108 protein-coding genes, 4 tRNA genes and 2 pseudogenes (2 of these 114 cut by a window edge) are annotated in these 112,917 nt (G+C 59.4%); 45 read left to right on the forward strand and 69 right to left on the reverse strand.

The features are described 5' to 3' along the window. The 10 genes from QNH97_RS20405 to QNH97_RS20450 form a co-directional block, all read right to left on the reverse strand. Positions 1–1,526: the 5' portion of a xanthine dehydrogenase family protein molybdopterin-binding subunit gene (locus tag QNH97_RS20405; protein ID WP_283553636.1), read on the reverse strand. It extends 790 nt beyond the left edge of the window; the window shows 1,526 of its 2,316 coding nt (coding positions 1–1,526); the start codon lies at positions 1,524–1,526; its stop codon lies off the left edge, out of view. Continuing rightward, a complete protein-coding gene (locus tag QNH97_RS20410) occupies positions 1,523–1,993 on the reverse strand; it encodes a (2Fe-2S)-binding protein (protein ID WP_283553637.1) in 471 nt (156 codons plus the stop codon). Before QNH97_RS20410 ends, QNH97_RS20405 begins: the two co-directional genes overlap by 4 nt. A 267-nt stretch (positions 1,994–2,260) precedes the next feature. Further along, on the reverse strand, positions 2,261–3,280 hold the full coding sequence (gene murB, locus QNH97_RS20415) for a UDP-N-acetylmuramate dehydrogenase (protein ID WP_283553638.1): 1,020 nt from the start codon (positions 3,278–3,280) through the stop codon (positions 2,261–2,263). After that, positions 3,277–3,741 (reverse strand): low molecular weight protein-tyrosine-phosphatase, encoded by a 465-nt coding sequence (locus tag QNH97_RS20420; protein ID WP_283553639.1) that lies wholly within the window; start codon positions 3,739–3,741, stop codon positions 3,277–3,279. The genes murB and QNH97_RS20420 overlap by 4 nt, the downstream gene beginning before the upstream one ends. Beyond that, the gene (kdsB, locus tag QNH97_RS20425; protein ID WP_283553640.1) at positions 3,741–4,505 is read right to left on the reverse strand and encodes a 3-deoxy-manno-octulosonate cytidylyltransferase; all 765 of its coding nucleotides are present in this window, start codon (positions 4,503–4,505) and stop codon (positions 3,741–3,743) included. The genes QNH97_RS20420 and kdsB overlap by 1 nt, the downstream gene beginning before the upstream one ends. Beyond that, positions 4,502–4,687: a Trm112 family protein gene (locus QNH97_RS20430; RefSeq protein WP_003179363.1), complete on the reverse strand. Its 186-nt coding sequence runs from the start codon at positions 4,685–4,687 to the stop codon at positions 4,502–4,504. Before QNH97_RS20430 ends, kdsB begins: the two co-directional genes overlap by 4 nt. Before the next feature lie 23 nt (positions 4,688–4,710). Further along, positions 4,711–5,721, reverse strand: a complete 1,011-nt coding sequence (lpxK, locus tag QNH97_RS20435) for a tetraacyldisaccharide 4'-kinase (RefSeq protein ID WP_283553641.1) — start codon at positions 5,719–5,721, stop codon at positions 4,711–4,713. Continuing rightward, complete coding sequence (pocB, locus tag QNH97_RS20440) at positions 5,721–6,149, reverse strand: flagellar polar localization protein PocB (RefSeq protein ID WP_283553642.1); 429 nt, start codon at positions 6,147–6,149, stop codon at positions 5,721–5,723. Before pocB ends, lpxK begins: the two co-directional genes overlap by 1 nt. After that, positions 6,146–6,781, reverse strand: coding sequence for a flagellar polar localization protein PocA (gene pocA, locus QNH97_RS20445; RefSeq protein WP_283553643.1), 636 nt, complete (start codon positions 6,779–6,781; stop codon positions 6,146–6,148). Before pocA ends, pocB begins: the two co-directional genes overlap by 4 nt. Before the next feature lie 96 nt (positions 6,782–6,877). Continuing rightward, positions 6,878–9,124 (reverse strand): DNA internalization-related competence protein ComEC/Rec2, encoded by a 2,247-nt coding sequence (locus QNH97_RS20450; protein ID WP_283553644.1) that lies wholly within the window; start codon positions 9,122–9,124, stop codon positions 6,878–6,880. 145 nt (positions 9,125–9,269) lie between these two features. Here QNH97_RS20450 and QNH97_RS20455 point away from each other — a divergent pair, with 145 nt between their 5' ends. Then, on the forward strand, positions 9,270–9,785 hold the full coding sequence (locus QNH97_RS20455) for a DUF2062 domain-containing protein (RefSeq protein WP_283553645.1): 516 nt from the start codon (positions 9,270–9,272) through the stop codon (positions 9,783–9,785). A 298-nt stretch (positions 9,786–10,083) separates the two neighbouring features. Here the strand turns inward: QNH97_RS20455 and QNH97_RS20460 are convergent, their stop codons facing one another. From QNH97_RS20460 to QNH97_RS20470, 3 genes are all read right to left on the reverse strand, one after another. Next, positions 10,084–10,863, reverse strand: coding sequence for an ABC transporter permease (locus tag QNH97_RS20460; protein ID WP_283553646.1), 780 nt, complete (start codon positions 10,861–10,863; stop codon positions 10,084–10,086). Next, positions 10,860–11,792: an ABC transporter ATP-binding protein gene (locus tag QNH97_RS20465; RefSeq protein ID WP_283553647.1), complete on the reverse strand. Its 933-nt coding sequence runs from the start codon at positions 11,790–11,792 to the stop codon at positions 10,860–10,862. The genes QNH97_RS20460 and QNH97_RS20465 overlap by 4 nt, the downstream gene beginning before the upstream one ends. A 133-nt stretch (positions 11,793–11,925) precedes the next feature. Then, a complete protein-coding gene (locus QNH97_RS20470) occupies positions 11,926–12,549 on the reverse strand; it encodes a glutathione S-transferase family protein (RefSeq protein WP_283553648.1) in 624 nt (207 codons plus the stop codon). Between the two features lie 386 nt (positions 12,550–12,935). Here QNH97_RS20470 and QNH97_RS20475 point away from each other — a divergent pair, with 386 nt between their 5' ends. Further along, positions 12,936–15,383 (forward strand): acyl-CoA dehydrogenase, encoded by a 2,448-nt coding sequence (locus QNH97_RS20475; protein ID WP_283553649.1) that lies wholly within the window; start codon positions 12,936–12,938, stop codon positions 15,381–15,383. A gap of 65 nt (positions 15,384–15,448) precedes the next feature. Further along, positions 15,449–15,856 (forward strand): PA2817 family protein, encoded by a 408-nt coding sequence (locus QNH97_RS20480; protein ID WP_003204309.1) that lies wholly within the window; start codon positions 15,449–15,451, stop codon positions 15,854–15,856. Between the two features lie 191 nt (positions 15,857–16,047). Here the strand turns inward: QNH97_RS20480 and QNH97_RS20485 are convergent, their stop codons facing one another. After that, positions 16,048–17,046: a LysR family transcriptional regulator gene (locus tag QNH97_RS20485; RefSeq protein ID WP_283553650.1), complete on the reverse strand. Its 999-nt coding sequence runs from the start codon at positions 17,044–17,046 to the stop codon at positions 16,048–16,050. Positions 17,047–17,137: 91 nt separating this feature from the next. Here QNH97_RS20485 and QNH97_RS20490 point away from each other — a divergent pair, with 91 nt between their 5' ends. The 6 genes from QNH97_RS20490 (at position 17,138) to QNH97_RS20515 (ending at position 22,404) form a co-directional block, all read left to right on the forward strand. Further along, complete coding sequence (locus tag QNH97_RS20490; RefSeq protein WP_283553651.1) at positions 17,138–17,764, forward strand: alanyl-tRNA editing protein; 627 nt, start codon at positions 17,138–17,140, stop codon at positions 17,762–17,764. A gap of 516 nt (positions 17,765–18,280) precedes the next feature. Then, positions 18,281–19,246 (forward strand): zinc-dependent alcohol dehydrogenase, encoded by a 966-nt coding sequence (locus tag QNH97_RS20495; protein WP_283553652.1) that lies wholly within the window; start codon positions 18,281–18,283, stop codon positions 19,244–19,246. A gap of 30 nt (positions 19,247–19,276) precedes the next feature. Then, entirely contained in the window at positions 19,277–19,951 is a 675-nt protein-coding gene (locus tag QNH97_RS20500) for a dihydrofolate reductase family protein (RefSeq protein WP_283553653.1), read from the forward strand. Continuing rightward, the gene (locus QNH97_RS20505; protein WP_283553654.1) at positions 19,951–20,604 is read left to right on the forward strand and encodes an HAD family hydrolase; all 654 of its coding nucleotides are present in this window, start codon (positions 19,951–19,953) and stop codon (positions 20,602–20,604) included. Before QNH97_RS20500 ends, QNH97_RS20505 begins: the two co-directional genes overlap by 1 nt. Positions 20,605–20,609: 5 nt before the next feature. Further along, entirely contained in the window at positions 20,610–21,212 is a 603-nt protein-coding gene (locus QNH97_RS20510) for a DUF1349 domain-containing protein (RefSeq protein ID WP_283553655.1), read from the forward strand. Between the two features lie 88 nt (positions 21,213–21,300). Next, positions 21,301–22,404 carry an MFS transporter gene (locus tag QNH97_RS20515; protein ID WP_283553656.1) on the forward strand — a complete coding sequence of 368 codons (1,104 nt, stop codon included), beginning with the start codon at positions 21,301–21,303 and terminating at the stop codon, positions 22,402–22,404. A 71-nt stretch (positions 22,405–22,475) separates the two neighbouring features. On the opposite strand, the gene QNH97_RS20520 is transcribed toward QNH97_RS20515, so the two are convergent. After that, the gene (locus QNH97_RS20520; protein WP_283553657.1) at positions 22,476–22,907 is read right to left on the reverse strand and encodes an Lrp/AsnC family transcriptional regulator; all 432 of its coding nucleotides are present in this window, start codon (positions 22,905–22,907) and stop codon (positions 22,476–22,478) included. Positions 22,908–23,107: 200 nt separating this feature from the next. Here QNH97_RS20520 and QNH97_RS20525 point away from each other — a divergent pair, with 200 nt between their 5' ends. From QNH97_RS20525 to QNH97_RS20540, 4 genes are all read left to right on the forward strand, one after another. After that, positions 23,108–23,821 (forward strand): YczE/YyaS/YitT family protein, encoded by a 714-nt coding sequence (locus QNH97_RS20525; RefSeq protein WP_283553658.1) that lies wholly within the window; start codon positions 23,108–23,110, stop codon positions 23,819–23,821. A gap of 100 nt (positions 23,822–23,921) precedes the next feature. Then, the gene (gene amrS, locus QNH97_RS20530; RefSeq protein WP_283553659.1) at positions 23,922–25,406 is read left to right on the forward strand and encodes an AmmeMemoRadiSam system radical SAM enzyme; all 1,485 of its coding nucleotides are present in this window, start codon (positions 23,922–23,924) and stop codon (positions 25,404–25,406) included. Beyond that, on the forward strand, positions 25,403–26,548 hold the full coding sequence (locus QNH97_RS20535) for a PLP-dependent transferase (RefSeq protein ID WP_283553660.1): 1,146 nt from the start codon (positions 25,403–25,405) through the stop codon (positions 26,546–26,548). Before amrS ends, QNH97_RS20535 begins: the two co-directional genes overlap by 4 nt. Before the next feature lie 65 nt (positions 26,549–26,613). Next, positions 26,614–27,870 (forward strand): aminotransferase-like domain-containing protein, encoded by a 1,257-nt coding sequence (locus QNH97_RS20540; protein ID WP_283553661.1) that lies wholly within the window; start codon positions 26,614–26,616, stop codon positions 27,868–27,870. Between the two features lie 10 nt (positions 27,871–27,880). Here the strand turns inward: QNH97_RS20540 and QNH97_RS20545 are convergent, their stop codons facing one another. From QNH97_RS20545 to QNH97_RS20565, 5 genes are all read right to left on the reverse strand, one after another. Continuing rightward, complete coding sequence (locus QNH97_RS20545) at positions 27,881–28,513, reverse strand: LysE family translocator (protein ID WP_135846515.1); 633 nt, start codon at positions 28,511–28,513, stop codon at positions 27,881–27,883. A 281-nt stretch (positions 28,514–28,794) separates the two neighbouring features. Further along, positions 28,795–28,870, reverse strand: a tRNA-Gly gene (locus tag QNH97_RS20550). A 3-nt stretch (positions 28,871–28,873) separates the two neighbouring features. Beyond that, positions 28,874–28,949: transfer RNA gene (locus QNH97_RS20555), tRNA-Glu, on the reverse strand. A 105-nt stretch (positions 28,950–29,054) separates the two neighbouring features. Further along, positions 29,055–29,130, reverse strand: a tRNA-Gly gene (locus QNH97_RS20560). A gap of 2 nt (positions 29,131–29,132) precedes the next feature. Beyond that, positions 29,133–29,208 (reverse strand) — tRNA-Glu (locus tag QNH97_RS20565). A gap of 373 nt (positions 29,209–29,581) precedes the next feature. On the opposite strand from QNH97_RS20565, the gene QNH97_RS20570 reads away from it, so the two are divergent. After that, complete coding sequence (locus QNH97_RS20570; RefSeq protein ID WP_283553662.1) at positions 29,582–30,340, forward strand: hypothetical protein; 759 nt, start codon at positions 29,582–29,584, stop codon at positions 30,338–30,340. 184 nt (positions 30,341–30,524) lie between these two features. Here QNH97_RS20570 and QNH97_RS29600 read toward each other — a convergent pair whose 3' ends face one another. The 4 genes and pseudogenes from QNH97_RS29600 to QNH97_RS20585 form a co-directional block, all read right to left on the reverse strand. Beyond that, a complete protein-coding gene (locus tag QNH97_RS29600; protein WP_502944550.1) occupies positions 30,525–31,406 on the reverse strand; it encodes a methyl-accepting chemotaxis protein in 882 nt (293 codons plus the stop codon). A gap of 27 nt (positions 31,407–31,433) precedes the next feature. Beyond that, a pseudogene (locus QNH97_RS29605) lies at positions 31,434–32,675 on the reverse strand (methyl-accepting chemotaxis protein); the annotation flags it as partial. Continuing rightward, positions 32,608–33,996, reverse strand: coding sequence for an aminotransferase-like domain-containing protein (locus QNH97_RS20580; RefSeq protein ID WP_283553664.1), 1,389 nt, complete (start codon positions 33,994–33,996; stop codon positions 32,608–32,610). The pseudogene QNH97_RS29605 and the gene QNH97_RS20580, both read right to left, overlap by 68 nt. A 205-nt stretch (positions 33,997–34,201) precedes the next feature. Beyond that, positions 34,202–34,963, reverse strand: coding sequence for an SDR family oxidoreductase (locus QNH97_RS20585; protein ID WP_283553665.1), 762 nt, complete (start codon positions 34,961–34,963; stop codon positions 34,202–34,204). A 226-nt stretch (positions 34,964–35,189) separates the two neighbouring features. Between QNH97_RS20585 and QNH97_RS20590 the strand changes: the two genes are divergently transcribed. Continuing rightward, complete coding sequence (locus tag QNH97_RS20590) at positions 35,190–36,194, forward strand: NADP-dependent oxidoreductase (RefSeq protein ID WP_283553666.1); 1,005 nt, start codon at positions 35,190–35,192, stop codon at positions 36,192–36,194. Positions 36,195–36,353: 159 nt separating this feature from the next. On the opposite strand, the gene pyrF is transcribed toward QNH97_RS20590, so the two are convergent. Further along, entirely contained in the window at positions 36,354–37,052 is a 699-nt protein-coding gene (pyrF, locus tag QNH97_RS20595) for an orotidine-5'-phosphate decarboxylase (protein WP_283553667.1), read from the reverse strand. Between the two features lie 291 nt (positions 37,053–37,343). Here pyrF and QNH97_RS20600 point away from each other — a divergent pair, with 291 nt between their 5' ends. After that, complete coding sequence (locus tag QNH97_RS20600) at positions 37,344–38,102, forward strand: response regulator (RefSeq protein WP_283553668.1); 759 nt, start codon at positions 37,344–37,346, stop codon at positions 38,100–38,102. Continuing rightward, positions 38,102–39,148 (forward strand): HAMP domain-containing sensor histidine kinase, encoded by a 1,047-nt coding sequence (locus tag QNH97_RS20605; RefSeq protein WP_283553669.1) that lies wholly within the window; start codon positions 38,102–38,104, stop codon positions 39,146–39,148. Before QNH97_RS20600 ends, QNH97_RS20605 begins: the two co-directional genes overlap by 1 nt. Before the next feature lie 220 nt (positions 39,149–39,368). Here QNH97_RS20605 and QNH97_RS20610 read toward each other — a convergent pair whose 3' ends face one another. The 8 genes from QNH97_RS20610 to QNH97_RS20645 all read right to left on the reverse strand — a co-directional run bounded on the left by QNH97_RS20610 (position 39,369) and on the right by QNH97_RS20645 (position 45,712). Continuing rightward, complete coding sequence (locus QNH97_RS20610; protein ID WP_283553670.1) at positions 39,369–40,406, reverse strand: AI-2E family transporter; 1,038 nt, start codon at positions 40,404–40,406, stop codon at positions 39,369–39,371. Positions 40,407–40,468: 62 nt separating this feature from the next. Then, positions 40,469–41,287: a DUF4892 domain-containing protein gene (locus QNH97_RS20615; protein ID WP_283553671.1), complete on the reverse strand. Its 819-nt coding sequence runs from the start codon at positions 41,285–41,287 to the stop codon at positions 40,469–40,471. A 129-nt stretch (positions 41,288–41,416) separates the two neighbouring features. Continuing rightward, positions 41,417–42,268 (reverse strand): alpha/beta hydrolase, encoded by an 852-nt coding sequence (locus QNH97_RS20620; RefSeq protein ID WP_283553672.1) that lies wholly within the window; start codon positions 42,266–42,268, stop codon positions 41,417–41,419. Next, positions 42,265–43,059, reverse strand: a complete 795-nt coding sequence (locus QNH97_RS20625) for an alpha/beta fold hydrolase (RefSeq protein ID WP_283553673.1) — start codon at positions 43,057–43,059, stop codon at positions 42,265–42,267. The genes QNH97_RS20620 and QNH97_RS20625 overlap by 4 nt, the downstream gene beginning before the upstream one ends. A gap of 309 nt (positions 43,060–43,368) precedes the next feature. Beyond that, a complete protein-coding gene (locus QNH97_RS20630; RefSeq protein ID WP_283553674.1) occupies positions 43,369–43,812 on the reverse strand; it encodes a hotdog fold thioesterase in 444 nt (147 codons plus the stop codon). Between the two features lie 46 nt (positions 43,813–43,858). Continuing rightward, complete coding sequence (sixA, locus tag QNH97_RS20635; RefSeq protein WP_283553675.1) at positions 43,859–44,311, reverse strand: phosphohistidine phosphatase SixA; 453 nt, start codon at positions 44,309–44,311, stop codon at positions 43,859–43,861. Next, positions 44,308–44,655, reverse strand: coding sequence for a DUF4389 domain-containing protein (locus tag QNH97_RS20640; RefSeq protein WP_283553676.1), 348 nt, complete (start codon positions 44,653–44,655; stop codon positions 44,308–44,310). The genes sixA and QNH97_RS20640 overlap by 4 nt, the downstream gene beginning before the upstream one ends. A 31-nt stretch (positions 44,656–44,686) precedes the next feature. After that, positions 44,687–45,712 (reverse strand): NAD(P)H-dependent glycerol-3-phosphate dehydrogenase, encoded by a 1,026-nt coding sequence (locus tag QNH97_RS20645; RefSeq protein WP_283553677.1) that lies wholly within the window; start codon positions 45,710–45,712, stop codon positions 44,687–44,689. A gap of 199 nt (positions 45,713–45,911) precedes the next feature. Here QNH97_RS20645 and QNH97_RS20650 point away from each other — a divergent pair, with 199 nt between their 5' ends. The 5 genes from QNH97_RS20650 to fabB all read left to right on the forward strand — a co-directional run bounded on the left by QNH97_RS20650 (position 45,912) and on the right by fabB (position 52,849). Next, positions 45,912–48,035, forward strand: a complete 2,124-nt coding sequence (locus tag QNH97_RS20650; RefSeq protein ID WP_283553678.1) for a TonB-dependent receptor plug domain-containing protein — start codon at positions 45,912–45,914, stop codon at positions 48,033–48,035. After that, positions 48,035–48,967, forward strand: a complete 933-nt coding sequence (locus QNH97_RS20655) for an ABC transporter substrate-binding protein (RefSeq protein WP_283553679.1) — start codon at positions 48,035–48,037, stop codon at positions 48,965–48,967. The genes QNH97_RS20650 and QNH97_RS20655 overlap by 1 nt, the downstream gene beginning before the upstream one ends. Beyond that, a complete protein-coding gene (locus QNH97_RS20660) occupies positions 48,964–50,865 on the forward strand; it encodes an ATP-binding protein (RefSeq protein ID WP_283553680.1) in 1,902 nt (633 codons plus the stop codon). The genes QNH97_RS20655 and QNH97_RS20660 overlap by 4 nt, the downstream gene beginning before the upstream one ends. A 236-nt stretch (positions 50,866–51,101) precedes the next feature. After that, positions 51,102–51,617 (forward strand): 3-hydroxyacyl-[acyl-carrier-protein] dehydratase FabA, encoded by a 516-nt coding sequence (fabA, locus tag QNH97_RS20665; RefSeq protein ID WP_024780603.1) that lies wholly within the window; start codon positions 51,102–51,104, stop codon positions 51,615–51,617. Positions 51,618–51,628: 11 nt separating this feature from the next. Continuing rightward, entirely contained in the window at positions 51,629–52,849 is a 1,221-nt protein-coding gene (fabB, locus tag QNH97_RS20670; protein ID WP_283553681.1) for a beta-ketoacyl-ACP synthase I, read from the forward strand. Positions 52,850–52,945: 96 nt separating this feature from the next. Here fabB and QNH97_RS20675 read toward each other — a convergent pair whose 3' ends face one another. After that, complete coding sequence (locus QNH97_RS20675; RefSeq protein WP_283553682.1) at positions 52,946–53,410, reverse strand: DUF3859 domain-containing protein; 465 nt, start codon at positions 53,408–53,410, stop codon at positions 52,946–52,948. A gap of 184 nt (positions 53,411–53,594) precedes the next feature. After that, complete coding sequence (locus tag QNH97_RS20680) at positions 53,595–54,548, reverse strand: amidohydrolase family protein (RefSeq protein WP_283557520.1); 954 nt, start codon at positions 54,546–54,548, stop codon at positions 53,595–53,597. Positions 54,549–54,731: 183 nt separating this feature from the next. On the opposite strand from QNH97_RS20680, the gene QNH97_RS20685 reads away from it, so the two are divergent. Continuing rightward, entirely contained in the window at positions 54,732–55,592 is an 861-nt protein-coding gene (locus tag QNH97_RS20685) for a pirin family protein (RefSeq protein WP_283553683.1), read from the forward strand. A gap of 156 nt (positions 55,593–55,748) precedes the next feature. Here QNH97_RS20685 and QNH97_RS20690 read toward each other — a convergent pair whose 3' ends face one another. The 4 genes from QNH97_RS20690 to QNH97_RS20705 form a co-directional block, all read right to left on the reverse strand. Next, a complete protein-coding gene (locus QNH97_RS20690; protein ID WP_283553684.1) occupies positions 55,749–56,477 on the reverse strand; it encodes a dienelactone hydrolase family protein in 729 nt (242 codons plus the stop codon). A gap of 70 nt (positions 56,478–56,547) precedes the next feature. After that, on the reverse strand, positions 56,548–58,452 hold the full coding sequence (gene htpG / locus QNH97_RS20695) for a molecular chaperone HtpG (RefSeq protein ID WP_283553685.1): 1,905 nt from the start codon (positions 58,450–58,452) through the stop codon (positions 56,548–56,550). A gap of 87 nt (positions 58,453–58,539) precedes the next feature. Next, on the reverse strand, positions 58,540–59,001 hold the full coding sequence (locus QNH97_RS20700) for a PaaI family thioesterase (protein ID WP_283553686.1): 462 nt from the start codon (positions 58,999–59,001) through the stop codon (positions 58,540–58,542). Beyond that, a complete protein-coding gene (locus QNH97_RS20705) occupies positions 58,998–59,474 on the reverse strand; it encodes a PaaI family thioesterase (RefSeq protein WP_283553687.1) in 477 nt (158 codons plus the stop codon). The genes QNH97_RS20700 and QNH97_RS20705 overlap by 4 nt, the downstream gene beginning before the upstream one ends. A gap of 157 nt (positions 59,475–59,631) precedes the next feature. Here QNH97_RS20705 and QNH97_RS20710 point away from each other — a divergent pair, with 157 nt between their 5' ends. Continuing rightward, entirely contained in the window at positions 59,632–59,880 is a 249-nt protein-coding gene (locus tag QNH97_RS20710) for a hypothetical protein (protein WP_283553688.1), read from the forward strand. 69 nt (positions 59,881–59,949) lie between these two features. Here QNH97_RS20710 and QNH97_RS20715 read toward each other — a convergent pair whose 3' ends face one another. The 11 genes from QNH97_RS20715 to sdhC all read right to left on the reverse strand — a co-directional run bounded on the left by QNH97_RS20715 (position 59,950) and on the right by sdhC (position 74,167). After that, positions 59,950–60,687: a DUF599 domain-containing protein gene (locus tag QNH97_RS20715; protein ID WP_283553689.1), complete on the reverse strand. Its 738-nt coding sequence runs from the start codon at positions 60,685–60,687 to the stop codon at positions 59,950–59,952. A gap of 284 nt (positions 60,688–60,971) precedes the next feature. Next, positions 60,972–62,285, reverse strand: a complete 1,314-nt coding sequence (brnQ, locus tag QNH97_RS20720; protein WP_283553690.1) for a branched-chain amino acid transport system II carrier protein — start codon at positions 62,283–62,285, stop codon at positions 60,972–60,974. A 497-nt stretch (positions 62,286–62,782) separates the two neighbouring features. Next, positions 62,783–63,667: a succinate--CoA ligase subunit alpha gene (gene sucD, locus QNH97_RS20725; protein WP_014339581.1), complete on the reverse strand. Its 885-nt coding sequence runs from the start codon at positions 63,665–63,667 to the stop codon at positions 62,783–62,785. Further along, on the reverse strand, positions 63,667–64,833 hold the full coding sequence (gene sucC, locus QNH97_RS20730) for an ADP-forming succinate--CoA ligase subunit beta (RefSeq protein ID WP_003179235.1): 1,167 nt from the start codon (positions 64,831–64,833) through the stop codon (positions 63,667–63,669). Before sucC ends, sucD begins: the two co-directional genes overlap by 1 nt. A gap of 196 nt (positions 64,834–65,029) precedes the next feature. Continuing rightward, entirely contained in the window at positions 65,030–66,466 is a 1,437-nt protein-coding gene (lpdA, locus tag QNH97_RS20735) for a dihydrolipoyl dehydrogenase (protein WP_283553691.1), read from the reverse strand. 111 nt (positions 66,467–66,577) lie between these two features. Beyond that, positions 66,578–67,801 carry a 2-oxoglutarate dehydrogenase complex dihydrolipoyllysine-residue succinyltransferase gene (odhB, locus tag QNH97_RS20740; protein ID WP_283553692.1) on the reverse strand — a complete coding sequence of 408 codons (1,224 nt, stop codon included), beginning with the start codon at positions 67,799–67,801 and terminating at the stop codon, positions 66,578–66,580. Between the two features lie 43 nt (positions 67,802–67,844). Then, entirely contained in the window at positions 67,845–70,676 is a 2,832-nt protein-coding gene (locus QNH97_RS20745; RefSeq protein WP_283553693.1) for a 2-oxoglutarate dehydrogenase E1 component, read from the reverse strand. A gap of 262 nt (positions 70,677–70,938) precedes the next feature. Next, entirely contained in the window at positions 70,939–71,643 is a 705-nt protein-coding gene (locus tag QNH97_RS20750; protein ID WP_018610098.1) for a succinate dehydrogenase iron-sulfur subunit, read from the reverse strand. An 11-nt stretch (positions 71,644–71,654) separates the two neighbouring features. Further along, on the reverse strand, positions 71,655–73,427 hold the full coding sequence (gene sdhA, locus QNH97_RS20755) for a succinate dehydrogenase flavoprotein subunit (protein ID WP_283553694.1): 1,773 nt from the start codon (positions 73,425–73,427) through the stop codon (positions 71,655–71,657). A gap of 3 nt (positions 73,428–73,430) precedes the next feature. Then, positions 73,431–73,799 carry a succinate dehydrogenase, hydrophobic membrane anchor protein gene (sdhD, locus tag QNH97_RS20760; RefSeq protein WP_150712098.1) on the reverse strand — a complete coding sequence of 123 codons (369 nt, stop codon included), beginning with the start codon at positions 73,797–73,799 and terminating at the stop codon, positions 73,431–73,433. Next, positions 73,793–74,167 carry a succinate dehydrogenase, cytochrome b556 subunit gene (gene sdhC, locus QNH97_RS20765; protein WP_003179220.1) on the reverse strand — a complete coding sequence of 125 codons (375 nt, stop codon included), beginning with the start codon at positions 74,165–74,167 and terminating at the stop codon, positions 73,793–73,795. Before sdhC ends, sdhD begins: the two co-directional genes overlap by 7 nt. Before the next feature lie 364 nt (positions 74,168–74,531). Between sdhC and gltA the strand changes: the two genes are divergently transcribed. Then, positions 74,532–75,821 (forward strand): citrate synthase, encoded by a 1,290-nt coding sequence (gene gltA, locus QNH97_RS20770; protein WP_283553695.1) that lies wholly within the window; start codon positions 74,532–74,534, stop codon positions 75,819–75,821. Positions 75,822–76,106: 285 nt separating this feature from the next. On the opposite strand, the gene QNH97_RS20775 is transcribed toward gltA, so the two are convergent. The 3 genes from QNH97_RS20775 to QNH97_RS20785 form a co-directional block, all read right to left on the reverse strand. Beyond that, positions 76,107–77,765: a cation acetate symporter gene (locus QNH97_RS20775; protein ID WP_283553696.1), complete on the reverse strand. Its 1,659-nt coding sequence runs from the start codon at positions 77,763–77,765 to the stop codon at positions 76,107–76,109. Then, positions 77,762–78,073 (reverse strand): DUF485 domain-containing protein, encoded by a 312-nt coding sequence (locus QNH97_RS20780; RefSeq protein ID WP_186636180.1) that lies wholly within the window; start codon positions 78,071–78,073, stop codon positions 77,762–77,764. Before QNH97_RS20780 ends, QNH97_RS20775 begins: the two co-directional genes overlap by 4 nt. 318 nt (positions 78,074–78,391) lie before the next feature. Further along, on the reverse strand, positions 78,392–79,246 hold the full coding sequence (locus QNH97_RS20785) for a glycine betaine ABC transporter substrate-binding protein (RefSeq protein WP_283553697.1): 855 nt from the start codon (positions 79,244–79,246) through the stop codon (positions 78,392–78,394). Positions 79,247–79,672: 426 nt separating this feature from the next. Between QNH97_RS20785 and mlaY the strand changes: the two genes are divergently transcribed. Together mlaY and QNH97_RS20795 are read left to right on the forward strand one after the other, a co-directional pair. After that, positions 79,673–80,971: a lipid asymmetry maintenance lipase MlaY gene (gene mlaY, locus QNH97_RS20790; protein WP_283553698.1), complete on the forward strand. Its 1,299-nt coding sequence runs from the start codon at positions 79,673–79,675 to the stop codon at positions 80,969–80,971. Further along, the gene (locus QNH97_RS20795; RefSeq protein ID WP_283553699.1) at positions 80,964–81,752 is read left to right on the forward strand and encodes an MlaA family lipoprotein; all 789 of its coding nucleotides are present in this window, start codon (positions 80,964–80,966) and stop codon (positions 81,750–81,752) included. Before mlaY ends, QNH97_RS20795 begins: the two co-directional genes overlap by 8 nt. 148 nt (positions 81,753–81,900) lie before the next feature. Here QNH97_RS20795 and QNH97_RS20800 read toward each other — a convergent pair whose 3' ends face one another. From QNH97_RS20800 to QNH97_RS20810, 3 genes are all read right to left on the reverse strand, one after another. Next, positions 81,901–82,866, reverse strand: coding sequence for a WaaS/CpsH family glycosyltransferase (locus QNH97_RS20800; RefSeq protein ID WP_283553700.1), 966 nt, complete (start codon positions 82,864–82,866; stop codon positions 81,901–81,903). 126 nt (positions 82,867–82,992) lie between these two features. After that, positions 82,993–84,135: an acyltransferase family protein gene (locus QNH97_RS20805; RefSeq protein ID WP_283553701.1), complete on the reverse strand. Its 1,143-nt coding sequence runs from the start codon at positions 84,133–84,135 to the stop codon at positions 82,993–82,995. A 50-nt stretch (positions 84,136–84,185) separates the two neighbouring features. Continuing rightward, on the reverse strand, positions 84,186–85,115 hold the full coding sequence (locus QNH97_RS20810) for a DUF808 domain-containing protein (RefSeq protein ID WP_283553702.1): 930 nt from the start codon (positions 85,113–85,115) through the stop codon (positions 84,186–84,188). Positions 85,116–85,245: 130 nt separating this feature from the next. Here QNH97_RS20810 and QNH97_RS20815 point away from each other — a divergent pair, with 130 nt between their 5' ends. Then, the gene (locus QNH97_RS20815; RefSeq protein ID WP_283553703.1) at positions 85,246–85,851 is read left to right on the forward strand and encodes a TetR/AcrR family transcriptional regulator; all 606 of its coding nucleotides are present in this window, start codon (positions 85,246–85,248) and stop codon (positions 85,849–85,851) included. Positions 85,852–85,982: 131 nt separating this feature from the next. On the opposite strand, the pseudogene QNH97_RS20820 reads toward QNH97_RS20815, so the two are convergent. Both QNH97_RS20820 and QNH97_RS20825 read right to left on the reverse strand, forming a co-directional pair. Then, positions 85,983–86,438: pseudogene (locus QNH97_RS20820) on the reverse strand (REP-associated tyrosine transposase); the annotation flags it as partial. Positions 86,439–86,649: 211 nt separating this feature from the next. After that, positions 86,650–87,087, reverse strand: a complete 438-nt coding sequence (locus tag QNH97_RS20825; protein ID WP_283553704.1) for a GlcG/HbpS family heme-binding protein — start codon at positions 87,085–87,087, stop codon at positions 86,650–86,652. A 261-nt stretch (positions 87,088–87,348) separates the two neighbouring features. Here QNH97_RS20825 and gcl point away from each other — a divergent pair, with 261 nt between their 5' ends. The 6 genes from gcl to QNH97_RS20855 all read left to right on the forward strand — a co-directional run bounded on the left by gcl (position 87,349) and on the right by QNH97_RS20855 (position 94,672). Beyond that, positions 87,349–89,124 (forward strand): glyoxylate carboligase, encoded by a 1,776-nt coding sequence (gene gcl / locus QNH97_RS20830; RefSeq protein WP_283553705.1) that lies wholly within the window; start codon positions 87,349–87,351, stop codon positions 89,122–89,124. Between the two features lie 137 nt (positions 89,125–89,261). After that, on the forward strand, positions 89,262–90,044 hold the full coding sequence (gene hyi, locus QNH97_RS20835; protein ID WP_283553706.1) for a hydroxypyruvate isomerase: 783 nt from the start codon (positions 89,262–89,264) through the stop codon (positions 90,042–90,044). Between the two features lie 158 nt (positions 90,045–90,202). Further along, positions 90,203–91,093, forward strand: a complete 891-nt coding sequence (locus QNH97_RS20840; RefSeq protein WP_283553707.1) for a 2-hydroxy-3-oxopropionate reductase — start codon at positions 90,203–90,205, stop codon at positions 91,091–91,093. Between the two features lie 230 nt (positions 91,094–91,323). Beyond that, positions 91,324–92,148 carry an ion transporter gene (locus QNH97_RS20845; RefSeq protein ID WP_283553708.1) on the forward strand — a complete coding sequence of 275 codons (825 nt, stop codon included), beginning with the start codon at positions 91,324–91,326 and terminating at the stop codon, positions 92,146–92,148. Positions 92,149–92,241: 93 nt separating this feature from the next. Further along, complete coding sequence (locus QNH97_RS20850; protein ID WP_283553709.1) at positions 92,242–93,240, forward strand: sulfate ABC transporter substrate-binding protein; 999 nt, start codon at positions 92,242–92,244, stop codon at positions 93,238–93,240. A 226-nt stretch (positions 93,241–93,466) separates the two neighbouring features. Then, entirely contained in the window at positions 93,467–94,672 is a 1,206-nt protein-coding gene (locus tag QNH97_RS20855) for an MFS transporter (protein WP_283553710.1), read from the forward strand. Positions 94,673–94,730: 58 nt separating this feature from the next. On the opposite strand, the gene QNH97_RS20860 is transcribed toward QNH97_RS20855, so the two are convergent. The 4 genes from QNH97_RS20860 to QNH97_RS20875 all read right to left on the reverse strand — a co-directional run bounded on the left by QNH97_RS20860 (position 94,731) and on the right by QNH97_RS20875 (position 98,200). Then, positions 94,731–94,922, reverse strand: a complete 192-nt coding sequence (locus QNH97_RS20860) for a PLDc N-terminal domain-containing protein (RefSeq protein WP_003223221.1) — start codon at positions 94,920–94,922, stop codon at positions 94,731–94,733. Between the two features lie 71 nt (positions 94,923–94,993). Continuing rightward, a complete protein-coding gene (locus QNH97_RS20865) occupies positions 94,994–95,524 on the reverse strand; it encodes a hypothetical protein (RefSeq protein WP_283553711.1) in 531 nt (176 codons plus the stop codon). A 236-nt stretch (positions 95,525–95,760) separates the two neighbouring features. Continuing rightward, positions 95,761–96,279, reverse strand: coding sequence for an ankyrin repeat domain-containing protein (locus tag QNH97_RS20870; protein WP_283553712.1), 519 nt, complete (start codon positions 96,277–96,279; stop codon positions 95,761–95,763). Between the two features lie 94 nt (positions 96,280–96,373). Next, positions 96,374–98,200: a long-chain-acyl-CoA synthetase gene (locus QNH97_RS20875; protein ID WP_283553713.1), complete on the reverse strand. Its 1,827-nt coding sequence runs from the start codon at positions 98,198–98,200 to the stop codon at positions 96,374–96,376. Positions 98,201–98,560: 360 nt separating this feature from the next. Between QNH97_RS20875 and QNH97_RS20880 the strand changes: the two genes are divergently transcribed. Beyond that, positions 98,561–98,839 (forward strand): DUF3509 domain-containing protein, encoded by a 279-nt coding sequence (locus QNH97_RS20880; RefSeq protein WP_283553714.1) that lies wholly within the window; start codon positions 98,561–98,563, stop codon positions 98,837–98,839. Between the two features lie 73 nt (positions 98,840–98,912). Here QNH97_RS20880 and mtnC read toward each other — a convergent pair whose 3' ends face one another. From mtnC to aroC, 5 genes are read right to left on the reverse strand one after another with little or no spacing between them, the layout of a single operon-like run. Beyond that, positions 98,913–99,596 (reverse strand): acireductone synthase, encoded by a 684-nt coding sequence (mtnC, locus tag QNH97_RS20885; RefSeq protein ID WP_283553715.1) that lies wholly within the window; start codon positions 99,594–99,596, stop codon positions 98,913–98,915. Between the two features lie 4 nt (positions 99,597–99,600). After that, a complete protein-coding gene (locus tag QNH97_RS20890; RefSeq protein ID WP_123415875.1) occupies positions 99,601–100,146 on the reverse strand; it encodes a 1,2-dihydroxy-3-keto-5-methylthiopentene dioxygenase in 546 nt (181 codons plus the stop codon). Positions 100,147–100,164: 18 nt separating this feature from the next. Continuing rightward, the gene (locus tag QNH97_RS20895) at positions 100,165–100,785 is read right to left on the reverse strand and encodes a methylthioribulose 1-phosphate dehydratase (protein WP_283553716.1); all 621 of its coding nucleotides are present in this window, start codon (positions 100,783–100,785) and stop codon (positions 100,165–100,167) included. After that, the gene (locus QNH97_RS20900) at positions 100,782–101,927 is read right to left on the reverse strand and encodes an MFS transporter (protein ID WP_283553717.1); all 1,146 of its coding nucleotides are present in this window, start codon (positions 101,925–101,927) and stop codon (positions 100,782–100,784) included. The genes QNH97_RS20895 and QNH97_RS20900 overlap by 4 nt, the downstream gene beginning before the upstream one ends. 34 nt (positions 101,928–101,961) lie before the next feature. Then, positions 101,962–103,053: a chorismate synthase gene (gene aroC / locus QNH97_RS20905; protein WP_283553718.1), complete on the reverse strand. Its 1,092-nt coding sequence runs from the start codon at positions 103,051–103,053 to the stop codon at positions 101,962–101,964. Positions 103,054–103,195: 142 nt separating this feature from the next. Between aroC and QNH97_RS20910 the strand changes: the two genes are divergently transcribed. Both QNH97_RS20910 and QNH97_RS20915 read left to right on the forward strand, forming a co-directional pair. Further along, on the forward strand, positions 103,196–104,161 hold the full coding sequence (locus QNH97_RS20910; protein WP_283557521.1) for an alpha/beta hydrolase: 966 nt from the start codon (positions 103,196–103,198) through the stop codon (positions 104,159–104,161). A gap of 109 nt (positions 104,162–104,270) precedes the next feature. Continuing rightward, the gene (locus QNH97_RS20915; RefSeq protein ID WP_283553719.1) at positions 104,271–105,059 is read left to right on the forward strand and encodes a hypothetical protein; all 789 of its coding nucleotides are present in this window, start codon (positions 104,271–104,273) and stop codon (positions 105,057–105,059) included. A gap of 202 nt (positions 105,060–105,261) precedes the next feature. Here QNH97_RS20915 and prmB read toward each other — a convergent pair whose 3' ends face one another. Beyond that, the gene (gene prmB / locus QNH97_RS20920) at positions 105,262–106,170 is read right to left on the reverse strand and encodes a 50S ribosomal protein L3 N(5)-glutamine methyltransferase (RefSeq protein ID WP_283553720.1); all 909 of its coding nucleotides are present in this window, start codon (positions 106,168–106,170) and stop codon (positions 105,262–105,264) included. Positions 106,171–106,425: 255 nt separating this feature from the next. On the opposite strand from prmB, the gene QNH97_RS20925 reads away from it, so the two are divergent. From QNH97_RS20925 to QNH97_RS20945, 5 genes are all read left to right on the forward strand, one after another. Then, positions 106,426–107,016, forward strand: a complete 591-nt coding sequence (locus QNH97_RS20925) for a cysteine hydrolase family protein (protein WP_283553721.1) — start codon at positions 106,426–106,428, stop codon at positions 107,014–107,016. A gap of 128 nt (positions 107,017–107,144) precedes the next feature. Then, entirely contained in the window at positions 107,145–107,465 is a 321-nt protein-coding gene (locus tag QNH97_RS20930; RefSeq protein WP_283553722.1) for a hypothetical protein, read from the forward strand. A 74-nt stretch (positions 107,466–107,539) separates the two neighbouring features. Continuing rightward, complete coding sequence (locus QNH97_RS20935; protein ID WP_025214971.1) at positions 107,540–108,097, forward strand: Smr/MutS family protein; 558 nt, start codon at positions 107,540–107,542, stop codon at positions 108,095–108,097. A 77-nt stretch (positions 108,098–108,174) separates the two neighbouring features. Continuing rightward, the gene (gene folE, locus QNH97_RS20940; RefSeq protein WP_003204506.1) at positions 108,175–108,720 is read left to right on the forward strand and encodes a GTP cyclohydrolase I FolE; all 546 of its coding nucleotides are present in this window, start codon (positions 108,175–108,177) and stop codon (positions 108,718–108,720) included. Positions 108,721–108,822: 102 nt separating this feature from the next. Next, positions 108,823–109,194 (forward strand): glutathione S-transferase N-terminal domain-containing protein, encoded by a 372-nt coding sequence (locus QNH97_RS20945; protein ID WP_283553723.1) that lies wholly within the window; start codon positions 108,823–108,825, stop codon positions 109,192–109,194. 154 nt (positions 109,195–109,348) lie between these two features. Here QNH97_RS20945 and QNH97_RS20950 read toward each other — a convergent pair whose 3' ends face one another. Beyond that, positions 109,349–110,515, reverse strand: a complete 1,167-nt coding sequence (locus QNH97_RS20950; RefSeq protein WP_283553724.1) for an aminotransferase-like domain-containing protein — start codon at positions 110,513–110,515, stop codon at positions 109,349–109,351. Between the two features lie 81 nt (positions 110,516–110,596). On the opposite strand from QNH97_RS20950, the gene QNH97_RS20955 reads away from it, so the two are divergent. From QNH97_RS20955 to QNH97_RS20965, 3 genes are all read left to right on the forward strand, one after another. After that, complete coding sequence (locus tag QNH97_RS20955; protein WP_283553725.1) at positions 110,597–111,034, forward strand: MarR family winged helix-turn-helix transcriptional regulator; 438 nt, start codon at positions 110,597–110,599, stop codon at positions 111,032–111,034. Positions 111,035–111,366: 332 nt separating this feature from the next. Continuing rightward, entirely contained in the window at positions 111,367–112,716 is a 1,350-nt protein-coding gene (locus tag QNH97_RS20960) for an NCS2 family permease (RefSeq protein ID WP_502944404.1), read from the forward strand. A 61-nt stretch (positions 112,717–112,777) separates the two neighbouring features. Then, a protein-coding gene (locus tag QNH97_RS20965; protein WP_283553726.1) for a LysE family translocator crosses the window boundary here: on the forward strand, positions 112,778–112,917 show its 5' portion. It continues 490 nt past the right edge of the window; 140 of the gene's 630 nt are visible here — the first part of the coding sequence; it begins with the start codon at positions 112,778–112,780; its stop codon lies off the right edge, out of view.

Here is a 112,917-nt window from a genome sequence, read left to right on the forward strand (position 1 = left end):
ATGTTGGTCACGCCCATGCCTATTTCGAACGGCGCCTCGTGAGTCATGCCCGGTGCAAACAGTGCGGTGATGCTCGGGGCGACGGTGCGGTGTAGCCAACCGGACGGCATACCGTCCTGGTTCAGGCCAGCCTTCAGGTATTCGGCCGATACGGTGTGGAAATACGAGTGATGAATGTCGTCCTCGCGGGTCCATTGCACCCGTACCGCCTGGCCAGGAAACTCCTTGGCCAGCACCGCCGCTTCGACGACGAAATCGGGCTTGGACTTGCGCCCGAAACCGCCGCCCAGCAACGTGATGTTCACCGTGACCTTCTCGAAAGGAATACCCAGGCGTTCGGCGACACGTTCACGGGTCACCTGCGGCGCCTGGCTCGGCGCCCAAGCCTCGCATTGACCGTCCTTGAACCGGGCAACGGCGACCATCGGTTCCATGGGGGACTGGGACAGATGCGGCAAGTAATACGACGCCTCCAAGGTCGAATCAGCCTTGGCCAGCGCATCGTCGAGATCACCGCTGCTGCGCACGACTTTTCCGGGCTTGAGGGCAGCCGCTTCCAGTTCCTTGCGATAGGCAATGGAGTCATAACCGGCATTCGGGCCGTCGTCCCACTGGATTTTCAGCGCCTCGCGGCCCTTGATCGCCGCCCAGGTGTTTTTCGCCAGCACCGCCACACCGCCCAGGGGTTGGAATTCCGAGGGCAGCGGACGCCCTTCGATCTGCACCACCTTGACCACGCCCGGTACTTTCAGCGCCGCGCTGCTGTCCACGCTCTTGACCTTGCCGCCATAGACCGGCGGGCGGGCGATAACGGCATAGAGCATGCCGTCGAAATGCACATCAGCACCAAACACGGCACGACCATTGACGATGTCATCGCCATCGATGGCCCGGGTCGCTTCCTTGCCGATGTAGCGGAATTCAGAAGGCTGCTTGAGACGCAGGCTGTCACGGGCCGGCACCGGCAAGGCACTGGCGGCGGCAGCCAATTCGCCATAGCCCAATTCGCGGCCGGAAGGCTGGTGCAGCACTTTGTGCAATTGCGCACGGCACTCACCTACGGGGACGTTCCACTGCGCGGCGGCGGCCTGTTCCAGCATGGTCCGGGCAGCGGCACCGCAACGGCGCATCGGCTCGTACCAGTGACGCATGCTGCGCGAACCGTCGGTGTCCTGGTTGCCAAAACGCGCTTCATCGGCCGGCGCCTGCTTGACCAAGACCCTGGCCCAATCGGCCTCCAATTCATCGGCCACCACCATGCTCAGGCTGGTACGTACACCCTGGCCCATTTCCGAACGGTTGCAGATCACCGTCACAGTGCCATCGGCGGCGATGCTCACGTATACCTTCGGGTCGTCGACCGCACCATGGGGCATGCCCTCGGCGCCGTATTTCTTGTCCTCGGCAAAGGCATCCTGCAGGCCCCAACTGGCAGCCAGCACCAGCACACCGGTGGCGCTGGCGCCTTTGAGAAAGCCCCGGCGGCTAAGGTTGCTCAGCACAAAATCATCGGGCAAACGGCTCATGCCTTGGCCTCCTTCAGGTGGGTGGAGGCCTGGCGGATCGCGGTCTTGATCCGGTTATAGGTGCCACAGCGGCAGAGGTTGCCGACCATGGCTTCTTCAATCTGCTCATCGCTCGGGTTGGGGTTGGTCTTGAGCAAGGCCGTCGCAGACATGATCTGCCCGCCCTGGCAGTAACCACACTGGGCGACTGCGGTATCGAGCCAGGCTTTCTGGACGACTTGCCCGACCGGGTCGGTATGAAGCGCGTCGATAGTGCTGATGTCCTGCCCTTTCACAGAACCGATCGGCGTAATGCAACTGCGCGCCGGGGCGCCGTCGATGTGGATGGTGCACGCGCCGCACAAGCCCATGCCGCAGCCGAATTTGGTGCCGTTATAACCGGCCACATCCCGGATGGCCCACAGCAGCGGCATGTCCTCGGTCACATCCAGTTGGTGGTCTTTTCCATTGAGTTTCAGGGTAATCATGGGCACGCCCGCATAGTATTGGAGTTATGGGGTCGAGCAATCTGCCGCTTGGTTCACGGTTGGTTTGTCGCAGACTGGCTCAGGCTGATCGGGCTCTCTTATGCACACGCTCGCAAGCGTCTGCACCGGGCCTTCAGGATGTCGATGGTGACATCGTTAGCGAGCTAAATTAACCCATGATTAAGCAAAACGCCCTGCACAATCCTGCACAAATGATCGTGTGCAGGGTGTACAGGGCGTTTTTTCAGCCGGTGGCAAAAGCGCGTTTCAGTACCGATTGGGTTCCATTTCCAGCTCGACCTCGAAACGTTCGGCGATGTCTTTCTGGATGCGCTGGGCCAGGTCCAACAGTTGCGGACCCGTGGCATTGCCATAGTTGACCAGCACCAGCGCCTGCAACTTGTGCACCCCGGCATCACCTTCTCGAAAGCCCTTCCAACCAGCTCGTTCGATCAGCCAGCCAGCGGCGACTTTCATCTGCCCTTCAGGCTGTGGATAAGCCACCAGGTCCGGGTACTGCTCTTTGAGTTGCGCCACCTGCGAGGCCGGCACCAGCGGATTTTTGAAGAAACTGCCAGCGTTGCCCAGCACGGCCGGGTCGGGGAGTTTTTCGCTGCGGATGCTGCAAATGGCCCGGCTGACATCGGTAGGCGTCGCCTGCTCGATGCCCTGCTCGGTCAACCGTTGGCGCACCGGGCCGTACTCCAGGTGTAGATGCGCAGCGCGACTGAGGGCAAAGCGCACCCGCAGGATCAGCCAGCGCCCCACCTGTTGTTTGAACAGGCTGTCGCGGTAGGCAAAACGGCATTCTTCGAGGGTGAAGTCGCGTAGCTCACCGGTCTGGCGATCCAGGGCAGTGAGGCCGGCGAAGACGTCCTTGATCTCGACACCGTAGGCGCCGATATTTTGCATCGGCGCCGCCCCTACGGTGCCGGGGATCAGGCTGAGGTTTTCCAACCCCGACCAGCCTTGCGCCAACGTGTGCTGGACGAAAGGATGCCACGGTTCGCCGGCTTCGGCTTCGATCACTACGTGTTCGCCGTCATCACTGAGCAGGCGAATCCCGTGGCTGGCCATGCGCAACACCAGCGCATCGATGTCGCCGGTCAGCAGCAGGTTGCTGCCGCCGCCGATCACCAGCAGTGGCACCTCATGTTCGGTGGCATAGGCCAGCGCTTCGTGAACATCCTCGTCGCTGTGGGCTTCGGCGAACAACCGGGCCGCCACGTCCACACCGAAACTGTTGAAGGGCCTGAGGCTGACCCCCGCCTGTACTTGCAAGGTCATAGCCGGCCCTTCAATTCGTTCACCAGGCGATCGGTGGCAAGTTCGATCAGGTCCAGCACTTGTTCGAAGCCCTGGTCGCCGTCGTAGTACGGGTCCGGCACGTCATCGAATTCAGCCTCGTAGCGCCGCAGGAACAGGTCCAGCTCGGCCCTGCCGTTGGCCGGTTGCAGGGCCTTGAGGTTGCGCAGGTTGCTGCTGTCCATCGCCAGGATCAGGTCGTAGGCGGCGAAGTCGGCGCGGGTCACCTGCTGCGCGCGCTGGGCCGACAAATCGTAGCCACGCCTCAGGGCCGCCGCCTGGCTGCGCTTGTCCGGGGCCTTGCCCACATGCCAGTCACCGGTGCCGGCGGAAGCGACTTCCACTTGCCCGGCCAGCCCAGCCTCGCGCAGCTTGTGCCGCAAGATGCCTTCGGCGGTGGGCGAACGGCAGATGTTGCCGAGGCAGACGAACAGAACCCGCATCAGGCCTCCAGCAGGCGACGAACGCGCTCGAGGTCTTCGGCGGTGTCGACGCCCGTCGGCGGGGCGATCAGCGCATCGGCGACATGGATACGCACGCCATGCCACAGGGCACGCAGTTGCTCCAGGGATTCGGTGTTTTCCAACCAGCACGGGCCCCATGCAACGAAGTCATGGAGGAAGCCGGCGCGGTAGGCATAGATGCCGATGTGGCGGCGGTACGGCACGCCTTCCGGCAGCACGTCCTGGCTTTGGGCGAACGCATCCCGGGCCCAAGGCAATGTCGCGCGGCTGAAGGTCAGCGCCAGGCCGTTGAGGTCACTGACGACCTTGACCACGCTGGGGTTGAACAGGGTTTGCACGTCTTCGATCGGCTCGGCCAGAGTGGCCATGCGCGCCTCGGTGTGGGCCGCCAGGTTGGCCGCGACCTGATCGATCACGCTGGGCGGGATCAACGGCTCGTCGCCCTGGACATTGACCACGATGGCATCAGGTTCCAGACCGAGTTTCTCTGCGACCTCCGCCAGGCGATCGGTACCGGAGTTGTGGTCCTCGCGGGTCAGGATCACCTCGGCGCCAAAGCCTTTGCAGGCCTCCACGATGCGCCCATCGTCCGTCGCTACCACCACGCGCTGGGCGCTGCTCTTGCAGGCCTGCTCCCAGACGTGCTGGATCATCGGTTTGCCAGCGATCAACAGCAGCGGTTTGCCGGGCAGGCGCGTCGAGGCGAAGCGCGACGGAATGACAACGGTAAAGGCGGTGGTCATTTATCCAGGCGCTCATCGGTGGTCAGGGTACGGGCTTCGCTTTCGAGCATGACCGGGATGCCATCACGAATCGGGTAGGCCAGGCCGGCGCCCTTGCTGATCAGTTCGGTCTTGTCGGCGCTGAGCTTGAGCGGGCCTTTGCAGACTGGGCAGGCCAGAATGTCGAGCAATTTGGTGTCCATGAAACTCCCCTGGATAAAAGGTTTTAAGGCAAAAGCCGATCCGGCAACAGGCGCATCAACTGCGTATCGAACCAGTCCGCGAAGGCCGGCGATGGCGCGGCGTCTACCGCCAGGTACCACCAGTCGGGCGCGGCGAAGGCTCGGCATTTGACCGCGTCCTTTTCCGTCATGACTACTGGCAACGAAGGCGTGAAGTTCAACGCCTGGGCGCTGTATTCGGCGTGGTCGGCAAACCCGTGCGGTATTGGCCGCCAGTGTAGCGTTTCAAGGGTCTTGAAGAAACGCTGGGGATTACCGATGCCGGCCACGGCGTGTAAGGCCTGGCCGGGTGGAAAATGGTCGAGAGGCCGTCGTTCGCCACTGGCCAGGTTCACCAGGGAAGTGGGCCGCAGCTCAAAGGCAAAGCCGTCTTCGCGGTCGGCGCTAGCGCCGTTGTACAGCACGGCATCGACCGATTGCAGGCGCTCGACCGGTTCGCGCAACGGGCCAGCGGGTAGACAGCGTCGATTGCCCAAGCCCCGGGCGTTGTCGATCAGCACCAGTTCAAGGTCCCGGGCCATACGGTAATGCTGCATGCCGTCATCGGACAGGATCAGGTCCAGCGGCTCGGACTCGAGCAACGCCTGCACCGCGCGGCTGCGATCGGGATCGATCATCAACGGCACGCCGGTGCGCTGGGCGATCAAAAGCGGCTCGTCGCCCGCGATGTCGGCGCCCTGCCCGGCCTCGACCCGCCACGGCAGCCGCGGCGGTTTGGCACCATAGCCCCGGCTAACCACACCGACTCGCAGGCCGCTGCGCTGGCAGTGCTGGATCATCCACAGGATCAACGGCGTCTTGCCGGTGCCGCCCACCGTGATATTGCCGACCACCACCAGCGGCACGGGTGGCTGGTAGATCTGACCTTCACCCGCCAGGAACCGCTCGCGCTTGCCGACCACCACCCGCCGGTACAGCCATTCCAGCGGCCGTAGCAGGGTCAGGGCCGGATGGCCTTCGTACCACGCGGCTAGCAATCGATCGGACATGGCCATCAGGGTGCCGGTGCCGCCTCGACCGTGGTCATGCGCAGATGGCTGAAACCGAGCTTGCCGGCCGCATCCATGGCGGTGATGACCGATTGATGAGGGGTCTTGCCATCGGCACTGATGGACAGCGGCAGCGTGGTGTCACCGCCGGACTCCTTCTGCAGGGCCTCGATCAGGCTCGCCAGGTCACTCTTGGGCAGCAGCTGGTTGTTCACTGAGAAGGCCCCTTCGGCGCTGATGGTGACTTCCAGGTTCTTCAATTGCTGGTCTTCAGCCGGTGAACCACTGACAGCTTGCGGCAATTCAACCTTGAGCTGGGTTTCCCGGGTGAACGTGGTGGTCACGACAAAAAACAACAACAGGATGAACACCACGTCGATCAGCGACGCGAGGTTGATCTCGATGGTTTCCCGTGGTTTGCGGCGGAATTTCACTGCTTGCCCCCGGCCAGGTCCACGTCACGGTCGCCTTGCACCACCTCCACCAGCTTGATGGCTTCCTGCTCCATGCCCACCACCAACTCGTCGATGCGTCGTTGCAGGAATCGATGGAAAAAGACCGAAGGGATCCCCACCATCAGGCCCGCAGCGGTGGTGATCAGGGCCTTGGAAATACCACCAGCCAATACCGAGGCGTTGGTGGTCATGCCGGATCCGGTGAACGCGCTGAAAATGTCGATCATGCCCAGCACCGTCCCCAGCAGGCCCAGCAATGGGGCCATGGCGGCGATGGTGCCCAAGGCGTTGATATAGCGCTCCAGTTCATGGATGACTCGAGCGGCAGCCTCCTCGATGCACTCCTTCATGATCTCGCGACCATGCTTGGAGTTGGCCAGGCCCGCCGCCAGGATTTCCCCCAAGGGCGAACTGGCCCGCAGTTCCTTGAGCTTGTCCTTGTTCAGTTGCTTATCCTTGATCCAGACCCACACCTGCCCTAGCAGATGCTCCGGGGTCACGCGGCTGGCCCGCAGGGTCCACAGGCGTTCGGCAACGATACCCAGTGCCGCGATGGAACTCAGAATGATCGGCAACATCATCCAGCCGCCGGATTTGACCAATTCCCACACAGTGACAGCCCCCTCGAAAAAGTGCGCCACTTTATCATACAGACTCGCCTTGGAGGCCCGACCTCCCGATAAGTCCGTCGCGCAAGCTGACCCGAGTCAATGTTCGGCCTTTGGCCCCACGGGCGACGGACTGCGCCAGTAGCGTCGCTGCCCGACCTGGGTGAAAGGTGGTTCATGGGCGCCCAGCTGCAGACGAATGGCGCCTTGCTCGGCACTGTCGTAAATCGCCATGCCCAGCCGTCGGTATCGAGCGAGCACCCGGGGATGCGGATGACCAAACGCGTTGCCTTGCCCCCGGGAGATCAGCACCGAATGAGGTTTCAAGCGTGACAACAGCGCCATCGACGAGGAACTGCGGCTGCCATGATGCGGAGCAGCCAGCCATTGGATCGGTGTCGCCAGAGGCCCGTCGAGCAAGGCGCGTTCGGCATGGATATCGACATCGCCGGTCAGCAGCAAGCGCTCGCCGCCAGCCTCGACCAGCAAGACGCAGGACTTCTGGTTGCTTTCAACAGCTGCGGACCACTGCCACAGTTCGAACCTGACCCCATCCCATTCCCAACGCTCGCCGCTGTCGCACTCTCCAGCTTGCAGCCCGACAGGCAGGGCGGCAGGATCGCCACTGATGACCCGCGTCGTTGGCAAGCCGTTACGTACGGCTTGGGCGCCGCCGGCGTGATCGGCGTCGGCATGGCTGAGCAGCATCAGGTCCAGGGCCTGCACCCCCAGCTTGCGCAAGGTGGGCAACACCACGCGCTTACCCATGTCGGCGTCACCAAAGCGCGGCCCGGCATCGTAAAGCAGGGTATGGCGATGGGTACGCACAAGCACCGCAAGCCCTTGGCCTACGTCCAGATGCCAGATTTCGGCGCGGCCTGGCGGCACACTTTCTCGCGGCGGAAAAACCATCAACAGCAACATCGGCCACCCCAGCACCCGCAGCGGCAGCCCCCTGGGCAACAACAGTAAAAAAGCACCGAGGACGGCGATGCTCCAGGCCCAGGGCGGAATCGAAGCAGGCACCCAAGCAGGCATTCGCCCGGCTACCCATGCCAGCCCCTTGAACAACAAGTCGAGCAAGCCGCCCGCGATCCACAGCAGCCCTTCACCGATGAACGGCACCGGTAACAACGCCGTGCCGAGCAGCGCCGGCGGCAACACCAACAGGCTGATCCAAGGCACCGCCAGCAGGTTTACCAGTGGCCCGCTGAGGCTGACCGGCAAGCCCAATATCAACAGCAGCGGACACAGACCGACCGCAACCAGCCATTGGGCACGGGTCCAGGTCTGCCACCAGCGCCAGGGGCCCAAGCGCCCGCCAAAGGTGAACATCAATATCGCCACCGCCGCAAACGACAGCCAGAACCCTGGTCGCAGGCTGGCCAGCGGATCGAACAGCAACACGCCATTAAAGGCCAGCAGCCATGCCCACCAGGGGTCCGGATGCTTGAAGCGCAAGCGCCACAGCAGCACCAGCCCAATCATCGCGCAGGCTCGCCGCACCGGCACCTCGAAGCCGGCGAGCAAGCCGTAGCCCAAGGCTGCGCTGAAGGCCAGCGCGCAAGCCCAAGGCAACCATGGCAGACGCTCCGGCCACACACCATAGCGTGCCGCACCGGCCACAAGCAGGTACACCAGGCCGGCGAGCAACCCGATGTGCTGCCCGGAGATCACTAGCAAATGGACAGTGCCCGTGTCTTGCAGCACTTGCCAATCATCGCGGCTCAACCCGCTGCCGTCACCAAGCACCAAGGCCGCCAACGCACCGGAACGACCCTGGGCGTCGACCTGGGCCAGCGCCTGTCGCACGCTGTCGCGCCAAGCGCCCTGGGCCGCCTGGAGGCGACGGCCATCCTTCACCGTGCCAGTCGCGCCGACGCCCCGGCTCAACAACCAGGCTTCATAGTCAAATCCGTGCGGGTTCAGCAACCCGGCGGGCCGTTTGAGTTTCACTGCCAGTCGCCATTGCTCGCCGCTGCTGACGGGCGGACCGCCGAACCAAGCCAGGCGCATCGACGTCGGCAGCCGGGTACGACGTGACTGGGCCTCGGCCAGCTCGAAGCGCACCACGCCGTCGCTGTACTGCGGCAAGCCGACGACGCGCCCTTCGACCCAGCGCGTCTCTCCCTCCAGCGTGGCGGGCAATCGGTCGTCCAGCGCAAACTGCGCCGAAAGGCAAGCCCAGGCCAACCCGAACAGGAAAAAACCCAGCGGATAGGTTCGAAACGGCAAAACCATCAGCGCCAGCACCGGCATGACGACAATCAGCCATAGCGGTGGCAGTGCCGGTAAAAAAACCGGGGCCAACAGCCCCAGTGCAAGCGCGACTAATCCTGTGCGCATAACCCCGTCCTTGAGAGTCCCCTCATCAGGCATAGTCGGTCATGGGCACCGTGGGCGATATCAATTGTCACAAAGTCTGAATCTGCCAGCCGTAGAATACGGACATACTTGCGGCTTTATTGCTTTGAACCGACCGAGAAGCCTTATGCCCCGGCGCCTATTCAAACGTTACATGCCAGACCCAGAGAGCATTCGGGAACACAAATCCTTACGTTTTCTCGGCACCCTGCTGCACGATCCCAACCTTTGGCACCTCAACCGGCATTCCGTGGCACGGGCGATGGCTGTCGGTCTGTTTGCCGCTTTCCTGCCGATCCCTTTGCAAATGTTGCTGGCCGCGGCGCTGGCTATCACGGTGCGCGGCAATATACCGATCGCGGTGAGCCTGGTCTGGCTGACCAATCCGATCACGATGCCGGCGGTATTTTTCTGCACCTATCAGACCGGCGCCTGGCTGATGGATGTGCCGCCCCGTACGTTGCCTGAGGAACTGACTTGGGAATGGATCAGCGGCCAGTTGTCCACTTTATGGCAACCGTTTCTGTTGGGGTCGGTGGTGACTGGCCTGGTGCTTGGTGCCCTCGCCTACTTCGTCACCATGAGCTATTGGCGTTGGTGGGTGACTCGGCAGTGGAAGCGGCGTAAGAAAAGTCGGATGTGAGATGCGAAAAAGCCTCCTGGGAATGGTAATGCTGTTCCCTTAAGGCAATCGACAAACCCGTGGCGAGGGAGCTTGCTCCCGCTGGGCCGCGAAGCGGCCCCAAAACCTGCCAAATGCGGAGCATCAGACACACCGCACCCGCCGGTTTTACGACTGCTTCGCAGCCGAGCGGGAGCAAGCTCCCTCGCCACAGGTCCATCATTTCTCTTGAATGAACCGCATTGTCTTGGGAATGGAGGCCTTTTTTGTAGTGTTCATACTGGTGCTATCGCGAGCAGGCTCGCTCCCGCAAGGAATGTCAGGTACGCATCCCCCGCCCACTCACCAACAACCGCGCACAACCAATATAAAGCGCCAAGGTCGCCACCACCATGAAGGTAATCGCGACGCTGATCTTGATGTCCGAAACCCCAAGAATCCCATAGCGGAAAGCGTTAACCATGTGCAGCACCGGGTTGGCCAGCGACACAGTCTGCCAAAACGGCGGCAGCAGCGAGATCGAGTAGAACACCCCACCCAGGTAGGTCAGCGGCGTCAGCACAAACGTCGGGATAATGGAAATGTCATCAAAGTTGCGCGCAAACACCGCATTGATGAAACCCAGCAGCGAAAAGATCGTCGCCGTGAATACCACCACCAATATCGTCACCCCCAAGTGATGCACCTGCAGATCGGTGAAGAACAGCGACAGCAAGGTCACGATCAAGCCCACCGCCAAGCCGCGCAATACACCGCCCAAGGTGTAGCCGATCAGGATGATATGAGGCGAAACCGGCGAGACCATCAGTTCCTCGATCGAACGCTGGAACTTGGCACCGAAGAAACTCGACACCACGTTGCCGTAGGCATTGGTGATCACCGACATCATGATCAGCCCCGGCACGATGTAGTCCATATACGTGAAACCACCCATGTCGCCGATCTGCCGGCCGATCAGGTTGCCGAAAATGACGAAGTACAAAACCATGGTGATGGCCGGCGGCAGCAGGGTCTGCGGCCAGATCCGCATAAAGCGCCGGACTTCGCGGTAAACGATGGTATTGAGGGCGATGAGGTTGGGGCGCAGTTCGGAACTCATACCGCCACCTTCGCCAGATTTTTCTCCACCAGGGACACGAACAACTCCTCAAGGCGATTGGTTTTGTTACGCAGGCTCAACACTTCAATGTTTTGCAGCGCCAGTTGGCTGAACAACCCGGTAATGCCAACGGCTTTATCCACTTGGACTTCCAAGGTGTGGCTGTCCACCAGTCGGGCCGGATAACCGATGAGCTGCGGCGCGACCTGCAGATCGTTTTTAAGGTCCAGCAGAAAGGTTTCCACATGCAGTTGGCTGAGCAACTGCCGCATGCTGGTGTTTTCGACAATGGTGCCGTGGTCGATGATGCCGATGTTGCGGCACAGCTGCTCGGCCTCTTCCAGGTAATGCGTGGTGAGGATGATGGTGATGCCTTTCTGGTTCAGTTCAGTCAGAAAGGTCCACATCGAACGGCGCAGTTCGATGTCCACGCCCGCGGTCGGTTCGTCGAGGATCAACAGGCGCGGTTCGTGCACCAGTGCGCGGGCAATCATCAGTCGGCGCTTCATGCCGCCGGACAATGAACGGGACGGCACGTCACGCTTGTCCCACAACCCCAACTGAGTCAGGTACTGCTCGGCGCGCTCGTTGGCGATCTTCGGCGGAATACCGTAGTAACCGGCCTGGGTCACGACGATGTCGAAGGTTTTCTCGAACTGGTTGAAGTTGAACTCCTGGGGCACCACGCCTATACAGCGCTTGAGGGCGGCGGGCTCGCGGTCCAGGTCATGGCCGAAGATATTCACCGTGCCGCTGGTTTTGTTCACCAGGGTGGAAAGAATACCGATGGTGGTGGATTTGCCGGCGCCGTTGGGGCCGAGCAAGGCGAAGAAGTCACCTTCAGCGACGTCCAGATCGATACCACTCAGGGCCTGGAAACCGTTGCCGTAGGTTTTGGTTAACTGCCGGATGGACAGAGCGGAACTCATATCGGATTTACGCACCAAGAAGGGAAGAAACAATGAAATAAGGGCGGGCGACGCGTAATGCAACCACGGCGCACGAAGGCAATGGTGCGTGGCGTCGCCGCACAAGTACAGTCACGAGTGTCGATAGTAAGTATTAAGTCAACGCTGTCATGACGGCCTTACGGTAAGCCGGACGCTGTTGCAACCGGGTGTACCAAGCCTGCACGTGAGGCAATGCAGCCCGCTCGATGGGCATCTCTAACCAGGCATAAATGAAACTGCCCAGGGGAATATCGCCCATGCCGATTTCATCACCCGAGAGATAGGGCTGTTCGCTCAACGTCTGCTCCACCATCGCCAGCAAGTCGTTACACTCCTGGATCGCCGCCTGGATGGCCACCCAGTCCTGCTGCTCGGCCGGGGTACGCAAGACACCCCAGAACACGGTGCGAAACGGTCCGGCAAAACTGGACGTGGTCCAGTCCATCCATTTTTCAGCCTTGGCCCGTGCCTGTAGGTCAGCGGGATACCACGATGAACCCGACGCATGGCGGGCGGCCAGGTAACGCACGATGGTGTTGGACTCCCAGAGCACGAAACCGTCGTCTTCGATCATTGGCACGCGGCCGTTGGGGTTTTTTGCACGGTATTCGGGGGTATCCACCACGCCGAATGCCCCACCGGCGTCGATGGCCTCATAGGCCAGCCCCAGCTCCTCGGCGCACCACAGCGCCTTGCGCACGTTGGAAGAATTTTTCCGGCCCCAGATCTTCAGCATCACGGCTTCCTCGATGGATAAATGCCGCAGCAGCATACGCCGGATCAGTGTGGCGAGGGAGCTTGCTCCCGCTGGGCTGCGCAGCGGCCCCGGCTTTATGCGGTTGCTGCGCAACCGAGCGGGAGCAAGCTCCCTCGCCACAGGACATCGGTTCGCAAATTGCTGAGCCTATCCACAGCACTGGCCCGGCAATAACGGCATTTGCGCCAAACAACGGCGTTTTCTCACTTTGTTAACGAACGATTTCCCACGGCTGTTGCCAACCAGACTGGCGCAATGCATCCCGGGTTTCCCACGAAATCAATCACATCGCGCTGACCGCCGGTTTTGCAGATGCCGTCTAAGCTCTGAGGGTCGGTTTTGCCCTGGTTCACGGAGGATTACATATGCTGTTGTTGTGGATACTGGTTCTGGTCGTCGGGATAGCCTGGTTGGCGCATCGGCGCACTGCCCCGCTGCCCGCGCTGGGTATCGTCGCGGTCTACCTGCTGGCCATGGGCATTTTCAGCCACGCCCCCGGCTGGCTGATGCTGATCCTCTGGGTGATGCTCGCTGCTGTCGCGGCGCCCCTGCTGCTGCCAGACCTGCGCCGCAAGTATTTCAGTGCGCCGATGTTCGACTGGTTCCAGAAAACCCTGCCGCCCATGTCCCAAACCGAACGCGACGCTATCGACGCGGGCACAGTCTGGTGGGATGGAGAACTGTTCAGCGGACGCCCGGACTGGGACATGCTGCTGGCCTACCCCAAAATACAACTGACCGAGGAGGAGCAGGCTTTCCTCGACGGTCCCACCGAAGCGCTCTGCGCCATGGTCAGTGACTGGCAGATCGGCCAGGCCATGGACCTGCCCGCCGAAGCGTGGGCCCACATCAAGGAGCATGGCTTCTTCGCGCTGATCATTCCTAAGGAATACGGCGGTAAAGGTTTTTCCGCCTACGCCCACTCCCAGGTGGCGATGAAACTGGCCACTCGCAGTGGCGACCTGGCATCCACCGTAATGGTCCCCAACTCCCTCGGCCCGGCGGAATTGTTGCTGCATTACGGCACTGACGAACAACGCGACCATTACCTGCCGCGCCTGGCCCGTGGCGACGATATTCCCTGCTTCGCCCTGACCGGGCCGCTGGCCGGCTCCGACGCCGGAGCAATGCCCGACACGGGCATCATCTGCAAGGGTGAATGGGAAGGCCAGGAAACCCTCGGCCTGCGCCTGAACTGGGAAAAGCGCTACATCACCCTTGGCCCGGTAGCCACCCTCCTCGGCCTGGCCTTCAAGGCTTATGACCCCGACCATCTGCTGGGCGATGAAGAAGACCTGGGCATCAGCCTCGCCTTGATTCCCACCGATACCCCAGGCGTCAATATCGGGCGTCGCCACCTGCCCCTCGGCGCCGCGTTCATGAACGGACCGAACTGGGGCAAGGACGTGTTCATCCCGCTGGACTTCCTCATCGGCGGACAGGCGATGCTCGGCAAGGGCTGGATGATGTTGATGAACTGCCTGTCGGTCGGACGCTCGATTTCCCTGCCGGCAGTCGGCACCGGTGCGGCGAAGTTCACCAGCCTGGTGACCGGCCAGTACACCCAGGTGCGCGAGCAATTCAACGTGCCGTTGTCGGCCTTCGAGGGCATCCAGGAAGCCATGGCGCGTATCGGCGGCAATGCCTGGATGATGGATGCCGCTCGCATGTTGACCGCCAACGCGGTGGACCTGGGGGAAAAACCTTCGGTCCTGTCGGCGATCCTCAAATACCACCTGACCGAACGTGGCCGCGAGTGCATCAGCCATGCCATGGACGTGCACGGCGGCAAGGGCATCATCATGGGCCCGAACAATTACCTGGGGCGCAGCTGGCAAGGTGCACCGATCTTCATCACCGTTGAAGGCGCGAATATTCTGTCGCGCAACCTGATGATCTTCGGCCAGGGCGCGATCCGCTGCCATCCGTTCGTGCTCAAGGAAATGGCCCTGGCAACCCGTGAAGACAAAGACCAGGCGCTGATCGAGTTCGATGGGTTGTTACTCAAGCACATTGGTTTCGCTGTCAGCAATGCCGCCAGCACCTTGGTGCTGAACCTGGGCCTGGGGCACTTTGAAAAAGCGCCGGGAAATGCCTTGAGCCAGGGTTATTTCCGCGCCCTCAACCGGCAGGCAGCGGCGTTCGCCCTGCTGGCGGACCTGAGCATGATGCTACTGGGGGGCGAGCTCAAGCGTCGCGAGCGCCTGTCGGCACGCCTGGGCGATGTATTGTCCAATCTGTATCTGTCCAGCGCAGCGCTCAAGCGTTACCACGACCTCGACTCGCCGGATCACATGGCGCCGCTATTCACCTGGGCCATGGAAGAAAGCCTGGGCCAGTCGGAGCGTGCACTGGACGAACTGCTGCGTAACTTCCCGAACCGGGTACTGGGTTGCCTGTTGCGCTTGGTGGTGTTCCCTTTCGGCCGCCGCCACAAAGGCCCGAACGACAGGCTCGACGCAGAAGTCGCCGCCGTGATCGGCCGGGCCAAGGGCGATCCCACCCTCGAAGAGTTGCTGCAAGGCTGCTATCGACCGCAATCGGCCGACGATCCGGTGGGCGCCCTGCAACACGCCTGCGACCTGCTGGCCGCCGCCCATCCGCTGCATAAAAAACTGCACGGCGCGCTCAAGCAAGGCCAACTCAACCCGGCCCCTGGTGAACACCTCATCGACGCAGCGCTCGACGCCGGTGTGCTGCAGGCTGGCGAAGCCCAGACCCTGCATGCGGCCGAAGCAGCGCGACGCAAGGTCATCGACGTGGATGATTTCGATAAAGACGAATTGACGCTCGCCGAGGCTAAAGTCCGCTGATCCTGTAAAAGCAGGCGCAGGGGCTTTATACTCCTGCGCCCGTTTTGCTCTTGAGGACTTATCTCGTGTCCAATGTCGTTGCCGATCACCTTGTCTTGCTTGACCACTTGCGCAGCATCCTGGTCGCCGTGGGTGAGGCCGAACAGGTTCCCGAAGAAAGCCATGCCCTGTTTCTGGAGCGCTTCGACGAGTTGCGCGCGCAATTGCCCGTTGACCCAATCGAAAGCCAATACCTGGGTCAGGATCTCTTGTGCCAGGTGATTGTCCGTTACCCACAGATCGCCCACCTGGTGCCGCGCGACCTGCTCTGGTACTTCGCCGGGGACTGCCTGCACTACATGCCCGACGAAGAAATCGCCCTGTACCAAGCCTTGGAAGAACGTCGTTTCGAGGCCGAACAAAACGACGAGCCCTTCGACTGGAACCAGGAAAAACAATTGCTGGCGATGTCGGATCAGGACAGCAAGCACTGATTGTGATCAATCAGGCAAAAGGCCCGCACGGTTAGCCCTGCGGGCCTTTTTTTACTGCCGTTGCCCAAGGGCGCTGCCTGGACGGGCCTCATCGCGAGCAAGCTCGCTCCCACAGGGAAACTGCTGTGGATACAGAATGTGTGTTCACCGTCGACCCAGTGTGAGAGCGAGCTTGCTCGCGATGAGGCCCGTCAAAACAACCCATCACTCTCTGGCAGCTCATAGTGCGCCGCGTCCTTACGGGTACGACTCTCCCCGCCCACCGTGTGCAAGGTCGGCTCCTTCTCCAGGCACTCCACCAGATAGTCAATGAACACCCGCAATTTCGGTGGCAGGTAACGCGTCGGTGAGTGCAGCAGCCACAACCCGCCATGGTAGGAAGCCAGAAACGTCCAGTCGGCCAACACCTGCACGATCAACCCCTGCTCCAGCGCATAACGGGCCGTGAAGTACGGCAAGCTACCAATGCCGATGTGCTGTAAAACCGCCCCCAGCCGTACGCCCGTGTGATTGGCCGCATAGCGTCCGCGCACACCGACGGTGACGGACTTGGTGCCTTTCTTGAATTTCCAGCGAGCATCGTTTGGGGTTTCCCCAAGATAGATGCAGCTGTGCTCCAGCAAATCGTGGGGATGCTTGGGAACGCCGCGTTCAGCCAAGTATTGCGGCGTGGCGCAGAGCAGGTGATCGACAGTCAACAACTGGCGCCCCACCAACCCGGCCGGCGGTTGGTCGGTGATCCGGATGGCAAGGTCGACGTGATCGTCGATCAGGTCGACCTGCCGATCCTCCAGAAGCAACTCCACATCGATCTTGGGGTAACGGCGCAAGAATTCCGGCATATGGGGATGGACCACGAAGCGCCCCACCGCCTTGGGCACGCTGACCCGAATCAGCCCCTCGGCTTGCTGAGTGAATTGGCCACTGATCTCCATCACTGATCGGGCAGCAGCGACCATTTCCTGGCAACGTTTGAACACCTCTTCCCCGCCATCGCTCAAGCGCAACTTACGAGTGGTGCGTTGCAACAATCGGGTCGCCAGGGCTTTCTCCAGGCGAGAAATGCTGCGGCTCACAGCCGATGGCGACGAGCCTGACTGGCGGGCCGCTTCGGAGAAGCTGCCGGTTTCTACGACCTTGACGAAAATGGCCATTTCGGCGAGCAGCGGAAGCGGTAGATTTGTGCTCATGGCGCAACAGTCCTTTGAAATTTGAACGGATTATCACCAATTTCAGCACACTCTATAATTCCGACACAAAATTCTTATAAGGACATGGAATGTGACCCTCCGCCTCTTTTTCCATAGCGATGATCTCCAGGCCAATGTGGAAGTCCTGGATTGCAGCCCCAGGGAAAATGAATTTGCCGTGGTCCTGCGTGACACGCTGTTCCATCCTCAGGGCGGTGGTCAGCCCTACGACACCGGATGGATCGGTGAAAGCCAGGTCCTGCGCGTTGTCCAGGACGGATCAGAGGTCATTCATTACGTCGACAACCCTGTGGCCCTGGGCATGACCTCGATCCGTGTGGATGAGCAACGGAGACGATTGAATTCTCGCCTGCACTCGGCCGGGCACCTGATCGGCCATTTCGCCGAAACCCGTGGGTGGACGCCAATCAAGGCTCATCACTGGCCAGGCGAAAGCCGCGTGCAGTTCCAGCCAGGGGAAAATCCTCAGGAACTGGACAGATCAATCATCCAGCAAGGCATCGATAGATGGATTGCCGAGGATCTGCCTCGCCTGATCGCATTGCGCGAAGGTACGCGAGAAGTCGGTTTCGGTGAGCTGGCCGCCTATGGCTGCGGCGGCACTCACGTGCGGCGCCTGCAGGAACTGGGAGCAGTCACCATTGCCTCACTTTCACAGAAGAAAGGCACCTTGTCGGTTCACTACCACGTGGACTGATACTCGCCCTAGCCTACGGGCTTGAACCGCGGCTCCCACGCCTACCCGACTCAGACGAATCTGCTCCCTGATTCTTGGCGTCGAATACCTTGAGCAGCTTTCGAAACTCGCCGGGCCTATCCACACGAGCCCTATGTGATCTTCGAGGTTGCTCATTGCCCATCGCTACTTGTATCTAAATAATAATATCCGCCCACTGCCAGTCTAGTAAAAAGCACTGTACAGCCCATGTTTACTACATCCGAGTGCCAAGCAGAAACAACATGAATCATCATGTCGTTATCCGTAATTCTTTTTCGACTGAAGCAAACTTCGTCACCCTTGCATAATGCCAGCCAGGGTTTCCAGGTGGATGAAATGGGCTTCACGTCCGTGTACCGCTCCAGAAACAGCAGGAGCGGGAGTTCTCGTTGGCAGACCCCATCAAAATTTTAATAGAGCGCTGATGGGTATATGAAGGCAATCAGTTTAGTGAGCGCGCGAGAGTTGAGCTTGGTGAGTCACGACGAGCCCAACGTGCTACCTGCCGACGGTATAGAAATAGAAATCGTACTATCCGGTATTTGCGGGACAGATCTGGCGGTGTTGTCAGGGCGTGAAGAAGGACAAGTGGGAATCGTTCGTGGTCATGAAGCGGTCGGCGTCGTTGTCAATGTAGGGGCCGGTGTCACACGCACGCGTAAAGGTATGCGTGTGGTTGTAGACCCCAACGAATATTGCGGTAACTGTGAACACTGTAAATCAGCTAAAACCCATCTATGTAGCGGTGATTCAAATGCGGGTCTGAACATCGCCGGTGTCAACAAGCACGGTACTTTTGCAGAGCGCTTTATGACGCGCGAGTGCTTTGTACACTGCATCCCAGACGATATGAGCTGGGAAACAGCCGTCTTGATTGAACCCGTAGCGTGCATTTTAAACAACATCGAACAAGCCTCCATTAAAGCGGGAGAGCGGGTACTGCTTCTCGGGTCGGGCCCGATGAGCCTGGTCGCGCAACTGCTTTTGCGCGCCATGGGTGTATATACACGTGCTACCGATTTGAATACCTTTCGAATTAAATTCGGCCGATCCCTGGGCTTGGATATTGTGCGCCCTGAAGAACTTGAACAGCCTGGGCAGCCCCTCGAAAAATTTGATGTTGTCATCGATACCGTGGGTCATCAGCTGGAAGCAGCTGCCAGTGTTGTTGGCCGAGGCGGTAGGATCGTCCTGTTCGGATTTAACGGAAACTATAAATACTCGCTCCCGGTAAAGCATTTTCTAGTCAATGCCATCAGCATCATTGCAGCGGGAGAGTACAACCAGCACTTTCCACAGGCGTTGCGCATTGCTCATAAGCTCCCTGACCTTGGAAAACTGGTCACCCATCGTTACCCCCTTGAAGCGTATTCAGCAGTCTTCGATAGTTTGTTGAACGATCCTTCCGCGCCCACAGTAAAAAGCGTTTTCACGCCCAATCCCAAGCACCTGTCACGCTAAATATCACCAGCACTCCAAGTGGACTCTTCCATGAAAGTTACTGTATTCAGTCAGATTTCCATTGACGGCAAACTGACGCTCGGCAATGAAGCATCCAGCAAACCGCTTTTCCAGCATTTCGACGATGAGGACATGCGTTTTATCCATAAATTCCGCGGTGAAGTCGATGCCATCATGGTTGGTCGCAACACGATTACGACAGACGATCCTCAATTGAATAATCGATATGGAGCCGGACGCAACCCTGTTCGTATCATTCCAACGACATCGCTGAATTTTCCAGCGTCCGCAAAAATCCTGAGCTCTCCCGAGCGAACCATCATCGCCACCACAGAACAGGCTCGTGACCACGAAATGATCGAGCAAATCCGCGCCCATGGTAAAGAGGTGCTGTTTGCAGGCACCGCACGCGTGGACTTCAAACAACTCTTCCCGATGCTGGAAGCCCGCGGAATCAATCACATCATGGTTGAAGGTGGAGGCCAACTGAACTGGCAGGTATTCAACCTTGATTTAGTCGACGAAATCATGCTCATGCAATTACCTATCATTATTGGTGGCTCCGACACCACTACCCTAATAGATGGCGAAGGCTTTCAAGATATTAGAATGACCAAATCATTCAAACTGCATGAATTTGAAGCACGTTCGCACTATAACTTCCTGCATTTCAAGCGCGACCCTAAACAGCAGCGCGTGCATTGATGCGGGTGATTCAAGGGTTTATTTTTGATATGGATGGCGTTCTGGTCGACAGTGAACCCGTCTATATGAAAGAGGAAAGACGTTCTTATGCACGCTATGGCGTGACGCTGAATGAAACAGAGCTGTCACGTTTTGTAGGCACCACGCAGCGGTATATGTGGAGCGTTATCAAGACCGAGTACGGGCTTGCAGACGCTCTAGACTGCCTTATGGCGGAACATCACCGGCAGTTGCTGGAGACACTGCATTCAGCCCCCCTCCCCGCCATGCCCGGCGTGACACAACTTCTCATCGCATTAAAGAAAGCAGGCATACCCTGTGCAGTCGCCTCCTCTTCACCTCGAGAACTCGTTGAGCTTATTTTGCGTCACGCGGGGCTACAACTTTTCTTCAACGAAATAGTCTGTGGCGATGACGTTAAGCGCAGCAAGCCAGATCCCGAGATTTTTCTCATGGCCGCCAAGCGCCTGGGTGTGTCCCCTTCGTCTTGTGTGGTGATTGAAGATTCTTCTCATGGCGTGGCGGCGGCAAAAGCCGCCAGTATGTTTTGTGTTGGCCTGCTCAACCCCAACTCAGGGCAGCAGAACCTGAGCGCGGCGGACTTATGCGTTCACCATCACAGTGAAATAAACCACTGGTTTTTCGAGCAATAAAAAACATGAAAAAACTGAGTAGTTCAGACTGGACCTGGATTAATGTACCCGAGCGTTCGTCCATCAGCGAACGCGAAATAATCATCCACACCACGCCCGACACTGATTTCTGGCGAGGCACCTATTATGGTCTGGAGTATGACAATGCGCCGGCCATTGTGGCTGCAAGCAAGGAGCAATATTGGACATTGAAGGCCAAAGTGTCTTTTTCTTCAAAAACCTACTTCGACCAATGCGGGCTGTTTATCTATCAAGATAAAAACAACTGGATGAAAAGCGGCATCGAGTATCAGAGCAATGGTTTCCAACAACTGTTCTCTGTCGTGACCAACAATGGTTTTTCAGACTGGTCGATGGTTAATTTCGACCGGGTTACACAGACCATGCATTACCGACTGAGCCGAAGAGGCAGCGACTTCCTTCTTGAAAATTCGGTTGACGGGATACATTTCTGCATGATGCGTATGTTTCACATGTTTCATGCAGAAGAACTTGTTCAATTCGGCTTCTTTGCCAGCAGCCCGGGCGATTCGTCTTTCGCCGCACACTTCTCACAGATCGAATGGACTGAATGCTGTTGGCAAGAGCACGGTTCCCCTCGTTTCTAATTCCAGAGTTTTCTACATCATGCTGTGTCCGCCCGACTCTAATCGCCCCGCACTTTACGCTTGTTATGCAGCCATGATGTGTTTGGCCATGGCGCTCAACTTTCTACCGGTATACCTGACAACATTCAGTGATGCCTTTGGCCCCTCGTCAGGGCTGACAACGGAGCAACTGGGGCGAATTCCCGCCGTCATGTTCCTCAGTTTTATAGTGGCCATTTTGATCACTGGGCCACTGGCAGACAGAGGGAACGCCAAGCGGATTATTCTCTTTGGACTGATGACCACCTCATCAGGTTTGGGTTTTGTGGCCTTTGCCCCCTCCTATGCCTTCCTGCTATTCGCTGTTGTCGTAATGGGGTTCGGTGCGGGTGTGCTGGATATGATCCTCAGCCCGATTGTCGCAGCCCTGCAACCCGAACGCCGAAGCGCCGCCATGAACTGGCTGCATGCGTATTTCTGCATCGGCGCTGTCAGTGCCGTGCTGATCGCAAGCATCGCATTGAAGTGGGATATTTCCTGGCGCCTGGTTGCCCTGGGGTTGATCATTGCCCCACTGGCAACCTTTCTATTGTTTATGCGATTAAACGTACCGTCCCTGATACAAGACCACGTGCAGCGCGAATCCATGCCCACGCTTATCCGGCAGCCTTATTTCATTGCCTGCATGATTGCTATCTTTCTAGGTGGGGCAACGGAAACGGGTCTTTCCCAATGGTTACCCGCCTTTGCTGAACAAGGACTGGGCTATTCGAAAGAAGTGGGTGGCTTTGCTCTCGCCGGTTTTTCAGTTGGCATGGCACTCGGGCGCATTGCCGCCGCCCTGCTGCAAGAACGGATACCCGCCGTTTCACTGATGCTAGGCTGCTGTGCCGTTACTGTCGTCCTGTTTTTCGTGATCAGCTTTGCACCCAGCCCCGCAATAGCACTAACCGCGGCCATTGCCGCAGGGTTCTCAGGCAGTTGCCTATGGCCAACGATGCTTGCCATTACTGCAGATGCGTACCCTCAAGGTGGAGCAACCATGTTCTCTGTACTGACAGCCTCCGGTAACGCCGGGTGCAGCCTGATTCCATGGCTTGTGGGGATTATTTCAGCACATTCGGATTTGCACATCGGTCTATTGGCGGTCACGCTTTGCCACGCAGCCATGATGCTGTTACTCGTATGGATGTCAGATGTTCTCCGGCGTTAGACGGGTGCCAATGGCCGGGGAGCGACCTCGCAGATCGACCGCTCCCGCCCCAGCCGGACACCCGCTCAGGGTCATGGAGCGAGCTTTCTTCTCTCGATAGGGACTGACAGGACAATGCTGGTACGCGTCTCTCCATATGCGTTGATGTTCGCAATGATATTTTCGATCTCTGCCATCGATTTGGCATAGATCCTGATCAGATAGGAGTCGTTACCCGTGATGTGCAAGCACTCAACGACTTCAGGAATGTCGGTGAGCGTCGCTATTAGTTTGGATTTCGCCGGCTTGAGGGTGGTGATGCCGACGACGGCAGATATGCCGTACCCCAGTTTGGTTGGATCTAACTGAGCGCTATAACCCTTGATCACCCCAGCGTCTTCCAGCTTTCGTAACCTGTCCGTAGTGGCAGGAATAGAAAGACCCGCGTGTTTGGAAAGCTCGGTGATCGAAATACGGCCACAGTCCTGTACCTTTCCCAGGATTTTTACGTCTATACGATCCATGTGCGTCTCCCCCGGTAAAAAGTATAAATTTTAATGAAAAGCTCGCGTTTTTCATTAAAAAAAGCATGCACCAAAATAAAGCAGAGTGCTAGTCTATTTCTTGCCTGAAAAGCCTAAAAAGAATCCGGGCAATCAATAGCCCTCCTCTTTAGCATGTCGCACTGCATAATAAAATATTTCTCTCCAGGGATGGTGTTCGCATGGAAGATGAAAAAATAAAGTGTGGGAAAAAGTCTTACTTATTCACCCAGTATATTGGAACGCAAGTCCTAGATCTTCGTCGCTTCAAGAGGGATCAGATTCTGATGTACCTGATGGGCGTCTGCTTCTTCTCGGTGGGCGCCAAGTGCTTCATCATCAGTCAACTGGGAACCGATCCCCTAGACGTTCTGATCATCTCGATAGATAAAATAGTTATGCTCGGAATGGGCGTGTGTTCAGCTATCGTGTCGCTGTTTTTTCTAATATGGTGGATGCTCTGGAACAAAAAACCCCCTCCGATCAGTCCATTTATTACCACAACGCTGACAGGCCTGCTGATTGATCTCTGGTCGATACTGGGGCTCGGAGAGTATTTGACCGTCAGAATGAATGAGTACGCCTTATTGGCGACGGGGCTGATGTTATGTGCCTACTCATCTGCATTGATCATCATGAGCGGCATTGGTATTAGAATCATGGACCTGGTGGTACTGACCATGGTATCCAAATGGGGCTGGTCATTCACTAAAGCCAAAATGATCATTGAAATCGGTATCTTTTCGACCGGCTGGCTTTTAGGCGGTCCCTTCGGCGTAGGAACGATTGCATTCTTGTTGGTGATCGGTCCTCTTATCCAACCCTTTATGATGATGAACACCAGGCGCTTATCACTCAAGAATTACGGATTGATCCGCGCTTCGTCTGCTTACTAATAACAACAGAGTGACCGCCACCTTTTGGCGGCGGGATTGTTTCGCCTCGATTTTTTAACCGATGAATACTGATAGCAACTTCCGTGATGAGGAGTGAGAGATGGACACTACAAAAAATAAAAACTGGACCCTGGAAAGCACCCCGGCAAAATTGGAAGAAATACTCCCCGGGGGCGTCGTAAAGTGCCATCTTTCCCCGCGAAATTGTGTCATACAGGAGGGCAAGGTAGGCTTTTGCAAAGTGCGCGGAAACCGGGGGGGCCGACTCGTTACGTTAAACTACGGGAAAGGTGTTCACAGCACCGAAGAGACGATTGAAACCGAGGCGGTCTTCCACTTTGCGCCCGGCGAACGAATCCTCTCCCTGGGCAACATTGGCTGCATGCTCAACTGCGGCTATTGCCACAACTGGAAGACCTCGCAGGCCAAGTATGTAACCGACAAAGACGTTTACTACTATACCCCCGAGCAGGTTGTGGAAACTGCGCTCAAGCACGGAATACGCGTCATTTCCTGGACATATAACGATCCGGTGGTCTGGCATGAGTTCATCCTTGACACAGCAAAGCTGGCCAAGGAAGCGGGCTTGATCAACCTCTATAAATCAGCCTTTTTTATCAGTGAAGAAGCCATTGATGAATTATTGCCGGTCATCGACATTTTCTCGATTTCACTCAAATCCATCTCTCCCGAATACTACCGAAAAGTCACAACCGGCTGGGTAGAGCCAGTCCTGGCCGGCATCAAGAAGGTCTACGACGCCGGCAAATACGTTGAAGTCAGTACCTTGATGGTGACCGACATCAGTGACGATGAGGACACCGCCAGGAAAATCAGCCAGTGGGTACTGGATGAACTGGGTCCGAATGTACCCCTGCACTTCGTAAGGTTTCACCCCGATTACAAAATGAGTAACAGCATCCGCACCCCTGTGGACCGACTCCTGAAGGCTCGGGATGTCGCTAGGAGCATGGGCGTCGAGCACGTCTACTTGGGTAACGTGAATGATGTCGAGGGCACCAATACCAGCTGCAATAACTGTAACGCCCTGCTCGTCACTCGCTACGGCTTGAACGCTGAAATCATCGGACTGGACAGCAAAGGTTGCTGCTCTCAGTGCGGGCATGATGCGCATTTCAAATTGCTGGGCGAACCCGAAGCGAACACAGTTGTTGAGCTGCGTGAGGAGGCTTTGACTGATTACGAGAAGCGAAAATTCGAGTGGCACGGGGATATCGTATCGCTGCACGCCCAAGTGCTGAATACCGAAGACTTCGAACAGACTGTGTACCTGCGGCGTAATTATACCGACGGGCACAACAGCGATTGGAAATCGCTGACACTGCGAGCCCATGAAAGCTATCGATTCATTATCGCCAAGGCACGCATCGATGAATCAGGCCCTGAGGTCTGGCTTCCCAAGGGGGTGAACTCTAACCTTCATGAAGTATTCGACAGGGCTCACTTCCCAACCGAGTCGATTGAAGAGATTGGTATCTCACAGAATGACATTACCCCGACCATTGGTTATGAGGGCAAGCAGAACATGTATGAGCAGGTCATCAAAATGGTCAGCCAGTCATGAATGTGTCTACTGAAATACTTCATATCAAGGTGGATGATCGAGAGGCTCACCCCTCCGTAACACCTATTTATCAGTGCAGTGCTTTCAGTGCGGACTCGGCGTTCTTCTACTCAAGGAAGGCCAATCCCAATGTGACCGAGTTGGAACAGGTTGTCGCGGCTCTGGAAGGCAGCGAATACGCCTTGGCCTACAGCACTGGGATGAGCGCCATTTACATGGTTCTGGAGCTGTTGAAACCGGGTGGCTCGCTGGTGATCAACACATTCATCTATGGCTGTTCCTATAAGTTGTTTCAGAGGTATGCGGCGCGTATCGGTGCGCAGCTGACGATCCTGGACCTCACCACAGAAAATGGCTTGAAAGCTTTGCCAGCGAACGTGGACATGGTCATTTTTGAAACACCGACCAATCCTTTCCTGAAAGACATCGATATTCATGCGGTCAGCAAGGCCGTTAAGAAAAACAATCCACAGGCCTTGGTGGTCGTTGATAACACCTGGGCCACCCCGATTTATCAAAAGCCGCTGAACTTTGGCGCCGACATTTCACTGTACAGTGCAACGAAATACTTCTCCGGGCACAGCGATGTCATGGGCGGCTTGGTGCTTGTCAACAATGAGATGATCTATAACCGTCTCCTCGAAGGGCGCTTTTATTCCGGCTCGATATTAACCCCCAATAGCGCATGGTTGCTTCGTCGAAGCATGCAGACGTTCAACCTGCGAATGGAGAAACACAGCCGTACCACGTCCAGCATGCTCAACTACCTGCGAGAACTGCCTTTTATTGAGAAAGTTTATTATCCGCGGGTCGATGGCAAACAATTGACCGGCTATGGCGGCATCGTGTTCGTTGATATCCGGCCCGACTTGGTTGCCTTCTACAAAACATTCACCGGTGCGCTCAAATGGTTTGGCACAGGCACAGGAATGGCCTGCGTTACTTCGATGGTTGCGCAGCCCTTTAGTGGTAGTCATGCCTCAATGACCGATCAGGAAAAAGCCGACATGGGCATTGAAAAAGACTTGGTTCGATTGTGCTTTGGTTTGGAGGACCTTGAGGATCTTAAAGCCGACCTGCTGCAAGCATTCGAAGCCACGGAGAATAAGGTCAATCAAACAAGCTCACTCAATCCTGCGTAACGGGTGTTAATCATCAGCCACGAGCCTTAAAAGGGCTCGTGGCTTTTTTTAATGGAGCAGCGAAATTGTCCAGCGCATTCGAAAACACGATATTCGAAGACCCCATTCTGAACGTTATCCACCTTCTAAACTCCATTGCCCAGGAAAACCCGGAAGCCATTTCCCTGGCTTCAGGTCGGCCGGATGATGAGCAGTGCGACCCCGCGCTCATCGACAAGGGGTTGACCCGTTACCAACAGCACGTCGCCAGTGCTGAGCAGTCACTTGCAACACTGCTTTGCCAATATGGAAAAACCGCTGGAATCATCAATGACATCCTTGCCGACTATTTGCAGGTGGATGAAGGGATAAAAGTTCTTAACCCTGAAAGCATTGTGGTGTGCATGGGCTTTCAAGAAGCTTGCACGTTGACGCTCTTATCCATCTTTGAGGGCGGCGGTATTTTATTAGTGCCGGACCCGGTGTTTTCCGGGATTACGGGAATTGCAAAACTGCTAAGAATAAAAATCCTACCCGTGCCCATGGCTATCTTTCTCAACCCCACTGCCCTGCGCAAGGTAGCTGAAGACCTTGAATCCAGAGGGGAAAAAATCAAAGCACTGTATGCGATTGCGGATTTCAGCAACCCCACCGCTGACAGCCTTTCCTATCACGACAGGCGAGCGATGCTGCGTTTAGCCAAGGAAATGGATTTTTTCATCCTCGAGGATACTGCCTACAGCTACTTCAGATACGAGGGAGAGAAAATTCCGTCGATGAAGTCGATCAACAGCAGCCGAGTGTTCCTGCTGGGCTCATTTTCAAAATCGATTTTTCCGGGCTTGCGCATGGGCTATGTGGTCGCCCCAGAAGGCGACGGGGTTATGCCCTTCAGCACCCGGCTGTGTAAGGCCAAAAGCCTGGTCACGGTCAATACCCCCGCCCTGTGCCAGGCTGTTGTCGCAGGGTTACTGATTGAGAACCATTATTCGCTGAAAGGGTTGAACCAACCCAGAGTGTTGTCTTACACAGACAAAAGAGACCACATGATTAAATGCCTTGAGCGGCAATTCCAACTCAAGGCTGATGCCCGAAGAGCGATCGCCTGGAATCATCCGGCAGGCGGCTTCTTCATCAATGTGCACCTGCCTTTCGTCTTTGGATATTCTGAAATGTGCGAATGCGCCAGTGACTTCAAAGTCATTGTGTTTCCCACTTCCTTGTTCTCACTGACGAACGACGCGGTTACCCAGGTGAGGCTGTCGTTTAGTAATGCGACAGCGTCCGAGGTCACACAGGCAATAGACCGTTTCAGGGCATACGTTGAGTTTAAAATGCCCTGAAACAACCCTCTTACGCTGCCGTGGCCAGCATGACGCCAGTGGCTACTTGGTAGGCGCCCAGAATCGTGATGGTTGCCCCAGAAAGGTAGTTGATCAACTTGAGCTTTGATTGGGCGATCCTGGCCTTGAAAATGGAGGAGAAGCCGCTCAGTCCGAGCCACCAGGCAGCCGAGCCCAGAAAGATACCTGTCACCATGGGCAGCACTGAGTGCTGACTGCTTTGATCACTGACCATGCCGTCACTCAGCGCGGCGAATATCGCGATAAACGATAAGATCGTCATGGGGTTCGACAGGGTCAAGAACAGCGTGGTCGAGTAGGCTTTGAACATGTTGGCACGCTCACCCGCCATGGCGGTTGCGCCGCCCTTCGATCGTATCGTTTGATAACCAATGTAGGCGAGGAATACCCCGCCGAAAATGCACAACCATGGTTTAAAGCTAATGAGCGTTGCGATGATGGCCGTGACACCCAAAGCCCCAATAAATCCATAGATCGAATCAGCGGTGGCCGCCCCCAACCCTGTCGCGAAACCGGCTCTCCAGCCGAGCATGAGACTTCTCTGTATGCACAACAGCCCAATGGGTCCCACGGGCGCTGCAATGCAAAGCCCGATGACCATTGATTTAACGAAAATCAACATAAATGCACCTCCTGAATGGGTACTGAAAGGTTAGGAGAAGTGCATTTTTTTAGAAATTAATTATTAATCTTCGTCACGCCATATCCCTCAGTTTTGCATGAAGTACTTTCATTCCGCCTTCATTATTAAGGCAAAGCAACACCCCGACGCTCAGACAGAACAATCCACGCAAATTGCTTGTTGGAGGTTCACGGAGACCGACCCTCTACACCCTGAGGATTGAACTGAGTTTTTCACGCGCATAAAAAAACGCCGCTCAATGAGCGGCGTTTTTTTGAATTTGGAGCGGGAAACGAGACTCGAACTCGCGACCCCGACCTTGGCAAGGTCGTGCTCTACCAACTGAGCTATTCCCGCAAATGGCGTCCCCTAGGGGACTCGAACCCCTGTTACCGCCGTGAAAGGGCGGTGTCCTAGGCCACTAGACGAAGGGGACACGCTGCCCGGAACACATGGTGTGTGTTCCAGTGCCCAGATCCGTACCCGAAGATATCGATTCTGGTTTCACTCAGTCTTGCCCGAAAGCAACACTGTTTAAAATTGGAGCGGGAAACGAGACTCGAACTCGCGACCCCGACCTTGGCAAGGTCGTGCTCTACCAACTGAGCTATTCCCGCATTGGCGTCCCCTAGGGGACTCGAACCCCTGTTACCGCCGTGAAAGGGCGGTGTCCTAGGCCACTAGACGAAGGGGACACACGTACAGCATTCACTACTTAATGGCGTTTAGCTGAGTGCTTTACGCTGTAAGTGGCGCGCATTCTATGGATGGATTGGGGGGTCGTCAACCCCCAGATATAAATTTATTTAAATCAATGACTTCGCCCGGTTTAGGGTGGTTTCGCAATTTTTGCCCGTCCGATCCCTGACGCCTATATTCTGCCGTCCGCCAAGACGTTATAGTCGCGCCCGACAAATAGTGGCAATGTGCATCCATCCCCGTCGTGTTTCATATAAGTAGCACGACGCCCGTCTAATGTCGTTGCACGGGCCTATGCGCTTAAAAGCCAAGCCACTACACTCATCACATGCGCATCCCATTAAAGAGGTCTTACCGGTGACACCACTCATGATCACCCTGCTCGTCGTAGCCGGGATCGCACTGTTGATCGCCATTGGCTACATGAACCATGTGGTGGAAAACAACAAGCTGGAAAAGGCCCGCACCAAGGTTGAACTCAACGACCGCCTGCGTCGTTGTGGCGAGATCACCGAAACCTTTCCCGGCCAGTTGATGACCCCGGCCCTGAAGTTGCTGATGACGCGCCTTGAGCTCAACGTTTGCCAGCGCTTGTTGAACCTGGAGAAAACCAATACCGCGATCAAGGTGCGCCTTGATGAACTGAACGCATTGGCCGCCCAGGGCGAATCGATCCCGGTGAACAACCCGCCGGCACCGATCCAGACCGAAGCCAAGGCCAAGGACGTACGGTTTCTGCTCGAGGCCATGCACGGCCAGATCACTCGCGCCGCCCAGGACGGCTTTCTGCCAGCCAACGAAGCCAAGCGCTGGATCCGCGAAGTGCGGCACATCCTGGTCCTGCTGCACATCGAGTTCTTCAACAACCTCGGCCAACAAGCCTTGCAACAAGAACAACCGGGGCAGGCCCGCCTGGCGTTCGAACGCGGCGTGCAGTACCTGCGCAAACAACAGGAACCACAGGTCTACGCCGAACAACTGGCCTACCTGGAGAAACTCCTGGCTCGCGCCAACTCCATGGTCCTGGCCAAGACCCAACCCGTGGAGGGCGAAGTCAACCAGTTGACCGAGGGGCTCAAGGAAGACGAAGCGGACGCGGACTGGAAGAAGAAGAAGGTCTACGACTGAGAACTCAGCCGGATAGAACCCCATTGCGTGGCGAGGGAGCTTGCTCCCGCTGGGCTGCGTAGCAGCCCTAAAAGAAGTGAACGCAATCTTCCTGACACACCGAGTTGTCTGGTTTTGGGGCTGCTGCGCAGCCCAGCGGGAGCAAGCTCCCTCGCCACAGGTTGTGTATCGAACCCTTGACGGTTCACAACCTGAAATGCCCCACCATCCCCTTCAGTTTAACGCCCAACTGCGCCAGTTCTATGCTGGACGCGGCGTTGCCCCGCATTGCCAGGGAGGATTGGTCGGCGCTGGCCCGAATGCTGGTGACGCTGCGGTTGATCTCTTCGGCAACCGAACTCTGCTGCTCGGCCGCCGCCGCGATCTGCTGGTTCATCTGTTGGATCAACGACACCGCCGCCGCAATGCTGCCCAGCGCGCTTTCGGTCTGCAGTGCATCGCTGACCGCCATTTTCACCAGCTCGCCACTGCTCTGGATCTGCTGCACGGAGGTCTGGGCCGCTGAGCGCAAGGCGCTGACCAAGCGCTCGATTTCCTCGGTGGACTGTTGCGTGCGCCTGGCCAGGGCTCGTACTTCATCAGCCACCACAGCAAAGCCGCGGCCCTGCTCTCCGGCCCGAGCGGCTTCGATGGCAGCATTGAGCGCCAGCAAGTTGGTTTGCTCGGCCACGCTCTTGATCACACTCAGCACGGTGCCGATGTTCTGGATCTCGGCGCTGAGACTTTCGATGCTGGTACTGGCCGACGTGGCCGAATCAGCCAACTGTTCGATGCGCACCATGCTCTGACGGACCACCTGCTGGCCGCTCTCGACTTTATCGTCGGCGGTCTGGGCCGCTTGGGCCGCTTCTTCGGCATTGCGCGCCACGTCGTGCACAGTGGCGGTCATCTGGTTCATGGCCGTAGCGACCTGCTCGGTTTCTTCTTTCTGGCTGCTGACTTCCAAGTTGGTTTGTTCAGTCACGGTCGACAGCGATTGGGCCGAATTGGCCAACTGTTCAATCCCCGCCTGCAAGCCACTGACAATACTGCTCAGGCCCGCGCCCATCTGTTGCATCGCCAGCATCAACTGGCCAATTTCGTCCCGGCGCGTCACTTCGACCGTTGCGCTCAAGTCACCCGAAGCGATCTGCTGCGCGACGCGAATCACGCTACGCAGCGGTGCAACGATCAGCCGGGTAATGACCCAGGCCGCGATCAACCCCACCAACAGCGCCAGGGCCGACGAACCGATGATCAGCAGGGAATTCTTTTTCAGCTCGCTGCGCATCGCACCGTCTTCGGCACCATAGGCTTGGTCAACCCGCTCCACGACTTGGGCGGCACGCTCGTGCAGTTGCTGGTAGACGACTTTTTCCTTGGCCAACAGGTCGGTGTATTCGGCCAGTTGCTGGTTGAACCCAGCAATGTGCCCAGCCACTTCGTTAAGCACGGTCTGGTAACCCGGGTCCGTAACGGTGGTCTTGAGTGCTTCAGCCTGTGTCATGGCCTGCTCGGCCTGTTCAATAGTGCCCTGCCCGGCCTCCTCACTGCCCTTGCGGCTCTGGTCCAGACGGACCCGCGCTTCGTTCATGGCCTGCAGCATCAACCGCGACACTTCGCTGATCTGGTTGGCCTGCTCGATAAACTCGGCGCCCTCCTTGCCTTGGGACTCTTTCAAGTTATAGGCACCATCATCCGCCAGACCTGCCTGCAGCACATCCAGGTTATTGGCGACACTGGACACCGACCAACTGGCCATCTCCAGCGCAAGGTCCTTGCTCTGGCTCAACCCGACAAACTCGTCGAATGCTTTGCGATAGGCCGCCAGCGCCTGCTCCACGTCACTCATCACCGGGACATTGGCAGACGATTGCGCCTTAAGCTCGTTTGCCAGAGCAATCAACCCATCGACACCCTTACGCAAGGCATCGGCGGTTTTAGGATCGGAGCGCAAGGCGTACTCCTGCTCAAGGAGCCGGACCTTGAGTAACCCGCCGTTGAGGGAGGACATCTGCTTCAACCCCTCAAAACGATGGCTGATGGTCTGTAGAGACCAGACTCCAATGGCTGCGACCACCGCAGTTAGCAGCAGCACCAGGACGAACCCGATGCCCAGTTTCTTTGCCATACCCAGGTTGGCAAAACTTCCTTGCACGGCCGAAATCATTGCGCTCAGTCCTCTGCCAGTGTGTGTTGATGCAGATTCGCAACGAGACGCCCCGCAGCACAAGATGCCGGCGTCGGAATAATGGCAAAAAGCTACAGCCGCGTCGTTTTCAGGACACTCAAGGTCGATCCAGAGCCGAGGCCCGGAAGAACGCTTGCGCCCTGGGGTCCAGGGCATAGGCCACATTGATCCGTAACCAATCACTGCTGGCACCCGAGGGGCTGAAGGCAGTACGCGAAGACAACTGCACGCTGAACCGCTTGGCCAAGCGTTGTAATGCAGCGTAGTCACATATGGGTGGACGTGCCCAGATGAATAGTCCGCCGACCGGTTTGCCAAAGACTTCCCAGTCGGCATCTTCAAGCACTTGCAACACAGCGGTCATATCACTATTCAGGCGTTGCCGCTGGCGTTGCACCAGTTTGCGATAAGCACCATTGGCCAACAGGCTGGCAAGCACCGACTCACAGAACCGCGACCCGCCCATACTGGTAATGCCCTTGACCTCGCTCAGACGCGCAATGATGGACGGCCCGGCCGCCACAAAGCCGACTCGTAACGAACTGCTCAAGGTTTTCGAGAAACTGCCCAGGTAGACCACGTCGGCATCCAGCGCTGCCAGCCGGGTCCGCGCTGAACTCTGGAAATCGGCATAGACATCGTCTTCGATCACCAGCATCGCGTGTTTTTTCGTCAGTTCTAGCAACCGCTGGGCCACAGCCGGCGCAAGGCTGCTGCCAGTGGGGTTGTGGCAGGCGCTGTTGACGAACAAGGCACTGGGTCGGTGAGTCGCCAGGAGGGACTGCAGCGCATCGACGTCCGGGCCACGCGGCGTCCTGGGCAGTTCGAGCATGTCGATTCTATGCAACCTGAGCAGGTCGAACAGCTTCGAATAGCCGGGGCTCTCCACCACGACGCAGCATCCCGGCTGCAACAGCGTCCGTACAATCAGGTCCAGGCCATGGGTGGCGCCAGTCGTGGTCAGGATCAGGTTTTTGTCGGCGTCGATATTGCGCTGCTTCAGGCGACGGGACAGTTGTTCACGCAAGGCCGGCAACCCCAACGGCGTACTGTAGTTGAACAGCCCCGCCATATCGGTACGGGTGACCTGACGGATCGCGTAACCCAGGTCATCGCTTTCACGCCAGCTTTCGGGTAGCCCGCCACCCCCCAACTTCAATGCCCACGGCGAGCTGTCGGTCAAATGCCCGTGGATTGGCAGCGCGTCTTGCGAGCGGTTTTCGTCGATGGACTCGTGCCTGGGCGAAGGTGACGGGGCAACAAAAAAACGTGAGCCATGACGGGACGCCAACAGCCCTTGGGCAACCAGGCGTTCGCACGCTTCACTGACACTGGATTGACTGAGCAGATTCTCCCGCGCCAATTGCCGGATGGATGGCAACCGGGTTCCCGGTTGCACCGCATCCTGTCGGATCCAGCCCGCCAGCGCGTCGACAATCTGCTGCACGACGGGCACCAAGGCCTGTCGGTCGATTCTCAATTCCATGAGTAACCAAGCTCCTAAGCGTTTGTTTTCTTTCCGGAAACAGTTAAGCACAGGCCGCCGTCAGACGATGTACGACAACATCCCCAAAACAGCTGATTCTCACTCTTTGAAACACATTGATCGCCTGGCCCGGGGAGTTTTTCGCCGCCCAAGAAAAAGCCCGCAACCAGCGCGGGCTTCGTCCTACAAACTGAGTTGCCTGCCCTCAGAACGCCGTGACGCCACCGTCCACCGCCAGGGAATGGCCCGTGGTGAAGGCCGCGCCATCGCTGCACAAGTACAGCACAGCGCTGGCGATTTCCTCGACCTTGCCGATACGCCCCACCGGGTGCATGGCGTTGGCGAACTCGCCTTTTTTCGGGTCCGCCTCATAAGCCCGACGGAACATGTCAGTGTCGATCACCGCCGGACAAACCGCATTCACGCGGATTTTTTTCTTCGCGTATTCGATGGCCGCCGACTTGGTCAGGCCGATCACGGCGTGCTTGGAGGCCGCGTAGATGCTCATCTTCGGCGCCGCCCCCAGGCCGGCCACCGAAGCCGTATTGACGATGGCTCCACCGCCCTGGGCCAGCAGCAATGGCAATTGGTATTTCATGCACAGCCAGACACCCTTCACATTGACGCCCATGATCGCGTCGAACTCATCAAGAGTGCCGTCGGCCAGCTTGCCCTTTTCGATCTCGATCCCAGCGTTGTTGAAGGCGTAATCGAGACGACCGTAAGTCTTGATCACCTCGCGCATCAAATTCTGCACATCGCTTTCCAGGGTCACGTTGCAGCGCACGAACACTGCCTCCCCGCCCGTCTCACGAATCAACTGCACCGTGCCCTCGCCGCCCGCCACGTCCAGGTCGGCCACCACCACCTGCAGGCCCTCTGCCGCGAACGCCTGGGCCGTGGCGCGGCCAATGCCCGCAGCTGCGCCGGTAACCACGGCGACCTGTCCGGAAAACGTCATGCTCATTGTCAATTCCTCGAAGAATGCGGGGGATGACGCCAGTCTAGTCACAGGTGCCGATGCCGCGGCAGCACTATCCAACTGCCGTTTGAGCACTCATGGGCGCCAGTGATAAGGCCACCGGCAGAACTATCACTGTGTTGGATCGAAGAGCATTCGCTGCATCGGCAAACCTTGCGGCAAACGTTTCGAAGGTCTATCAACAAGGCTTCATTCATCTTGAGTGCCAGTCATGACTGCCCAGACCAATCGCCAGTTCCTGCTCGCCAAACGCCCGGTGGGCGCCGCGACCCGTGAAACTTTCACCTATCAACAAGTACCGGTCGGCGAGCCGGCAGCCGGTCAGATCCTGGTTAAGAACGAATACTTGTCCCTGGACCCGGCGATGCGTGGCTGGATGAACGAAGGCAAGTCTTATATTCCGCCAGTCGGCCTCGGTGAAGTGATGCGAGCGCTGGGTGTCGGCCAGGTGATCGCTTCGAACAACCCGGGGTTCGCCGTCGGGGACTACGTTAACGGTGCGCTGGGCGTGCAGGATTATTTCCTTGGCGAGCCAAGAGGTTTCTACAAGGTCGATCCGAAACTGGCGCCGCTACCCCGTTATTTGTCTGCGCTGGGCATGACTGGCATGACCGCCTACTTCGCCCTGCTGGATGTGGGCGCGCCCAAAGCCGGCGAGACCGTGGTGCTGTCGGGCGCCGCCGGCGCGGTGGGCAGCATCGCCGGGCAGATCGCCAAGATCAAAGACTGTCGTGTGGTGGGCATCGCCGGTGGCGCCGACAAATGTAAGTTCCTGATCGATGAACTGGGCTTCGACGGCGCCATCGACTACAAGAGCGAAGACGTCCACGCCGGCCTCAAGCGCGAATGCCCCAAAGGCGTGGATGTGTATTTCGATAACGTCGGCGGCGACATCCTGGATGCCGTGCTCAGTCGCTTGAACCTCAAGGCCCGTGTGGTGATCTGCGGCGCCATCAGCCAGTACAACAACAAGGAGGCGGTGAAAGGCCCCGCCAACTACCTGTCGCTGCTGGTCAACCGGGCACGCATGGAAGGTTTCGTGGTCATGGACTACGCGGCGCAGTTCGCCGCCGCCGGGCAGGAAATGGCCGGCTGGATGGCCAAAGGGCAGCTCAAGAGCAAGGAAGACATCGTCGAAGGACTGGAGACGTTCCCCGAGACACTGACCAAATTGTTCAGTGGGGAAAATTTCGGGAAGTTGGTATTGAAGGTCTGACCCAAACAACTGTGGGATCTGAGGCTCAAGGCCTGGCACAAAACGACTGTGGGAGCGAGCTTGCTCGCGATGGGGGCCGTGTCAGTCAACATTGATATTGACTGACATACCGCTATCGCGAGCAAGCTCGCTCCCACATTAAGGATTGTCGGTGTCAGGTCAGGCCAGTTCAGCCACGACCTCAGCCAACGCCTTGGCCGGATCGGCTGCCTGGCTGATCGGACGGCCGATCACCAGGTAATCGGAACCGGCGTCCAGCGCCTGGCGCGGGGTGAGGATGCGCCGCTGATCGTCCTGGGCGCTGCCCGCTGGACGAATGCCCGGGGTCACCAGTTGCAGCGACGGGTGCGCCGCTTTCAGCGCGCTGGCCTCCAGGGCCGAACAGACCAGACCGTCCAGGCCGGCCTTCTGCGCCAGCGCCGCCAGCCGCAGCACCTGCTCCTGAGGCTCGATGTCCAGGCCGATCCCGGCCAGGTCCTCGCGCTCCATGCTGGTCAGCACGGTCACGCCAATCAGCAAGGGTTGCGGGCCACTGCGCTGATCCAGCACTTCACGGCAGGCCGCCATCATGCGCAGGCCGCCGGAGCAATGCACATTGACCATCCATACGCCCATCTCCGCAGCAGCCTTGACGGCCATGGCGGTGGTGTTGGGGATATCGTGGAATTTCAGGTCCAGGAACACCTCGAACCCTTTGTCACGCAGGGTGCCAACGATCTCCGAAGCGCAGCTGGTGAACAGCTCCTTGCCGACTTTGACCCGGCAGAGCTTGGGGTCCAACTGGTCGGCCAGCTTCAGGGCGGCGTCACGGGTAGGGAAATCCAGGGCGACGATGATGGGCGTCTGGCAGGCGGACATGAGCGGGCTCTCAGGCAAGTCGAAATCGGCGCGCATTGTAGCGGAACCAGCGCCGGTGCGGGACCCGATGATCGGTAAATCTCATCGCGTCCAGAGCAGCATGGACGATACCGTCCATTGTGTCGAAGCCGATACACTCACGACATGCCTGCAACACGCCAGCACGCTACCTTCCGCGGCCGCAACCCCGTCCTTTCAGCGCTTCACGCCTCGTGGCACGAAGCCTATGCTGAAGCCTCAACCTCGCCGCCTTCTTTGCGGTTGGCAGCCTACCTGGCAGATGATGCATCCATGCAGAACACCCCTGTTGCCAATTCTGACGATCAAAAAGCGCCCGACGATGACAAACGCTGGACCACCCGCGCACTGATCGTTGACGACGATGTGCCGCTCCGCGAACTGTTGATCGATTACTTGGCCCGCTTCAGCATACGCGCCAGCGGCGTGACCGATGGCGCGGCCATGCGCCGGGCGATGCAGGCCGAGCATTTCGACGTGGTCGTGCTTGATCTGATGCTGCCGGGTGAAGATGGCTTGCAACTGTGTCGCTGGCTGCGCGCCGAATCGGACATCCCGATCCTGATGCTCACCGCCCGGTGTGAACCCACTGATCGCATCATTGGCCTGGAGTTGGGCGCCGACGACTACATGGCCAAACCTTTCGAACCCAGGGAGCTGGTGGCGCGGATCCAGACGATCCTGCGCCGGGTGCGTGACGACCGCACCGAACAGCGCGCCAATGTTCGCTTCGACAACTGGCGGCTCAACAGCGTACTGCGCCAACTGATCTCCGCCGATGGGTTGGTGGTACCCCTGTCCAACGCCGAGTTCCGCCTGTTGTGGGTCTTCATCGAGCGACCGCGCCGGGTGCTCAGCCGCGAACAACTGCTGGACGCCGCCCGTGGACGCTCCATCGAGGCGTTCGACCGCAGCATCGATCTACTGGTCTCGCGTCTGCGGCAGAAACTGGGCGACGATCCAAAGGCACCGCAACTGATCAAGACCGTGCGTGGTGAAGGCTATCTGTTCGACGCCCGGGACATTGGCTGATGCAACTGCGCCTCGACTCCCTGTTCGGCCGCCTGTTTGGCGTGTTGTTGTTGGCGATTGTCCTGGCGCATCTGCTGGCCTTTGCCTGGTTTTTTCACTACGACCAGCCCCCCCCTCCGGGGCCACCACCGGAATTTGCCCGGCAAGGCGAAGGACCGCCACCCTTTGGCCCGCGCCCCAACCGCCCTCCGCGCCCCTGGTTCGGCGGCCCCGTAGTGCCGCTGACATTTCAGTTCGTGCTCTTGATCGCCGCCGCCTGGTACGGCGCCAAACTGCTGACCCGACCGATCCAGCGCCTGAGCGATGCCGCCGAGCGCCTGAGCGAAAACCTCGACAGCCCGCCACTGGATGAAAACGGCCCTCGGGAGGCACGGCAAGCCGCCCATACGTTCAACCTGATGCAGCAACGGATTCGCGAGCAGGTGCAGCAACGCTCTCGCATGCTCGGCGCGGTGTCCCATGACCTGCGCACTCCCCTTTCGCGGCTCAAGCTGCGCCTGGAGCAGATCGACGACCTCAAGCTGCAAGGGCAGATGCGCCAGGACCTGGACGATATGATCGGCATGCTCGATGCCACCCTCACCTATCTGCATGAACAGCGCACCAGCGAAGCGTTGCAATGGATGGACGTGCAGGCCTTGGTGGAATCGCTGAGCGAAAACGCCCAGGACCAGGGCGCCGACGTGCAGGCCAGCGGTTTCTGCGCCCCACTGCTGGTGCAACCGATGGCGCTGCGCTCATGCATCAACAACCTCATGGACAATGCCCTGCGCTATGCCGGCCATGCTTTGATCACCCTCGAAGACCAGGGGCACCAGGTACTGATCCGCGTCATCGACCACGGCCCCGGTATTGCGGCGGACAAACGCGAAGCTGTATTCGAACCCTTCCTCCGCCTGGAAGGCTCGCGCAACCGCAATTCCGGCGGCGTCGGCCTGGGCATGACCATCGCCCGGGACGCAGCCGAACGCCTGGGTGGGCAGTTGAGCCTGGAGGAAACGCCTGGGGGTGGGTTGACTGCGGTGATCACACTGCCTCGTACCTGAATCCTACGGCGCAATGCCCGGGCCGAGACAGGCCCTTCGCGAGCCAGGTTCGCGGCTGATTGGTCGACGATGCCCCTGTGGCGAGGGAGCTTGCTCCCGCTGGGGTGCGAAGCGCGCCCAAACCAATCACCTCGATTCACCTGATACACCGCGGCGCCTGGGTTCAGGGCTGCTTCGCACCCCAGCGGGAGCAAGCTCCCTCGCCACAGGTTTGCCACGTCTACCGCGCCTGGCTTTTGCTCCAGTCCGTCAACAAGCTGTACGCCACCGCCAGCAAAGTCGGGCCGATGAACAGGCCAATGAAACCGAAGGCGATCAACCCGCCAAACACCCCCAGCAACACGATCACCAACGGCAGGTTTCCTCCTCGGCTGATCAGGTACGGCTTGAGCACGTTGTCCACGCCGCTGATGATGAAGGTGCCCCAGATGCCCAGGAACACCGCCATGCCGTATTCCCCCTTCCACGCCAGCCAGGCGGTGGCGGGGATCCACACCAGCGGCGGGCCCATCGGGATCAGGCTGAGCAGGAAAGTGACGATGCCCAGTACCAGCGCACCCGGTACGCCCGCAATCAGGAAGCCGATCAGCGCCAGCACGGCCTGGGCTGCCGCGGTGCCGATCACGCCGTTGACCACCCGTTGCACCGTACCGGCCACCAGCTCGATGTAGTAACCGGCACGGTCGCCGATCAGGCGCTCCAGCAACCCGTGGACGAACACCGCCAATCGTGGACCGTCCCGGTAGAAGAAGAACACGAACACAATACTCAGGGTCAGCTCGAGAATACCGCCGCCGATCTGCGCACTGCGGGCCAGCAGCCAGTTGCCGACCTGCCCCAGGTAGGGCCGTGCGGACACCATCAGCGCCGCACCCTGCTGGTCGATGCTGTTCCAGATGCCCACCAACCGTCCGCCCACCAAGGGCACGCCGGCCAACCAGGTCGGGGCTTCAGGCAGACCGTCGACCTGGACGTCCTTGATGAATGCCGTGGCATCGCGCACATGGTCAGCCAGGTTGAAACCGAGCCATACCAGTGGCACCGCCACCAGCAACATCCAGCCCACCGTCAGCAGCGCCGCCGCCAGGGATTCACGCCCATTGACCCAGCGGGTCAGCAGGCGCATCAGCGGCCAACTGGCAAAAGCCAGCACCGCCCCCCAGAACAGCGCCGACCAGAACGGTGCCATCACCCAGAGGCTGGCACCGAACAACACCAGGAGCAGGATCTGCACCAACAGCCGATCGTTATTGAGCATGTAAGGTCTCGAAAAATGAACAAGGCCCGGGTAACGGCGTCAGGCCCATCACCCGAAACAGCTTATCGCAGCAACTCAAGGTGCAGGCCCGCCACTTCGCCACTGGCCGCCTCCATCCGCGCCGCGCGGACGCCCTGGTCAATCAAAGCCTGACGCCAGGCCTCGGCCTCGGGGCCGGCGATACTGACTCGAAGGCCGGTGTCCAGGTTCAGCGCCCGGGACAGCAGGCGCAACCAAGTGTCGTCTGGCTTACCGGCAAGACGCGGCAAGTCCAGTGCACCGGTGTCCTTGAGCTGACGCAACAACGTGGCCGAGGTCGGCAGTAAGTCGCCCAACGCTGCGTTCGACTCGAACTGCTCGACATGCAGGTAGGCCTTGCGGTTGCCGCGCGTGATGCCGTAAAGCGCAATCAGCGTGTTGTCCGCCGGCGGTGCCAGGCGCAACAGCAGATAGGCCTGACCATTGTCGGCACCGTAGAGTTTGGAATTGCCGAATACTTCGTTGGCCCACAGGCTGCTTTCGCCGCAATCGCGGGCCTGGCACCAGAACAGCAGCTCGGCGCCCTGCTTCTGCAAGGCTTCGCGAGCCTCGGTAAAAGCTTGAGTGGCGGAGTGTTCCGGCGGCAGTTCATAGGTGACCGACGTGACATTGCCACGGGCATCGACCTGGCCGTCGAAGCGTAACTGGCCGCTGATCCTGCGGATCGAGCCCATGGGGTAGACACGTTCCAAGTCGCTGGTTTGCCGGTAATCGACGATCTGCGCATCGGGCATGCGTGGCACACGCTCCAGATCGTGACTGCCGGGCACATCGACGGCGAACGACGCCGGGCTGACGCAAGCCAGCGCCAGCAGGGCGAGTGAATGAACGGATAATTTCATCGGATAGGCTTGGCCTGGGTTTCTTGGACGAAACGGGTGTCGTCCAGGCGCCACGAGGCGGGTAAACAGAGATCTGTCATGGTTGTCTCCCTTTCAACCCGCCCAGCCTCGACAGTTACCCGGCGCAAGTCAAGGAACGGTGAAGAACCGATTGAAACAGTCTGCTACAAGCGCGGCACCGACCTCGTCGTTCAAGTGCAAATGATGGCCACCGGGCAACCGCTCATGACTGAAGGGTAGACGCTCCAGCAACTCCGGGTGCTGGGCGAGCATACCGTCGGCTGCCACCACCAGGTGCGCTGGACAACCGACACGCGCCACGAAGGCCATGGCCTGTTCATCGGTCAGGCGCAGCGGCGATGGCAAGGTCAGGCGGTTGTCAGTGCGCCAGGTATAGCCCCCGGGCACCGGCATCAAGCCGCGCTGGGCCAGCAACTCCGCGGCCTCGCGGCTGACCGCCACCAAACCTTTCATACGGGCTTCGATAGCCCGGTCGAGGGTTTTGTAGACGGGTTTGCGTTTTTGCTGCAAGTCCAACTGGGCTTGCAAGGCCATGCCCATGCGTTCGGCAGCATTATCGCCTTTGGCTGTGGGAGGAATGATCCCGTCTATCAACCCCAGGTGCGTCACCCGTTCCGGCAAAGAGCCGGCCAGCACCAACGAGACGATCGCGCCCATGGAATGCCCCAACAGGGCGAAACGCTTCAAGCCCAGTTGTTCGGCGACCTGCAACACATCATGGGCATAGTCCCACAGCGCGTAGCCGGCGCCGGGCGGCCGATGCCCGGAATGACCGTGCCCGGCCATGTCCAGGGCAATCACCCGCAGGCCCTCCAGCCGAGGGGCCAGTCGGGCGAAGCTGTTGGCGTTGTCCAGCCAGCCATGCAAGGCAATCACCGGACGGCCCTCTTGCGGCCCGAACAGGTGGGCCGCAAGTTCGATGTGAGGCAGGTTCAGGCGGACTTCTTCGACCACACTCATGCGCCGTCCGCCTCCCAGCGCCGAAGCAGCTCCTTGAGCAGATTGGCCGTGTCTTGAGGACGCTCCAGGGGGAACATATGACCGCCGGGCAAGCTCAGGGATTCACCATGGGGCATGCGCCCCACCGAATGGGTGTGATGACGCATTACCACGCGACTCTGCTGGCCACGCACCACCGCCAGCGGCACTTTGAGCTTACCGGCCCGCCCCGGGCTGGTGTGCGGCACACCGCGGTAGATGCTGATTTCCGTGGCCGGATCGAAGCGCAGCCGCAAGCGGTCGCCGACTTGCTGGAGGCCATGTTGCAGATAGGCGTCGAAGCATTCCGGGTCAAAACCACGGAACAGGGTCTTGCCGGCAAAATACTGCCGGGCCGCTTCCAGGTCGGCAAACTCCTCGCGCCGCCCCAGCGTCCGGCCGGCCGGCGTCAGGCGGTCGATGAATCCCAGGCGCTTGGCGGCCAGGATCACCCATTGGTCGGCACGGGTCAGCACCGGCGAATCGAGCATGACCACGCCCCGATACAACTGGGGGGAGCGCAACGCGGCGTGCAGGTGCAGTACGCCGCCCAGGGAATGACCGACGCCCCACACCGGCTCCGATTGCTGTTCCAGATGATGGATGAGCTCGTCCACCAGGTTGTTCCAGTTATCATCCGCCGGAAAACGCGGGTCATGGCCGTGCAGTTCCAAATGCGCAACCGCGTACTGGGGCGCCAGCGCGGCGAACAACTTGCCGTAGGTGGCCGAGGGAAAACCATTGGCGTGGGCGAAAAACACCTGTTGCGACATGACGGCCGATCCATTGGGGTACTGGGATCGATTCTGCGCATTACCCGACGGCACGGCAATGACCGTAACTGACAGGAATGATGACAGTCGTGGTTGGGCGATGGGGTTATGGCATGCGCCACAGGACCTACGGTCCGTACCCCTGTGGCGAGGGAGCTTGCTCCCGCTGGCCTGCGTAGCAGGCCCAAAACCAGGCGACTCGGTGACTCAGGTTGATCGAGTCGGTGGGTTTGGGGCCGCTTCGCGACCCAGCGGGAGCAAGCTCCCTCGCCACAAGAGCCTTGCACCAGACAAAAAATGCAACCGGTTTCACCGCCCCGGCGGTTGCTCACCCAGCGGCACCACCGCCATGGTCAGGCGCGACACACAGTTGACCTTGCCGTCGTCATTGGTCAGGCGAATATCCCAGACCTGGGTGGTGCGGCCCAGGTGAACCATCCGGGCCGTGGCAGTCACCCGGCCGCTGCGCACACCGCGTAGGTGGTTGGCATTGATTTCCAGGCCCACGCAATAGAATTTGCTGGCGTCCACGCACAGATAGGCGGCCATGGATCCGACCGTTTCAGCCAGCACCACCGACGCACCGCCGTGCAGCAGGCCGAATGGCTGGTGAGTGCGGTGATCGACCACCATGCTGGCGGTCAGGGACTCGTCGTCAAAGGATTCGAAACGGATGTCCAGCACTTCGCTGATGGTGTTTTTTCCAGCGGCGTTCAATTGCTCAATGTTGGGAGTGGTTCGCCACAGACTCATCGCTGTCGTTCCTTTGTGGTTTTTATTGTGTTCAATCCTGGCCGGCCTAGGGGTGCTTGATACCCTTGAGTGACATCGCCCCAGCCAATGGCAGGTCACCTTCCAGCTCCGCCAGGCCAGCCGTCTGCACTTGCTCGGGTTGTTGCAGATGACCGTGTTGCAGCAAGCCCAGCAGGCTGCCCACCAATGGGTTGTGGCTGACCAGCAGCACATCGTCCAGATCATCGAGATGCTCCAGGACTGTTTGCGGCCGGGTATCCGGTGTCAGCCAGTCGACCGTTTTCAACTCCGGTTCGAAACCCAGGGCTTCGCGTACCAGCTGCGCGGTCTGCTGGGCGCGCAGGTAAGGGCTGGCATAAATGGCGGTCAGCGGCTGGCCGATCAACTGCGCGGCACTGCCCAACACTTCTTCGCGACCGTGGACAGTCAGGGCCCGCTCAGGGTCTGGACGGCTGCCATGTGGCTCGGCTTCACCATGGCGCAGTACCCACAATTTCATAGCTTCGGCTCCTCGTCCTGGACCGGATGCGGCGCGGGTGCGACGACGTGAGGCGCTTCCCCCTCTGGAGTGCGTGGGGTCGGCCAGTCAGCGAACGGCCAAGGTTTCTGGTCGCTGTGGAAGGTGCCGAACCGGCCGATCTGGGCCAGGAACTGACTCAGGCTGTCGCCGAAGTTCATCAGGCTGGCACTGGGTGCGCCGTAGATCAACCGATAAATCAGTTGCACCAGCACCACGGCACCGAGGATGAATTGCGCCACCTGCCAGACCAACAGATAAATCACCATCCACAGCACACGCAGAAGGATGGATTCGTATTGCGGCTGCCCTTTCGGATCGTTCATGGTTCGCTCCTGCTTACGGTCAAATAGAGGCTCAGTTGAAACCACTGGTGGAAATGAAATCGACGTCGGTCTTCGGTTCGCCACGCATCAACAATTCGATCACCTGTTCCAGCGTGCGCCCTTCGAACAGGATCGCATGCAGCCCGGCGACCAGCGGCATGTACACGCCAGCCTCCTGGGACTTGGCCTTGAGCACCTTGAGGGTGTTTACCCCTTCGGCCACTTCGCCCAGGCGCGACACCGCCTCGTCCAGGCTCAGCCCCTGGCCCAGGGCGAAACCGACCTGGTAGTTGCGGCTCTTGGGCGAGGAACACGTGACGATCAGATCGCCCACGCCGGCCAACCCCAGGAAAGTCATCGGATTGGCGCCCTGGCTGACGGCAAAACGGGTCATTTCCGCCAGCGCCCGGGTGATCAGCATGCTCTTGGTGTTTTCCCCCATTCCCAGCGCTACGGCCATGCCGGCGATGATCGCATAGACATTCTTCAGTGCCCCGCCCAATTCCACACCGAAACGGTCGGCGCTGGCGTAGACCCGAAAGGTGCGGCCATGAAGCGCGGCCTGGACCCGCTGGCACAGTTCTTCGTCTTCACTGGCGATCACGGTGGCGGTCAAGGCGTGCTCGGCGATCTCCCGCGCCAGATTCGGGCCGGAAATCACACCGATTCGAGCCTTGGGCGCAATTTCCTCGAGAATCTCGCTCATCAGCTTGAAAGTCTGGGCCTCGATGCCCTTGGTCAGGCTCACGAGCAGCTTGCCGCTCAAGCATTCGGCATAGGGTGCCAATACCGAGCGCAAGGCACTGGACGGCAACGCGACGAAAAACAGATCGCTGCCCTGCAGAGTCGCCTGCAAGTCGGTGACCGGCTCCACTTCCGGGCGGATCTTGATGCCCTTGAGGTAACGCGGGTTCTCGCGATTGACCCGGATGGCCTCGGCCTGCTCAGGGTCACGCATCCATTGGCGTACCGGGTGACCATTCTCAGCCAGCAGGTTCGCCACGGCGGTACCGAAACTCCCGCCTCCCAGGACCGCAATCGGGCGCTGTTCAGTCATATGCAATCCGTTCATCCATACCAAGTGGCAATGCGGGGCATTATACGGAGCGGCCGGATCGCGACCAGCCCCGGCAACAATTACTGCCAGCTGTAGGAAGCTGACCATCAATTCCTAGGAAAATGCTGTCAACGTGAATGGAAAAGTCGTTCAGCTCAGTTAACATGCCCGCCATTCCTTCGTTTTCAAAGGCTGTGCCGTGTTCGTTGGCCCTTCCCGTCCAGGTTCGTCACTGCTATTGGCGCTGATCATCAGCCCGCCAGTGCTGGCCGACGACTTGTTCGTGGACAGCCAACCCCTGCCCCAAGTGTTGACGGCCACGCGCCTGAAGCAATCGCCGGCTGCGGTGCCGGGCAGCATGACCGTACTCGACAGCGAACTGATCAAGGCCAGCGGCGCCCGGGACATCAGCGAAGTGCTGCGCCTGGTGCCGGGCATGATGGTCGGCAATATCAGCGGCAACCAGGCCGCCGTGAACTACCACGGCACCAACGCCAGCGAAGCCCGACGCATGCAGGTGCTGATCGATGGCCGCTCGGTGTACCGCGCCGGCCTGGCCACGGTGGACTGGAGCGATATTCCGGTGGCCATGGAAGACATCGACCGGATCGAAGTCTTCCGCGGGCCCAACACCGTCAGCTACGGCGCCAATGCGCTGATGGCGGTGGTCAACATCATCACCCGCGCCCCCGCCGACAGCCACGGCACCCGGCTGAAAATCACCCGGGGCCAGCGGGGCATCAGCGACTGGTACGCCAGCCAGGGCAGTGGCTGGGAAGGCGGCGACCTCCGGCTGTCGCTGTCTGGCCAGGAAGACGACGGCTTTGACAGCGACCGCAATGACGCCGATTACCGCGACAGTCGTCGCCTCAACCGCTTCAACCTGTCCGTCAGTCAGACGTTGAACGAGCAGCAGAGCATCGACTGGCAATTGAACGCCAAGGACGGGACCAATCAACGGCCCTATACCTACCATCCGGTGTTCGCCGGGATTACAGCCGCCGGCGACAATTCCGACGTCATCGCCAAGGATTACGCCGGTTCGCTACGCTGGAACCTGGACCTGGACCCCAACCACAGCCTTTATGTACAAGGCTCGATCCAGCACTGGGATCGCCAGCAGACCTGGCGCGCCTGCGATGCCGAGGTGTCCTTCAGCCCGCAACTGACCGACCTGTGGCTGCTCAATCCCAACTACGCCGAGAAGCTGGCACGCAATATCCCCAGCTTCACCAGCACGGGCGCGCCGCCCGGCACGCCACAGGAACAGGCGCTGGCCAATCAGGTGCTCGACCAGTGGCGCAACGGCGCCTCGCAAACCCTGTGCGGGGACATCGACCAAAGCGCCCGAGAGTCGCGCTACGATCTGGAGATCCAGGACACCCTGAGCCTGTCCGACAGCCTGCGCCTGGTCACCGGGGCGAATTACCGCTACGACCGGGCGAACTCCGAGACGTACTTCAACGGCACGCTGGACGACACGACCTGGCGGCTGTTCGGCCAGTTCGAATGGCGAGCCAGTGAACACTGGCTGTTGCAGGGCGGCGCGATGTTAGAAGACACGCGCCTGACCGGAAGCTCGCTGACCCCTCGGGTGGCGGTCAACTACCTGATCACCCCGCGCCAAGGCCTGCGAGCGGTGTATTCCGAAGCCGTGCGCTCCCCGGACATGTTCGAGAACAACGTCAACTGGAGCTATCAGGTCACCAACCTGCAGCCCACCGCCTTCGGCCAGCGCAGCGCCCGTTACTTTGTCCAGACCCGTGGCCCGGGGAACCTGGAACAAGAGCACATGCGCTCCCGGGAATTGGGCTACAACGGCTATTTCATGAAGTTGGGCCTGACGGTCGATGTGAAGCTGTTCCATGACGAAATCACCGGCATGATCAGCGAACCACTGCGCAACAATCAGTACATCGCCAGCAACAGCAACGAATCGCAATTCTCCGGGGCCGAAACCCAGGTCGACTGGCGAATGACCAGCGCCGACCGCCTGCGCCTGACCTACGCCTACGTCGATGCCTCGGCCAGCAATCCTCTCGACGAACAACTGACCGCCCGCAACAGTGGTTCGGCCGGCTGGCTGCGGGACTGGGGCCGGGGCTGGAACAGCTCGGTCTTCTATTACGCCGCCGATGCCCTTAACGGCTATAGCTTCGAACGGGTCGACACCCGCCTAGCCCGACGCATCCCGCTGGGCAAGGCCAACCTGGAGCTGGCGGGTGTCCTGCAACAACGCCTCGACAATCAGCCCACCACCTTCGTCGACAACCGCTACGACTCCCGTCATGTTCTGTATTTCAGCGCGGAGTTGTCCTTCTAGTGGCCCGGGGCCGACTACGCAAGACGCCATTTCATGGCCGCCTGGCGCTTGCACTATGCCTGGTGTTTGCAGGGCTGCTGGTGACGGTAGAGGCCCGCGCCGCCGAGATTCTGCTGACCGGCGTCGAGGACAGCCCCGGCGTCAAGTCCTTCACCCAGGCCCTCAAGGCCCTGCGTCCCGAGGACACTGTGCGGTTCACCCCGCTGGCGGACCTGCCGGCGCCGGACAAGTTGCCAAGCAGTGTCCGTCTGGTCCTGCTGGACCTGCCCAGCCTCGACTGGCGCCTGCAAGACGCCCGCGGACCGGCCACTCTGGTGCTGCGCATCAGTCGCCAGCAAGCCCGGGACCGCTTGGGCGACGCAACGCCCGATCACCTTAGCCTGCTTTGGAGCGACCCACCCATGGTGCGGCAACTGCGGCTGATCCGTACGGTCCTGCCGCAAGTGCGGCGGGTCGGCGTGTTGTTCAACAGGCACAGTGAATTTTTGCTCAAGGAACTGCGCCAGGCAGCCATACCGCTCGGCCTGGAAATCGTCGCCGAGCGCTGGGACGACACCAGCGACAGCCGCCCCCTGCAAAACCTGCTGGGCCAGAGCGATGTGCTGTTGGGCCTCGACGACCCCGACCTGTACAACCCCAAGACCGTGAAAAACCTCTTGCTCAGCAGCTACGCCCGGCAACGTGCGCTGATCGGACCAAGCGCCGCGTTCGTCAAGGCCGGCAGCCTGGCCAGCACCTACAGCGATCAGGACGATTGGCTGGCGATTCTCGACGAGCTGCTCGACCGCCCCGCCGCCACCTGGCCACGCACCCTGTATCCGCCCCGTTTCAAGGTCTTGAGCAACCGCCAGGTCACCCGCTCACTGGGGCTCGAACCGATTGATGCCGAATCCGTCGCTGCAACGTTGGCCGAAGGAGAACACCGCCCATGACCTTGCGTCGCCGTTGGGACATCAATACCCGCACCCAGCTCATCGCCCTCGGCCCGGCGTTGCTGCTGACCGTACTGTTGATCAGCTTCTTTACTTTCGTGCGGATCCAGGACTTGCGCCAGGAGCTCAATCACACCGGGCAACTGATCGCCAATCAACTGGCTCCGGCCACGGAATACGGGGTGATTTCCGGCAACAAGGAGGTACTGGAAAGCCTGCTGACTGCCACCCTGGCGACTCCCCACGTGCGTTTTCTGGAGATTCAGGACCGCACGAACCGGGCGCTGGTATACGTCGAGCAATCCGAACCCACCGACGACCACTCCCAACAGGTCGAAGTGTTCCAGGCCCCGGTTCGTCTGCAACGCATTGCCCTGAATAATGATTTCCTGCAAGGCGACAGCGCTCCCACTGAGGTCCCCGGTGAGGATTACCTGGGCCGCGTGATCGTTGGCATGTCCAGTGACGCCTTTAGCCAGCGGCAGCAGGAAATTTTGTTCAAGGCTGCCATCCTGGCGCTGTTCGCCTTGCTGTTTACCTTTCTGGTGGCGCGTCGCCTGGCCTCGAACCTGTCCCGTCCGATCCGCGACATCGGCAACGCGGTCAAGGCGATCCAGCAAGGCGACTACAGCACGCCGCTGCCCATCGTCGACGAAGGCGAACTGGGGGCCCTGTCGCGGCACATCAACAACCTGGCCGATGGGCTCGAGCAAGCCAGCCGTGAACAACACCAGGCCATGGCGCAACTGATCAAGACCCGGGAAGAAGCGGAAAAGGCCAACAGCGCCAAGTCCGAGTTCCTGGCGATGATGAGCCATGAACTGCGCACGCCCATGAACGGCGTACTGGGCATGCTGCAATTGCTGGAAACCACCCGGATGACCGACGAGCAGCATGAGTACACGGCGCTGGCGTCCGAATCCACCGAGCACCTGCTGAAAGTCATCAACGACATCCTCGACTTTTCGCGCATCGAGCGCTCGGCCCTGGAGCTGGAACACATCCCGTTCAATCTGGCGGAGCTGGTGGGCAGTTGCGCCCAGTCGTTCCAGCACAGCGCCGCGCAACGCAAACTGGGCCTGGACCTGCTGATCCCCGACGACATGCAAGCCTTGCAGGTCCAAGGCGATCCGACGCGGATCCGGCAGATCCTGGTGAACCTGATCGGCAACGCGCTGAAATTCACCGAGCAAGGTCAGGTCACCGTGCAGTGCCAATGGCAGGCCCTGGATCACGAATTGTTGTGGTTCACCTGCACGGTGCGTGACAGCGGCATTGGCATTCCGGTCGAGAGCCTGGAGCGCATGTTCGACGCCTTCCAGCAAGCCGACAGTTCGATCTCCCGGCGTTACGGTGGCACCGGCCTGGGCCTGCCGATCGCCCGCACCCTGGCCGAACGCATGGGTGGCACGCTGCGGGCCCAGAGTGACGAAGGCCTGGGCTCAGTATTCACCCTCGAAATTCCGCTGGCCCGGTCGCGGCAGATCCCACCGCCCCTGGTGCCACGCCTGTCGAGCCGCAGTGGCGAAGGCGAAGGCCGTAACGTGCTGTTGGTCGAGGACAACCCGGTCAATCAGACGGTGATCGAAGCCATGCTGCGCAGCCTGGGCTTCACGGTCAGCGTTGCCGTCGACGGCGCCCAGGCCGTACGCAGCGCCGAAAGCCTGATTTTCGAAGCGATCCTCATGGATTGTCGACTGCCCATCATCGACGGCTACGAAGCCACGCGACAGATCCGCCAGCTACCCGGCTGCAGCGACGTGCCGATCATCGCCCTGACCGCCAATGCCTTGCAGGGCGACCGCGAAGCCTGCCTGGCAGCGGGTATGAACGATTACCTGGCCAAGCCGTTCAAACGCGTTGACCTGCAGCAAATTCTGCAGCGTTGGGTGGATTAGTGGCCGGTGTGACTGGCGTGAAAGGCGAAAGTGCGGCAGTCTTAGGCACCCGAACAAGCCTCGATTGGGGCTTGAATAAAAATTTCAGTGCACAGGTGTACATTCATTTCCCGTGTGCTGTGACTTTCACTACAACGCAATAGTCTATGGGTAGGCTGTCGATTCGAGGCATGAACGCTTCGATCGGCCGGGAAGATTTGCCCCACCCTGCCGCATGGGACTATTGAGGAGCTCGCATGACCAAACAAAACGCCTTTACTCGGGAAGACCTGCTGCGCTGCAGTCGCGGTGAGCTGTTCGGCCCAGGTAACGCGCAACTGCCCGCCCCGAACATGCTGATGGTGGATCGCATCACCCATATCAGCGAAGAGGGTGGCAAGTACGGCAAAGGTGAATTGGTCGCCGAGCTGGATATCAATCCGGACCTGTGGTTCTTCGCCTGCCATTTCGAGGGTGATCCGGTGATGCCGGGCTGCCTGGGCCTGGATGCCATGTGGCAACTGGTCGGTTTCTTCCTCGGCTGGCAAGGCCTGCCGGGTCGCGGTCGCGCCCTGGGTTCAGGCGAAGTGAAGTTCTTTGGTCAGGTCCTGCCGACCGCCAAGAAAATCACCTATAACATTCATATCAAACGCGTCCTCAAGGGCAAGCTGAACATGGCCATTGCCGATGGTTCGGTGACCGTGGACGGTCGCGAGATCTACACCGCCGAAGGCCTTCGGGTCGGCGTTTTCACCTCCACTGACAACTTCTAAGGGTTATCCGCATGCGCCGCGTCGTTATCACTGGTCTGGGCATCGTTTCGTGCCTGGGCAATGACAAAGAGACCGTCTCCGCTAACCTGCGTGCAAGTCGCCCGGGCATCCGGTTCAACCCGGAATATGCCGAAATGGGTCTGCGTAGCCAGGTTTCCGGCTCCATTGACCTCAACCTCGAAGAGCTGATCGATCGCAAGATCTATCGTTTCGTCGGCCACGCGGCGGCTTACGCCTACCTGGCCATGAAGGACGCCATCGCTGACTCCGGCCTGACCGAAGAGCAAGTGTCCAACCCGCGCACCGGCCTGATCGCCGGCTCCGGTGGCGCCTCCACCTTAAACCAGATGGAAGCGCTGGACATCCTGCGCGAAAAAGGCGTCAAGCGCGTCGGCCCGTACCGCGTCACGCGGACCATGAGCAGCACCGTTTCCGCCTGCCTGGCGACACCGTTCAAGATCAAGGGCCTGAACTACTCCATCGCCTCTGCCTGCGCCACCAGCGCGCACTGCATCGGCAATGCCATGGAACAGATCCAGATGGGCAAGCAGGACGTCGTGTTCGCCGGCGGCGGTGAAGAAGAACATTGGAGCCAGTCGTTCCTGTTCGACGCCATGGGCGCCCTGTCCAGCCAGTACAACGACACCCCGGAAAAAGCCTCCCGCGCCTACGACGCCAAGCGTGACGGTTTTGTCATCGCCGGCGGCGGCGGCATGGTGGTGGTCGAGGAGCTGGAACACGCCCTGGCCCGTGGCGCGAAAATCTACGCGGAAGTCGTCGGCTACGGCGCCACTTCCGATGGCTACGACATGGTCGCCCCAAGCGGCGAAGGTGCCATCCGTTGCATGCAGATGGCCATGTCCACCGTTGATGCACCGATCGACTACCTGAACACCCACGGCACCTCGACCCCGGTCGGTGACGTGATGGAAATGAAAGGTGTGCGTGAAGTCTTCGGTGACAAGGCTCCGGCCATCAGCTCCACCAAGAGCCTGTCGGGTCACTCCCTGGGCGCCGCCGGCGTTCATGAAGCGATCTATTGCATGCTGATGATGGAAGGCAACTTCATGGCAGGTTCGGCCAACATCGACGAACTGGATCCGGAAGTGGCCGACATGCCAATCCTGACCAAGACTCGCGAAAACGCCACCATCAACACCGTGATGAGCAACAGCTTCGGCTTCGGTGGCACCAATGCCACCCTGGTATTGAAGCGCTGGCAGGGCAAGTAAGCCCCGTCACTACGCCACACAAAAAAACGCCCCGACTGGTTCGGGGCGTTTTTTTGTGCCTGCTCAATACACAGAATTGCCTGTGGTGGATGGAACTCAGCGCACCACAAACCGCTGCTGCGTCAGCAGCCGATCCCCCTGGAACACCATGAACCGCCACTCTCCCGGCACCACTTCGTGGCTTTCGGTGAACTCATAGGCCATGACATCCTGAGGCGCACCGGGCACCAGTTTCTGGATGACTTCGAGTTTATCGTGACGCACGCCATCAGGGGTGCGGATCCCGGGCGTGAAGTACAACAGGGTCAACGGCTGGTCATCAGCGACCTTGCCCGCCAACTGGTAGCGCATGCCGAACTTGGTGCCCAGCTTAGCCGGCACGCTTTCGGTCTGGCGGATCTGCTCGTTACTACGCCGCAGTACCCGCTCCCCCGATTGCAGCTCGGCTTGTGGTCCTTCGAAAACGCCGTACTCCACCGGGCCTTCGACACGGACTTCTGCCTGTGCCAGACCGCAGGTCAACAACAGCGCGACCAGTGCGCTTGAACGGGTGAGGTGCATAGTGCGCTCCTTGATTGAGATGAGCGCGAGGGTATGACGCCGTAGTGACAGGCTGATGACAAACCCTGCCCACCGATAATCCCGTGGCGAGGGAGCTTGCTCCCGCTCGGTTGCGCAGCGACCGCAAAAATACGGGGCCGCGGCGCAGCCCAGCGGGAGCAAGCTCCCTCGCCACAAAAGCCGTTCAGCGGGGGACCGAACGAGGCAACACCGCCAGGAAGTTATCCCGCGCGACCTTCCTGGCCACGTCTTCGGGCAAGGCATCCAGGAACGGATCAAAACTGCGCAACTCCTCACCCAACTTGTTGAAACGCCCTACCACGTCCGAGCCCACCATGAAGCGCTCCGGAAAGCGCTCTACCAACTGCACCCACTCCTGCCGAGGCTTGCCCGCCTCGTCCAGCAAGTAGGGCGTAAGCAGGCTCCAGGACAGGTCTACGTACAGATTGGGGTAGGACTCAAGCATCCGGGTCAAGGTCGGCAAGAGAAAATCCAGCTGGGTCTGGTGGCGATGAATTTCCATGCTGGTACCGGCATGGGCCCAGATGAACCGCGTGTGCGGATGATTACGCAGGGGCTCCTCCATTTCTGCCAGGTACAGCGGATTTTTCTCACGCTTGGAGGTGATGTTGGAATGCAGCATCACCGGCAGATCATTCTCCGCCGCCAGATGATAGATCCGGGTCATGGCTTCGTTATTGGCCCTCGGGGTATCACCCGAGGTCAACGCCGTAAGGTCATCGTGGCGGGTGAACACCTCGCCGATGCCTTGCCACAGCCCAGGGTACAGATCGAGCATGCGCTGGATATGCGCGGCGGAGTTCTTGTCGTTGGGATTGAAGCCCGACAGGAAAGGATGGAAGTGCTGGCGTTGCTCGGCGGTCAGCTTGCTCACCGCGGCGGCGACAATCACATCGGTGGCGCTGTACCAATAGGCGTCCGCATCGTCACCGGCGTAATAACGCGGACGCTTGGGCTCGTCCTCATGCCATTTCTTGGCCACCGGAATGCCAGAAATCATCACATGCTCGATGTGATTGTCCGCCATGGCTTGGAGCAGCTCGGGCATTCCGGCAGTTTCCTGAAAGAAATCGACGTAATGCATGTGCGCATCGCTGTAGGCATATTCGCGGGCCATGGCGCTGCTGCTAAAAACGACCAGCAGCCAGGTGAGGATTAAACGGGGCAAGGGCACAGGCACACTCCAAAGGTCATGAGCAGCATAGACCCCAGCCGTCCCGCCCGGGTTCAAGGCGTGCGTGCCGCGGCCACGAACGGCGGGGTATGCTTGGCACAACCGTTGTTCGACCTGGAAGCCACCATGACCACCCTCCTGACTGTTCGCCCCCGCGCAGAAGATGTCGAAGGCCAGCCGATTCTTCGCCCATTGCCATCCGCCAAGTGCCGCAGCGTCGGACCTTTCGTGTTTTTCGACCACATGCTGCAAACCACCTACCCGGCCGGCAAAGGCATGAACATCCGCCAGCATCCCCATATCGGCCTGTCCACCCTCACCTACCTGTTCGAGGGAAAACTCCAGCACAAGGACAGCCTGGGTTCCGATCAGGTGGTGGATGCCGGGGATGTCAGCTGGATGACCGCCGGCAGCGCCATTGCCCACGTCGAGCGCACGCCCGAAGCACTGTTGGGGAGTGATTTCGTCATGCACGGGTTACAAGTCTGGCTGGCCTCGCCCAAGTCCCACGAAGAGGGGCCTGGGCACTACAGCCATCATCCGGCACCCAGCCTGCCCGTCAGCGATAACCTGGGGGTGAGCATCCGGATGATCGCCGGGTCAGGCTTTTGCCTGGAATCGCCGGTACCTGTGCTGTCTCCTACGCTGTATGCCGAACTGAACCTGCAAACCGCGACGACCTTGCTGATTCCTACCGAACATGAGGAACGGGCCCTGTATGTCTTGAGCGGCGAGGCGTTGCTGGAGGGCGAGCCGGTGGAACCCCACTCGTTGGTGATACTGCCGGCTGGGGAAGAGATGACGTTGTTTGCGGGCAGTGACTGCCATGCCGTGCTGTTCGGCGGCGAACCGCTGGATGGGCCGCGGCGGATGAACTGGAACTTCGTTTCCAGCGATCCGGCCCGGATCGATGAAGCCCGCCGACGCTGGGCGGCCGGGGACTGGCCGAGCGTGCCGGGGGAAAGTGAGCGGATCGAGTTGCCCTGATTTCAGGATTGCTTGTCAGGCCGCCATCGCGGGCAAGCTCCCACATTGTATTTGAGTGATCACAGAATGTGCGTTCACAGCGGATCATTGTGGGAGCGAGCTTGCTCGCGATGGCTTTATGTCAGACAACAAGAGCATCAAATCCAGAAGCCGAGGTCAGCCCTTGAACACTTCATCCAGCAAGTTATGCATCGACCTGAAGGCACGCGCGGCGACCTTGGCGTCGTACATCATCTTGCCCGGCACATTGGCCTGCGGGTCGGTGAACGAGTGCACCGCGCCGCCGTAGCTCAGCAGTTGCCAGTCCACCCCGGCCGCATTCATTTCATCTTCGAAGGCCGGCAGTTGCTCTTTGGGTACCAATGGATCCGAGGCACCGTGCATCACCAACACCGAACCCTGGATGTTTTGCGCATCCGCCGGGTTCGGCGTATCCAGGGTGCCATGGAATGAAATCGCGGCCTTCAGCGGTGCCCCAGTACGGGCCAGTTCCAGGGCGCAGCAACCACCGAAGCAGAAACCGAACGTGGCCAACCTGGACGCATCGACCTGCGCTTCACCTTGGTTTTGCAGTTGCTCAAGCGCCGCCTGCATGCGCTTGCGCAACAGGGCCCGGTCGTTCTTGAGGGGCATCATCGCCGCCCCGGCCTCGTCGGCGCTGGTCGGGCGCACCGTCTGCCCATACAGATCGGCAATCAGTACAACGTAACCGTTGGCCGCCACTGTCTTGGCGATATCCTCGGCGCCAGCACCGACGCCCATCCAGTTCGGCGCCATCAACAAACCAGGGCGCGAGCCCTGCTGGCTAATGTCGAAGGCCAGACGGCCTTCATAGGTTTGACCTTCGATCTGATAGACCAGTGAACGAACCGTAACCTGACTCATGACGGACTCCTCTTTAATCGGAACACCAGAAATGAAAAAACCCGCCGAAGCGGGTTTTTCCTGCACTTGATTAAGCTGACAGTTCAACCAGCAGCTTGTTCAGGCGACGCACATACGCCGCCGGGTCCTTCAAGCTGTCGCCAGCCGCGAGGGCTGCCTGGTCGAACAGGATGTGCGACAGGTCACCGAAACGCTCTTCGCTCTGCTCGTTGTCGAGTTTTTCCACCAGCGGGTGGGCCGGGTTGAATTCGAAGATCGGCTTGGAGTCCGGAACCTTCTGGCCGCTGGCTTCGAGGATCTGGCGCATCTGCAGGCCGAGGTCCTGCTCGCCGATGGCCAGGATCGCCGGAGAGTCGGTCAGGCGGTGAGAGACGCGCACTTCGCTGACAACATCACCCAGGGCAGTCTTGATCCGCTCGACCAGACCTTCCTTGCTCTTGGCGACTTCCTCGGCGGCTTTCTTGTCTTCTTCCGAATCCAGGTTGCCAAGGTCCAGGTCTCCACGGGCCACGTCGACAAAGCTCTTGCCGTCGAACTCGTTGAGATAGCTCATCAGCCACTCGTCGATGCGGTCAGTCAGCAGCAGCACTTCGATGCCTTTCTTGCGGAAGACTTCCAGGTGCGGGCTGTTCTTGACCTGTGCATAAGTTTCACCGGTCAGGTAGTAGATCTTGTCCTGGCCTTCCTTGGCGCGGGCCAGGTAATCGGCCAGACCGACGATCTGCTCGCCATCGTCACCCTGGGTCGAGGCAAAGCGCAGCAGGCCGGCGATCTTCTCTTTGTTGGCGAAGTCTTCGGCCGGACCTTCTTTCATCACCTGGCCGAAGTTCTTCCAGAAGCTCTTGTACTGCTCGGGCTCGTTCTTCGCCAGTTTTTCCAGCATGTCCAGGACACGCTTGGTCAGCGCCGACTTCATGGAGTCGATGATCGGATCTTTCTGCAGGATTTCCCGCGACACGTTCAGCGACAGGTCGTTGGAGTCCACGACACCCTTGATGAAACGCAGGTACAGCGGCAGGAATGACTCGGCCTGGTCCATCACGAACACCCGCTGCACATACAATTTCAGGCCGCGGGGCGCTTCGCGCTGGTACAGGTCGAACGGCGCACGGGCCGGCACGTACAGCAGCGAGTTGTATTCCAGCTTGCCTTCGACCTTGTTATGGCTCCAGCTCAGCGGGTTCTCGTAGTCGTGGGCGATGTGCTTGTAGAACTCCTGGTATTCCTCGTCCTTCACCTCGGTGCGTGGACGCGTCCACAGGGCACTGGCGCGGTTGACGGTTTCCCATTCCACTTCAGGCTTTTCTTCGCCTTCGGCAGCGGTGACTTCCTTCGGCAGCTCGATTGGCAGTGCGATGTGGTCGGAGTACTTCTTGATGATGTTGCGCAGGCGCCAGCCATCGGCGAACTCGTCCTCACCGGACTTGAGGTGCAGCACGATGCGCGTACCGCGGTCAGCCTTGTCGACCGTGGCGACTTCAAACTCGCCTTCGCCCTTGGACGACCAGTGCACGCCTTCGCTCGCAGCGAGGCCGGCACGGCGGCTGAACACTTCGACCTGATCGGCCACGATGAACGCGGAATAGAAACCAACGCCGAACTGACCGATCAGGTGGGAATCTTTTTTCTGATCGCCGGAAAGGTTTTTCATGAAATCGGCGGTGCCGGACTTGGCGATGGTGCCCAGGTGCGTGATCACCTCTTCGCGGCTCATGCCGATGCCGTTGTCTTCGAGGGTGACGGTTTTCGCGTCCTTGTCGAAGCTCACACGGATTTTCAGCTCAGCGCCGCCTTCCAGCAGTTCAGGCTTGGAAAGGGCTTCGAAACGTAATTTGTCGACAGCGTCAGAGGCGTTCGAAATCAGCTCGCGAAGGAAAATTTCCTTATTGGAATACAGCGAGTGAATCATCAGGTGCAGCAGTTGCTTCACCTCGGTCTGGAAGCCCAGGGTTTCCTTTTGAGTTTCCACGCTCATGGTCATCAAACTCCAAGTGGATGGTGGTGTCCGCCTCGCTGAGATTGGCGGCGGGATGTCCTCAAGGTGGGGGCAACGGTGATGATTTCAAGGGCAGTCGGGTTTTGAGGGCTCCTGGATCTTGAAATGCGCCCGGGCGGTGGCGATGGGCTCGGCTTCGACGTCCTGCCAGGCGGTGATCGCCACGTTGGCCACGCGCCGCCCCTGACGCCAGACCTGGCACTTGGCATAGGTGTCGCGAAATTGCCCGGCGCGCAGGTAATCCAGGGAAAAATCGATGATTTTCGGCACGCCCGGGGCGCCAGTGGCGATCAATAAATGAACGGCAGCCGACAGCTCCATGAAACCGGCAATGACCCCGCCATGGATCGCCGGCAGTAAAGGGTTACCAATGTTGTCCTTGTTGGCCGGCAGCCGGAACAGCAGTTCATCACCTTGGCGTGTGCACTCCACGCCAATCAGTTGCGCATAGGGAATCGAGGCCAGCAGCAGCGCGTAGTCGCCCCGTTCACAGGCCTGGCGCAGGTGTTCCTCAGTGACATCGCTCATGGTCTGTCTACGATGGCCGCTGGGCCACCCCTCTTGAATCCTCTGGCGTGGTCGCCCAGGCGCATGAAAGTGCCCACCACATGGGCGATGGGTTGCTCGGGGTCGTCCTGCCAGGCAAAACCCCGGCTGAAGATCACGTCCGGGGTGACCCGGTAGCACTGGGCGAAGCCATAGATGTCCTTGTGGGGCTCGGCGGCGTGCATGTAGTCGATGCGCAGGTCCAGGGTCGGACAGACCTCGAACTGCGGCAACACGCACAAGGTCGACATGCCACACGCGGTGTCCATCAATGAAGTCAGCGCCCCGCCGTGGATGATCCCGGTAAGGGGGTTGCCGACGATCCGGGGGCTGTAAGGCAAAATCACGGTCAATCCTTCGCGACTGGCGCTGTGCAGCTTCAAGCCCAGTACCTGGCAATGTCTCAGTGCGGATAAAAAGCGTGTCGCACGCTCAAAAACGGGATCATCGGCCATTGGAATTAACACTCCAGTTAGTCATGAGGCCTGGTAACAGCCCCCTCCATAAAGTTCCATTCCTGGGCAACGTTATATATCTGTAACGCAGCAGGAACTTAATCTGAGGGGCGGCGTTCAAAAGGCCAGTAGTTATTTCCATAAGGAGAAACACCCCATGCGTAAGACTTTTGCTATTGCCTTGATGTTGGCCGCCTCCCTCGGTCTCGCTGCCTGCGATAAAAAATCCGAGGACAAAGCTCAAGATGCCAACCAACACGCTGAGCAAGCTCAGCAAGACATGAACAAAGCACAGGATAAAGTGAACGACGCGGCGAAAGAAAACGCCGAAGCCGCCAAAGCTCAGGCTGAATCGAACGAAGCCGCTACGCAGGAAGCCCCTGCTACCGCGCCTAAAACCAACTGATACGGTTTTAGCGAAAAAAGAAAACCCGCCTGGTGCGGGTTTTCTTTTGCCTGCGATTTAGCCGATCGTTCAGGCGGCTTCCTTGCCCACTTCAGGCAATGGCGCCTCCGTAGGGGTATAGACCATCACGTCCAGCACGTCGGAATGAAACTCCCGCTGGTACAGCACAAACACCACGCCGGCACTCATCAACATGAACAACCAGGGGCTGACGAACCACGCCAACATGGTCATGCCGAAGTAATAAGCGCGCAGGCCGAAGTTGAACTGGTTGGCGGCCATGGAAATCACCCGCGCCGCTCTTAGTGCAAAGGCCTTGCGCTCCTGCTCAGATACATGACGCTCACCGATCATCGGCGCCGACCCCACCAGGACCGCCGCGAAGTTGTATTGGCGCATGCACCAGCTGAAGGTGAAGAACGCATACACAAATACCAACGCCAGGCAGAGCAACTTGACTTCCGCCATGCCTTGGGAGGCTTGCTGCACCATGGGCAGGTCGGCCAGCAACGACACTGCACGATCCGACGCCCCGAGCACCGTCAGGATACCGGCCAGGATGATCAGCGTGCTGGAAGCGAAGAATGAGGCGTTGCGCTCCAGATTACCGATCACGCTGGCATCGGCGATGCGGTTCTCGCGTAACAGCATGCGGCGCATCCAGTCCTCGCGGTACAGGTGCATCACGCTGGCCAGGCAAGCGGTGTCGCGAGCCTTCCAGGTGGCATAACGGGTATATCCGCCCCAGCAGATGATGAACCAGACGGCGGCAAGGAGATGGATCAGGTTGGCTTGGATGAATGACATTCGATTTCCTGTGTGTCTAAAAACATGACGTCTAAAGCCAGACTTGCCTTGAAATGCCGACCTGTGGGAGCGAGCTTGCTCGCGATTGCGGTCCATCAGACACGTTGATGTTGACTGATATGGCGCTATCGCGAGCAAGCTCGCTCCCACAAGGTTCTGTGCAAGCCTTTCAAGATACTGCTTCGACGTTAGTCCACGGAAAAAGACACCGCACCCAAAAAAAATGCCCCGTATCGATTGAGACGGGGCATTTCGGTTTCTATCGGTGGCGCTGTTGTAGCCGCTTAGGCCAAGGCTTCGCTGCGCTTGCCCAGCAGGCGGTCGCACACCACGGCAACCGCCAGGGTCATCACCGAAGGCACCAGCCAGGCCAGTCCCTGCTCGCTCAGTGGCAGGTGGGCCAGCTGCGTCGGCATCCAGTCCGCCAACCCGGCGCCTTTGAGCGCATCGATCAGGCCGAACAGGAACGACACCAGCATTACCGGGCCGACTATGCGCCCCTGCTCATGCCAGAAGTCCTTGCAGAAACTCAGGGCCACCAGGGCGATGCACGGCGGGTAGATCGCGGTCAGGACCGGAATCGAGAACGCGATCAGCTTGGTCAGGCCCAGGTTGGACACCAACAGCGAAAACGCCGCCAGGATCACCACCAGGGTCTTGTAGGACAGCGGCAGGACGCGGCTGAAGTACTCGGCGCAGGCGCAAGTCAGGCCGACCGCAGTGACCAGGCACGCCAGGGAGATCAGCACGGCAAGGAAACCGCTGCCCAGGCTGCCGAAGGTGTGTTGCACGTAGGCATGCAGCACAGCCGCACCGTTACTAGCGCCCGCGGCCACTTCATGGCTGCCGGAGCCGAGGCGGAACAGGCTGACGTAGACCAGCGCCAGGCCCACCCCGGCGATCAGCCCGGCGATGATGGCGTAGCGGGTGATCAGGGCCGGTGACTCAACGCCCCGGGAGCGGATTGCGTTGACGATGACGATGCCAAACACCAAGGCGCCCAAGGTATCCATGGTCAGGTAACCATTGATGAAACCTTGGGAGAACGGCGCCGCGACGTATTCAGGTGTCGCCACACCGATATCCCCGACAGGCAAGGCAAACGCGGCGATGCCCAGCACAGCCAGGGCGATGATTTTCAGCGGCGCGAGGAAGCGTCCGACGGTGTCCAGCAAGCGACCCGGATAGAGCGAGATAAAGAACACCAGCAGGAAATACACAGCGCTGTAGAGAAACAATGCCAGAGGGCTTTCGCCGGTCAACGGCGCCAGGCCGACTTCAAACGAGACGGTGGCGGTACGTGGCGTGGCGAACAATGGACCGACAGCCAAGTAGCACACCGCCGCCAGCAAACCACCGGCGACTTTGCCGATGGGGCTGCTCAAGGCGTCCATCGCGCCACCGACCTTGGCGAGCGCAACGACCGTGATGACCGGCAAGCCGACCGCCGTGATCAGGAACCCCAGCGCCGCCATCCAGACATGAGGCCCGGACTGCAAACCAACGATAGGCGGGAAGATGATGTTGCCAGCCCCGACGAACAGGGCAAATGTCATGAAACCAAGCGCCAGGATGTCCTGGCCTTTCAACACTTTCATTAAGGAAACCACACTACTGAATCGGAATTTAGAGAGGGATTTCCCTTATGGGTGAGGGAAATGCTGCCGATCCGTATAAGACCGACCCGTTTAGCGCGTCGCTTCCTTGTGGGCAGCGGTCGCAAAAATGGCTGCTAGCCTAACGAATTTGCATGAAAAACGCACTGTTAAGGGGCGAAGTATCCGATACACGACATTTTAGTGTCGCGTTTACGACTCTATTTTTCGGCTCGCCCCGGTTGATGGGTCGCTATATGCCCCGTGGCGAGGGAGCTTGCTCCCGCTGGACTGCGCAGCAGCCCCCATACAGAACAGGCGACCGTATCTATATACAGACGAAACGCGTTACCTGGTTTACGACTGCTACGCAGCCGAGCGGGAGCAAGCACCCTTGCCACAAAAGCCACCGCCACAGCACATGAATTCTCAAAGGCCAGAAACGACAAAGGCCACCCGAAGGTGGCCTTTGTTGCTGGAACGAAAAGGTCAGCCGAAGCTTACTTCTTCATTTCCCAGCCAGTCAGCTCGGCCAAGGCCTTGCCGATGTCTGCCAGCGAACGCACGGTTTTTACACCTGCGTCTTGCAGAGCAGCGAATTTCTCGTCTGCAGTGCCTTTGCCGCCAGAGATGATTGCGCCAGCATGGCCCATGCGCTTGCCCGGAGGAGCAGTCACACCCGCGATGTAGGAAACAACCGGCTTGGTCACGTTTGCCTTGATGTAGGCAGCCGCTTCTTCTTCAGCCGAACCGCCGATCTCACCGATCATCACGATCGCTTCGGTCTTCGGGTCTTCCTGGAACAGCTTCAGGATATCGATGAAGTTCGAACCCGGGATCGGGTCACCGCCGATGCCGACGCAAGTCGACTGACCGAAACCGGCGTCAGTGGTCTGCTTCACAGCTTCGTAAGTCAGGGTGCCGGAACGGGAAACGATACCGACCTTGCCTGGCAAGTGAATGTGACCTGGCATGATGCCGATCTTGCATTCGCCTGGGGTGATCACGCCTGGGCAGTTAGGGCCGATCAGGGTGATACCCAGCTCGTCGCACTTGACCTTGGCTTCCAGCATGTCGATGGTCGGGATGCCTTCGGTGATGCAGACGATCAGCTTGATGCCGCCGAACGCTGCTTCAAGGATGGAATCCTTGCAGAAAGGAGCTGGAACGTAGATCACGCTGGCGGTGGCGCCAGTGGCAGCTACAGCGTCTTTCACGGTGTTGAAGACCGGCAGGCCCAGGTGCTCGGTGCCGCCTTTGCCCGGAGTTACGCCGCCAACCATCTTGGTGCCGTACTCGAGCGCTTGCTGGGTGTGGAAACTACCTTGCGAACCGGTAATACCCTGGCAGATAACCTTGGTGTCTTTATTGATCAGGACGCTCATTATTTGCCCTCCGCAGCTTTAACGACTTGTTGAGCAGCGTCGGTCAGGCTGGTAGCAGCGATGATGTTCAAACCGCTTTCTGCCAGTACTTTAGCGCCCAGCTCAGCGTTGTTGCCTTCGAGGCGAACAACAACCGGGATTTTCACGCCGACTTCTTTCACGGCGCCAATGATGCCTTCGGCAATCATGTCGCAACGAACGATGCCGCCGAAGATGTTGACCAGTACCGCAGCGACGTTAGTGTCGGACAGGATGATCTTGAACGCTTCGGTAACGCGTTCCTTGGTAGCACCGCCGCCTACGTCGAGGAAGTTGGCTGGCTTGCCGCCATGCAGGTTGACGATGTCCATGGTACCCATGGCCAGGCCGGCACCGTTGACCATGCAGCCGATGTTGCCTTCCAGGGCTACGTAGTTCAGTTCGAACTTGGCAGCGTGCGCTTCGCGCGGATCGTCTTGCGACGGATCGTGGAAAGTCTTCAGCTTAGGCTGACGGTACATGGCGTTGGCGTCGATGTTGATCTTGGCATCGAGGCAGTGCAGATCGCCGTCGGCCTTGATCACCAGCGGGTTCACTTCCAGCAGTGCCAGGTCGTGGTCCTGGAACAGCTTGGCCAGACCTACAAAGATCTTGGCGAATTGAGTGACCTGCTTACCTTCCAGGCCCAGCTGGAATGCCAGCTCGCGACCCTGGAATGGCTGAGCGCCAACCAGTGGATCGATGGTGGCCTTGAGGATTTTCTCAGGGGTATCGTGAGCGATTTTCTCGATGTCCACGCCACCTTCGGTGGAGGCCATGAACACGATACGGCGGCTCGAACGGTCAACGACAGCGCCCAGGTACAGCTCTTTAGCGATATCAGTGCACGATTCAACCAGGATCTTGGTGACTGGCTGACCGTTGGCGTCAGTCTGGTAGGTCACCAGACGCTTGCCCAGCCATTGCTGTGCGAAGGCTTTGGCGTCTTCTTTGCTGCGAACCAGCTTGACGCCGCCCGCTTTACCGCGACCACCGGCGTGAACCTGGGCTTTGACAACCCATTCGCTGCCGCCGATTTTGTCGCAAGCTTCTGCTGCCGCTTCCGGGGTGTCTACCGCGTAGCCGGTGGATACTGGCAGGCCGTACTCAGCGAACAGCTGCTTACCCTGATACTCGTGAAGATTCATGCTTATTACCGTCTTCGTTAGGTACTGCGCATTCGGTGCTGCACCGTTCTGGTGCCGCACCACCTGTGACTGCTGCTTGCGTAGCTTTCCAGTTAACCGGTGCAGCTACGCAAGGCTGCGTCCAGCGGATATTCCGCGGTGAGTCTTGCTCGCAAGGCTCACGACGGGCCATACCGCCGTGGTTTCTTATTGTCTATTAACGCTTCTTGCGGTTGGCCACGTGGATGGCGCCGCCATTTACGGCCAGGGCCGCTTCGTGCAAGGCTTCGGACAGGGTCGGATGGGAGAAGACCATCATGCCCAGATCTTCAGCGCTGGTGCCGAATTCCATACCGATCGCGCCTTGCTGTACCAGCTCGGCAGCGCTTGGGCCAATCACGTGAACGCCCAATACGCGATCCGTCTTGGCATCGGCGATGACTTTCACAAAACCGCCGGTGTCGTTGGCTGCCATGGCACGACCACTGGCGGCGAACGGGAAGGTGCCGACGTTAACTTCAACGCCTTCGGCTTTCAAGGCCTGCTCGGTTTTACCAACCCATGCGATTTCCGGGTGGGTGTAGATAACCGATGGGATCAGGTCGTAGTTCATCTGGGCCTTGTGGCCCTTGATGCGCTCGACAACCATGATCCCTTCTTCGGACGCCTTGTGCGCCAGCATCATGCCGCGAACCACGTCACCGATGGCGTAGACGCCCGGTACAGTGGTGGCGCAGAAATCGTCAACCTGGATGAAACCACGCTCATCCAGCTTCACTTCACAGTCGGCAGCCAACAGGTCGGTGGTCACCGGACGACGGCCGACCGCAACGATCAGCTTGTCGAAGGTGATGGTCTGTTCGCCGTTGGCGTCGGTGTAGTTCACCACGACTTCTTCGCCGTTGACCTTGGAGCCGGTCACGCGAGCGCCCAGCTTGATGTCCAGACCCTGTTTGGTCAGGGTTTTCAGTGCTTCCTTGGAAACCGCGGCGTCAGCGGCCATCAGGAAGGTGTCGAGGGCTTCCAGCACGGTCACTTGCGAGCCCAGGCGCGACCATACCGAACCCAGCTCGAGGCCGATCACACCAGCGCCGATCACGCCCAGGCGTTTTGGCACGGATTGGAATTCCAGGGCGCCGGTGGAATCGACGATCACGTTCTGGTCGACCGGAGCCGGTGGAATGTCGATCGGACGCGAACCCGGTGCCAGGATGACGTTTTCGGCTTCGATCACTTCAACCGAGCCGTCTGGCTTGGTCACTTCGACTTTCTTGCCCAGCAGCAGCTTGCCGTGGCCCTGGATCGAGGTCACGCCGTTGGCCTTGAACAGGGTGGCAACACCGCTGGTCAGGTTCTTGACGATGCCAGCCTTGCGGCCAACCATCGCGGCGACGTCCATTTTCACTTCACCGGTGGAAATACCGTGAACGTTGAAGCTTTCTTTCGCTTCCTTGTATTTCCAGGAGCTGTCCAGCAGCGCCTTGGAAGGAATGCAGCCGACGTTCAGGCAAGTACCGCCGAGGGCCAGTTTGCCCTCGCCATCGGTGTATTTCTCGATGCAGGCAGTGGTAAGGCCCAGTTGCGCAGCCTTGATGGCCGCTACGTAGCCGCCAGGGCCCGCACCAATCACTACCACGTCGAATTTCTGAGTCATGAGTCATTCCTTTTCGAATCAAACCGGACGATCACTTGTGATGACCGTCGAGGGACGAAACCGGTTGTTTCAGCAAGAGGCCGGTCGACAGACCGGCCCTCGCGGCGAAAATCAGATATCCAGCAGCAGACGAGCCGGATCTTCAAGCAGGTTCTTGATGGTAACCAGGAAAGTCACGGCTTCCTTACCGTCGATCAGGCGGTGATCGTAGGACAACGCCAGGTACATCATCGGACGGATAACGACTTGGCCGTTGATCGCCATCGGACGCTGCAGGATGTTGTGCATGCCCAGGATCGCCGCTTGCGGCGGGTTGACGATCGGGGTCGACATCATCGAACCGAATGTACCACCGTTGGTGATGGTGAACGTACCGCCGGTCATCTCTTCGATGGACAGCTTGCCGTCACGGGCCTTCTTGCCGAAGGTGGCGATGCCGCCTTCGATTTCGGCCAGGCTCATCAGTTCGGCGTTACGCAGGACCGGAACCACCAGGCCACGGTCGCTGGAGACCGCAACACCGATGTCGGCATAGCCGTGGTAGACGATGTCGGAGCCGTCGATCGACGCGTTGACGGCCGGGTAGCGTTTCAGCGCTTCGGTGGCAGCCTTGACGAAGAACGACATGAAGCCCAGGCGTACGCCGTTGTGGGACTTCTCGAACAGATCCTTGTACTTCGAACGCAGGGCCATGACTTCGGTCATGTCGACTTCGTTGAAAGTGGTCAGCATCGCCATGTTCGACTGGGCTTCGACCAGGCGCTCGGCAACCTTGGCCCGCAGGCGGGTCATCGGAACGCGTTTTTCAACGCGATCACCGGCAGCGAATACCGGAGCAGCGGCGGCAGGTGCAGCAGGCTTGGCCGGCGCAGCGGCTGGCGCGGCCTTCTTGGCGGCAACGGCTGCAACCACGTCTTCCTTGGTCACGCGACCGCCCTTGCCGGTGCCGGCAACGGAAGCGATGTTGATGCCGTTCTCTTCGGCGATCTTGCGAGCGGCCGGGGCAGCGACTGGATCGTCTTCGCCATCGGCGGCTGGAGCAGCGGCCTGGGCAGCGGCAGGAGCAGCAGCGGCGGCCGGAGCAGCGGCAGCAGCACCGCCCTCTTCGATCGAGCCCAGTACCTGGTTGGACAGGACGGTAGCGCCCTCTTCGGCAACGATTGCGCCGAGCACGCCGTCAGCTTCGGCCAACACTTCCAGAACGACTTTGTCGGTCTCGATGTCGACGATCAGGTCGTCACGCTTTACAGCATCGCCAGGTTTCTTGTGCCAGGTGGCAACGGTGCCATCGGCAACCGATTCCGGGAATGACGGGGCTTTGATTTCGATAGCCATTATCTGTGGGTCCTTAAAATTCGGTTTCAGTCAGCACGAAGGCTTAAACAGTGAAAGCATCTTGCAGCAGTTTTTCCTGCTGTTCGGCGTGCATCGACGCATAACCACACGCCGGTGCAGCGGAAGCATCACGGCCAGCATACTCAAGGCCCAAGGCCTTGTTATGGTTGCCAATGCTGCGACGCAGGTGATGCTGGCTGCTGTACCAGGCGCCTTGGTTCATCGGTTCTTCCTGACACCACACCACATGGGTGAGGTTGGTGTAAGGCGCGATGGCCTCCATCAGGTCCTCTTCCGGGAACGGGTACAGCTGCTCGATACGCACGATGGCGATGTCTTCGCGGCCTTCGGCACGACGTTTTTCCAGCAGGTCGTAGTAGACCTTGCCGCTGCACAGGACCAGGCGAGTCACCTTCGCCGCGTCCAGCGTGTCGATTTCCGAAATAACGGTCTGGAAGGAGCCTTCGGCCAGGTCTTCGAGCGTGGAGATCGCCAGTTTGTGACGCAGCAGCGACTTCGGTGTCAGCACGATCAGCGGCTTGCGCAGCGGACGGATGACCTGACGACGCAGCAGGTGGTAGATCTGCGCCGGAGTTGTCGGTACGCAAACCTGGACGTTGTGCTCGGCACACAGTTGCAGGTAACGCTCCAGACGTGCCGAAGAGTGCTCCGGCCCCTGCCCTTCATAACCGTGTGGCAACAGCATGGTCAGACCGCAGAGACGGCCCCACTTGTGCTCGCCGCTGGTGATGAACTGGTCGACAACCACCTGGGCACCGTTGGCGAAGTCGCCGAACTGGGCTTCCCAGATCACCAGCGCATTCGGCTCGGTGGTGGAATAGCCATATTCGAACGCCAGGACGGCTTCCTCGGACAGCAGCGAATCGTACAGGTCGAAACGTGGCTGGCCTTTGTACAGGTGTTGCAGCGGGATGTAGGTGCTGGCGTCTTTCTGGTTGTGCAGCGCCGCGTGGCGGTGCGAGAAAGTGCCGCGGCCTACGTCCTGGCCGGTGATGCGAATCGGGTGACCTTCGAACGCCAGGGTCGCGTACGCCATGGTTTCGGCATAACCCCAGTTGATCGGCAGACCGCCGGCTTGCATCTTCTGCCGGTCTTCATAGATTTTCGCGACCTGGCGCTGGACCACGAAGCCTTCCGGGATTTCCAGCAGCTTGGCAGACAGTTCCTGCAAGGTCTTGAGGTCGAAGCGGGTATCGTGACGTGCGGTCCAGGCGTGGCCCAGATACGGACGCCAGTCCACGAACAGCTCTTTGTTCGGCTCTTTGACCAGGCTTTTTACAACATGCAGGCCGTTGTCCAGGGCATTGCGATATTCGTCGACTTTTTCCTGGACGCGCGCTGCATCCAGTACGCCGCCCTGGGTCAGGCGCTCGGAATACAGCTCACGGGTGGTGCGCTGCTTGGCGATCTGCTGGTACATCAGAGGCTGGGTGCCGCTTGGCTCGTCGGCCTCGTTGTGGCCGCGACGACGGTAGCAGACCAGGTCGATCACCACGTCACGCTTGTACTGCATGCGGTAGTCGATGGCCAACTGGGTCACGAACAGCACAGCTTCCGGGTCATCACCATTCACATGGAGAATCGGCGCCTGGATCATTTTCGCGACGTCGGTTGCGTACTCGGTGGAACGCGAGTCTTCCGGGTTGCTGATGGTGAAACCGACCTGGTTGTTGATCACGATGTGCACGGTGCCGCCGGTCTTGAAACCGCGGGTCTGCGACATCTGGAAGGTTTCCATGACCACGCCTTGACCGGCGAATGCCGCGTCACCGTGGATGGAAATCGGCAGGACTTTTTCACCAGTCGGGTCGTTGCGACGATCCTGACGGGCACGGACCGAACCCTCGACTACCGGGGAAACGATTTCCAGGTGGGACGGGTTGAAAGCCATGGCCAAGTGGACTTCGCCACCGGTGGTCATCACGTTGGACGAGAAACCCTGGTGATACTTGACGTCACCGGAACCCAGCTCGACCTTCTTCTTGCCTTCGAACTCGTCGAACAGCTCGCGCGGGTTCTTGCCGAAGGTGTTGACCAGCACGTTCAGACGGCCACGGTGGGCCATGCCGATGACAACTTCCTTGGTGCCGTAGGAACCTGAACGCTGGATCAGCTCGTCGAGCATTGGAATCAGGCTTTCGCCGCCTTCCAGACCAAAACGCTTGGTGCCCGGGTATTTGGTACCCAGGTATTTCTCCAGGCCTTCACCGGCGGTGACGCGCTCGAGCAAGTGGCTCTTGATCTCGGCGGAGTACGTCGGACGGCCACGAACGCTTTCCAGACGCTGCTGGAACCACTGGCGCTGCTCGGAATCGGTGATATGCGTGAACTCAGCGCCGATGGTGCGGCAATATGTCTGCTGCAACGCTTCGTGAATTTCGCGTAGGCTCGCTTCCTCTTTGCCGATGAACAGGTCGCCGGCACGGAAGGTCGTATCAAGATCGGCATTGGTCAAGCCGTAATGAGTGATCGACAGGTCTGCAGGTGCAGGACGCTGCCACAGCCCCAGCGGGTCCAGCTGGGCTGCCTGGTGGCCTCGCATCCGGTAGGCCTGGATCAGTCGCAGCACTTCAACTTGCTTCTTCTCGTGCTCGCTGCTCACGCTGCCGGCAGACACCGGTTGAGCGCGGCGCTGGTTCTTTGCCAGCAACACGAAATGATCGCGAATTGTCGAGTGCGAAACATCAGTGGCAGAGTTACCGTCAGCCGGCAACTTCTGAAAGTAGGTGCGCCATTCTTCTGGCACAGCGTTAGGGTCGTGCAGGTAGAGCTCGTAGAGCTCTTCCACATAGGCAGCGTTACCACCGGAGAGGTGGGCACTGTTCCACATGCGCTGCATCACGCTTTCTTGCATGCTTGGTCACCCTCGATTAGGGGAACACCATCGGCGAAAACACCGAGCAAACTTGCAGAAGTCCGAGTGCAGCGACTAAAACAAGCCACTTAGGATCACGCTGATAGTCCGGGTACCAGCCCGGATGCCCCTGCTTGTCTCATTTCTTCAAAATAAGAACTGCCGCTTTGTGAGCGGCTGTTCTGGTTATAGCTATGACGCGGGTTGAAGCCCGCGCCCTAGCCTTTACGGGTACAACGGTCCTACGGGTACAGCTGCTGAATCACACGCCGCTTTGCAGCAGCATGTTACGTACGTGTCCGATGGCCTTAGTCGGGTTCAGGCCTTTCGGGCAGACGTTGACGCAGTTCATGATCCCGCGGCAGCGGAATACGCTGAACGGGTCATCCAGTGCCGCCAGACGCTCGGACGTCTTGGTGTCACGGCTGTCTGCCAGGAAGCGATACGCTTGCAGCAGGGCGGCCGGGCCCAGGAATTTGTCCGGGTTCCACCAGAAGGATGGGCACGAGGTCGAGCAGCAGGCGCACAGGATGCACTCGTACAGACCGTCGAGCTTTTCACGCTCTTCCGGGGACTGCAGACGCTCGATGGCCGGAGCCGGCGTATCGTTCTGCAGGTATGGCTTCACCTTCTCGTATTGCTTGTAGAAGATGCTCATATCGACGACCAGGTCACGGATAACCGGCAAACCTGGCAACGGACGTACGATCAGCTTGTTGCCCTTGACCACCGCGGACAGCGGCGTGATGCAGGCCAAGCCGTTCTTGCCGTTGATGTTCATGCCGTCGGAGCCGCAAACGCCCTCACGGCAAGAGCGACGGTAGGAGAAACCTTCGTCCTGCTCTTTGATCAGGGCCAGCACGTCCAGCACCATCAGGTCTTTACCACCGGTATCGACCTGGAAATCCTGCATGAACGGCGCAGCGTCCTGATCAGGGTTGTAGCGATAAACACTGACTTGCAACATGGCGGCCACCCTTAGTAAGTCCGGATCTTGGGTTCGAACGTCGGAACGGTCTTCGGCGAGAAGTTCACGGCACGCTTGGTGACACGTTTATCACCCGGGAAGTACAAGGTGTGGCACAACCAGTTTTCGTCGTCACGGTCTTCGTAGTCTTCGCGGGCATGGGCACCACGGGACTCTTTACGCACTTCAGCCGCGATGGCGGTGGCTTCGGCCACTTCCAGCAGGTTCTGCAGTTCCAGCGCTTCGATACGTGCAGTGTTGAACGCCTGCGACTTATCGTTGATCTTCACGTTGGCAATTCGTTCACGCAATTGAGCCAACTGGGCGATACCCTTCTGCATGTATTCGCCGGTACGGAATACACCGAAGTAGTTCTGCATGCAGTTTTGCAACTCGCGACGCAGGGTCGCCACGTCTTCGCCTTCGGTACGCGCGTTCAGAGCGGACAGACGCGCCAGGGCAGCTTCAATGTTGGCATCGGTGGCATCGTCGTACTCGATACCGTCGGTCAGCGCTTTTTCCAAGTGCAGGCCGGCCGCGCGGCCGAACACCACCAGGTCGAGCAGCGAGTTGCCGCCCAGGCGGTTGGCACCGTGAACCGATACGCACGCCACTTCACCCACTGCGAACAGGCCAGGGATGATTTCGTCCACGCCTTCGGCGTTCTGGGTGATTGCCTGGCCATGAATGTTGGTGGCAACGCCGCCCATCATATAGTGGCAGGTTGGAACAACCGGAACCGGCGCGACGACCGGATCGACGTGAGCGAAGGTCTTGGACAGTTCGCAGATGCCTGGCAGGCGGCTGTGCAGCACTTCCTCGCCCAGGTGGTCGAGCTTGAGCATCACGTGGTCGCCATTCGGACCGCAACCGTTGCCAGCGATGATTTCTTTAACCATCGAACGGGCAACCACGTCACGACCGGCAAGGTCCTTGGCGTTTGGAGCATAACGCTCCATGAAACGCTCGCCGTGCTTGTTGATCAGGTAACCGCCTTCACCACGGCAACCTTCGGTGACCAGTACACCGGCGCCGGCGATGCCGGTCGGGTGGAACTGCCACATTTCGATGTCTTGTACCGGCACGCCAGCACGCAGGGCCATGCCAACGCCGTCACCGGTGTTGATCAGGGCGTTGGTGGTGGAGGCGTAGATACGGCCAGCACCGCCGGTCGCCAGCACGGTAGCCTTGGCGCGGATGTAGGTGGTTTCGCCGGTTTCGATGCAGATCGCGATCACACCGACAAAAGCGCCATCCTGGTTTTTCACCAGATCGACAGCGTAGTACTCGTTCAGGAACACGGTACCGGCTTTCAGGTTGCCCTGATAAAGCGTGTGCAGCAACGCGTGACCGGTACGGTCGGACGCCGCGCACGTACGCGCAGCCTGGCCGCCCTTGCCGTAGTCCTTGGACTGACCGCCGAAGGGACGCTGGTAGATACGACCTTGCTCGGTACGCGAGAATGGCATACCCATGTGGTCCAGCTCGTAAACGGCAGCCGGGCCTTCCTGACACATATATTCAATAGCGTCCTGGTCACCGATGTAGTCGGAACCCTTGACGGTATCGTACATGTGCCAGCGCCAGTCATCGTTCGGGTCGGCCGAAGCGATGGCGCAGGTGATGCCGCCCTGGGCGGACACAGTGTGCGAACGGGTCGGGAAAACCTTGGTGATCACGGCAGTCTTGTGACCGCCCTGCGCCAATTGCAGCGCAGCGCGCATGCCGGCACCGCCACCACCGATGATGATGGCGTCGAAAGAAATCGTAGGAATGTTAGCCATGAATCAGATACCCCAAAGAATCTGCACACCCCAGACGAAGTACGCGAACATCGCGACGCCGCATACGGCCTGGAAGAGGAAACGTATAGCAGTCGCCGACTTGCCGAACGCCATTGGCGTCAGGTAGTCAGTCGCGATGGTCCACATGCCGACCCAGGCGTGAGCGCCCAGTGCGACAAGCGCCAGCAGACTGAAGATACGCATCCAGTTGTTTGCGAACAGTTCATGCCATTGGGCGTAGCCAATGCCAGGGTTTGCCACGACATATCCGATCAGGAAAATGAAGTAAGCCGCGAGAACGACCGCAGACACACGCTGCGCCATCCAGTCATAGAGGCCCGAACGCGAGAGGTTCGTGACGTTGGTTACCATATCCAGACTCCTGCCAGAACGATCAACACCGCAGACACGGCGATAATGATTTTTGAGCCCAGCTTGCCGCCTTCCAGCGTCTCACCGATGCCCATGTCCATGATCAAGTGGCGCACACCGGCAACCAAGTGATACAGCAAGGCGGACAGGATGCCCCAAATCACTAGCTTGGCTAGCGGACTGGTCAGACACGCTTTCACCTGACCGAAGCCTTCTTCCGAGTCGAGCGACTTGTCCAATGCGTAAAGCATGATGGCCAGGCTGACGAAGAGAATGACACCGGAGATTCGGTGAAGAATGGACGTGTAAGCAGTGACTGGGAGTTTGATGGTCCTTAGGTCTAGGTTTACAGGTCGTTGGCTTTTCACGGCTTTTTTTCACACTGAAGAGCCCCTAACAATCAGGGCAAAGTTGTTGGGGCGCGCACTGGTCAGGTACTCACCACCCAGGGAGTGACGACCCCCAAGAAAGCAGGCCCAAAAGCCCCTGGCGGTCGGTGGCCGAGTATAGACAGTTAGGCTACTAATGACAACGCGTTCACCTTCCCCTAATAGCGCATTGCACATAGGCGGCAAAAGGCGTAAACGGCAGGTAATTTCGCGGAAAAAGTCCGGTTAAAGCCTTCTGGAGCAAGACTTTAGGCAAATTGACATTCGGATTTATCTCACTATAGTGGTGCGGGCCCTGCGTGGGGGGTCTGTCTGATGATTCCAAGCATTAATAGGAGGCCACATGGCTGACAAAAAAGCGCAGTTGATCATCGAGGGCGCAGCCCCCGTCGAGCTGCCCATTTTAACCGGCACCGTTGGTCCCGATGTAATCGACGTACGGGGCCTGACGGCCACGGGCCGTTTCACCTTTGACCCAGGTTTCATGTCGACCGCTTCGTGCGAGTCGAAAATCACCTATATCGACGGCGACAACGGCATCCTGCTGCACCGCGGCTACCCGATCGAGCAACTGGCTGAAAAATCGGACTACCTGGAAACCTGCTACCTGCTGCTCAACGGCGAGCTGCCAACCGCAGAGCAAAAGGCCCAGTTCGTCAGCACCGTGAAGAACCACACCATGGTTCACGAGCAGTTGAAGACTTTCTTCAACGGCTTCCGTCGCGATGCCCACCCGATGGCCGTCATGTGCGGCGTTGTCGGCGCTCTCTCGGCCTTCTACCACGACTCCCTGGACATCAATAACCCTCAGCATCGCGAAATCTCCGCGATCCGCCTGGTGGCGAAGATGCCGACCCTGGCAGCCATGGTCTACAAGTACTCCATGGGCCAGCCCATGATGTACCCGCGCAACGACCTGACCTATGCAGAGAACTTCCTGCATATGATGTTCAACACCCCGTGCGAGATCAAACCGATCAGCCCGGTGCTCGCCAAGGCCATGGACCGGATCTTCATCCTCCATGCCGACCACGAGCAGAACGCCTCCACGTCCACCGTGCGCCTGGCCGGCTCCTCGGGTGCCAACCCGTTCGCCTGTATCGCCGCCGGTATCGCTGCACTCTGGGGCCCTGCCCACGGCGGTGCCAACGAAGCGGTATTGACCATGCTCGATGAAATTGGCGATGTCTCGAACATCGACAAGTTCATCGCCAAGGCCAAGGACAAGAACGATCCGTTCAAGCTGATGGGCTTCGGTCACCGGGTCTACAAGAACCGCGACCCACGCGCCACTGTAATGAAGCAGACCTGCGACGAAGTGCTCAAGGAACTGGGGATCAAGAACGATCCGCAACTCGAACTGGCCATGCGCCTGGAAGAGATTGCCTTGACCGACCCGTACTTCATCGAGCGCTCGCTGTATCCGAACGTCGACTTCTACTCGGGGATCATCCTCAAGGCGATCGGCATTCCAACCAGCATGTTCACCGTGATCTTCGCCTTGGCGCGGACCGTGGGCTGGATCTCCCACTGGAAGGAAATGCTCTCCAGCCCGTACAAGATCGGCCGCCCGCGCCAGCTGTACACCGGCTACGAGTCGCGCGACATCACCCAGCTGGAATACCGCAAGTAAGACCTGCCTTTTAACAAGGTCTCAAGCTGCACCGAAACGGCCCCCGCTTCTTACATAAGAGCGGGGGCTGTTTTGTTTGCGCCCTCCTCCTTTATCCCCCAAGCATTTCAGCGCCAGGCCTCATGTCATCGCGAGCAAGCTCGCTCCCACAGTGGATCGGTGTACACGCTCCTTTGTGGGAGCGAGCTTGCTCGCGATGACGGTAGGCCTGCCAACCTTGAAACTGGCACAAAAAAATACCCCGGCCTCTCGACCGGGGTATTTCTTCAAGCTCTTATCGCTACATCAATGGTTAACCGCCCCGCTCGCCCCCAGGCCAGTCTGCGAACGCACGAACTGCGGGAAGAACAGCGCCCGTTCGTTTGCACCTTCAGCCGACTTGTCGGTGATGGAGAAGAACCAGATACCGGTGAAGGCAATGATCATCGAGAACAGAGCCGGGTATTCGTACGGGAAGATCGCCTTCTCGTGCCCCATGATCTGCACCCAAATGGTCGGACCGAGCACCATCAGGCCCACGGCACTGACCAGGCCCAGCCAGCCGCCAATCATGGCGCCGCGAGTGGTCAGCTTCTTCCAGTACATTGAAAGCAACAGTACCGGGAAGTTGCAACTCGCCGCGATGGAGAACGCCAGGCCCACCATGAACGCGATGTTCTGCTTCTCGAACAAGATACCCAAGCCGATCGCCAGCACCGCCAGGAAGATGGTGGTGATTTTCGAGACGCGAATCTCGTCCTTCTCGTTGGCCTTGCCTTTCTTGATCACGCTGGCATACAGGTCATGGGACACCGCCGAGGCACCCGCCAGGGTCAGGCCCGCTACTACCGCCAGGATGGTCGCGAACGCCACCGCCGAGATGAAGCCCAGGAAGATGCTGCCGCCCACCGCGTTGGCCAGGTGCACCGCCGCCATGTTGTTACCACCCAGCAAGGCACCTGCCGCGTCCTTGAAGGCCGGATTGGTGCTGACCAGCAGGATCGCGCCGAAGCCGATGATGAAGGTCAGGATGTAGAAGTAACCGATGAAACCAGTGGCATACAGCACGCTCTTGCGAGCTTCCTTGGCGTCACTTACGGTGAAGAAGCGCATCAGGATGTGTGGCAGGCCAGCGGTACCGAACATCAGCGCCAGTCCAAGGGAGAACGCCGAGACCGGATCCTTGACCAGGCCACCAGGGCTCATGATCGCTTCACCCTTGGCGTGCACCTTGACCGCCTCGGAGAACAGCATGTTGAAGTCGAAGTTGACATGCTTCATCACCATCAGCGCCATGAACGAAGCGCCCGACAGCAACAGCACAGCCTTGATGATCTGTACCCAGGTGGTAGCCAGCATGCCGCCGAACAGCACATAAAGGCACATCAGGATACCGACCAGAATCACCGCAACGTGGTAGTCCAGGCCGAACAGCAGCTGGATCAGCTTGCCGGCACCGACCATTTGCGCGATCAGGTAGAAGGCCACCACCACCAGCGAACCGCTGGCAGACAAGGTGCGGATCTGGGTTTGCCCGAGACGATAGGACGCCACATCGGCAAAGGTGTATTTACCCAGGTTACGCAGGCGCTCGGCGATCAGGAACAGAATGATCGGCCAGCCCACCAGGAAGCCGATGGAGTAGATCAGACCGTCATAACCGGACGTGAACACCAGCGCGGAAATCCCCAGGAAGGACGCCGCCGACATGTAGTCGCCAGCGATCGCCAGGCCGTTCTGGAAGCCGGTGATCTTGCCGCCGGCCGCATAGTAGTCGGCCGCCGAGTTGTTTTTCTTGGACGCCCAGTACGTGATGTACAGGGTCGCGCCGACGAAGGCCACGAACATCAAGATAGCTGCGACGTTGAGGGGTTGTTTCTGCACGGCACCGGTCAGGGCTTCAGCCGCCCAGGCCCCCGGGGCGAACGCTGCGATGCTCAGTAGAGCCAGTAGACGCCGGATCATTGCTGAGCCTCCTTGAGAATCGCATTGTTCAGGTCGTCGAACTCGCCGTTGGCGCGTCGCACGTAGATACCCGTCAGGACGAAGGCCGAAAGAATCAGGCCCACGCCAATGGGGATACCCCACGTAATGGTGGATTCGGGACTGATCTTCGCGCCCAAGATGTGCGGCCCGTAGGCGATCAGAAGAATGAAGCCGGAATACAACCCAAGCATGATCGCCGAGAGAATCCAGGCGAACTTTTCTCGTTTTCGAACCAGCTCCTTGAAGCGCGGGCTGTTTTGAATCGAGAGGTAAATGCTGTCGTTCATTGTTTTTATCCTCGCAGCACAGATTTAATTGGAACGACCCTACTCTATGCGGCTCAAGGCCAGGTTCCAGACGACCTTAGTATTAGAACGACATGACAGCCCTGACAGGTTCTAGCCAAATCTCCGCCATTGCCCTCTTGTGGGAGCGAGCTTGCTCGCGATGACGGCGCCACATTCAACATGGATGCAAGCAGACACATCGCTATCGCGAGCAAGCTCGCTCCCACAGGGGACCGGCGCCAATCGGAAAATTGCAGGCACAAAAAAACCGCATGACACAACGTCATGCGGTTTTGCGAACCAGCTAAACCAGATTGATTACTTGCCGGTCCACTCTTTTACACGGTCCGGGTGCTTGGCAACCCAGTCCTTGGCAGCGGCGTCTGGCTTGGCACCTTCTTGGATCGCCAGCATGACTTCGCCGATTTCATCTTTCGAGGCCCATTGGAATTTCTTCAGGAACGCGACCACTTCCGGCGCCTTGGCTTCCAAGTCCTTGCTGCCGATGCTGTTCACGGTTTCAGCCGCGCCGTAGACGCCTTTCGGATCTTCCAGGAAGCGCAGTTTCCACTTGGCGAACATCCAGTGCGGCACCCAACCGGTAACCGCGATGGATTCGTTTTTCTTCTCGGCACGGGTCAGCTCGGCAATCATGCCGGCGCCGGAACTGGCCTTGAGTTGATAGCCGGTCAGGTCGTAATCCTTGATAGCCTGTTCGGTCTTGAGCATCACGCCTGAACCGGCGTCAATGCCGACGATGCGCTTTTTGAAGGAGTCGTCGGTCTTCAGATCCTCGAGCGACTTGGCCTTGACGTACTCCGGCACGATCAGGCCGATTTTTGCATCTTTAAAGTTGGGACCGTAATCGACCACCTGATCCTTGTTCTTGGTCCAGTAGTCGCCATGGGTCACTGGCAGCCAGGCCGAGAGCATTGCGTCGAGTTTGCCGGTGGCCACGCCCTGCCACATGATCCCGGTCGCGACCGCTTGCAGCTTCACGTCATAGCCCAGTTTCTGCTTGATCACTTCGGCCGCCACATGGGTGGTCGCGACACTGTCGGACCAGCCGTCAACGTAACCGATGCTCAGGGTTTTGGTTTCGGCGCTGGCCAGTGTAGAGCTGATGGCCAGTACCAGTGCGGCACCTGCGCCCAAGAGTTGTCGCATCTTCATCGTTACTTCCCCGAAAGTGCTGCGCCCGGCGGATGCCGAGCGGCGTCAACGTATTGTTATGGTGGACAGCGCCCCCATCACGCTCGCTTGCAAACCGGCTCGAACGTCAGTGGAGTACCGACCCGTCGATCATCAACCTGCGCCGATCTGGAACCTGCTCTGGCAGCGACGCCGAAGCAACGAGAAACGACATCAGAAAGCCAGTAGACCATTTCGGCCGTTTTCGCCACGAATCCCGTCCCAACCTTGCCTGCTCGAATCAAGTAGGTCATCAGATAACTAGGCGCGCCCTATCACGACCGTGTATCGTCCCGCTACTATTGCGCCCCGTCTGCGCCTGTTTTACATCCGTCATGGCACTTGGCTCCACTGCGGTGGTCATAGCCTGCGAACCTCATTCGGCACCTTCCTCTTAGGGATCTCGTCATGCTCCGTTCCTTGCGCTTCGCTGCCCTCATCGGCGGCCTTATCCTGAGTGCGTCCGCGCTGGCGGCAGATATTGACGCCGCCAGCTATGGCTACCCCTTGACCAACCCCTTCGAGGCAACCATTGCCACCACTCCGCCGGACCTGCGCCCGGAGCTGCCACTGATCGAGGACATCAACCAGTCCGACCACAGCCTCACCCTGCGTCCGGAACGCGAGTTCATCTTGCCGGACAACTTCTGGCCGGTGAAAAGCCTCACCTACCGCATGGCCACCCAGGACAAACCCGCGCCGCTGATTTTCCTGATCGCCGGCACCGGGGCGCGCTTTGACAGTAGCATCAATGAATACCTCAAGCGGCTCTATTACAAGGCCGGCTACCACGTGGTGCAGTTGTCATCGCCCACCAGCTTCGACTTCATGAGCGCCGCTTCGCGCTTCGCCACCCCCGGCATCAGCAAGGAAGACGCCGAAGACATGTACCGGGTGATGCAGGCGGTGCGCGCCCAGAACCCCAAGCTGCCGGTGACAGAGTATTACCTCACCGGCTACAGCCTCGGCGCTCTGGACGCAGCCTTCGTCGCACACCTGGACGAAACCCGGCGCAGCTTCAACTTCAAGAAAGTGTTGTTGCTGAACCCGCCGGTGAACCTCTACACCTCGATCACCAACCTGGACAAACTGGTCCAGACCGAGGTCAAGGGCATCAACAACACCACCACCTTCTATGAGCTGGTGCTGAACAAGCTGACCCGCTACTTCCAGCAAAAAGGCTACATCGACCTCAACGATGCCCTGCTGTATGACTTCCAGCAGTCCAAGCAACACCTGAGCAACGAGCAAATGGCCATGCTGATTGGCACCTCGTTCCGTTTCTCGGCGGCCGACATTGCGTTCACCTCGGACCTGATCAACCGTCGCGGCCTGATCATCCCGCCCAAATTCCCGATCACCGAAAGCACCAGCCTGACGCCGTTTCTCAAGCGTGCACTGCAATGCGATTTCGACTGCTACCTCACCGAGCAGGTGATCCCGATGTGGCGTGCGCGCACCGACGGCGGCAGTTTGTTGCAACTGGTCGATCAGGTCAGCCTGTACGCGCTGAAGGATTACCTGCACGACAGCCAGAAAATCGCCGTCATGCACAACGCCGACGACGTCATCCTCGGCCCGGGCGACCTGGGTTTCCTGCGCAAGACCTTTGGCGACCGCTTGACGGTTTATCCATTGGGCGGTCACTGCGGCAACATCAATTACCGCGTCAACAGCGACGCCATGCTGGAGTTCTTCCGTGGCTAAATATCTCCTGCTTATCGCTGCGTTAATGAGTGCCGGCATGGTCCATGCCGACAACAGCAAGGCCAATGCGCCTGTGGTGGTGGATTCCGACGGCTTCAAGGAGCCGTTGAGCAAGCTCAAGTTCAACCCGGGACTGGACCAGCGCGAGTTCGAGCGCTCGACCCTCAATGCCCTGAACGTCTATGACCCGCTGGAGTCCTGGAACCGCCGCGTCTACCACTTCAACTACCGCTTCGATCAATGGGTATTCCTGCCCGTCGTTGATGGCTACCAATACATCACCCCAAGCTTCGTGCGCACCGGAGTGAGCAACTTTTTCAATAACCTTGGGGATGTGCCGAACCTGATGAACAGCCTGCTGCAACTCAAGGGCAAGCGTTCGATGGAAACCACGGCGCGGCTGTTGCTCAACACCACCGTCGGCATCGCCGGCCTGTGGGACCCGGCCACCGCCATGGGCCTGCCGCGCCAGAGCGAAGACTTCGGCCAGACCCTGGGCTTCTATGGCGTGCCCGGTGGCGCGTACTTCGTACTGCCGATCTTCGGCCCTTCGAACCTGCGCGATACCTCAGGCTTGCTGGTGGACTACACGGCTGAATCGGCGATCAACTTCCTGAACGTCTCCGAAGTCAGTGCCAACCACCCGGAACTCCTGCTCCTGCGCGGTGTGGACAAGCGCTACCAGACCAGCTTCCGCTATGGCCAACTGAACACGCCGTTCGAGTATGAAAAGGTGCGCTACGTGTATACCGAATCGCGCAAGTTGCAGATTGCCGAGTAATCCCGCAAGGAGTGCGGTTGCGCCTTGTGCGGATGGGTTTAATAACTGCCTCCACCTGCCTGGTGCCCCCTAAACAAAAAGCCCCCCGACATGCTCGATGACGGGGGGCTTTTTGTTGAGGAGGATCAGCATTGTGGCGATGCAGGCCCTATCGCTGATCATCGGCAACTGGAGCAAAGACTTCGCTAGCCCAACTACTCATGCTGTACTTCTGGACCACATCCGCAGGGGGATCAATATATTCCTCAGCGAGAAATGACGGCGGGATAACAGGGCGGTCACTGTCAATGACCAGAATGTTTCGCGCATCATAAAAATCGTAATTCATTACCGACGGATTGTTGGTGATGATCTTCTTCCGGTAGAACAAAGCGTCGAAGAAGCGAAAGCTCAGACCGGCATGGCCCGGCCGGACGATATCGATCAAGATTTCCGAGCGTCTAATCAGGTCGCCGACTTCATCGAGCGACATCCTTTCCCTGAAAAAAGTGATACCGGGACTGGCATTTTCGACCACCTTGCTTTGTACCAGGAACTTATAATTCGTGTGGCCAAGACGATCGAATTCCGCTGCAATCCTGCCCAACACGTCAATGCGGTTCTTGCCCGCCATCACTACGAACGCTTTGTACTCACGCGTCGTTTCAAGCGCTGTATTAAGCTCATAAATGTAGTTGCTGAGCTTCCGATATCCGTATTCCCGGGCGTCCGCATCGTCGAAGGTGTAGACCTTGTCGAAACGGGCCAGCTGAGCAACCGGCATGGCAAGTCGTGCAACGCCGTCAGACAGGAACGCGATGGTCTGTTGTGCCGCAACCATTGCCTGATCGACGAGCGTGATGTCGATTTGTGCGGGATTGATGATGAGTACAGAGTCGACTTTCCCGGCCTGTTGAATCTGACGGTGCGCTGCACGAACGGTCAGGAATTTCTTCAGCCATCGCCGCAGCTTTCCAGGTAGAAACTGGATCTCGTCGCGCGGTGCAGAAAGATCAACGAAAGTGACCTCATTGTTTTTGGCTAAGTAATCGCTCAGCCGCTTTACATAACCGCCGACGTCCCGACAAACGATCAGGAGCTTTTTCGATGTGATGCCGGGAGGCAGATAGGCCATGTCACTCTCGTAAAACGGGTTAAAGATAGCGGTGCCTTTCAGAACTTTTTCGCTGAATTGCGGATCTTGGTCGCGAGAAATCCATACTGATCTGTGGATCAGAAAGCGCTTGGCAACCCTCTGGAATTATATTTCTTCGGCTGTCTTATCAAGCCGCCTGCGGGGCGCAATGATAAAGGGTCGCTCGATTGACCAGTAGGTCAAAACGCTCAATGCGCTCACCACCAGAATGACAAGTGGCAAATACCATGCATAGCCAGCGAGTGTGCCGTCTGTGAAATTGTATATTTCCAGCAGACTGAACAGGCTGTAGATCACGATACCGTGCAGCAAATAGATACTGTAGCTCGCCTCCCCAAGGACCTTTAGCCCCTTGTGTTCCAGGAGTCCGTGCAGGCTGTTGCCTAGAACGAATAGTCCAAACGGAATACCGAGAATCAACATCTGCCCCGTTGAGTATGAGCGCATCTTCAGGCTCGCGAGCAGGACCCCGGCAGCAATGAGGCAGCACCAGAGATTTGAAAAGTTGATCGATGTCTTTCGCAGCCGAGGTTCAAAAAAGGCGACCGCCATACCCACCAGAAACAACTTAACGAATCGCTTATGAAATACGTGGTGATACTCCGTCCATAAGAGCGCAATCGCGCCGATGGAAATCACCAGGGCGAGGATCGGCAGTTGACGACGGAACAGGCAATACATGAGCGGGAGCGAGAGATAGAAAAGCGCCTCGTACATCAGTGTCCAATGCACAGAAGCGTTGATCAGCTTGCTGTCTGGAAATCCATTGATCGGTCCTCCCAGGAAGATTAACCAGCGACCAAGCGCGACGAGATGATCGAGCAGCGGGCTTAACTCCCCCCTTGTCTGGTAGAAACTGATGGCGACAATCAAGAGAACAGACGCGATGTACATCGGGAAAATGCGGCGCAATCGAGAGGAAAGCAGCGAGCCCCACTTGGGCTGCCCTCTGAGCACTTTTTGCGTAAAAAGGTAGCCCGTGATCATAAAGAACAAGGACACCGGTACGGCGCCCATATTGTTGACCACGCGGCTGTCAGAGACTTGCCAGGTTCCGGTGGTGTGCCACACAAAGGTGATGACGAAGTGGTGAACCATCACCGCGGTTGCGAGGACTCCACGCAGACCGTCCAACGACGATACTCGGTGTTGTGCTTCAGGGGCGAGCAAAGGGAAGCGCCCGGCGATCAAGCAGAACACACTGACGGAAAGCACGTATAGCGCCAGCAATTGAAAGGTTTCGATCATTGATTTGTACCAAATATGTTAGCTGGCTCAAGACCCGCAGCCGGGAGTTGTCAACGGTTGCCAGCTTTAGCACTCAGCGCTTTCCAGACCTTGCCGACAACCATCACCCCCGCCAACACCACTGCACCCGCGATGATCCCCGCTACCGCATTAAGCAACATCGGCACGATAAACCCGGCACCACCGGCACTGGCGGCCACGCCTTCGATCCAGTGATGCACCACCGGCACACCATGGGTGAGGATGCCGCCGCCCACCAGGAACATGGCCGCGGTGCCGATCACTGACAGGCTTTTCATCATGTAGGGTGCGGCACGCAGGATCGCGCCGCCGACGCTTTTGGCGACTTGTCCTGGTTTCTGTGTCAGCCAGAGCCCCAGGTCATCGAGCTTGACGATCCCGGCCACCAGCCCGTAGACGCCAACGGTCATGACAATGGCGATGCCCGAGAGCACGATCACCTGTTGGGTCAGTGGTGCATCGGCAACGGTGCCCAGGGTGATAGCGATGATCTCGGCCGATAGAATGAAATCGGTGCGCACCGCGCCTTTGATCTTGTCCTTTTCAAAGGCCACCAGATCGACCGCCGGATCCGCCACGGCCTCGACCAGTTGCGCATGTTCTGCCTCGTCTTCGGCCGGGCTGTGGAGGAATTTGTGGGCCAGTTTTTCGAAGCCTTCGAAACACAGGTAGGCGCCACCCACCATCAACAGTGGCGTCACCAGCCAAGGCACGAAAGCGCTGATGGCCAGCGCTGACGGCACCAGGATCAACTTGTTGATAAACGAACCCTTGGCCACCGCCCAGACCACCGGCAGCTCCCGCTCAGCCCGCACACCCGAGACTTGCTGAGCGTTGAGCGCCAGGTCATCGCCGAGCACGCCGGCGGTTTTCTTGGCGGCCATCTTGGTCATCAACGCCACATCGTCGAGGACGGTGGCGATGTCGTCGATCAGTACCAGCAAACTGCTTCCTGCCATGGAAGGCTCCTTGAACAATAATGCTGCGCAGCATACCGCGAGCAGCGGGGCCGTGGGGCATTCTTGAGCGCCGCGGGAGGCCGGTGCTACCATGCGCCACCGCCAGAACAGGCAAGGAACCCCTGGGTTTATGAGCACTATCCGCGAGCGCAACAAAGCATTGATCCTGCGTGCCGCCAGCGAAGAATTTGCCGACAAGGGCTTCGCCGCGACCAAAACCAGCGATATCGCGACCAAGGCTGGCCTGCCCAAACCCAACGTCTATTACTACTTCAAATCCAAGGAAAACCTCTATCGCGAGGTCCTGGAAAGCATCATCGAACCGATTCTCCAGGCCTCGACGCCCTTCAATGCCGAGGGCGTACCGGGCGAGGTGTTGAGCCACTACATCCGCTCCAAGATCCGCATTTCCCGCGACTTGCCCTTTGCCTCGAAAGTCTTCGCCAGCGAAATCATGCACGGCGCCCCCCACCTGAGCCCCGATCTGGTGGAGCAACTCAACGCCCAGGCCCGGCACAACATCGACTGCATCCAGACCTGGATCGACCGCGGCCAGATCGCCCCCATCGACCCCAACCACCTGATGTTCAGCATCTGGGCCGCCACACAAACCTACGCCGACTTCGACTGGCAGATCTCTGCGGTGACCGGCAAGGCAAAGCTGGATGAAGCCGACTATGAAGCGGCGGCGCAGACGATTATTCGGTTGGTGTTGAAGGGGTGTGAGCCAGACTGATGGACCGATTTGCCTTCATCGCGAGCAAGCTCGCTCCCACAGGACCTGCAGTGTACTTAGATTTCGCTATCGGCCGAGATCCCGTGTGGGAGCGAGCTTGCTCGCGATGAAGGCACCTCGACTTCAGATCGAACCCAGATGGCATCCCACAGCGAATAGTCACCAAGTCGCTTCACCAAACCTGCCCGCAGTGGGTTGGCGACAACATAACGAGCGAGCTTGACCAAGCCCTCCTCCCGTCGCAACGCTCGGTCATGGTATCCCTGCTGCCACAAACTACCTCGACGTCCTGTGGATAGGTTCACTGCCCGAGCGCTCATGGATTTGGTTTTTTGCATCAGCTTATCTAATGAGCTCTGTTGCAGTTCGATCAACCAATGGAAATGATCGGGCATAACCACCCAAGCCAGTGATTTTGCCCACCTCATATCCTGGGCATATCGAAATTGATCAACAACCAACCTGCCTAAGGCGAAATCCTGAAAAACAGGTCTTCGGTCGATTGTGTTGGTGGTCAGTAAGTAGATTCGGTTTAACTCGCCATAGCGGCCAGTGCGCAAGCGATGTGAAGCAGGTAGATCAGGCATTCCTTCGCCTCTCCAATGATAAGGTCATCAAAGGCTAGGCCAGTTGTTTTTGAATGCCGGACTGACTCTTGGCTGGATGTGTCTGACAGATCGTCATCGCGAGCAAGCTCGCTCCCACACTGGGTTTGCGGTGTTTTGCCATTATGTGTCCAGCATCAAACGCTGTGGGAGCGAGCTTGCTCGCGATGACGACAGGCCAATCACCGCCACATCAAGCCCCCCCTGCATCCGCCCGCAACTGCACCGCCTCCACAGCCTTGATCGCGACCTGTTCATCAATGTCCGAGGTGTCACCGCTGATGCCAATCGCCCCCAACACATTTCCCTCCTGATCCCTGATCAACACCCCACCCGGTGCCGGTATGACGCTGCCCTGCCCCAGGCTGTTCAGCGCGGCGATGAAGGCCGGGCGCTGCTGAGCGTCCTGGGCGAGCAAGCGTGAGCCTTTGCCCAGGGCGATAGCGCCCCAGGCCTTGCCGATGGCGATGTGTGGGCGAAGCAGGCTGGCGCCGTCTTCGCGCTGCAGGGCAATCAAGTGTCCGCCGCTGTCGAGGACCGCGACGGTCAGTGGTGCAGCGTTGATCTCACGGCCCATGGCAAGGGCTTGTCCCGCCAGGTTGACGGCGACGTTCAAGGTTAGAGCGCTCATAGGGTGCTGTCCTTTTGGGGATGGGAGAGCTTTCCGGTTTTCCAGAGAAACCGAACACATCAAATAGAACACAATTAGATAATTTTATGTATACAATAATTTTCACAAAGCGCTTTACACGACCAAGAGTCGCAGTATCTATGGCCTTCCGACGAATGAAACAGACGCTTGAGAAAATGAATTGACCTGCACCGTTCGCCGTGAATAGACTCTGCACAAAGCCACTTGTATACAATTACAAAACGTAAGAGGCACAAAACAATGAGCAAAATGAGAGCAATCGAAGCCGCCGTCCTGGTGATGCGCCGCGAAGGCGTGGACACCGCCTTCGGCATCCCCGGTGCCGCGATCAACCCGCTGTACTCGGCCTTGCAGAAGGTGGGTGGCATCGATCATGTCCTCGCTCGCCACGTTGAAGGTGCCTCGCACATGGCCGAGGGCTACACCCGCACCAAGGCTGGCAACATCGGCGTGTGCATTGGTACCTCGGGCCCGGCCGGCACCGACATGGTCACCGGGCTCTACAGTGCTTCGGCCGACTCGATCCCGATCCTGTGCATCACCGGGCAAGCGCCCCGCGCCCGTTTGCACAAGGAAGATTTCCAGGCCGTGGACATCACCAGCATCGTCAAGCCGGTGACCAAGTGGGCGACCACCGTCCTGGAGCCGGGCCAGGTGCCCTACGCGTTCCAGAAGGCATTCTTTGAGATGCGCTCCGGCCGTCCAGGCCCGGTGCTGATCGACCTGCCCTTCGATGTGCAGATGGCCGATATCGAATTCGACATCGATGCCTACCAGCCGCTGCCATTAGCCAAACCCGCCGCCAATCGCGTGCAGATCGAGAAAGCCCTGGCGATGTTGAATCAGGCTGAACGCCCATTGCTGGTGGCCGGCGGCGGGATCATCAATGCCGATGCGAGTGAGCTGCTGGTGGAGTTCGCCGAACTGACGGGCATTCCAGTCATTCCCACATTGATGGGCTGGGGCACGATCCCGGACGATCATCCGCTGATGGTCGGCATGGTCGGCCTGCAAACCTCCCACCGCTATGGCAACGCCACGCTGCTCAAGTCGGACGTGGTGCTGGGTATCGGCAACCGTTGGGCCAACCGTCACACCGGTTCGGTGGAGGTCTACACCGAAGGCCGCACGTTCATTCATGTGGACATCGAACCGACCCAGATCGGCCGCGTGTTCACCCCCGACCTGGGCATCGTGTCCGATGCCGCCTCGGCCCTGACGGTGTTCATCGAAGTGGCCCGTGAGTGGCAAGCCGCCGGCAAGCTGAAAAACCGCAGCGCCTGGCTGCAGGACTGCCAACAGCGCAAGGCCAGCCTGCAGCGCAAGACCCATTTCGACAACGTGCCGGTCAAGCCACAACGCGTCTATGAAGAAATGAACCAGGTGTTCGGCAAGGACACTTGCTACGTCAGCACCATCGGCTTGTCGCAAATCGCCGGGGCGCAGTTCCTGCATGTCTACAAACCACGCCACTGGATCAACTGCGGCCAGGCCGGTCCCTTGGGCTGGACCATTCCGGCCGCACTGGGGGTGGTCAAGGCCGATCCGAGCCGCAAGGTCGTGGCGTTGTCGGGCGACTATGACTTCCAGTTCATGATCGAGGAGTTGGCCGTGGGTGCGCAGTTCAAGCTGCCGTACATCCATGTCGTGGTGAACAACTCCTACCTGGGCTTGATCCGCCAGGCCCAGCGCGGGTTCGATATGGATTACTGCGTGCAGTTGTCCTTCGACAACCTCAACGCGCCGGAACTCAACGGTTACGGCGTGGACCACATCGCCGTGGCCGAGGGCCTGGGCTGCAAGGCGCTGCGGGTGTTCGAACCGTCCGGTATCCAGCCGGCGTTGCGCCAGGCCCAGGCTATGATCGAGGAATTCAAGGTGCCGGTGATCGTCGAGATCATCCTGGAGCGGGTGACCAACATCTCCATGGGCACCGAGATCAACGCCGTCAACGAATTCGAGGACCTGGCGCTGGTGGGTAACGATGCGCCGACCGCGATTTCGTTGCTCGATTGACTGCCGACGCACTCCGGTGGGAGCGAGCTTGCTCGCGATGACGGCGCTACATTCAACATGGATGCAAGCAGACACACCGCTATCGCGAGCAAGCTCGCTCCCACGGGGGGCCTGCCAACTATTTACAGGAGACCACCATGCCGCGTTTCGCCGCCAACCTGTCCATGCTCTTCACCGAGCTGGATTTCCTCGCCCGTTTCGAAGCGGCCGCCAAGGCCGGTTTCAGGGGTGTCGAATACCTGTTCCCCTATGACTACAACTCCGCCGAGCTCAAGGCCTTGCTCGACACCCACGGCCTGACCCAGGTGCTGTTCAATCTGCCCGCCGGCGATTGGGCCAAGGGCGAGCGTGGCATCGCCTGCCTGCCGGACCGGGTCGAAGAGTTCCGCGCCGGGGTCGACTTGGCAATCGCCTATGCCCAGGTGCTGGGCAACACCCAGGTCAACTGCCTGTCCGGGATTCGTCCGCAGAACTGCAGTGAAACCCTGGTGGAGAAAACCTTCGTCGCCAACCTGAAGTACGCCGCCGAGAAGCTGCAAGGCAAAGGCATCAAGCTGGTGATGGAAGCCATCAACACCCGCGACATTCCCGGCTTTTACCTGAACAACACCGCCCAGGCCCTGTCGATCCGCGAGCAGGTGGGCAGCGCCAACCTGTTCCTGCAATACGACATCTACCACATGCAAATCATGGAGGGAGACCTGGCCCGCACCCTGTCGGCGCACCTGGGCGAAATCAACCATGTGCAACTGGCGGACAACCCGGGGCGCAACGAGCCGGGCACGGGCGAGATCAACTATCGCTTCCTGTTCGAACACCTGGACCGCATTGGTTACCAGGGTTGGGTCGGCTGCGAATACAAGCCGCTGACCAGCACCGAAGCGGGATTGGGGTGGTTGAAGACCCATAACGCAATTTGATCCAACTCTTTCCCCTGTGGGAGCGAGCTTGCTCGCGATGGCGTCAATGGAGTCACACATTTTTGGGCTGACACACCGTCATCGCGAGCAAGCTCGCTCCCACAGAAAAGCATTCACTCATTTGCTTGAAGCAGCGATAAAAACAAGAGGATTTTCCCATGGCTAAAATCGGATTCATCGGCACCGGCATCATGGGTCACCCCATGGCGCTGAACCTGCAAAAGGCCGGGCACAGCCTGTTCCTGTCCCAGCACCACGATCCTGCCCCGGCCGACCTGTTGGCCAGTGGCGCGGTGGCGTTGGCCGACCCGAAGGAAGTGGCCCAGGAAGCCGAGTTCATCATCGTCATGGTCCCGGACACCCCGCAGGTCGAAGACGTGTTGTTCCGCGCCGATGGCGTGGCGGCTGGCGTCGGGCCAGGCAAGGTGGTGATCGACATGAGTTCGATCTCCCCCACCGCCACCAAAGCGTTTGCGGCGAAGATCAACGAAAAAGGTGCGCAGTACCTCGATGCCCCGGTCTCCGGCGGTGAAGTCGGCGCCAAGGCCGCGACCCTGAGCATCATGGTCGGGGGCGACAGCGCCGCCTTCGAACGCGCCCTGCCGCTGTTCCAGGCCATGGGCAAGAACATCACCCTGGTGGGCGGCAACGGCGACGGCCAGACCGCCAAGGTCGCCAACCAGATCATCGTCGCCCTGAACATCCAGGCCGTGGCCGAAGCCCTGTTGTTCGCTGCGAAAAACGGCGCCGATCCGGCCAAGGTCCGCGAAGCGCTGATGGGCGGCTTCGCTTCGTCGAAGATCCTGGAAGTGCATGGCGAACGCATGATCAAGGGCACCTTCGACCCGGGTTTTCGCATCAGCCTGCACCAGAAGGACCTGAACCTGGCCCTGCAAGGTGCCAAGGAGCTGAACATCAACTTGCCCAACACCGCCAACGCCCAGCAAGTGTTCAGCACCTGCGCAGCCATTGGCGGCAGCCACTGGGACCATTCGGCGCTGATCAAGGGCCTGGAACACATGGCCAACTTTTCGATTCGCGATCACTGATCCCCCAGCCTTTAAATGCCTTTGGGTAAGTATTCGCTCTGTTTTTTCATCAGGGCGAATGCCACCCGGCACAACTTGCGGGCGAGGACCACCCACGCCCTGGGCCTCGGCCATTAACCGCCTCGTTCACCCTGGCCTGCTGGCTGATCCAGGCCAGCCTCGACGCTGCGCCTTGCACTCTGCGGGGCAATCACCCTAGGCTTCGCTGATTCCTGGTTCAGGCGAAGATTATGGACAGCAGCAACAACTGGCGTGAACGTCTCTACGTCATGATTTTCCAGACCGACACCGTGGGCGGTCGACGCTTCGACAGCATCCTGTTGTTGATCATCCTCGCCAGCCTGGTGATCGTGATGCTCGACAGCATCGACAGCGTGCACAAAAACTACGCCACCCTGTTGGCCGCCATCGAATGGGGCTTCACCTTTATCTTCATTGTGGAATACGGCCTGCGCCTGTACTGCTCACCCAAGCCGTTGCGCTATGCCTTCAGTTTCTACGGCCTGGTGGACCTGCTGGCGATCGTGCCGGGCATCCTGGCGCTGTACTACAGCGACGCCCAGTACCTGCTGATCGTTCGCATCATCCGTATGCTGCGGATCTTCCGGGTGCTCAAGCTCAGCCCTTATCTCAAGCAGGCCAACTACCTGGTGGCGGCGCTGCGGGGGAGCAAGCAGAAAATTATCGTGTTCCTGGTCAGCGTATCGACCCTGGTGACCGTATTCGGCACCTTGATGTACGTCATCGAAGGCCCCGGCAATGGTTTCACCAGCATTCCCAAGGGCATCTATTGGGCTATCGTGACACTGACCACGGTGGGCTTCGGCGATATCGTGCCCAAGACGCCACTGGGCCAGGTGGTTTCGTCCTTGGTGATGATCACGGGTTACTCGATCATCGCTGTGCCCACCGGCATTTTCACCGCTGAACTGGCCACCGCCATGCGCGGCGACCAACTCAAGCATGATTGCCCGGTGTGCAGCAAAAACAACCATGATCACGGGGCGGCTTTTTGCTCCCGGTGTGGCAATGCATTGTTTAAGAAATTGGAATAAGCAAAGCACCTTTTAATGCTTGAAGGCCTATAAGCTTGCCATTAGTGTGCTGGCTAACCGCCCGGAACCCCATTCAATAAAAAGGAATTCGCAGTGAAGAACTTCTTTGGCGCCTCTCTTCTCGTCGCCGGCCTGACCTTCGGCAGCCTGGCCCACGCCGCCCCGACCCTGCTTAACGTCTCTTACGACGTGATGCGCGATTTCTACAAAGACTACAACGCAGCCTTCCAAAAGCACTGGCAAGCCGAACACAACGAAAACATCACCGTGCAGATGTCCTTCGGCGGCTCCAGCAAGCAGGCGCGTTCGGTGATCGACGGGTTGCCGGCGGATGTCATCACCATGAACATGGCCACCGACATCAACGCCCTGGCGGACAACGGCAAACTGGTGCCCGAGAACTGGGTCACCCGCCTGCCGAACAACAGTGCGCCGTTCACCTCGGCCACGGTATTCATCGTCCGCAAGGGCAACCCCAAGGCGCTGAAAGACTGGCCGGACCTGCTCAAGGACGGCGTGCAAGTAATCGTGCCCAACCCGAAAACCTCCGGCAACGGCCGCTACACCTACCTGTCGGCCTGGGGTTATGTGCTGAAGAATGGCGGCGACGAAAGCAAGGCCAAGGACTTCGTCGGCAAGCTGTTCAAACAGGCGCCCGTGCTGGACACCGGTGGCCGCGCCGCAACGACCACCTTCATGACCAACCAGATCGGCGATGTGCTGGTGACCTTTGAAAACGAAGCCGAGATGATCGCCCGCGAGTTCGGTCGCGACCAGTTCGAAGTGGTCTACCCGAGCGTCTCCGCCGAAGCCGAGCCACCGGTGACCGTGGTCGACAAAGTGGTCGAGAAAAAAGGCTCCCGCGAAGCCGCCGAGGCGTACCTCAAATACCTGTGGTCGCCCGAAGGCCAGGAAATCGCCGCCGCCAACTACCTGCGCCCACGGGACCCGGCCGTACTGGCCAAATACACCGACCGCTTCCCGAAAGTGGATTTCCTGTCAGTGGAAAAGACCTTCGGCGACTGGCGCACGGTGCAGAAGACTCACTTCAATGATGGTGGGGTTTTCGACCAGATCTATAGCGGGCAATAAAGAGGCTTTGGGTGGCGAGGGAGCTTGCTCCCGCTGGGCTGCGTAGCGGCCCCATCTTTTTGCGGTTGCTGCGCAACCGAGCGGGAGCAAGCTCCCTCGCCACACATACAGTGTTCGCCGCAACCATCAACGACAAGCATGTCTGATATCAGCTACAAAGCCTGTTCCAGAGCGCCACAACTCTTTAGCCTCACGCCATCCTTTTCCAGCTACCGATGAGATTGCCATGAGTGCCCACCCCGCCGCCGTGCCCGCCGGCACAAGCCTGACCCGAGGCATGGTCCTGCTGTTCGCCTTCTGCTGCGGCGCCATCGTCGCCAACATCTACTACGCCCAACCCATCATCGAACTGATCGCCCCCGACGTCGGCCTCAGCAGCACCATGGCCAGCCTGATCGTCTCACTGACCCAGATCGGTTATGCCCTGGGCCTGTTTTTCCTGGTACCACTGGGGGACTTGCTGGAAAACCGCCGCCTGATGATCCTCACCACCGTGGTGGCGATTGCCAGTTTGCTGGCGGCGGCGTTCACCGATCAGCCGAACGTATTCCTGCTGGTTTCGCTGCTGGTGGGTTTCAGTTCGGTGTCAGTGCAAGTGCTGATTCCCCTGGCTGCGCACCTGGCGCCGGAAGAATCCCGGGGGCGGGTCGTCGGTGGGATCATGGGCGGCCTGTTGCTGGGGATCCTGCTGGCGCGGCCGATCTCAAGCGTGGTGGCCGATCACTTCGGCTGGCGGGCGATGTTCATGATCGCCGCCGTATTGATGGCCGCGATCAGCATCGTCCTGGCGCTGACCGTGCCCAAGCGCCAACCCGACCACAGCGCCTCCTATGGCCAACTGCTGGGCTCGCTCGGCACCCTGCTGCGTCAACAACCGCAGTTGCGTCAACGGGCGTTTTACCAAGCCTGTATGTTCGCCACGTTCAGCCTGTTCTGGACCGCCGTGCCGCTGGAGCTGTCCCGCAACCATGGCCTGTCCCAGACTGAAATCGCCCTGTTCGCCCTGGTCGGAGCCATCGGCGCCATCGCCGCGCCCATCGCCGGTCGCCTGGCGGACGCTGGCCATACTCGCATTGCCTCGCTGTTGGCAATGGTGTTTGCCAGCCTGAGTTTCCTGCCGGCATTCATTCATCCGCTCTACAGCGTCATCGGCCTGGCCGTGACCGGCGTGGTCCTGGATTTCTGTGTGCAAATGAACATGGTCCTGGGCCAGCGCACCATCTACGCCCTCGATGCCAAGAGTCGCAGCCGGTTGAACGCGTTGTACATGACCAGCATCTTCGTCGGTGGCGCGTTCGGCTCATCGATTGCCAGCGCGGTGTACGAACACGGCGGCTGGTTGTGGGTGGTAATCGTCGGCAGTGCCTTCCCACTGTTGGCTTTGTTGCGTTTTTTGAGCGCCTCGCAGAAACAGTCCCTGGCGACGGCTTGAACATCGACGCAGCAAACAATGCCCGGCAGCCATGGCTACCGGGCTTTTTTATTGACGGTCAGATCCGCACATTGCCTCGCGGCCCGGCAATTGCCCAAATGATCAAGCCCAACACTGGCAGCAGAATGATCAGCAGCACCCAGAGGATTTTCATCCCGGTTTCAGCGCCACTCTTGAGCACATTGATGATCGCCCAGATATCGAGCGCCAGGATGATCAGGCCGATCAGGCCGTTGAAGGTGGAACCCATGGTGTCGCTCCCAAATGGTGGTAGGCACACTTAGGATAGCGGGCCATCGGCCAGGGTTCCGTTTTATTGCTTCAGACGTGGACGGCGACTTTGAGGGCTTCCAGGGCCGGCGCGGCGGCGATGCCGATTTCGGCACACAGTTCCAGCACCCGCGGCAGGTCGTTGCCGTACACCAGCACCATTTGCAATTCATCGTCGAGCAACTGGCTGAAGTTCAACAGCACGTAGCCACCGTTTTCCTTGTTCAGGCTGCCCATCTGGATCTGGATGCGGTTGAGCGCCGTGAGGGCTTCGGTTTTCGCCAGTTGCTTGGGCTTGAGATTGAACGCCACGCCGGGGCCGAACGAGGCGACGATCTGCTCGAACAGATCAACGTAGGTGTCGGCCTGGAACAGCACGGTGTCTGGCAGGCTGCCCACCACCACCCATTCGCCCAGTGGAATCGGGAAGGAGTCGTCGTAGTTGATGTCGGGGTTGGCCGCCAGGAAAGCCAACGGATCAGCGTAGGCCTGGGCCGCTTCGTCAGCGATTTTCGCAATGTCCTCATCGCCCAGGCAGCCGGAGCTGATTTTGCTGATGAGTTCGACGAGTGCGGCTTTCATGGGGTGGATCCTGTGGTGAATTGGGGTTTTGAGGGCGCGCAGGATAGCGCATTCACATTGCCCGAGTCAGGCACCCGTGGCGAGGGAGCTTGCTCCCGCTCGGCTGCGAAGCAGTCGTAGATCCGCTGAACAGGGTAAACCTGACAGGTCGCGGTGGCTGAATTTGGGGCTGCTTCGCAGCCCAGCGGGAGCAAGCTCCCTCGCCACAGAGTCAAAAGCGACCGGCGCCTGAGCGCTCAACCCAACAACTTCTCCAACTGCGCCGTGGTATCCACCGCTCCCATGGTCTTGGCCGCATCCAGGGCCGTGACGCCGTTGGCATCCTTGGCTTTCGGGTCGGCGCCTTTGCTGATCAGGTAATCGACGATTTCCACTCGATTGAACATCGCAGCCATCATCAGCGCGGTGCGGCCATCGAAGGAGGAACCTTCCACCTGGGCACCGCCCTCCACCAGCGCCGTGACCACCGCCAAGTCGCCCTTGAACGCCGCGCCGGCAATCGGGCTCTGGCCGTTGTCGTTGCGCACTTCCGGATCGGCCTTGTGTTCCAGCAGCACTTTCACGGTTTCCACATGCCCGTGGTACGCGGCCAGCATCAGCAAGGTGTCGCCCTTGTGATTACGCAGGTTCGGCGGCAGGCCTTTGCTCAGCAAGGCGGCCATCATGGCGGCGTCGCCCTGGCGCGCGACGTTGAACACCTGCTCGGCAAACTCCGCAGCCTCTTCCGGGGTCATCTGGCGGCTTGTATCGGACATCGGAAACTCCACTCAAGTCTTTGCAAAGCGGCTAGTTTCCCGAGGGAGTCGGTACCTGTCATCCCTTTTTTATCTGCACCGCCCATAGTCAGAATCAATAGCGGTACTGCCCGCCCTGGATCTGCGTCGCCAGTTGCCGGTCTACCCGCACGTAGGTTTCGGTGCCTGGTAGCCAGGCGAAGACCGGCTCATCGCCCATGACACAAGGGTCGAAGGCTTCGGCCCTGAGGCGGGTTTTCTGATACTTGAAGGTGCCGGTGGTGTCCATTTTCACCTTGATGCGCAGGAACAGCGGCACCGCATAGGCGGGTAGTTTGCGTTGCAGGAACTGCAACAGCTCACTGAAATCCAGCATCGCCAGGGACTCCGCCGGGGTGATCGCCGCCATGCCGGCGCGGCCGTTGGTGCCATTGATCTCGACGCCATAGGCCACCGCCTCGGACACCTGCGGGTGTTGCAGCAGCACGTTTTCGACTTCCGTAGTGGAGACGTTTTCGCCCTTCCAGCGGTAAGTGTCGCCGAGGCGGTCGACGAACTGCCCATGGCCAAAGCCAATGTTGCGCAACAGATCACCGGTGTTGAAATAGCGGTCGCCAGGCGCAAAGACATCCCGATAGATGGTTTTCTCGGTCTTGGCTGGATCGGTGTAACCGTCCAGCGGCGCCTTGTCGTCGATCCGCGCCAGTAACAGGCCCGGCTCCCCCCTGGGCACTTTCTGCATCCGCCCTTGCAGGTTGCGCAGTGGCGTTGCGCTGTCGTGGTCGTACTGCACCAATTCCCAACCCATCAGTGAAAACCCGACGGTGTTGTCGAAATTCAGCACGTTGGTGAAGCCGATATTGCCGTCGCTGGCCGCGTACAGCTCGCAGATATGGTCGATGCCGAAGCGCGTCTTGAACGTTGACCAGGCCCCCGGACGCAGGCCATTGCCGATCATCTTCGTCACCCCATGGTGGCGGTCTTCGGGACTGGCAGGCTGGTCGATCAGGTAGCGACACAACTCTCCGACATAACCCAGGCTGGTCGCCCGGTAGCGGCGCACATCGCTCCAGAACTGACTGGCACTGAACTTGCGCCGGATCGCAAACCCCGATGCGCCACAGATCGCCGCGCCCCAGCACACGCACAGGCCCGTGGCGTGGTACAGCGGCAAGGTGCAATAGACGATGTCATCGGGCTGCATGTCCAGGGCGATCAGGCCGAAACTGGTGGAGGTGCGCATCCAGCGCCCGTGGCGAAATACCCCGGCCTTGGGCAGCCCAGTGGTGCCCGAGGTGTAGAGATACAGGCACGGATCGTTGAAGAAGACCTGTTGGCTGCTGACCGGGTTATCGCCTGGATAATCGCTACTGCGACTGAACAGGTCGACAAAACCGGGAGGCGCATCGGCGCTGTCCTGATCGGCTACCCACCAGGTTCGAGCGCTTGGCAGTGCGGTTCGGCCGCGCACCTCGTTGAACACGGCGACCCGCTCCTCCCCCACCACCACGGCGACCGGCGCCACCAAGGCGAGGCTGTGCACCAGTGCATCGCCCGTTTGCGAGGTGTTGAGCATGGCGCTGACCGCGCCGACCTTCGCCACCGCCAATACCGTGATCAGCAATTGTGGACGGTTCTCGATGAAAATCGCGATGCAGTCGCCTTTGCCGATGCCCTGCGCCAATAAGCAGTGGGCGATGCGATTGGCCTGCTCGTTGACCTGTGCATAACTCCATACCGCGTCGCCGCACAGCAATGCAGGGCCCTGTGGATTGCGTTGCGCGGCCTGTTCGAAACACCAACCCAGTCCGCAGGGCTGGGTCGGGTCCTGGACGTTGGCGAGTTTCATGCCTTTGATGATTCGGGGAACGGCTCTGGCAAGGGTGGGCAGCTTGCGCAGCATCATGCCCCAGGTAATGGCGTCGCTGGGTGTACGACTCATGGTGATTTTCCCCGTTTGACCTCGTGGGTCTCGGTTCTTGTTATCAGGCTGGAGGTGATTGTGGATCGAAAGTACGCCAGCGATTCCGGCGCTGTACATGCGGTTTTTGCAATGTTTTGTATCCGCAGCCCAGGACAGGCGGAGCATGAGCGCCCAATGATCAAATGGTTCCAAAAAAGATTGCCGGACCACGCAAAATGCAGGATGCACGATGGCCATTCATGCAAGATGCACGAAAGCAAAAAAGCAGTTAATTATTAACTGATTGTTTTTAAAGGATTTTAAATACTAACTGAGGCTGGCACAGACACTGCAACTACCCCTTCACGGTTTGCCATCAAAACCATGGAGCAGTCAAATATGAACATGATTCAAGAAAAATTCTCGTCCCTGTTTTCCAACTACGAAGTGACCACGCAGGCTCGCCCGGATGGCGGTATCCTGCTGACACTGCGCAATAACGAAGGCAAACAGTTGAAACGCTCGATTTCTTACGCGCAGTTGCACGCCGGTGACCAATTGTCTTGGGTGATCAGTGCAATCCGTCGCGACCTGGCTGAACAGGCCAGCGAATTGCCACAGATCACGCTGCTGCAGAGCCAACATCGCTTCGCCCTGCCGACCTACCACAGCGCCTGATAGCGCAGTGTCTTGAATCAGGCCATGGCGCTGATAACGCCATGGCCTGATTTCGTTTCGTCGCCGAATGGCTTCAAAAGCGTGAAGGATCGATTCGGGCGAAACTGCCCACAGTCACATGCCCTGCCAACTCACCGCCCTCCCGGGCCACGCCGCAGGTTGCCATCCCCGCATCGCGGGCCGCGTCCAGCTCCTGGACGATGTCGGACAAAAATAGAATCTCCCCCGCTGCAACGCCCACCGCCTCGCTGATGCGCTGGTAAGACTGCGCGTCCCGCTTGGGCCCCGACGTGGTGTCGAAATACCCGCTGAACAACGGCGTCAGATCGCCGGCCTCGGAACAACCGAAAATCAGCTTCTGCGCCTGGATCGAGCCCGAGGAATAAACGAACAGCCGGAAACCTTCCTGGTGCCAGTGCTGGAGCGCTTGCACGGCGTCCGGGTAAACGTGGCCTTTCAACGTCCCGGCTTGATACCCCTGCTCCCAGACCATTCCCTGCAACGCCTTGAGCGGTGTGGCCTTGCGGTCCTCGGCGATCCAGCCCAGCAGGATCGCAATGACGCGCTCGACGTCCGCGTCTGCTTCTCCACTGTCTTGGCGCACAGCGGCCAGTTGCTCGACCACGTCAGCGCGCTCGGCGTTCTGCCGGACGAAATCCGGCAAATGTCCGGCGGCATAGGGAAACAGCACGTCAAACACGAAACTCACGGCGCTGGTGGTGCCTTCGATATCGGTGAGGATGGCTTTGATCGGCATCGGCTCAATCCTCCAGGCGCGGGAAGCGGCTGGCGATGTCATCGCCGGTGAACTTCGCGACCCAGCCTTCCGGGTTGTTGAACAGGCGGATGGCCACGAAATGCGGATGCTCGCCCATGTCGAACCAGTGGGGCGTGCCGGCAGGCACCGAGATCAGGTCGTTCTTTTCGCACAGCACGGCGTAGACGTAATCATCGATGTGCAAGGTAAACAAGCCACGACCGGCGACGAAAAATCGTACTTCGTCTTCACCATGGCGATGTTCATCGAGGAACTTGGCGCGCAGCTCGGCTTTTTGCGGGTGATCGCTGTTGAGGCTGATGACATCGACCGTGACATAGCCTCGCTCAGTCATCAGGCGGTCGATCTGGCTCTGGTAAGCGGCAATGACCTCGTCCTGGCTGGCGCCGGGCTGGATTTTCGTCGCGGCTTCCCAACGGTCGAAGCGAACGCCTTTCTCGGCCAGGGTCGAGGCGATGTCTTCAAAATGGGTCAGCACCTTGTTCGGGATGTCAGGGCTTGAGACGTGGTAGACGGACAGGCTGCTCATGGCTATGGCTCCAGCAAATTAACGGTTCAGGAGTGCGCGGGTCTTGAGCTCGCACTCGAACAGGAACTCGAACGCTTCGATCTGGCGCAGTGCATCGTTCATGCCCGGCCCCCAGGTGTAGAGGCCGTGACCGCGAATAAGATAACCGACGCAATCGGGATGCGCCTCGAGCCAGGGCTGCACTTTGGCGGCCAGGCGCGCGATGTCCTGGTCATTGTCGAAAATCGGCACACGGACCCGGGATTCGTGAGTCGAAATACCGCTGAAGGCCTTTTGCAATTCGTAGTCTTCGAAGTCGATGAAGGCTTCGGCGGTCAGGCGCGACAACACCGTGGCGTTCACCGAATGGGTGTGCAGCACGGCACCGATCTGCGGCCGCCAGCGATACAGCTGGGTGTGCAGCAGGGTTTCAGCGGACGGTTTCTTGCCCGGTTCCAGGCTGTTACCGTCCAGGTCAGTGGCCAGCACATCGTCCGGGCCCAGTTGCCCCTTGTGCTTGCCGGACACAGTCAGCAACGCCTGGTCAGGGGCAAGCCGGGTCGAATAATTGCTGCTGGTGGCCGGGGACCAGCCGCGGCCATATAAAAAACGCCCGGCGTCGATGATTTCCCGGGCGAGCTGTTCACGGGTAAGGCTCATGGCCTGTCCTCTTGCATACGTGTGGCAATGATAACGGCTGCAGCGAAGGCTGCGAGGCTGGCGATGCTGAAAGTCCACGTGGCGCCCAGGGCATTCCAGCTGTAGCCGGAATACAACGCCCCCAAGGCCCCGCCCGTGCCGGCCAGCGCCGCATACAGCGCCTGGCCCTGGCCTTGCTGGCGGGGGCCGAAGCTACGTTGCACGAAATGAATGGCAGCCGCGTGAAAGCTGCCGAAGGTCGCCGCGTGCAACACCTGGGCAAACAGCAGCACCCAGGGAAACTCAGCCAGCGACCCCAGCAGCAGCCAGCGCAACGCCGCCAGTAAAAAACTCACCAGCAGGACCCGGCGCACGGAGAACCGCGCGAGGATCCGGCTCATCAGCAGGAAGATCAGCACTTCGGCCACCACGCCGACGGCCCAGAGCAACCCGATCAACCCGCGGCTGTAGCCCAAATGCTCAAGGTGCAGGGTCAGGAAGGTGTAATACGGTCCATGGCTGACCTGCATCAGGCCGACACACGTGTAGAACGCCAGTACGCCTGGGTTGCGCAGTTGCCGCAAAAAACCGTCCCCTGCCACCCGTGGCCCCTGCACCGGTTGGGCATTGGGCACCCAGAAGCTGGCGAACACGATGCCGGCCATGATCAGCACCAGCGCCAGCGGATAAATGTCCAGGCTCAGCCATTCGAACAATCGGCCCAACACAACCACGGTGATGATGAAGCCAATGGAACCCCACAAGCGGACCTGGCTGTAGCGCGAGGTTTGCCCGCTCAAGTGGGCCAGGGTGATGACTTCGAACTGCGGCAGCACCGCGTGCCAGAAGAACGCGTGCAGCGCCATGACCATCGCCAGCCAGGCGTAGCTTTTATCGATGAAGATCAGCGAGAAGGTCAACAGCGTACAGATCGCGCCAAACCGCACGATCGCCAGGCGCTGACCGGTGTAGTCCCCCAGCCAGCCCCAGATGTTCGGTGCCACGCAGCGCATCAGCATGGGAATCGCCACCAGCTCGCCGATGCGCGCTGCGTTGAACCCCAGGTGATCGAAGTACAGCGCCAGGAACGGCGCCGTCGAACCGAGCAGCGCGAAATAGAACAGGTAAAAACTGGAGAGCCGCCAGTACGGCAGTGCCGCCATGGTCGTCAGGCCACGGCGGTCGGCAGGCCAACCATCAAAGCTGGCCCAGCACCGGAGTGCTGACCCGTACGTCGGCGTTCTGGCCGCGATGACGCAGCAGGTGATCCATCAGCACGATCGCCATCATTGCCTCGGCGATGGGCGTGGCCCGGATGCCGACGCATGGATCGTGACGACCCTTGGTGATGACGTCCACCGGGTTGCCATGAATGTCGATGGAACGGCCCGGCGTGGTGATGCTGGACGTCGGCTTCAAGGCCAGGTGCGCCACGATCGGCTGGCCCGAGGAAATGCCGCCGAGGATGCCGCCGGCGTTATTGCTCAGAAAACCTTGCGGGGTCAGTTCGTCGCGGTGCTCGGTGCCACGCTGGGCAACACAGGCGAAACCGGCGCCGATTTCCACGCCCTTCACGGCGTTGATGCTCATCAGCGCGTGGGCCAGCTCGGCATCGAGGCGGTCGAAGATCGGCTCGCCCAGGCCGGGCCTCACGCCTTCGGCCACCACGGTGATCTTCGCGCCAACCGAATCCTGGTCACGGCGCAGTTGGTCCATGTAGGCCTCGAGCTCCGGCACCTTGTCCGGATCGGGACAGAAAAAGGCGTTCTGCTCCACCGAATCCCAGGTCTTGAACGGGATTTCGATAGGTCCTAGCTGGCTCATGTAGCCACGAATCACGATGCCCTGGCTGGCCAGGTACTTCTTGGCAATCGCCCCGGCCGCCACGCGCATGGCGGTTTCCCGGGCCGAACTGCGACCGCCGCCACGGTAGTCGCGCTCACCGTATTTGTGGTGGTAGGTGTAGTCGGCGTGGGCCGGGCGGAACAGGTCCTTGATGGCCGAGTAGTCCTTGGACTTCTGGTCGGTGTTGCGAATCAGCAGGCCGATGGCGCAGCCGGTGGTACGCCCTTCGAACACGCCAGAGAGGATTTCGACTTCATCGGCTTCCTGGCGCTGGGTGGTGTGGCGGCTGGTGCCGGGCTTGCGGCGGTCCAGGTCACGCTGCAGGTCGTCCAGGGAGATCTCCAGGCCGGGCGGGCAGCCGTCGACAATGGCGACCAACGCCGGGCCATGGCTTTCGCCTGCGGTGGTAACGCTGAACAGCTTGCCGTAGGTATTGCCGGACATGCAGGGTGCTCCGTGAATTCGCTGAGAGACTCAACCTTGGATTCGTAATGGGCGCCAGTATACGCAGGCTCCCCGAGTAGTTCATCCTCGAACCTTATCGGTGCCCGCCAGTCCAACCGGCACCTTCGCAACTAATGGCGTGATGATGTTAAGAGTGCTTGCCTTGAGTCTTACCCTGCTTACCGGCCTGCTTCCCGGCCTCGTCCAGGCCACGGTGCTGCAACGTCCCATCAGCCTTGATACAGGCAGCGGTGAGCTTTTCGGTTCGCTGTTGCTGCCCAAGTCCGACACACCGGTGCCGGTTGTCCTGATCATTTCCGGGTCAGGTCCTACGGATCGCGACGGAAACAACCCCGACGGTGGCCGCAACGACAGCCTCAAGCGCCTGGCCTGGGTGCTGGCCAAGCACAACATCGCCAGCGTGCGCTATGACAAACGCGGGGTGGCCGCCAGCCTCGCGGCGACACCGGACGAACGCAACCTGAGCGTCGAGGCCTACGTGGCGGATGCCGTGGCCTGGAGCCACAAACTCGCCGCCGACCCGCGGCTGGGCCCCTTGGTTATCCTGGGGCACAGCGAAGGCGCGTTGATCGCCAGCCTCGCCGCCCCGCAGGCCAACGCCGCCGCGGTGATTTCGGTGTCCGGCAGCGCCCGGCCAATCGATCAGGTACTGCGTCAACAGTTGAGCAGCCGCCTGCCAGCGCCGTTGATGTTGCGCAGCAATGAGTTGCTCGACAGCCTCAAGGCCGGACGGCTCGATGAAAACGTGCCAGCGCAACTGCAAGTCATTTTCCGTCCCAGTGTGCAGCCTTACCTGATCTCGCTGTTCCGCCAGGACCCGGCCCGAGCCTTCGCAGCGCTGAAGATGCCGGCGTTGATCATCCAGGGCAGCCATGACATCCAGGTCAGTGTCGATGACGCCAGGCAATTGAAAGCCGCCAAGCCCGACGCTGAGCTGGCGTTGATCGAAGGCATGAACCACGTCATGCGCATCGTGCCCAACGACGTGAAACGGCAATTGGCCTCCTACAAGGATCCCAACTTGCCCCTGGCCGCTGAACTCGGCACGCATATCCTGAATTTTATTGGCGCGTTAGCCGCCCATTAAGCGGTTTTAGTGGCAACTGGCTCTCCAGTCCCGGCAAAAACGGCCGATAACCCGGTGTCGGACAGCGCAATGGCTGCCGAGGGCCGGCCTGGACAGGATTTTTGCCGTTATGACTGAAACTGAAACTTCACCCGTCACCGCCGACGAAACGCCCGCCGCTCCAGCTGTGGAGCACCCTTGGGCGGATGTACACGCAGAGCATCACAAAATGCTCCGCCTGGCACCGCTCAAGACCGACCGCGCCACGGGTGCGCGGCCGCTGCGCTTTGTCGAATTCAGCTACGCCGAGCGCCACAGCAAAGAGCGCAGCTTGCTGCGCATGAGTATTCAACTGCCGGGCCAGCGGGTGCGCAAGGAACAGAATCATCTGGACGTCTGGGCCGATCACGTCGAAAAACGCCTGTACTTTTCTCCGGACAGCCTGCAAGTCGAGCCCATGAACCGTGGCATCGGTCGTTTCCTGGCCGCCCAGGGCATCACCTGGGCGAAGAAGCGCTGGTCGAGCTACCGGGTGGACGGCGCCGACCTGAACAATAAAGATGCACTGAACGAAGACACCCGCCTACGCCGCGACCACTTCATGAAGGCCCACGGCTTCGAGGTGGTCTACGCCGACGCCCAGCACCTCAAAGGCAGCGTCAAGCCCGCCCAGGTTGGCAATCTGCTGGGGGACTGGAACACCGAAAAGCTGCAGTTCGTGGAAATCCTCGAAGCCGCGCAGATGCTCCAACAAGCCGAGCAGAACCTGGCGGAACAGGAAGTCAAACTCAAGAAGCAGGAAGAAAAGGTCACCAAGTTCAAGCGCGAAGACGCTGGCCTGCGCTTCACCATTACGTGTCTGGTGGCCTTTGCCATGTTCCAGGCGGGGTTGCTGATCTGGATTGCCACTCGGCACTGATTGAGGGCGGCATGCGCCCTGTGTGGCCCGGGGGACATGCACCCTGTGGCGAGGGAGCTTGCTCCCGCTCGGCTGCGCAGCAGTCGTAAATGCGGCGGATGCGATTGGCCTGAAAAATCACGATGCCCGGGTTTTCGGGGCCGCTTCGCGGCCCAGCGGGAGCAAGCTCCCTCGCCACGAAAGCCGTTCACCGTCGATCTGATCAAACCCGCGAAGCAAACACCCCCTGATGCTGGCGGCACTGCTCGGCACTGAGCATGAACACCCCGTGCCCGCCGCGCTCGAAGTCCAGCCAGGCGAAATCGACTTCCGGGTACAGCGCCTCGACGTGCACCTGGCTGTTGCCCACCTCGACAATCAACAACCCCTTCTCGGTCAGATGATCGGCCGCCTCGGCCAGCATCCGACGGACCAGGTTCAAGCCGTCATCGCCACAGGCCAGGCCCAGCTCCGGCTCATGCTGGTACTCTTGCGGCATGTCGGCGAAATCTTCCGCATCGACGTAGGGCGGGTTCGACACGATCAGGTCGAAACGTTGCCCCGGCAATCCTTCGAAGCCGTCGCCCTGGACGGTAAACACGCGCTCGTCGACACCGTGACGTTCGATGTTCTGGTTGGCCACTTCCAGTGCTTCGAACGACAGGTCGGCCAGCACCACTTCGGCCTCGGGGAATTCAAACGCGCAGGCGATACCGATGCAGCCGGAACCGGTGCAGAGGTCGAGAATCCGTGCAGGTTCCTGGCCCAGCCAAGGCTCAAAACGTTTTTCGATCAGCTCACCGATGGGCGAGCGCGGAATAAGCACGCGCTCATCGACAATGAACGACATCCCGCAGAACCAGGCTTCACCCAACAGGTAGGCCGTCGGAATGCGTTCTGCGATGCGCCGGCGCAGCAAACGCTGCACATGCACCAGTTCTTCGTCTTCGAGACGGCAATCCAGATAGCTATCGGCAATTTCCCAGGGCAAATGCAGTGCACCCAACACCAGTTGGCGGGCTTCATCCCACGCGTTGTCGGTGCCATGGCCGAAAAACAGATCCTCCCCGTGGAAACGACTGACGGCCCAACGGATATGGTCGCGCAGGGTACGAAGGCGGGAAGTGATCACGGCGGCAAACTCCAGAAAAAAACGACTGGCGAGTCTACCAGCCAAACGCCGCCCCACCAAAACAGGGCTCAAAGACGAAGGAAAAACGCCGGGCTAAACGTAGGATTTGTCCGTTTTTTGCGACACCCATTGAACAAGGCGAGCATCTTGACAAGGCTGTAGGCCAGCAACGGCGGCCCTTGCGATGGAAGCGATTCACAGAACCGCTCAGCCAGAGGACAATGTCGCAAAAGCCCCACTCGAAGGAGCCCCAGAATGTCCGTTCCAAAAACGATGTTTCAACTCAGCGGCCGTGGTTATGCGGCGGCCAATCTGAGTCAAGCGACGCTGATCATCATCGATGCCCAGAAAGAATACCTCGCCGGCCCCCTGGCCTTGAGTGGCATGGATGCGGCCGTCGGGAACATCAAGCAATTGCTCGGCGCAGCCCGTGCCGCCAACCGGCCGATCGTGCATGTGCGCCACTTGGGCACCCATGGCGGGCTGTTCGATCCGCAGGGCGAACGCGGGGAATTCATTCCGGGCCTCGAGCCCCAGGGCGACGAAACCGTGATCGAAAAGCTGCTACCCAGCGCCTTCCACGGTACCGAGTTGAAAAAGCGCCTGGAAGACCTCGGCCCCCTGGACCTGATCGTCTGCGGGTTCATGAGCCACTCCAGCGTCAGCACCACCGTGCGCGCCGCCAAGAACCTGGGCTTTCGCTGCACCCTGGTGGAAGACGCCTGCGCCACCCGCGACCTGCCGCACAAGGGCGGCGTACTCAGCGCCGAGCAAGTGCAGCAGACCGAAATGGCGATCATGGCGGACAACTTCGCCACCCTGGCCCTGACCCGCGACTTCATCTGAAACCCCGGATGGGCGGCTGCTACGCCGCTCATCCGCAAAAGCCTCTCATTTGCCGCAATTGCCGTAGGGTCAGGAACAACCCGAACATCTTCCGGTCGAAGGGCCGATACCCATTGAGGAAGGTCGGAATGAAGTTATCCGATGGTTTTGACGCACGTCGCTTGCGGCCCAAAGGCCCGAGCAACTGGCGTTTTCGTTTCGGCGCAGCGATCGCTGCGCTCCTGGCAACGCTCGGCGTCCTGCTGGCGATGGCCGGTGTCGCCAGCCTGCTGGGTCGCCCACCCGCACTGGGCGACCTGAATGCCACCCCGCTCGGTTCGGCGATCATTCTGGCAGTCGGTCTTCTCGTACTGCTGCTGGGCGTCTGGCTCTGGCGCCGCTGCCGCCGTCGCGCCCGCCAATCCCTGGAGCTGGCCATGGCTCCACACCTGATGAAAAAACACGACTGACCCGCCATCCGACGTTTTGTCGCGCCTGATCCGCCAGTAGTTGGGTAAACTGGCCGGCCTTCGCGGAGGCTGACATGCAAGACGACGACTTTTCCCTGTTCAAGAGTGCGATCCAGGGCGTAAAACCGATCAAGCACGATCGCGCCGAAACCGGCAAACCCAAGGCCGATCGCGCACAGATCGCCAAGCTGCGCCAAGCCGCCACCGTGCGCACCGACGCCACGACCGTAGACGGTTTGTCCGATCAGTTCGTGATCGACGTAGGACCGGAAGACGAGTTGATGTGGGCGCGCGACGGTGTCCAGGAAAGCCAGATGCGCAAGCTGAAGGTCGGCCAGATCCCCTTCGAAGGCAGCCTGGACCTGCACGGCATGACCGTGGAAAAGGCCCGGGAAACCCTTTGGGCGTTCCTGGCCGAAGCCACCAAGTTCGAAATCCGCTGCGTACGCGTCACCCACGGCAAAGCCGTGCGACTGGACGGCAAGCGCCCGATGATCAAGAGCCACGTCAACACCTGGTTGCGCCAGCACCCGCAAGTGCTGGGCTTCACCTCCTGCCAGGCGAAACACGGCGGAGCCGGCGCGGTGTACGTGATGCTCAAGCGCACCATGATGGAAGGCCGCGACGAGTAGCGCCCGATTGCCGAGCTTGCAGCGCCGTGTCCGCCACCGTACCCTTGCCCTTTGCGTAAAATCCCACAGGTAGTTTCATGTCTCTGGAACAGAATTACACCGCGATTCTCGGCCAATTGGGCGAGGACGTTTCCCGCGAGGGCCTGCTCGACACGCCCAAGCGCGCTGCCAAGGCCATGCAGTACCTCTGCCGCGGTTATGAACAGACGCTGGAAGAAGTCACCAACGGTGCCTTGTTCAGCTCCGACAACAGCGAGATGGTGCTGGTCAAGGACATCGAGTTGTACTCGTTGTGCGAGCACCATTTGCTGCCTTTCATCGGCAAGGCCCATGTGGCCTACATCCCGAGCGGCAAGGTGCTGGGGCTGTCGAAAGTCGCGCGCATCGTCGACATGTACGCCCGTCGCCTGCAGATCCAGGAAAACCTCAGCCGCCAGATCGCCGACGCGGTCCAGCAAGTGACCGGTGCCTTGGGCGTGGCTGTGGTGATCGAGGCCAAGCACATGTGCATGATGATGCGCGGTGTGGAAAAGCAGAACTCCTCGATGATCACCTCGGTGATGCTCGGCGAGTTCCGGGAAAACGCTGCGACCCGTAGCGAATTCCTCAGCCTCATCAAGTAACTGTCGTTTGAAGAAAACCGGCATTGATCGCCGGTTTTTTTTCGCCCGTGAAAAATCAGGTAAGCTTCGCGCCCTCTTCTTCCCTGCTGCGAGGCTTGTACCGTGATCGTCAAAGCGCTTCGAGTTGGCCTGGGCCAGCTCATCATCTTCATCGATTTCATCACCCGCCCGAGCAAGAAACAGCGCCCGGCCGAGGCCCAATCACACGTTGATCAAGCGGCCCGCAGCCTGACGCTTTATCAGTTCCACGCCTGCCCGTTCTGCGTGAAGACCCGCCGCACCCTGCGCCGCCTCAACGTACCGGTGGCGCTGCGCGATGCGAAAAACAATGAGCAGGATCGTCAGACGCTGCTGGAACAAGGCGGCAAGATCAAAGTGCCGTGCCTGCGTATCGAAGAAGATGGCAAGACCACCTGGATGTATGAGTCCAAGGTGATCATTGATTATCTGGATAAGCGATTTTCTGCAGTCTGATAATTTTGTGGTGTATTTGGGGGCCTCATCGCGAGCAAGCTCGCTCCCACAGGGGGCTGGTGTTGATTGAAAATCTGCAATCATCCACAAATCCACTGTGGGAGCGAGCTTGCTCGCGATAGGGCCAGCAAGACCACTGCAAAACCTCCTGATATCAAGCCGCTTTTGCAGCCAACGCCTCCCGCACCACCCCCGCCAACCGCTTGAGCCCTTCATCCAACCGCGCCGGGTCGATGTGGCTGAAGTTCAAGCGCAGGTGCCCCGGATGCTGGTCCGGTTCGGGGAAGAATGGCTCCCCTGGCATAAATGCAACGTCCACGGCCAGGGCGGCGGCAAGCAAGGTGCGGGTGTCCAGCGGTTGCTTGAGGGTCAGCCAGAAAAACAGCCCGCCCTGGGGCACATTCCAATCCGCGAGGTCGGTAAAATGCTTCTCCAGCGCGGTCTGGAAGCGGTCACGCCGGTCCCGGTAGAAATCCCTCAACTCACTCAAATGATGGCGATACTGTTCGGTGCCGATCCATTGCAGGGCCTGCCATTGACCGATGCGATTGGTGTGCAGGTCCGCCGACTGCTTGAGCCGCAGCAGGTGCGGGAACAAATCCGGGCTGGCGATCAGGTAACCCACCCGTAGTCCCGGCAGCAGGGTCTTCGACACCGTGCCGGTGTAGATCCAACTGGCCTTCTTCAGCCGACTGACAATCGGCGTGGCGCTGCCGCCGTCAAAAGTCAATTCGCGATACGGTTCGTCCTCAACCAGGGTGACGCCAAACTCATCCAGCAGCGCCGCCACCGCATCGCGCTTGGCCTCGCTGTAGCGCACCGCCGACGGGTTCTGGAAGGTCGGAATCAGGTAGATGAACGCCGGCCGATGCCGTTCCAGCCGAACCCGTAACGCGTTCAGGTCCGGACCATCGGCTTCCAGGGGCACCGTGATGCAGTCGGCGCCAAACAGTTGGAAAATCTGCAACGCCGCCAGGTAAGTCGGCCCTTCCAGCAGCACTTCAGTTCCGACGTCGATGTGCAGCTTGGCCGCCAGATCGAGGGTTTGCTGGGAGCCGCTGACCACCAGTACCTGGCTCGCTTCACAGGCCAGGCCCAGCGAGCGCGCCTGCGCCGCCAAGGCCTCGCGCAAGGCCGGCTCACCTTCGCTCATGCCGTATTGGCCCATGGACACCGGCATGGCCGCCCAGTCCACTTTCGGCAGCATGGCTTCGGCCGGCAGGCCACCGGCGAACGACATCACTTCCGGGCGCTGCGCCGCGGCGAGGATTTCTCGGATCAAAGAACTTTTGAGGCGCGAGACACGTTCGGAAAAAGCCATGGGGTCACCTGTAGCGGGTCGCTAGAAAAATGAGTCAAACTAGTTGACCGAAATTACTCCGACCTCTGTGGATACGTCAACATGCTTGACCTTAAAAACCCAACCGCCCAACAAATGGCCATGGAAGCGTTTTTCTTCGGTTACCAGGCGTTCACCGCCAAGGCCGATGAGATGCTCGAACGCCGGGGTTTGAGTCGGGTCCATCAGCGCATCGTTTTTTTTATAGCCCGCTACCCGTCCCTGAGCGTGAAGGAGTTGCTGGCGGTGCTTGGTGTAAGCAAGCAAGCGCTGAACATGCCGTTGCGGCAGTTGATGGAAATGCACTTGGTGAACAGTGTCGCGTCCGAGACCGACAAGCGTAAGCGGCTGTTGGAGCTGACGGCCGAGGGCGAGCGCTTCGAACAAGCGTTGCGCCGTGAGCAGGTGAAGTTGCTGGAGCGGGTGTTTGCCGAGGCTGGGGAGACGGCAGTGGATGGGTGGCTGGCGGTGAATCTGGCGCTGGGCAAGTCTGGCGACTGAAGGCGTCTGGTCCGACGCTATCGCGAGCAAGCTCGCTCCCACAGGGTCCGTGGACGCTTACAAAATTAATATTCAACGCACTCCACTGTGGGAGCGAGCTTGCTCGCGATAGCGCCCCCAAGGGCGATATATCCCTATCGCCAAACATTTCGTCGACAAAACAGAAAACATTATTTGCTTTATTTGTATACAAAAGCATAATTCGCTTCGTGCGAGTTCCTGACCATAAGGTCAACAAACTTCGCCAGCCTTACCGCCTCAAAGCCTCGCCATTCCCTTCAGGGAGTGTGCGGCGCTGGAAATAACAATAAAACTCTTGAGGAGTACTCGCTGTGGAAAGCCGCAAACCCGAAGCCCAGACGCTGGACCTTTCGCCGCCACTGCGCCGTGGCTGGCTGGAACGCCTGTTCAAACTCAGCGTGCATGGCACCACGGTGAAGACCGAGTTGCTTGCCGGCCTGACGACCTTCATCACCATGGCCTACATCATTTTCGTCAATCCCAATATCATGGCCGACGCCGGCATCGACCACGGCGCCGCTTTCGTCGCCACCTGCATCGCCGCGGCCCTGGGTTGCCTGTTGATGGGCCTGTACGCCAACTGGCCGGTGGGTTTGGCGCCGGGCATGGGCCTGAACGCGTTCTTCACCTACACCGTGGTCGGCACCATGGGCTACAACTGGGAAACCGCGTTGGGCGCCGTGTTCATTTCCGGCGTCTTGTTCATGCTTTTGACCCTGTCGCGGGTCCGGGAATGGCTGCTCAACAGCATTCCGGTGAGTCTGCGGTTCGCCATGGGAGCGGGGGTCGGCTTGTTCCTCGGGCTGATTGGCCTGAAAACCGCCGGGATCGTCGTGGACAGCCCCGCGACCCTGATCAAGCTCGGCTCGTTGCGTGAGCCCGGTCCGCTGCTGGCTGCGGTGTGTTTCCTGATGATCGCCGTGCTCAGTTATCACCGGGTGTTCGGCGCGATCCTGATCAGCATCATTACCGTGACCCTGGCCGGGTGGGGCCTGGGGTTGGTGCAGTACAACGGCATCATGTCGACACCACCGAGCCTGGCACCGACCTGGATGGCGATGGACGTGGCCGGGGTGTTCAACGTCAGCATGATCAGCGTGGTGCTAGCCTTCCTGTTCGTGCACATGTTCGACACCGCCGGCACCCTCATGGGCGTTGCCCAGCGCGCCGGGCTGGTGAAAGCCGATGGCAAGATCGAGAACCTGTCCCGCGCCTTGAAAGCCGACAGCGCTTCCAGTGTGTTCGGCGCCATGGTCGGCGTGCCACCGGTGACTAGCTACGTGGAAAGCGCTGCCGGTGTGGCAGCGGGTGGCCGGACGGGGCTTACCGCCGTGACCGTCGGTGTGCTATTTATTGCCGCCATGTTCTTCGCGCCGCTGGCCGGGATGATCCCGGCCTATGCCACCGCCGGTGCCTTGATCTACGTCGCCATGCTGATGATGGGCGGCATGGCCCACATCGAATGGGACGAAGCAACTGACAGCATCCCGGCCATCGTCACGGCCATCATGATGCCCCTGACCTTCTCGGTCGCCGACGGTATCGCCCTGGGTTTCATCACCTACGTGGTGCTCAAGGCGGGTACCGGCAAGTACAAGGAAGTCTCAATCAGCCTGTGGGTGCTCTGCGCGATCTTCATCGCCAAGTTCATCTTCTTGTAAGCGATACCGTATCCACCCGCCTCACCCCTGGGTGAGGCTTTTGTACATCAGGAGCAAAGCAATGAATCTGGAAACCTGGCTGTTGTTCAGCGGCGCCGCGTTGGTGGTGATCCTCATCCCCGGCCCACTGTCGCTGTTGATGATTGGCAACAGCTTGAACTACGGCCTGCGCCGCTCGTACCCGGCATTCCTCGGCGGGGT

The organism is Pseudomonas sp. G2-4 (assembly GCF_030064125.1).
Taxonomy (GTDB): domain Bacteria; phylum Pseudomonadota; class Gammaproteobacteria; order Pseudomonadales; family Pseudomonadaceae; genus Aquipseudomonas.

Bases quoted from the DNA above. Each gene is read 5' to 3' on its own strand.
- QNH97_RS20775 (WP_283553696.1), bottom strand. From the start codon at position 77,765: ATGATCCGGCGTCTACTGGCTCTACTGAGCATCGCAGCGTTCGCCCCG.
- QNH97_RS20515 (WP_283553656.1), top strand. From the start codon at position 21,301: ATGGCGCTCAACTTTCTACCGGTATACCTGACAACATTCAGTGATGCC.
- QNH97_RS20780 (WP_186636180.1), bottom strand. From the start codon at position 78,073: ATGAACGACAGCATTTACCTCTCGATTCAAAACAGCCCGCGCTTCAAG.
- QNH97_RS20590 (WP_283553666.1), top strand. From the start codon at position 35,190: ATGACTGCCCAGACCAATCGCCAGTTCCTGCTCGCCAAACGCCCGGTG.
- QNH97_RS20785 (WP_283553697.1), bottom strand. From the start codon at position 79,246: ATGAAGATGCGACAACTCTTGGGCGCAGGTGCCGCACTGGTACTGGCC.
- QNH97_RS20715 (WP_283553689.1), bottom strand. From the start codon at position 60,687: ATGTCATTCATCCAAGCCAACCTGATCCATCTCCTTGCCGCCGTCTGG.
- QNH97_RS20660 (WP_283553680.1), top strand. From the start codon at position 48,964: ATGACCTTGCGTCGCCGTTGGGACATCAATACCCGCACCCAGCTCATC.
- QNH97_RS20845 (WP_283553708.1), top strand. From the start codon at position 91,324: ATGGACAGCAGCAACAACTGGCGTGAACGTCTCTACGTCATGATTTTC.
- sucD (WP_014339581.1), bottom strand. From the start codon at position 63,667: ATGAGCGTCCTGATCAATAAAGACACCAAGGTTATCTGCCAGGGTATT.
- QNH97_RS20570 (WP_283553662.1), top strand. From the start codon at position 29,582: ATGATCACCCTGCTCGTCGTAGCCGGGATCGCACTGTTGATCGCCATT.
- QNH97_RS20615 (WP_283553671.1), bottom strand. From the start codon at position 41,287: ATGAAATTATCCGTTCATTCACTCGCCCTGCTGGCGCTGGCTTGCGTC.
- QNH97_RS20460 (WP_283553646.1), bottom strand. From the start codon at position 10,863: ATGAGTTCCGAACTGCGCCCCAACCTCATCGCCCTCAATACCATCGTT.
- QNH97_RS20455 (WP_283553645.1), top strand. From the start codon at position 9,270: ATGCCCCGGCGCCTATTCAAACGTTACATGCCAGACCCAGAGAGCATT.
- odhB (WP_283553692.1), bottom strand. From the start codon at position 67,801: ATGGCTATCGAAATCAAAGCCCCGTCATTCCCGGAATCGGTTGCCGAT.
- QNH97_RS20525 (WP_283553658.1), top strand. From the start codon at position 23,108: ATGGAAGATGAAAAAATAAAGTGTGGGAAAAAGTCTTACTTATTCACC.
- QNH97_RS20750 (WP_018610098.1), bottom strand. From the start codon at position 71,643: ATGTTGCAAGTCAGTGTTTATCGCTACAACCCTGATCAGGACGCTGCG.
- QNH97_RS20890 (WP_123415875.1), bottom strand. From the start codon at position 100,146: ATGAGCAGCCTGTCCGTCTACCACGTCTCAAGCCCTGACATCCCGAAC.
- fabA (WP_024780603.1), top strand. From the start codon at position 51,102: ATGACCAAACAAAACGCCTTTACTCGGGAAGACCTGCTGCGCTGCAGT.
- QNH97_RS20430 (WP_003179363.1), bottom strand. From the start codon at position 4,687: ATGGACACCAAATTGCTCGACATTCTGGCCTGCCCAGTCTGCAAAGGC.
- QNH97_RS20930 (WP_283553722.1), top strand. From the start codon at position 107,145: ATGAAGTTATCCGATGGTTTTGACGCACGTCGCTTGCGGCCCAAAGGC.
- mlaY (WP_283553698.1), top strand. From the start codon at position 79,673: ATGCTCCGTTCCTTGCGCTTCGCTGCCCTCATCGGCGGCCTTATCCTG.
- hyi (WP_283553706.1), top strand. From the start codon at position 89,262: ATGCCGCGTTTCGCCGCCAACCTGTCCATGCTCTTCACCGAGCTGGAT.
- QNH97_RS20645 (WP_283553677.1), bottom strand. From the start codon at position 45,712: ATGACTGAACAGCGCCCGATTGCGGTCCTGGGAGGCGGGAGTTTCGGT.
- QNH97_RS20475 (WP_283553649.1), top strand. From the start codon at position 12,936: ATGCTGTTGTTGTGGATACTGGTTCTGGTCGTCGGGATAGCCTGGTTG.
- QNH97_RS20910 (WP_283557521.1), top strand. From the start codon at position 103,196: ATGATGTTAAGAGTGCTTGCCTTGAGTCTTACCCTGCTTACCGGCCTG.
- QNH97_RS20535 (WP_283553660.1), top strand. From the start codon at position 25,403: ATGAATGTGTCTACTGAAATACTTCATATCAAGGTGGATGATCGAGAG.
- sixA (WP_283553675.1), bottom strand. From the start codon at position 44,311: ATGAAATTGTGGGTACTGCGCCATGGTGAAGCCGAGCCACATGGCAGC.
- QNH97_RS20745 (WP_283553693.1), bottom strand. From the start codon at position 70,676: ATGCAAGAAAGCGTGATGCAGCGCATGTGGAACAGTGCCCACCTCTCC.
- QNH97_RS20470 (WP_283553648.1), bottom strand. From the start codon at position 12,549: ATGCTGAAGATCTGGGGCCGGAAAAATTCTTCCAACGTGCGCAAGGCG.
- QNH97_RS20610 (WP_283553670.1), bottom strand. From the start codon at position 40,406: ATGCTCAATAACGATCGGCTGTTGGTGCAGATCCTGCTCCTGGTGTTG.
- QNH97_RS20605 (WP_283553669.1), top strand. From the start codon at position 38,102: ATGCAACTGCGCCTCGACTCCCTGTTCGGCCGCCTGTTTGGCGTGTTG.
- QNH97_RS20860 (WP_003223221.1), bottom strand. From the start codon at position 94,922: ATGGGTTCCACCTTCAACGGCCTGATCGGCCTGATCATCCTGGCGCTC.
- sdhA (WP_283553694.1), bottom strand. From the start codon at position 73,427: ATGGCTAACATTCCTACGATTTCTTTCGACGCCATCATCATCGGTGGT.
- QNH97_RS20825 (WP_283553704.1), bottom strand. From the start codon at position 87,087: ATGAGCGCTCTAACCTTGAACGTCGCCGTCAACCTGGCGGGACAAGCC.
- gltA (WP_283553695.1), top strand. From the start codon at position 74,532: ATGGCTGACAAAAAAGCGCAGTTGATCATCGAGGGCGCAGCCCCCGTC.
- mtnC (WP_283553715.1), bottom strand. From the start codon at position 99,596: ATGCCGATCAAAGCCATCCTCACCGATATCGAAGGCACCACCAGCGCC.
- QNH97_RS20880 (WP_283553714.1), top strand. From the start codon at position 98,561: ATGAACATGATTCAAGAAAAATTCTCGTCCCTGTTTTCCAACTACGAA.
- lpdA (WP_283553691.1), bottom strand. From the start codon at position 66,466: ATGACTCAGAAATTCGACGTGGTAGTGATTGGTGCGGGCCCTGGCGGC.
- QNH97_RS20810 (WP_283553702.1), bottom strand. From the start codon at position 85,115: ATGGCAGGAAGCAGTTTGCTGGTACTGATCGACGACATCGCCACCGTC.
- QNH97_RS20950 (WP_283553724.1), bottom strand. From the start codon at position 110,515: ATGGCTTTTTCCGAACGTGTCTCGCGCCTCAAAAGTTCTTTGATCCGA.
- QNH97_RS20710 (WP_283553688.1), top strand. From the start codon at position 59,632: ATGCGTAAGACTTTTGCTATTGCCTTGATGTTGGCCGCCTCCCTCGGT.
- QNH97_RS20680 (WP_283557520.1), bottom strand. From the start codon at position 54,548: ATGGCCCGCGAATATGCCTACAGCGATGCGCACATGCATTACGTCGAT.
- fabB (WP_283553681.1), top strand. From the start codon at position 51,629: ATGCGCCGCGTCGTTATCACTGGTCTGGGCATCGTTTCGTGCCTGGGC.
- QNH97_RS20580 (WP_283553664.1), bottom strand. From the start codon at position 33,996: ATGGAATTGAGAATCGACCGACAGGCCTTGGTGCCCGTCGTGCAGCAG.
- gcl (WP_283553705.1), top strand. From the start codon at position 87,349: ATGAGCAAAATGAGAGCAATCGAAGCCGCCGTCCTGGTGATGCGCCGC.
- QNH97_RS20690 (WP_283553684.1), bottom strand. From the start codon at position 56,477: ATGAGTCAGGTTACGGTTCGTTCACTGGTCTATCAGATCGAAGGTCAA.
- kdsB (WP_283553640.1), bottom strand. From the start codon at position 4,505: ATGACCACCGCCTTTACCGTTGTCATTCCGTCGCGCTTCGCCTCGACG.
- pyrF (WP_283553667.1), bottom strand. From the start codon at position 37,052: ATGTCCGCCTGCCAGACGCCCATCATCGTCGCCCTGGATTTCCCTACC.
- QNH97_RS20500 (WP_283553653.1), top strand. From the start codon at position 19,277: ATGAAAGTTACTGTATTCAGTCAGATTTCCATTGACGGCAAACTGACG.
- amrS (WP_283553659.1), top strand. From the start codon at position 23,922: ATGGACACTACAAAAAATAAAAACTGGACCCTGGAAAGCACCCCGGCA.
- sucC (WP_003179235.1), bottom strand. From the start codon at position 64,833: ATGAATCTTCACGAGTATCAGGGTAAGCAGCTGTTCGCTGAGTACGGC.
- sdhD (WP_150712098.1), bottom strand. From the start codon at position 73,799: ATGGTAACCAACGTCACGAACCTCTCGCGTTCGGGCCTCTATGACTGG.
- QNH97_RS20450 (WP_283553644.1), bottom strand. From the start codon at position 9,124: ATGCGCACAGGATTAGTCGCGCTTGCACTGGGGCTGTTGGCCCCGGTT.
- brnQ (WP_283553690.1), bottom strand. From the start codon at position 62,285: ATGAAAGTGTTGAAAGGCCAGGACATCCTGGCGCTTGGTTTCATGACA.
- QNH97_RS29600 (WP_502944550.1), bottom strand. From the start codon at position 31,406: ATGCTGGCGATGCAACAGATGGGCGCGGGCCTGAGCAGTATTGTCAGT.
- QNH97_RS20585 (WP_283553665.1), bottom strand. From the start codon at position 34,963: ATGAGCATGACGTTTTCCGGACAGGTCGCCGTGGTTACCGGCGCAGCT.
- QNH97_RS20935 (WP_025214971.1), top strand. From the start codon at position 107,540: ATGCAAGACGACGACTTTTCCCTGTTCAAGAGTGCGATCCAGGGCGTA.
- QNH97_RS20915 (WP_283553719.1), top strand. From the start codon at position 104,271: ATGACTGAAACTGAAACTTCACCCGTCACCGCCGACGAAACGCCCGCC.
- QNH97_RS20410 (WP_283553637.1), bottom strand. From the start codon at position 1,993: ATGATTACCCTGAAACTCAATGGAAAAGACCACCAACTGGATGTGACC.
- lpxK (WP_283553641.1), bottom strand. From the start codon at position 5,721: ATGGCCATGTCCGATCGATTGCTAGCCGCGTGGTACGAAGGCCATCCG.
- QNH97_RS20955 (WP_283553725.1), top strand. From the start codon at position 110,597: ATGCTTGACCTTAAAAACCCAACCGCCCAACAAATGGCCATGGAAGCG.
- QNH97_RS20875 (WP_283553713.1), bottom strand. From the start codon at position 98,200: ATGAGTCGTACACCCAGCGACGCCATTACCTGGGGCATGATGCTGCGC.
- folE (WP_003204506.1), top strand. From the start codon at position 108,175: ATGTCTCTGGAACAGAATTACACCGCGATTCTCGGCCAATTGGGCGAG.
- QNH97_RS20685 (WP_283553683.1), top strand. From the start codon at position 54,732: ATGACCACCCTCCTGACTGTTCGCCCCCGCGCAGAAGATGTCGAAGGC.
- QNH97_RS20675 (WP_283553682.1), bottom strand. From the start codon at position 53,410: ATGCACCTCACCCGTTCAAGCGCACTGGTCGCGCTGTTGTTGACCTGC.
- QNH97_RS20520 (WP_283553657.1), bottom strand. From the start codon at position 22,907: ATGGATCGTATAGACGTAAAAATCCTGGGAAAGGTACAGGACTGTGGC.
- QNH97_RS20510 (WP_283553655.1), top strand. From the start codon at position 20,610: ATGAAAAAACTGAGTAGTTCAGACTGGACCTGGATTAATGTACCCGAG.
- QNH97_RS20855 (WP_283553710.1), top strand. From the start codon at position 93,467: ATGAGTGCCCACCCCGCCGCCGTGCCCGCCGGCACAAGCCTGACCCGA.
- QNH97_RS20815 (WP_283553703.1), top strand. From the start codon at position 85,246: ATGAGCACTATCCGCGAGCGCAACAAAGCATTGATCCTGCGTGCCGCC.
- QNH97_RS20870 (WP_283553712.1), bottom strand. From the start codon at position 96,279: ATGTCCGATACAAGCCGCCAGATGACCCCGGAAGAGGCTGCGGAGTTT.
- QNH97_RS20865 (WP_283553711.1), bottom strand. From the start codon at position 95,524: ATGAAAGCCGCACTCGTCGAACTCATCAGCAAAATCAGCTCCGGCTGC.
- QNH97_RS20420 (WP_283553639.1), bottom strand. From the start codon at position 3,741: ATGCGGGTTCTGTTCGTCTGCCTCGGCAACATCTGCCGTTCGCCCACC.
- htpG (WP_283553685.1), bottom strand. From the start codon at position 58,452: ATGAGCGTGGAAACTCAAAAGGAAACCCTGGGCTTCCAGACCGAGGTG.
- QNH97_RS20900 (WP_283553717.1), bottom strand. From the start codon at position 101,927: ATGGCGGCACTGCCGTACTGGCGGCTCTCCAGTTTTTACCTGTTCTAT.
- QNH97_RS20895 (WP_283553716.1), bottom strand. From the start codon at position 100,785: ATGAGCCTTACCCGTGAACAGCTCGCCCGGGAAATCATCGACGCCGGG.
- QNH97_RS20925 (WP_283553721.1), top strand. From the start codon at position 106,426: ATGTCCGTTCCAAAAACGATGTTTCAACTCAGCGGCCGTGGTTATGCG.
- QNH97_RS20465 (WP_283553647.1), bottom strand. From the start codon at position 11,792: ATGAGTTCCGCTCTGTCCATCCGGCAGTTAACCAAAACCTACGGCAAC.
- QNH97_RS20630 (WP_283553674.1), bottom strand. From the start codon at position 43,812: ATGAGTCTGTGGCGAACCACTCCCAACATTGAGCAATTGAACGCCGCT.
- QNH97_RS20620 (WP_283553672.1), bottom strand. From the start codon at position 42,268: ATGAGTGTGGTCGAAGAAGTCCGCCTGAACCTGCCTCACATCGAACTT.
- QNH97_RS20545 (WP_135846515.1), bottom strand. From the start codon at position 28,513: ATGTTGATTTTCGTTAAATCAATGGTCATCGGGCTTTGCATTGCAGCG.
- QNH97_RS20840 (WP_283553707.1), top strand. From the start codon at position 90,203: ATGGCTAAAATCGGATTCATCGGCACCGGCATCATGGGTCACCCCATG.
- QNH97_RS20640 (WP_283553676.1), bottom strand. From the start codon at position 44,655: ATGAACGATCCGAAAGGGCAGCCGCAATACGAATCCATCCTTCTGCGT.
- QNH97_RS20625 (WP_283553673.1), bottom strand. From the start codon at position 43,059: ATGTCGCAACAGGTGTTTTTCGCCCACGCCAATGGTTTTCCCTCGGCC.
- QNH97_RS20805 (WP_283553701.1), bottom strand. From the start codon at position 84,135: ATGATCGAAACCTTTCAATTGCTGGCGCTATACGTGCTTTCCGTCAGT.
- QNH97_RS20485 (WP_283553650.1), bottom strand. From the start codon at position 17,046: ATGAGCACAAATCTACCGCTTCCGCTGCTCGCCGAAATGGCCATTTTC.
- QNH97_RS20700 (WP_283553686.1), bottom strand. From the start codon at position 59,001: ATGAGCGATGTCACTGAGGAACACCTGCGCCAGGCCTGTGAACGGGGC.
- QNH97_RS20600 (WP_283553668.1), top strand. From the start codon at position 37,344: ATGCAGAACACCCCTGTTGCCAATTCTGACGATCAAAAAGCGCCCGAC.
- aroC (WP_283553718.1), bottom strand. From the start codon at position 103,053: ATGTCCGGCAATACCTACGGCAAGCTGTTCAGCGTTACCACCGCAGGC.
- QNH97_RS20705 (WP_283553687.1), bottom strand. From the start codon at position 59,474: ATGGCCGATGATCCCGTTTTTGAGCGTGCGACACGCTTTTTATCCGCA.
- murB (WP_283553638.1), bottom strand. From the start codon at position 3,280: ATGACCTTGCAAGTACAGGCGGGGGTCAGCCTCAGGCCCTTCAACAGT.
- QNH97_RS20800 (WP_283553700.1), bottom strand. From the start codon at position 82,866: ATGGCCTATCTGCCTCCCGGCATCACATCGAAAAAGCTCCTGATCGTT.
- QNH97_RS20505 (WP_283553654.1), top strand. From the start codon at position 19,951: ATGCGGGTGATTCAAGGGTTTATTTTTGATATGGATGGCGTTCTGGTC.